Raw genomic sequence first — 113997 nt, 5'->3', positions numbered from 1 at the left:
GACGGTCACGACCCGCGCACGCCCGTCGGCCTCTTCGGGAGCCTGATCGAACGGGCGACCACGAAAGTCGCCGGGATCGCCGTCATCGGGGCGATGAGCGAGGCCAGGCGGTTGCCGGCGTGCGGGACCTCGACGATCACGTACACGCCCGCCGTGGTGACCACGAAGCTCGTCGCGTTCGTCAGGGCAAGAGGAGGAACTTCCGCCAGGGAGGGCGGGTTCGGGAGGTGAAGTGGGTGTTCAGGAAGAAGGAGCCCGTCATGCTCAGGAGCGACGCGATGACGTGGGCGGCCACGTAGGGCAGGTGGGGGAGGTAGAGGGCGTAGTACGTCCGGGTGTTGATCACGCCGATCACCGCGAAGCTGAAGATTTGCCCCATCACCGGGCGCGTCCGTGCCGTGCGGGTGCTGCTGGGACGTACTGGTTGCCCAAGTGGTTGACGCTTCGGGTCTCGGGGGCCGAAGGGGTAGGTACGGGCCGGTACGGGCGACGGCGTCGACGGCGCAGAACGCGGTGACGGTGCGGAGCGCCGCGAGCAGGGCGGCGGCCGGTCCGGACCGGACGGCGCCCAGGAGGGTCGCGAGCCGCGGTGCCGGGTCGTGCGGGGTCGTCGGTTTCACGCCCTGTCCCTGTCCGGACGGCACCACCGGTTTCCGTGACGCGTGCCACTCCCGGCGCCACCTCCACGTAACCCGACCATGCCGGGGCGAAAAGCGAATGCCTAGTGCTCTGACCGGATAGCTTCGCCGGAAGCTCGCGGTGTTCGGCATGGACGGGCCTCGCCAACCCTCCGTAGGCTGGTGATCGCCTACGAAGGGGGCGGCGTGAACGGCAATCCGCTGTACCACTGGATAGTGCTGGCGGTGTCCACGGCGCTCATGCTGCCGGTGCCGGTGGCGATACTGGCGGGATGGACACCGCCGTGGCTGCGGAAGCGACAGGCTGGGTTGCGGCTTCGCGCCTACGGCATTCTGTGCATCTACGCTTTCATGCTGGTCAACGGCATCCCCCGGATCGCCGATGCCTCATTCGAGGCGGTCATGGTCTTCATGATCGTCGGGCTCGGCTTCACCGCCGCCGCTGCGGCCCTGTTCCTGCTCTCGGCACGCAAGGATTCAGGCGCCCGGACAGCTGGCCCAGTCGAACCTCGGGAAGGCTGAGACAGCTTGCCGCGCCTGCCGCGTCACGGGGTTTGTCAGGCTGCTGGTGCGAGGGGGCGTCCGCCCCAACGGATGCCTTTCTCGCTGCGGATGCGGGCGCGTTCCTTGCGCTGGGCGGCGAGGACGTCGGGGTGGCGAGCGTTGGCGTTGCGCCAGCGCAAGTAGCGGTGCAGGGACCGGGTCTGCGCGGGATGGCTGCGGTGGTTCGAATTCGCCAGGGTGAACTGCCGCAGCGGGCCGAAGTGCGCCTCGATCGGGTTGGCCCAGGACGCATAGGTCGGGGTGAAGCACAGCTCGACCTTGTTCTTCTTCGCCCAGCGGTGGATGTCCGCTCCGGTGTGGGCGGAGAGGTTGTCCAAAATGATGTAGATCGGTGCGCCGTCAGGCCGGGCGGCGCGGATCGACTTCAGCGCGGCCAGCGTGTTGGCGGTGCCTTTGCGGCGGCGGTTGACGCCCCACAACCGGTCATCGCCGACGGAGTAGCAGCCGTGGAAGTAGGTCACGCCGTGCGTGCGGCGGTAGGTCGCCGGCAGGCGGTCGGGCTTGCCCTGCTTCGCCCAGCAGGAGCCTCCAGTGGGTCGGATCCCCAGGGGCCCGAATTCGTCGAAAGCGAAGACCCGGTCAGGGAAGTGCTCCAGCACGTGCTCGATGCGGTCGAGCTTGGCGTCGCGCTCGGGGTCAGGCGACTCCTTCCAGGTCTTGGTGCGCTGGAAGGTGATGCCGCGGCGCCGGAGCAGGCACCGTAAGGCTTCACGGCCGATGCGGATGACACGTCCGTGCACGCGGCGCAGGTAGGCGACGAGTTTGCGGATCGACCAGCGGGTGAAGGGCTGGCCGAGTTTGGTGGGGCGGGTGGTGGCCGTCTGGACGACGAAGTCCTCGTCGTCAGGGGTGAGCAGGCGGGGACGGCCTCCCGCCCATCGAGGGTCCAGACAGGCCAGGCCGATCTTGTTGAACCGGTGGATCACGTCCCGCACCGTGTCCTCGTCGGCCTGGACCAACTGGGCAATCACCGGGACACGGTTCCCGCCGGCGGACGCGAGCAGCATCATCGCCCGCCGATAGCGCACCGAGTTTGTACATCCCCGGCGCACGATCTGCTGCAGCTTCTGCCCCTCCTGGTCGGTCAGTCTGCGCACCCGCACAGGCTCAGCCACCACACCTCCAGCGGTCGGAACGGACGTGGCCGCCCATCCAACCGTTCCAACCGCCACCCCGGCGAACCTTCCCGGTCAGAGCACTAGTCAGGCATTCCGGTGGAGGAAGGCGTTCCGGTGAAATGCACTGTCGCCGGATGAAGGAAGCGTGTCTTTCCAGCAACGCGAGCCGCCCCGGAGGGGTCCCTCCAGGGTGGCTTGGGTAGGAGCCGGACATGATCTTGAGCAACCGTGAGCAACGTCGTTCGGCACCGGTCCCTCCCCACGTGGAGACCGGTGCCGAACGACGCGCGCGGTGGAACTCAGGCTCGGGTGGCGGGGCCGTCGCTGCCGTCCGGTGACTTCGCGGAAGTTGTCCCAGAACATACGGCGGCTTGAGGTGCCTCTTCGAGACTTGAGCTGGTGACCTGCCCGGGCGGCGTGCGGGTGGTGCCTTGCTGGGTCGTGATCCTGCCATTCTGGGCCCCCGACGAGGAGGTTCCGGCGCCCGGACGACGGCTAATCCGCAGGTCAGCCGGGTAAGGTGAGTTTTCCGGTCCGGATGGCCAGGTGCGGCGGAAGTAAGGGGTGGAGACCTTGGGCGCGGACTCAGGGGCACGCACAGCCTTCGCGGAACGTCTCGCGCTGCTGTACAAGGAGGCCGGCAACCCTCCCCTGAAGAGCGTGTCCGAGGCCGTCGTACGGCTGAAGCGGGTGGACGAACGGGGGCGGCCCGTACGGGTCTCCGCACAGCGGATCAGCGACTGGCGCCGCGCGAAGAACGTACCGGCGCACTTCGCCGCGCTCGCCGCCGTGTTGCAGGTGCTGATTCCGCACGCGCGCCGCGAGCGCCCCGTGCCGGTCTCCGCCGGACTGTACGACATGGGGCAGTGGCAGCGCCTGTGGGAGCGCGCGGTCGCCGATCCGATCGCCGAACGGGTGGGCGGCGGGGCGGCGGACGCGGAGGAGGACGGGACGCCGGCCGAGGGGGCACCGGCCGTGCCGGGCGGGGTGTGCCCGTACCGGGGGCTGGCCTCCTACCGCCAGGAGGACGCGCGGTGGTTCTTCGGACGGGAGCGCAGCACCGACGCCCTGGCGGCCCAACTGCGGGCCGCGGAACGGACGGGCGGTCTCGTCATGCTCGTCGGCGCCTCCGGGGCGGGAAAGTCCTCGCTGCTGAACGCCGGTCTGGTGCCCGCCCTCAGGGGCGGTCAGGGGCGGGAGGTGGTGCAGCTGGTGCCTGGGGCCGATCCGGTGGCCGAACTGACCCGCCGTATACCCGGGCTCGCGCGGGTCGTGGCCGAGGAGCAGCCCGGGACACCGGAGTTCGCGGACGCCGTACGTGCGGCCGTCGCCGCGTGGGCGCCGGGCGGGGCCCGTCCGGTGGTCATCGTCGACCAGTTCGAGGAGACCTTCACCCTCTGCTGCGACGAGGCGGAACGGCGTACCTTCATCCAGCTCCTGCACGACGCGGCCTCCCCCGCGGGCCCCGGCGAACCGGCCCCCGTGCTCGTCGTGCTCGGCATCCGCGCCGACTTCTACGAGCAGTGCCTGGGATATCCCGAACTGGCCGACGCCCTCCAGCACCGCCACATGGTGCTCGGACCGCTCACCGCCGCCGAGTTGCGCGAGGCGGTGACCGGCCCCGCCAAGGCCGTGGGGCTGGAGCTGGAACCGGGGCTGGCGGAGCTGATCGTCCGGGAGGTGAGCTCCGACGGGCCGCGCGGGGCGCACGACGCGGGCGCGCTGCCGCTGCTGTCGCACGCCCTGCTCGCCACCTGGCAGCGGCGCAAGGCGGGCCGGCTGACACTGGCCGGGTACCGCGCGGCGGGGGGCATCCAGGGGGCGGTGGCGGCGACCGCCGAACGGGCCTGGTCCCGGCTGGACCCGGCGGCACGCACGGCGGCACGGCTGCTGCTGCTCCGGCTGGTCCGGCTCGGCGAGGACACGCAGGCGACCCGGCGGCGGGGTACGCGGCGGCAATTGGCGGACGAGTCGGCGGATCCGGGCAAGACGGAGGAGTCGCTCGAAGAGCTGGTGCGTGCCCGGCTGGTGACGCTGGACGCGGAGACCGTGGAGATCACCCACGAGGCCCTGCTGCACGCCTGGCCCCGCCTGCGGGACTGGATCGACGAGGACCGGGGCGGCAACCTGCTGCGTCAGCGGCTGGAGGAGGACAGCCGGGCCTGGGAGGCGACCCAGCGCGACACCTCCCTGCTGTACCGGGGTTCGCGGCTGGAGCACGCCCGCACCTGGGCGCGGTCCGCCGGTGACACCTTTCTGACCCGCAGCGCGGTCGACTTCCTCGCCGCCTCGGCCCGGCTGCGGCGGCGCACGGTGTGGATGAGCCGGGGTGCGGTGGCGGCGCTGATGGCGCTGGCGGTGCTGGCGGTCGGCTCGGCGGTGGTGGCCTGGCAGCAGCGGGACGACGCGGTGTTCGCGCAGGTGCTCGCCGAGGCCGACCGCGTCCAGTACACCGACCCGTCGCTGTCCGCCCAGCTCGACCTGGTCGCCCATCGCCTGCGCCCGGACGACGAGGGCACGAACAACCGGCTGGTGTCGATCGTCAACGCGCCGCTGGCCACCCCGCTGCTCGGCCACACCGGTGCCGTCTACCTGACGACGTTCAGCCCCGACGGCAAGCTGCTGGCCACCGCCAGCTACGACCGCACGGTCCGCCTGTGGGACGTTGCCGACCCGCAGCGTCCCAAGCCTCTGGGAAAGCCCCTCGGCGCCCACACGAGCTGGGTGAGCACCGCCGTCTTCAGCCCGGACGGCCGCACCCTCGCCAGCGCCTCGGACGACGGCACGGTCCGGCTGTGGGACATCCGCGACCCCCGTCACCCGCGCCCGCTCGGCGCGCCGCTCACCGGCGACGACGGCACGGTCTACCTGCTCGCCTTCAGCCCTGACGGCCGTACGATGGCCGCCGCGACCGAGGACCGCGTCGTACGGCTGTGGAACGTCGCCGACCCGGCCCGGCCCAGCCCGCTCGGCGCGCTCACCGGCCACACCGCCGCCGTGCGTTCGGTCGCCTTCAGCCCGGACGGACGGACCCTGGCGTCGGGCGGCGACGACACCACGGTGCGGCTGTGGGACCTGGCCGATCCCCGTCGCCCCGAGCGGATCGGCGAGCCGCTCACGGGCCACCGGGCGCTCATCCACTCCGTCGCGTTCAGCCCCGACGGCCGCACCCTCGCCAGCGGCAGCGCCGACGACACGGTCCAGCTCTGGGACGTGAGCGACGTCGGGGAAGCCGATCCGATCGGCCGGCCGCTCACCGGTCACACGGGCCCCGTGTGGTCGGTGGCGTTCAGTCCGGACAGTTCGGTGCTCGCCGTCGCCAGCGCGGACAGCACGGCGAGCCTGTGGGACGTCAGCAATCCGGCGTTCCCGTCCCAGGTCGGCGAGCCGCTCGCGGGCAGCAGCGGCGAGATGTACGCCCTGGGTTTCAGCCCCGACGGCCGCACCCTCGCCACCGGAACCGGCGACAACAAGGTCCGTCTGTGGTCGCTGCCGACGTCGGACATGCTCGGGCGGATCGGGGCGTTCCGCCCGGACGGACGGGTGCTGGCCACGGCCGCGCGCGACCAGCGGATCCGGCTGTGGGACGTCCGGGCGCCCCGGCGGCCGGCGCTGCTGGGCAAGCCGTTCCTGCCCGCCGAGGGCGACGTCCGCACGGTGGTGTTCTCGCCCGGCGGGCGCACGCTCGCGGTGCTGACCGGCAGCCGCGCGGTGCAGCTGTGGAACGTCACCGACCCGTCCAGGCCGGTCCCCCACGGGCCACCCATACGGCTGCACACCCGGTACGCCGGCCCCGACGCGCTCGCGTACAGCCCCGACGGCCGCACCCTCGCCACCGCCTACGACGACCGCACCGTCCAGCTCTGGGACATCGCCGACCCCTCGAAGCCGCGCCGCCTGGGCGAGCCGCTCACCGGGCACACCGGTTACGTCAACGCGCTCGTCTTCAGCCCCGACGGCCGCACCCTCGCCAGCGGCAGCGCCGACACCACCGTCCGCCTCTGGAACGTCTCGGACCCCGGCCGCGCCGCCCGGCTCGGCACCCCCCTGCGGGGCCACCTCGGCCCGGTCAACGCGCTCGCCTACAGTCCCGACGGCCGGACCCTGGCCAGCGGCAGCGACGACAACACGGTGGGGCTCTGGGGCGTCGGCGACCCGCTGGAGGCCGAGCGGCTGGGCCCCGCCCTCGGCGGGCACACCGAGGCGGTGGTGTCCCTGACGTTCCGCCGGGACGGGCGCACCCTGGCCAGCGGCGGCAACGACGACACCGTCCGCCTCTGGGACGTCGGCCGCCCGTCCTCCGCGATGCCCATCGGGCAGTCGCTGAGCCCCAACGCCAAGACCGGCAACTTCCTCTCCTTCAGCCCCAACAGCCGGCTGCTCGGGGTGTCGAGCGGTGCCGGGACCGTACGGCTGTGGGACCTGAACGTCGATGACGCGGTGCGCCAGATCTGTGCGACCACGCGGGGTGTGCTGACGCCCGAGAAATGGCACGAATACCTGCCGCGACTGTCCTACGAACCACCCTGCCCGGAGTGATCCGCGTCACAGCGACTCGACGCACCTCATCAGTCGGGTCCCGCGGCGCCATCCGCCTTGTTAGTCTTGGCCACAGCCCGATCGCTGGTGCATCCCCCGTCGCCAGCGATCGGGCGTTTCCGTTCACCGGCGCCTGCGCGTGCTTCCCGCGACGCCCCAGCCGTACGGCCGATCCCGGTCAGCAAGACCTCTTGAGGAGCCGTACGCTGCCTCATATGCCGAAGGCGTACGAAGTGATCGCGGACGACATCCGCCGGTCCATCCGCGAGGGCGAACGCAAACCCGGCGACCGGCTGCCGGCCGAGACGGAACTGGCCGAGCGGTACCGGCGCAGCGTGCCGACGGTCCAGAGCGCGCTGCGGCTGCTGAGCGAGGAAGGCCTCATCGACAAGCGGCACGGCCTGGGCAACTTCGTCCGCCGCCCCCGCACGCCCGCGGTCCGCGACAACAGACGGCACCAGTGGGAGAAGGACCGCGCCCGTCAGCCGTTGCACCGGCGGGCGGAGACCGGTGCGACGGAACGCGAAACCGGGCTGGAGGCGCGCGATCTGGTCTTCCACGCGAGCTACCGCGAGATCAAGGCGCCCAGGCGGCTGGCGGAGGCGTTCGGCGTCCCCGAACGCACGCTCCTGCTGGAGCGCACCTACCGCACCAGATGCGCGGCGGAGACCGCTCCCTTCAGCCTCGTCACGTCCTACCTGGTCCGTGACATGATCGCCGCCAACCCCGCCCTCTTGGACGAGGCCAACGAGCCCTGGCCCGGCGGCACCCAGCACCAACTGCACACCGTCGGCATCGAGGTGGACCGCGTCGAGGAGCGCTTCACGGCCCGTCCGCCGACCCCGGAGGAGGCGGCCGAACTGGAGCTGCCGCCGGGAACGTCGGTGATCCTGCTGCACAAGACGTCGTACGACATCGAGGGCAGGGTGGTGGACATCTCCGACGTCACACTGCCGGGCGACCGCACCGAACTGCTCTTCACCACGTCACTGGAGAGGTGGTGAGCCTGCCGTGACCCGGCACCTCGTCGTCGTCACCGCCGTGCACCCCCCGTCGGCACGCTTCCTGCCCGACGCCTACAGGTCGCTGTGCGAGCAGCGCCTGCCGGAGGGCTGGGAGTGGCGGTGGGTGATCCAGGAGGACGGCGCGTCGGAGGACGTCCGGCCGTACGTGCCCGAAGACACCCGGGTGACGTTCCGTCAGGGGCGGCGGGGCGGGCCGGGGGTGGCACGCACCATCGCCCTGGCGCGGGCGGAGGGCGAGTACGTCAAGGTCCTGGACGCCGACGACCAGCTGGCGCCCGGTGTGCTGGCCCGCGATCTGGCGGTGCTGGAGGCCGACCCGGGGATCGGGTGGGTGACGTCGCGGGTGCTGGACCTGTTCCCGGACGGCTCGACGGCCGGCTTCCCGGGCGATCCGGAGGAGGGGCCGGTCGAGCGGGGCGCGGTGCTCGGCTTCTGGAAGGCGAACGACTACCGCGCCCAGGTCCACCCGGCGTCACTCTGCGTGCGGCGGGACCTGCTGGTGGCTCTCGGCGGCTGGATGGCCCTGCCCGCGTCCGAGGACACGGGGCTGCTGCTGGCGCTGAACGCGGTGAGCCGGGGGTGGTTCTCGGCGGAGGTGGGGCTCCTCTACCGGAAGTGGGAGGGACAGATGACCGGCCAGGCCCCGCACGTCGACCCGGCCGAGCGGGAGGCCCGGATGGCGGTGGCGGAGGCGCGGGCGCGGGCGCTGGCGCACTTCGGCTGGGAGTACCCGGCGGACGGGGCCGCGCAGTGACCTCTCACGCGGGACGGCCGATCTCCTGGGCGAAGGTGATGACGTTTCCGGCCGGGTCGTTGACCGCGGCGATGCGGAAGCCGCCGTCCGGGGTGTCCTGGACGGTCCCCAGGTCAAGGCCCCGCTCCGCGGCGAGCCGGACCTCACCCGCGACGTCGTCGACGCCCAGCGTCAGCATGGCGGCGCCCGCGCGGTCGGGTTCCAGGAGCAGCTGGATCGCGCCGCCCTCGATGACCTCCCATTCCGCCAGGCCGCTCATGGGCTCCCGGTCGGCCGGGCGGCCCCACAGGCGCTCGTACCAGGCGCGGGCCGCTTCGAAGTCGGCGACGGGAATGACGGCGTAGACGGTCCTGATGGCCACGATGGGTACCCCTTTCATCCGTTTCGCACCTTACTGAGTGCCCGTCGGATGTCCGCGGATGTCAGGGCAGCGCCTCGGCGTCCGTGCGCGAAAAGACCAGGTCGCTCTCCCCGGTGACCGGCGTCCGCCACCGCAGGGGCACCCGGCGGGGACCGGCGAGCGCGGCCGGATAGCTCGCGGGGTCGTAGTCGTTGTCGAGGCGATAGACGTGGAAGCCGGCCCCGGCCATGGTCTCCAGCAACTCCTCCACACGGTCGCCCAGTTCGGCCATCCGCTCGGGTGTCACCTCCACCGTGATCTCGGCGTCGGGCCGCAGCCTGCCCAGCACGGGCGCGAGGCCGCGCACGACGCCGCCCTCCGCCCCCTCGACGTCTATCTTGATCACCCGGGCGTGTTCGAGCTCGCCCGGTTCGAGCAGGTCGGGCAGCGGAGCGGCGTCGACCTCGCACACCGCCTCGGCGGGTCCGTCGTACGGGACGATGCTGTTCGCGCCCGTGTTGTACGAGCTGGCGAGGGTGAAGGTCAGCTTTCCGGTGCGGTCGGACGCGGCGGCGTGGACGGCCCGGACGGTGCGGCAGCCGTTGAGCCGGGCGTGCAGAGCGAGGCGGCGGTGGGAGGCGGGGGACGCCTCGATCGCCACGACCCGGCCTGTCTCTCCGACCAGTCGCGCGGCCAGGACGCTGAACACCCCGATGTTGGCGCCGACGTCGATGAAGCCGTCGCCGGGACGGAGGCGGCTGCGCAGCCAGCCGGTCATATGGGGTTCCCAGGCACCGAAGAGGTACAGGTAGCGCTGGATCAGGTCCTGGCTGTCGACCGCGAAACGGGCGCCCGAGCGCGTCTCGACGACCCGCCTTCGCGGGTGGCCCCGCAGATACGGGTTCAGCACGCGCGCGGCGAGGGCGGCCTTGCCGAGGGTGCCGGGGGCGTGCCGTACGTAGCGGCTGCCCAGGGTGATCAGGGCTTCCGTGGCTGCCGTGCGGGCGCGGCTCATCCGGTCGGCACGCCCCGCGCTACTCGGTGACGGTGATGGCCTGGGACGGGCACCCCTCGACCGCCTCCCGGACCTCGGGGTCGCCTCCGCTGTCCTCACGCCCCGGCACGACCGCGCCGTAGCCGTCCACCACCGTGAAGACGGACGGAACCCGGTACGCACAGTCGCCGGAGCCGTAGCAGCGCTCGGGGTCGACGGAGAGCTTCATTCCCACTCCAGACGCCTTCGGCCCGTGGGGCGCCAGGCGGATCGGAACCGACACCTACGCCCCTTTCCCTGCCCGCCGGGCACACCACCGAACCGGCGGCGTCTAGTGGGCGGCGAGGTCCAGCCAGTGGGCGACCCTGCGGACCGTCGTCTCGTCGAGCCGGTCCACGACCGCCCGCACGGCCGCCTCGTCGTCCGGGGCGAGGTCGTACAGCCCGGCACGGTTCAGCGCGGCCACGAGCACCTGGTGCCGGCGGTCGGTCATGCGCTCCGTGAGTTTCGAGGGCTGAGCGGGGCTCGCGGCGGCCGGCCCCGGGGTGGCGGCGGGGGCCGCGGTCGTGGGCGCGGGCCCGTCGATCCGCTGCCAGGCGCCGTCCTTGGGACCCCACAGGGACACGACCGGATCCTGGCCGCGCGCCCGCAGGGTCTGGGTCATCTCACCGACGGCGTACTGCACGGGCACCCGGTACGGTGACTCCGCGCCGACCCGCCAGGACGCGCCGGCCGGTTCGTAGAACAGCGCGACCCAGCGTGGAGCGCCCGCCGGCTGCGGGCTCTGAGGACGTGACGGCACGGGACATCACCCCTTCGGGAACGACAGTTCCGGACCATAACTGACGGAGCGTCAGATCGCCAGAGCGGGAGACCGGAACCACGGCGTCCCGGGGTCGTCCACTGCGCTCAGCTGTTCCAGCTCTCGTCGTACGGGTCGGCGGGCGCCCGTACCGGCACGGCCGCCGAGACCTCGATGAACGGGATCGGGCCGCCGCCCACCGGGTCACGGGTGCGCTTCGGGGTGTAGGTGCCGGTGATCTCCAGCCAGGTGTCCGGCTGCAGCACGGGCGGGACCCGGCCGGCCAGACCCACCTTCACCGGCAGGGCGTCGGCGGCACAGCAGTTGAGCGCCATGCGGACCAGGTAGGGGGTACCCGCCCGGTCCAGCGCCACGAACCCCGTGATCCTGACCCGGCGATCGCGCAGGGTGCGGCCGTCGTCGTACGCCGCCCGGCTCGCGTAGTCGACGACGCCCAGGCGGACGGGGTCACCGGCGGGCAGCGGGGCGTAGGCGGGGGGCCGCTGCAGGGCCGTACCGGTGCGCATCGCGCTGTACGAGCCGAGGGCGGGCGGGGCCACGAGGACCAGCGCGAGGACCGGCAGGAGCAGCAGCCAGGCCACGCGCGGTTCATGGTGGCCGGAGGTCCGCCGGGGCTCGCCGCGCGGGTCCTCGCCGTGCGGGTCCTCGCCGTGCGGCTGCTCACCTGGTGCGGACGCCCGGTGCCGGCGCTCGTAGTGGAGCGTCGCGAGCGCCGCCACGACCAGCACCGCGCCGGCCACCAGCAACAGCGGCCGCAGCCCGGCCTTGACGTACCGCAGCGACAGATCCGTGGCCCCCGCGTGCAGCAGTGACACCCCGAGCAGGCACAGCACGGCCGCCTGCGTCTGCCGGTTCACAGCAGCACCGCCCCGGTCAGCGCGGACACACCGACGGCGACGGCGAAGGTCACCGGTGCGAAACGCAGCGCGAAGCCGCGGCCGAACGTGCCTGCCTGCATCGCGAACAGCTTCAGATCGACCATCGGCCCCACCACCAGGAACGCCAGCCGGGCCGTCGGCGAGAACTGCGTCAGCGACGCCGCCACGAAGGCGTCGGCCTCCGAGCAGATCGACAGCAGCACAGCGAGCACGGCCAGCGCGAGAACCGCCAGCACCGGGTTGCCGGCCGCCGCCTGGAGCCACCGCTCGGGCACGACCGCCTTCAGCGTCGCGGCCGCCATCGCGCCGATCACCAGGAACCCGCCGGCGTGCAGCACGTCGTGCCGCACGGACCCCCAGAAGGCCGCTCCCCTGCCCTGCCCCCCGTACGACGGGCGGGCCGGCGGACGCAGCCACGCGGCGCGGCCGAGTCGCTGCCACAGCCACCCCATCACGCACGCCACGGCCAGGCTCGCGGCGAACCGGGCCAGCACCATCCCGGGTTGTCCGGGGAAGGCGACCGCCGTCGCCGTCAGCACGATCGGATTGATCGCGGGCGCGGCGAGCAGGAACGCCAGGGCGGCCGCCGGGGCGACTCCCCGGCGCATGAGGGCACCCGCCACCGGCACCGACGCGCACTCGCAGCCCGGCACCACCGCGCCGGCCAGCCCCGCGACCGGTACCGCCGCGGCGGGCCGGGCCGGCAGGGCGCGGGCGAAGAGGGACGCCGGTACGAACACGGCGACGGCCGCCGACAGCAGCACCCCGAGCACCAGGAACGGCAGCGCCTGCACGACCACCGCGACGAACACCGTGGTCCAGCTCTGCATCACCGGCGCGGACAGCGCGCGGCGGATCGGGGCCTGGGCGAGCAGCAGCAGAAGCAGGGTGACGGTGAGGACCAGAGGGGAGCTGAGGTGCCAGCCGTCGTCGTCCCTGCCGGAGGGCGAGGGGGAGGGGGAGGGGGAGGGGGAGGGCGGTGACTTGGGGACGGTGGCGGCCACGGGTCGGGTCCTCCGTTGCGCGGGGTGGCTTCCCTTCATACGGCCGACAGGGAGCGGACGTTCAAACAGTTGCTGGAACCATCCGCCTCGTCGGTGCAGTCTCTTCCCTCGTGGCGAGTGTTCCGAACCAGGGCCGGCCGGGCGACGCGCCCGCGCACATGGTGGTGTGCGGCGACGACGGGCTCGCGCACCGGCTCGCGGCCGAACTCAGGGGTGTGTACGAGGAGCAGGTGACCCTTGTCGCGCCGCCCTCCGAACGCCCGGTCCCGCAGCCGGCCGCCGGGCGCGCCCGGGCCGCTTCGGCCGCGCTGCTGGACCGGATGGTGAACGCGGCCAGCCGGGCCGGGGGCAACGGCGCCCCGGTGAACGGCCGGAGCCCCGGCAACGTGCGGCTCGTGGAGGCCGCCGAGCCGTCCGAGGCCGTGCTCGCCGAAGCGGGCGTGGAGCGGGCGACCGCGCTGGCGCTCGTCTACGACGACGACGAGACCAACATCCGCGCCGCCCTCACCGCCCGCCGCCTCAACCCCCGGCTGCGGATCGTGCTGCGCCTCTACAACCGCCGGCTCGGCCAGCACATCGAGGAACTCCTCGACCAGGCCGCCGCGTTGGCGACCGGCACCCCGCACGGGACGGCCACCGGCTTCGACCCGTCCACGACCGTGCTGTCCGACGCCGACACCGCCGCGCCCGCGCTGGCCGCGACCGCCCTGGTCGGCACCAGCAAGGTCGTGCAGACCGACGGGCTGCTGCTGCGCGCGGTGGAGCGGACGCCTCCGGCACCCGGACAGGTCGCCGACCCGGGATTGTGCACGCTGGCGCTGCTGTCGGCGACGAGCAGCGATCCGGCGGGTGCCGACGGGTCGGAGGGCAGCGGGGAGCGCGGGCCCCGGCTGCTGCCGGACGAGGAGGAGGTGGCGGCCGCGACCGGGCGCGGCACGGTGGTGCTGGAGCAGGTGTCCTACGCCGGCGCACCCCGGTCCGCCGGACGGTCGGCCGGTGTCGTACCGCCGCTCTCCTCCCTGTTCTCCCGGCGGCTGCGCTGGTCGCTGGCCGGTCTGGTGGGTGCCGTGGTGGCGCTGGCGATCGCGCTGACCGTGGTCACCGGCGACCATCCGCTGCACGCCACGTATCTCACGCTGCTCGACATCCTCGGCATCGACGACCCCGCCACCAACGCCTCCCTCGGGCGGCAGATCCTCCAACTCCTCTCCGCCGTCGTCGGGTTACTGCTGCTGCCGGTGCTGCTGGCCGCCGTGCTGGAGGCCCTCGGCACCTTCCGGAGCGCCTCCGCGCTGCGCAGGCCGCCACGGGGGCTCGGCGGGCATGTCGTCCTGCTCGGCCTCGGCAAGATCGGCACGCGCGTGCTGACCCGGCTGCGGGAGCTGCACATCCCCGTGGTCTGCGTCGAGGCCGACCCCGAGGCCCGGGGCATGGCGACAGCCCGTCGGCTGCGGGTGCCGGTGGTGCTCGGGGACGTCACGCAGGAGGGCGTCCTGGAGGCGGCGAAGATCCATCGCGCCCACACGCTGCTCGCCTTGACCAGCGTCGACACCACCAACCTGGAGGCCGTCCTCTACGCCCGCTCCGTCCGGCCCGACCTCCGGGTCGTACTGCGGCTCTACGACGACGACTTCGCCGCCGCCGTCTACCGCACCCTGCGCGCCGCCCACCCGCGGGCGCTCACCCGCAGCCGCAGCGTCACGCATCTCGCCGCGCCCGCCTTCGCGGGGGCGATGATGGGGCGCCAGGTGCTGGGGGCGATCCCCGTCGAGCGGCGGGTGCTGCTGTTCGCGGCCGTGGAGGTGCGGGGCATCCGGCAGCTGGAGGGCAGGACGGTGGCCGACGCCTTCCGGGCCGGTTCCTGGCGGGTGCTGGCCCTGGACACGGCGGCCCCGGGGGAACGCCGCCCGGACCTGGCGACGAGCCCGGCGGCCTCGGACCGCGCGGCGGCCTCGGACCTCGTCTGGGACCTGCCGCCCACCTATGTGCTGCGCGCCGAGGACCGCGTGGTCCTGGCGGCGACCCGCCGTGGGCTCGCGGAACTCCTCGGCCGCAGACGCCGGGAACGAACGGGGGCGTAGGGGTCCGCCCGGCGCTCACCCGGCTCTCCTCTCCGGGCCCGGCCACGAGGGGGATCCGTGGTCGCCGGGCCCGGGAGGGGAGATCTCAGCCGGGGAGTGTCACTTCCCGGCGGACGCCTTCAGGTGGCGCTCCGCGAAGTCCAGCTCGAGGCGCACCTGCTTGATGCGCTCGTCCACGACCAGGGAGCCGTGCCCCGCCTCGTAGCGGTAGACCTCGTGGACCGCTTCACGGGCCTGGAGGCGATTGACGTAGTTCTCGATCTGGCGGATGGGGCAGCGCGGGTCGTTGACGCCGGCGGAGATGTAGACCGGCACCTTGACCTGGTCGACGTACGTCAGCGGCGAGGACGCCTCGAAGCGCTCCGGGACCTCCTCCGGGGTGCCGCCGAGCAGCGTGCGGTCCATGGCCTTCAGGGCCTCCATCTCGTCGTGGTACGCGGTGACGTAGTCGGCCACCGGGACCGCGGCGATGCCCATGGTCCACGCGTCGGGCTGGACACCGAGGCCCAGCAGTGTGAGGTACCCGCCCCAGGAGCCGCCGGTCAGGATCAGCCGGTCCGGATCCGCCAGGCCCGAGCTGATCGCCCACTCGCGGACCGCCGCGATGTCCTCCAGCTCGATCAGGCCGACCCGGTGCTTCAGGGCGTCCGTCCAGGCCCGCCCGTAGCCCGTCGAGCCCCGGTAGTTGACCCGGACGACCGCGTACCCGTGGTCGACCCAGGCCGCCGGGCCCGCCGCGAACGAGTCGCTGTCGTGCCAGGTCGGACCGCCGTGGATGTCGAAGACGGTCGGCAGCGGTCCCGTGGCCCCCGCCGGCTTCTGCACGAGCGCGTGGATCCGGCCACCGGGGCCCTCCACCCAGACGTCCTCCACCGGCACCGAGCCCGGGGACTTCATCCCCGGCGGGTCGAGCACCACGCCTCCGGCCGTGGAGCGCACCGACGACGGCTCGGCCGCGGACGACCACAGGTACTCCACGCTGCCGTCCGGCCGGGCCGTGGCGCCAGACACCGTGCCGGTCGGGGTCGGGACCTTCACCAGCTCGCGGGTGCCCAGGTCGTAGCGGAACAGCTCGCCGCGCGCCTCGTGGCTGTGCCCGATCAGCAGCCCCGAGCCGTCCGGATACCACTCGGCGCTCACGTCGCCCGGCAGGTCCAGCGCCAGGTCGGTCTCCTCGCCCGTGCCGACGTCCCACACCAGCGGCTCCCAGCGACCGCGCCGCTGGTGCCCGATGAGCAGCCGCGTGTCCCCGGCGACCGGCGCGAAGCCCAGCACCTCCAGGCCCAGCTCGACCGTGCCGCCCTTGGTGTCGTCGAGTTCGGCGACCTGCGTGCCGTCGGGGCGCAGCACGCGCAGCGCGGAGTGCATGGCGTCGCCGTGCTCGGTGTGCTCGACGGCGATCAGCGAACCGTCGTGGGAGAGGTCGCCCACGCCCGCCGACTCGCGGTGCCGGTAGATCTCCACCGGCGCCTCGCCCACGCGCGCGAGATGGATCGTGGTGCCGTCCTCGTCGGTGGAGCGGCCCACCACCGCCGTGCGCCCGTCCCGCCCGAGCGCGAGGCCCGCCGGGTAGGACGGATCGAGACCGGGCACGGCCAGCTCGTCCTCCCCGCCCGCGAAGGGCTGCCGTCGCCACACCCCGAACTCGTCGCCGTCCTTGTCGTCGAACCACCAGATCCACGCGCCGTCCGGGGAGAGCAGGCCGTCCGTCGTGCCGTTCGGCCGGTTCGTCACCTGGCGCTGCTCACCCGTCGCCCGGTCCCAGGCGTACAGCTCGTACGTCCCCGTCGCGTTCGACACGAACAGGGAGCGGTCGGGGGCGTCCTCCGCCCAGTCGGGCAGTGACACCCGCGGCGCCCGGAAGCGCTTCTCCCAGTCCGGCATTGCCTCGCGCCGCTCGGGCGAGGGGGACCCGTTGCTCTCAGTCATGACCCCATACTGCCCGCCCCGGCCGGCATCCCGCTCCCGAGGTCCCCAGCCTGTGGATAACTTCGGGACCCCGCACCCCGCAGCGCCCCGGGCCCCCCGTACCTTTGGAGGCGTGTACCGGTTTCTGCTGACCCCCCGTTGGTGGGGGATCAACCTCTTCGTGCTGCTCGCCATCCCCTTCTGTGTCTTCATGGGGTCCTGGCAGCTGAGCCGGTTCGAGGCACGGGTCGAGGATCATCGAAGCGCCGAGGAGCAGGCCACCTCGGACGGGAAGCAGGCCGCCCGGCCCCTGGACGAGCTGCTGCCCGTCGACAAGGAGACCTCCGGCGACCCGGCGACCGCAGGCGGCCGGTACGGCGAGCAGCTGCTCGTGCCGGACCGGGAGCTGGACGGCCGGCGCGGGTACTACGTGCTGACCCTGCTGCACACCGACGGCGGCAAGGCCCTGCCCGTCGTGCGGGGCTGGCTGCCGGGTGAGCCGGACGCCGCGAAGGTGCCCGCCCCGCCCCGTGGCGAGGTGACCGTCACCGGTGCGCTCCAGGCCTCGGAGAACCCCGGTGAGAACGGCGTCAGCGCACGGGCCGGGCTGCCCGAGGGCCAGACCGGGGCGATCAGCGCGGCCTCGCTGGTGAACCTCGTGCCCCACGACCTGTACGACGCCTGGGTCACGCTCGACAAGGGCGACTCCGGGATGCGGACCGTGCCCGTGAGCGCGGCGCCGGACACGGGGCTCGACCTCAAGGCCTTCCAGAACCTGGGGTACACCGGGGAATGGTTCGTCTTCGCGGGCTTCGTCGTCTTCATGTGGTTCCGGTTGTTCCGCCGTGAGGTGGAGTTCGTGCGGGACGGCGAGCTGGGGCTCCTGGATACCGGCACCGCCCCGGCCGCCCCGACGGCCACCGCCTCGCAGGCTCCGGACACCCCGGACGCCGAGGGCGCCTACGACACCGGCAGCACGCCCGTCCGGTAGATCGTCCCCACGCACGCGTTCGGCACCGTCGCCGAGACCGTGGGCGAGCCCGCCTCCGCCGTGTAGGAGACGACGACGCTTCCGTCCTTCGTGCCGTCCTCGGTCATCAGCTGCGTCGACGTACCCGTGTCGCCGCCCGCCGGCGTGGTCCCGGGATCGTCCGTGGGCGAGGGGTCGGGCGACGGGCCGCCGGTCTCGCCGCCGTTGTCACCGCCGGGGTCGGTGGGGCAGGTCTCCGAGGGCACCCAGGCGAACCGCACCTCGTACGCCGCGCCCGGCTCCAGCACCAGCTGCGGGACCTCGAGGGCCGGGTCGGGCAGGCCCGCCGCCGCGTCGCCCGCCGTGTGCGCGGCGACGCTCATCCTGGCCGCGTCAGCCGCGCCCTGCGCGAGCGGGGTCACCGCACCGGCGCCGCCGACGGTACAACCCGCGGTGGAGACGTTGGTGATCCGGAACGTGCCGTACACCGCCCCGGTCGCGTCCGGGACCCCGGTGGTCGCGGTGGCCGAGCCGAGCTGGGTCGCCGTACAGACCGGGGCGGCGACCGCGCTGGTCGCAGAGGGGTAGACACCGTCGGTGCTGTCGTCGACGACACCGCTGCTCGGGGTGGGGCCGGCGCCCTTGTCGTCCTTCTCGGAGCCGCCCTTGCCCTTGTCCTCGGCCGAGCCCGTGGAGCCGGCCGAGGTGCTGCCCGTGCCTTCGGTGCTCCCGCCCTCGCTCGCGCCGCCCTGCGCCGCCGCGCCGTGGCCGGCGATCGAGGGGTTGGCGTCGGGGCCGGTGGAGCTGGAGACGTGCACCAGCGCGGGGACGGCGGTGCAGACGAACAGCGCCGCGGCCGCCATACCGACGGCGGCCTGCCGCTTGCGGGCCCGGCGTGCGGGCACCGCCCGCCGCAGATGGTCCAGCGTTCCGTCGCGCGGCTCGATGTCCTGCACCGCCTGGTGCAGCATCCTGCGCAGTGCCAGCTCGTCCGGGTCGAGGCCCTCGAAGCCCTGGTCGTCGAGGCCGTGGTTCACAGTTCCGTTCCCAGCGTGCGGTTGCTTCGGCTCTTGCTCGTGCGCCCCGGTGGGCTCACGCAAGATATCGGGCGAGGAGTCGCCGGACGCCTCACGCGCCCGGTCCCACCGCGCGGGCTCCTCCCGCTCACGAGGCTCTCCCGTCATGCCGGCGCCTCCATGGCGATCCGCAGCGCGGCGATGCCGCGGGAGCCGTACGCCTTCACCGAGCCCAGCGATATGCCGAGCGTCTCGGCGACCTGGGCCTCGGTCATGTCCGCGAAGTAGCGCAGCACCAGGACCTCGCGCTGCCGGCGCTGCAGCCCCTTCATCGCCTTGATCAGCGAGGCTCGCTCCAGCAGGTCGTACGCTCCCTCCTCGGCGCTCGCCATGTCCGGCATCGGCTTCGACAGCAGCTTCAGGCCGAGGATGCGGCGGCGCAGCGCCGAGCGCGAGAGGTTCACGACGGTCTGGCGCAGATAGGCGAGGGTCTTCTCGGGGTCGCGGACGCGTTTGCGGGCGGAGTGGACGCGGATGAAGGCCTCCTGGACGACGTCCTCGCAGGAGGCCGTGTCGTCGAGCAGGAGCGCGGCGAGACCGAGCAGCGACCGGTAGTGCGTGCGGTAGGTCTCGGTGAGGTGGTCGACGGTGGTCCCGGCCGCCGCCACCTCTTCGGCGCCGTCACGCTGACCGGGGATGCGGGCGGGCCGCGCTGCGGGCATGGGCGCGATCACCGGCATGCCGCCGGGCATGCGGGTGCGTACGGGCCGCCGGGGCGGCCGCAGGGCCGTGCCGCCGGCCACCGCGGGGAAGTCGAGTACCTCTGCCACGCCAGTTGGACACGTTCACCCCCGCCAGGGTTGTACGTGCCGGACGTCACTCTCGTTCTCGCGCCAGGCAGCACGACCGACGGTGCCCCATATGCACTCATGCGTCCCGCTCTTCCCTTACATCCCATACGAGCGAGCGTCCCCACGCCCACTCATCGGCGTCCCCACGCCTCGGATCAACGCGCCCCAACACCCCGGGAAGGGCGACCGCAAAGACGCTCCCCGCCCTCCGCACGGTTGCGGAGGACGGGGAGGAAAATCCTTACGTTGATCCTACAAATAGATCAGGACATCGCCAGGGGCAATTTTCTCTCAGGTCATCTCGGCGGCGACCAGTTCGGCGATCTGCGCGGTGTTCAGCGCCGCCCCTTTGCGCAGATTGTCCCCGCACACGAAGAGCTCCAGCGCGGTCGGGTCGTCCAGCGCCCGCCGCACCCGCCCCACCCACGTGGGATCGGTGCCCACCACGTCCGCCGGGGTCGGGAACTCGCCGGCCGCCGGATCGTCGCAGAGGACCACACCCGGCGCGGTGGCGAGGATCTCCCGTGCCCGGTCCACCGTCACCTCGTCCTCGAAGCCGGCGTGCACGGTCAGCGAGTGCGCGGTCACCACGGGCACCCGGACACAGGTGACGGCGACGGGCAGCTTCGGCAGGCCGAGGATCTTGCGGGACTCGTCCCGCACCTTCATCTCCTCCGACGACCAGCCGTCCTCCCGCAGCGATCCGGCCCACGGCACGACGTTCAGCGCGACCGGCTCCGGGAACGGCCCGGTGTTGTCCCCCACGGCCCGCCGTACGTCGCCGGGGCCGGTCCCCAGCTCCGTACCGGCCACCAGGGACAGCTGCTGCCGCAGCGTCCGTACGCCCGCCTGCCCTGCGCCGCTGACCGCCTGGTACGACGAGACCACGAGTTCGCGCAGGCCGAACTCGGCGTGCAGGGCGCCCAGGGCGACGATCATCGACAGCGTGGTGCAGTTCGGGCTGGCGACGATGCCGCGCGGCCGGACCCGCACCGTGTGCGGATTGACCTCCGGCACGACCAGCGGCACGTCCGGGTCCAGCCGGAAGGCGGCGGAGTTGTCCACGACCACCACGCCCTTGGCGGCGGCGAGCGGCGCCCAGTGCGCGGCGACCTCGTCGGGGACGTCGAACATGGCGATGTCGACCCCGTCGAAGGCCTCCTCGGACAGGGCCACCACCTCGACCTCCTCGCCGCGCACGGCCAGCTTGCGGCCGGCCGAGCGCGGCGAGGCGACGAGACGGATCTCGCCCCAGATGTCCGCGTGCTGGGACAGGATCTGGAGCATGACCGTGCCGACGGCTCCGGTCGCCCCCACGACCGCGAGCGCCGGTCGTCCGGTCATCGGCCGGTGCCTCCATAGACGACGGCCTCGTCGCTGTCGGAGTCGAGTCCGAAGGCGGTGTGCACGGCGCGCACGGCCTCGGCCACGTCGTCGGCGCGGGTGACGACCGAGATACGGATCTCGGAGGTCGAGATCAGCTCGATGTTCACCCCGGCGTCGGACAGCGCGGTGAAGAAGTCCGCGGTGACTCCCGGGTTGGTCTTCATGCCGGCGCCGACCAGCGAGATCTTGCCGATCTGGTCGTCGTAGCGCAGCGAGTCGAAGCCGATGCCCGGCTTGTTCTTCTCCAGCGCGTCGATGGCCTTGCGGCCCTCGGTCTTCGGCAGCGTGAAGGAGATGTCCGTCAGACCGGTGGAGGCGGCGGAGACGTTCTGCACGACCATGTCGATGTTGATCTCGGCATCGGCGATCGTGCGGAAGATCGCGGCGGCCTCGCCCGGCTTGTCCGGCACGCCGACGACCGTGACCTTGGCCTCGGAGGTGTCGTGCGCGACACCGGAGATGATGGCCTGCTCCACGTGCTTTTCCCCTTGCTCGATCGGCTCGCTGCTGACCCACGTGCCCTGAAGTCCGCTGAAGGACGACCGGACATGGATCGGGATGTTGTAGCGGCGGGCGTACTCCACGCAGCGGTGGAGCAGCACCTTCGACCCGGACGCCGCCAGCTCCAGCATGTCCTCGAAGGAGATCCAGTCGATCTTCCGGGCCTTCTTCACCACGCGCGGGTCGGCGGTGAACACACCGTCGACGTCCGTGTAGATCTCGCACACCTCGGCGTCCAGCGCCGCGGCCAGCGCGACCGCGGTGGTGTCGGAGCCGCCGCGGCCCAGCGTGGTGATGTCCTTGGTGTCCTGGCTGACGCCCTGGAAACCCGCCACGATGGCGATGTTGCCCTCGTTCAGCGAGTCCCGGATCCGGCCCGGCGTGACGTCGATGATCCGGGCTTTGTTGTGGACCGAGTCGGTGATGACACCTGCCTGGCTACCGGTGAAGGACTGGGCCGAGTGGCCCAGGTTTTTGATCGCCATGGCCAGCAGTGCCATGGAGATCCGCTCTCCGGCCGTCAGCAGCATGTCGAGCTCGCGGCCGGCAGGAATCGGGGAAACCTGCTCGGCGAGATCGATCAGCTCGTCCGTCGTGTCGCCCATCGCGGAAACCACGGCGACCACCTGGTGGCCGTTCTTCTTGGCTTCCACGATTCGCTTGGCGACGCGCTTGATGCCCTCGGCATCGGCTACGGAGGAGCCTCCGTACTTCTGCACGACAAGGCCCACGTGCGCTCCTCGCTCAGTCCGTCGTATGTTCCGCGGTCCACAGATACGCATATGCACCGCGGTCGGCTCAGTTTAACGAGCGGCCGAAAATCACCCTCGCGATATCGCATGGTGAGATCTCCGCCGCCCGCTCCGGGGAAGCACATGCCCGCACAGAGGACGGGCCACTCGGAAAGTGCCCCGCATCACAAAGTCACGAGCCCCTCGCCCCGGCCGCTACGTCACCCGCAGGCCGAGCGGACCCGCGATCTCCTGCTGCATGACCTTGCCGGCCTCGATCTCCAGGGTGTCGTCGCCCATGCCCTGATCGGTGTCCAGACCGTCCAGTTCCGCGAGCGGCTGGTCGAGGCGGACGTGGATGAGTACCGACTGCAGGGCGCGCAGGGTGGCGGACGCCGTGGGCCCCCAGTTGGAGAAGTAGGAGAACTGCCACCACCACAGGGCCTCCGTGGTGCGGCCTGCGCGGTAGTGGGCCATGCCGTGGCGGAGGTCGGTGATGACGTCCGCGAGGTCGTCGGAGATCCGGGCCGGCACGGGGGCCTTGCGGGGCTCGTAGGGGTCGAAGACCTCGGAGTAGACGTCGATCGGCTCCAGCAGCCGGGCCAGGTTCTCGCGCAGCCCGTCGACGTCGGGCTCGGGGCCGGAGTCGGGCTCGTAGCGCTCGTCCGGGACGATGTCCTCGTGGGCGCCCAGACGGCCGCCGGCCAGCAGGAGTTGGGAGACCTCCAGCAGGAGGAAGGGCACGGCCGAGGCCGGCTCGTCGCCACGGGCCACCTCGGTGACGGCTACCAGAAAGCTCTCGACCTGGTCCGCGATCTGGACGGCGAAGTCGTCCGGGTCCCGGGTCGTGGAGTGCAGCGTGGCGTCAGACATCTAGGAGTCGTCTCCCCTCGAAGGCGCGGCCGAGGGTCACCTCGTCCGCGTATTCCAGGTCGCCGCCCACTGGGAGGCCGCTGGCCAGGCGGGTGACCTTCAGGCCCATGGGCTTGATCATGCGGGCGAGGTACGTCGCCGTGGCCTCGCCTTCGAGATTGGGGTCCGTGGCCAGGATCAGCTCGGTGACCGTGCCGTCGGCCAGGCGGGCCAGCAGTTCCCGTATCCGCAAGTCGTCCGGGCCGACGCCCTCGATGGGGCTGATCGCGCCGCCGAGCACGTGGTAGCGGCCCCGGAACTCGCGCGTGCGCTCGATGGCGACGACGTCCTTGGGTTCCTCGACCACACAGATCACCGCCGGGTCACGGCGGCTGTCACGGCAGATCCCGCACAGCTCCTCCTGGGCGACGTTGCCACAGGTGGCGCAGAAGCGGACCTTCGCCTTGACCTCCAGGAGGGCGTGCGCGAGCCGGCGGACATCCGTCGGCTCGGCCTGCAGCACGTGGAAGGCGATCCGCTGGGCGCTCTTGGGACCGACGCCGGGAAGCCGCCCCAGTTCGTCGATGAGGTCCTGAACCACGCCTTCGTACAACGGACTGCCGCCCTTCCTGGTGGTGTTCAGTACGTACGGTAGTTTCCCGCAGCCCGTCTTAGAAGGGCAGTCCGGGGATGCCACCGCCGCCCAGGCCCTGGGCCAGCGGGCCCAGCTTCTGCTGCTGGAGCGCCTGCGCGTTCTCGTTGGCCGCCTGCACGGCCGCCACGACCAGGTCGGCGAGGGTCTCGGTGTCCTCCGGGTCCACCGCCTTCGGGTCGATCCGCAGGGCGCGGAGCTCACCGGCGCCGGTCACCGTGGCCTGCACCAGACCGCCGCCCGCCTGGCCGTCGACCTCCGTCTGCGCCAGTTCCTCCTGCGCCTTCGCCAGGTCCTGCTGCATCTTCTGGGCCTGCTGCAGCAGCTGCTGCATGTTGGGCTGGCCACCACCGGGGATCACGATCAGCTCCTCTTCCGGGGCTCACGAGACACGGGGTTTTCCCGCTCAGCACGAGCCTACGTGGTCCACGCGGCCGTCGCCCCAGCACTCTTTCGAGTGAGAGGACTGCATTTCCTATACCTGATCAAGACCCACTTCCGGGCGGAAAACAGGGGAAAGCAGGGCCTTCGCCACCCATTGGGCGGTAGGAAGGGTCACGGCGCATCGGCGTCACCATCAGGCGGGATGTCGTGACGACGCGCGCGCCGTAACGACGTGTCACGCACCGTGATCAGCTGTGGTCGATAGGGAGTGCCGGGTGGGTCAGCCGGAGATGCAGCCCGAGGGTCCGCCTCAGGACGGGCGGGGCGAGGGTGCCGCCGGTCTGCGGCCGGGCGATCTGGCCGGGCGGTCGTTTCCGCTCGGGGACTGGGCGGAGCCCGCCATGCGCCTGGACGAGCTGTACCGGTGGGTGGAGCGCGGGGCGCTGGACACGGCGGCCTGGTATCTCGCCGACCGGGTGTGGAAGCGGCGGCAGGCCCGGGTCCTGCGGTGCGGGGCGGCGGTGGGCGCCGTGACCGGGGCCGCGCTGCCGTTCCTCGACCTGACCGGGGTGGTGGGCGGTGTGGCGCCCTGGGGGTACCTGGCGCTGCTGGTCGGGGTGTCGTGCGTGGCGGTGGACCGGTACTTCGGCGTGACGTCCGGGTGGATGAGGGACGTGGCGACCGCGCAGGCCGTGCAGCGCAGGTTGCAGGCACTGCAGTTCGACTGGGCGGCGGAGAGCGTGCGGGAGGTGCTCGGGCCCACGGAGGGTACGGCCGGGGAGGCGGCCGAGCGGTGCCTCGGGGTGCTGCGGAGGTTCTCGGAGGACGTGACGGAGCTGGTGCGCACGGAGACGGCGGACTGGATGGTCGAGTTCCGGACCGGGCCGGCGCCGCTCGGGATCCAGTCGGCCCTGGTGTCGGGGGGCCGGCCGGAGGGTGCGGCCGGGCAGGGCAGGTTCCCGTTGCCCCCGGGAGCGGCGGCCCGCCCCAACATGCCACGGCAGCGCCCGCCCGAGCCCCGCTGACCCGCCTTGCGGCCGCCGTCGCCGAACGCGCGGGGGCGTCAGCCGCACAGGCCCGGATCACGCAGACACGGCAGGTGCCCCTTGTCGCGGATCACGTCCTGGCTGGTGGACTCGTCGACGTAGGCGAGGAAGCTGGCGGCCAGGGAGCCGGGCCGGGGCGCGCCGTAGGTGTAGGCGTACTCGACGTCCTTGTACGGGTAGCGGCTGCCGCCCAGCTCGATCTGCCGGTCGTCGGGCTGGTCGCCGGCCAGGGCGACCCGGTTCACGTCGTCGCCCCGTTCCCTGGCGAGGCCGAGTTCGCTGTAGCCGATCGCGCCCGGCTGTTCCCCGACCTTGTCCAGCACGGCTGTGGTCGAGCCGAGTTCGCAGCGCGTGACGGTGTCACCGGCCGGGGCGGGCGGCCGGCAGTCCAGTGACGTGCTCGGCGCCTGCTCCCACCCGCGCAGCACCCGGTCCTGGAAGATCTGCCGCGTGCCGGACTCGTCGCCCCGGCTGACCAGGACGATGGGCAGGTCGGCGATCTCCTGCACACCGGGGACGACCTGCCCCCAGCGCTGGTACCGGCCCGCGTAGATGTCCCGCACCTCCTCCAGGGACAGTCCGTGCGGGCCGAGTTCGACGTCCGGGTGGACGACGAGGGTGAAGACGGAGAGCGCGACCGGCACTCCCGTCAGGTCCCAGCGTTCGCCCATCGGCCCGTCCGAGAAGGCGATCACCGACCGGGCCGCGTTCTTCGACTCCGCGCCCAGTTCGGCGAGTTCGGCGACGCCGTTCTCGCTGCCCCGCGCCTCCACCGCGATGTCGGCGCCCTCGCACTTGTTCTCGTACTGCTCGGCGAGCGTGCTGACGACGGGCTCGAAGGCGGTCGAGCCGATCACCCTCAGCCCGCCCTGCTCGCACTCGATCGGATTGCCGTCCCGCAGCACGATGATGCCGGCGAGGAGGATCAGGGCGAGGGTGAGCGCGGCGCTGAGCAGCCGGGCCGCGGGACTGAACGTGCGCTGCTTCTCGTCCGGCTTCGGAGCGCTGTTGCGGTGCACCTTGCCGTCCCGGAGGCCACCGATCAGCTTGACCTCCCCTTCCGCCGGTCCTCCGGAGAGCAGCACGAGCAGCTTGAAGTGATCGCCCGGGTTGAGCGGCACCCGGGGGATGGTCACCGTGCTGCCGACGTGCTCGAAGCCGTTGGCGTTCGTGAAGTGGCTGTTGAGATGGTCGATGCCGGACGGCTGGGTGACGGCGACGGCCTGGACCGTGCGTCCCGTGAAGTCGGCGGTCAGGCCGTGGACCTCGGACGAGGTGTAGTCGTTGTCGGCGACGCTCTGGGACCCGTCGTTCTCGATGCGCAGCAGGACGAGCGAGGCGTCGGCCATGTTCGGTACGTCGAAGTCGCCGAGGCGGGGGTTGGCCGCGCCGTCGCCTATCGGGCTGTCCATCTGCACGCGGTAGCCGATCAGCTTGCGGCGCGGCACCCGGCGGTCGTAGAGGAACATCACGATCGGCACGAGGAGACCGAGGACGGACGTGCCGATGGCGATGACGTTCTCGATGTTCAGCCACTCCACTGGTGGTCCCCCGCCACTCACAGAGCTCGGATCGTGGGGTCACCGTACGTCTGTCCGAACCGCCCGTCAGGGCCCTCCCGGCAATGTTCGCCGGCCGTTCAACTTCCCCACAGGAACCGTGACTTCCGCCGCCTCCCGGCGCTCGTCACTGGCGCCGGTACGTCAGTTTCTCCCCGGTGGTCCCGTTCAGGCGCTGGAGGCTGCCGTCCGGCTGGAGGGTGACCTCGGTGGCCGCGCCCGGCGTGCAGGCGGTGGGCGGCTCGCCCGCCGTCACCGTGGACGGGCCGACCCGCACCGGCCCGTCCGCGCCCGGCTGCTCCGCCAACTCGGCCTGGAAGACGCAGTGGTAGCTGCCGCCGCCCTCGGCGGGCCCGTCCGCCACGAGGGACAGGACGGTGTCGCCGACCTCGCCCTGCTGGAGGGTGAGCGTGCGGGTGTGCTGCCCGCTCGCATTCTCGATCGTGGTCGTCCAGGTGCCGAGGTAGCCGTCGGGTATCGGGCCGCCTGGGGGCGTGGACGAGGCCGGCGGTGAGGGCTCGGGCTCCGGGGTGGACGCCTCGGGGCCGCTCGGGCCGGAGGAACTGACGGGCGCGGAGGCGGTCGGGCCGGCCTGCGGGTCCTCGCTGCCGTCCATCAGCGCGTACACCGTCCCGCCGGCGGCGAGCGCGACGACCAGTGCCATCGCGACCAGCGCCACGGTGGTGCGGCCGCTTCTGCGGGGCGGCTCCTCGGGGGTGCCGGTGGGAAGGGTGCCGTAGGGCGGGGTGGGGCCGAGACCGCCCGTGTAAGGGCCGGTGCCGTAGGAGGAGTTCCCGTAAGGGCCGCTGGTGTAAGGGCCGTTGACGTACGGGCCGCTGGCGTACGCGCCGGAGGCGGGCGCGCCGCCGCTCCGGGGCCCGTGGGCGGGCACGTACGGCGGTGGCGGTGCCGCGCCCGGTGCCGAGCCGGGACCCTGGGGTTGCTGGGGATGGCCGTGCCCCTGCTGCGGGTAGCCGTACGCCGGGTGCGGCGGCACCGGGGGCGCGGCGCCCTGGGCCGCGGCCACGGTGGGCATCCGGTCCAGCGGCTGCGGCCCGGCGGTCGGCGGTGCCGCCTCGTCGGCGGGAGACGCGTGCTCGGGCGACGCGCCCCGGTCGGCGTCGGCGCCCTCGGCCGACTCCGGATCCTCCGTGTCCAGCAACTGCACCGCGTGCCGACCGAGTTGGGCGACCAGCCCGCCCGGCAGCCAGGGGTCCCGGGACCGCCCGCCCGTGACGGTGTCCTCCGCGCCCGTGCGGCGCAGGACGTCGTCCAGCGAGGGCCGGGCGGCCGGTTCCTTGCGCAGACAGTCGCGCACGAGGTCGGCGATGCCCTCGGGGACGCCGTCCAGGTCCGGTTCCTCCTGGGCGATGCGGAACATCAGGGCGTGCACCCCGCTGTCCGCGCCGCCGAAGGGAAGGCTGCCGGTGGCGGCGTAGGCGAGCACGGAACCGAGGCAGAAGACGTCGCAGGCGGGCGTGATGCGGTCGCCGCGCACCTGCTCCGGGGCCATGAAACCGGGCGAGCCGACGAGCGCGCCGGTCCGCGTCAGGCCGCCGTCGGTCACGGTCTCCATCGCCCGCGCGATCCCGAAGTCGATGACCCGCGGCCCGTCGATGGTGACGAGCACGTTGGACGGCTTGAGGTCCCGGTGCACGATCCCGGTGGCGTGGATGTCCTTCAGCGCGTGCGCCAGCCCGGCCGCGAGGATCCGCACGGAGCGTTCGGGCAGCGCCCCGTGGTCCCGGCCCACGACCTGCTGCAGGCTCGGCCCGGCGACATAGCCGGTGGCCACCCACGGCACGGCCGCCTCGGTGTCGGCGTCGAGCACGGGCGCGGTCCAGTGACCGCCGACCTGCCGTGCCGCCTGCACCTCCTGCCGGAACCGCGCGCGGAACTCCTCCTGCGCCGCGAGTTCCTTGCGCACCAGCTTGACCGCGACGGTCCGCCCCCGGTCCGAACGCGCCAGATACACATGCCCCATGCCGCCGGCACCGAGCCGCGCCAGCAGCCGGTAGGCACCGATCCGCGGTGGATCCCCAGGCCCCAGTCTGTCCACGGCGAACCAGCCTCCCCCCATCCGCCCCTGTGCGTTGACCGAAGAATAGTGCGGCGGCACCAGGAGACGGCGGGTCCGCTTTCTACGGTTCCGTAACGGTGATCCGGTACCGACGGACTCCGCCGGCGAGTGCGTGACGACGGTTCAGTGGCGACGCCCCCGTGCCGGCGTACCTCACCCCTGTCTCCCCGCGCCCCCGCTCTGACGGTCCCCGGCGTCCGTCGGCTTCCCCACCTCGTCGAGCACCCGCGACAGCCGCTCCAGCACCCGGACGGTCTCCTCGAACTCCTCCTCGCCCAGCGCCCGGGCCAGCCGGTCGGCGAAATCCGCGTGCCCGGGGCCGATCCGGCGCACCGCCGCGACGCCCGCCTCGGTGGGGGCCAGCAGCTTGGCGCGCCGATGGGTGGGGTTGGGGCGGTACTCGGCCAGGCCCCGCTCGACCAGCAGGTCGGCGATGCGCTGGACGCTCTGCCGGGTGATGCCCATCGCCCGGGCGATCCCGGCGACGGGCAGCGGCTCGCCCAGCACCGCGCCGAGCACCTGCCACCAGGCCGCCGTGAGCCCGGCGGGGCGGGCCAGGTCCTCCGCCACCGCGAGGAACTGGCCGTTCAGCCGGAAGACGCCGAGCGCCCCCCGGCTGAACAGGTCCTGCCGCCGGTGGCTCACCGCGCACCCGCCTGTTCGAGCACGGCGTACGCCCCCGCGTCGGAGTCGTGGAACAGCCGGTACCAGGCGTCGAGCACCTCGCCCTCGTACACCCCGAGCAGCCCGAGGATCTCCCGCGCGAAGGCGACCGGCTCGGTCGGCCCGGCGGTGATCAGGCCGCGGTCGGTGACCGCGTCGGCCTCGACGTACCGCTCGCCGCCCTGGTAGCCGGTGGCGGCGAGGTAGAAGGAGACGGCGCTGGTGTGGTCCCGGTCGTCGAGCAGGCCCTCGCGGGCGAGCCCGGCGGTGGCCCCGCAGATCGCGGCGACGGGCACCCCTGCGGCCAGGAACTCGCGGGCCTTGCGGGCGACCGGCGCGAGATCGTCGCCCGCGTCCCAGAGGTCGGCGCCCGGGAGGATCAGCAGCGAGCTGTCCTCGGGCCGTACGCCGTCCAGGGTCAGGTCGGGCCGGATGCGCAGTCCGCCCAGGCTGGTGACCGGGCCGGCGGTGACACCGACGGTGCGGATCTCGTGCCCGGCGCGGGCGAGGTACGCCGTCGCGTGGCCGGTCTCCCAGTCGGCCAGGGTGTCGTAGACGGCCAGGTGGACGGGCTTGCGAGCGCTGTTCATGACTCCTCCTCGGGTCATGCGGCAGGATCGATGACAGGATGCTGTCATTTTCGACAGCATCCTGTCAACTGTCCCTCCCGTCCACCGTCGACAACCTGTCGCGGAATGCGTGAGACCGCAGACAGGACGCCGATGTCGCGTCCGCATCCCGGACATTTACGCTCGGCCGCATGACCCCTCAGCCCAATCCCGCCGCCGGTGCCGCCGTGAAGGCGGCGGACCGCGCGCACGTGTTCCACTCCTGGTCCGCGCAGGAGCTCATCGACCCGCTCGCCGTCGCCGGTGCGCAGGGGTCGTACTTCTGGGACTACGACGGCAACCGCTATGTGGACTTCACCAGCGGCCTCGTCTACACCAACATCGGCTACCAGCACCCGAAGGTCGTCGCCGCGATCCAGGAGCAGGCCGGGACCCTGTCCACCTTCGCGCCGGCCTTCGCCGTCGAGGCACGCTCCGAGGCCGCCCGTCTGATAGCCGAGCGCACCCCCGGCGACCTCGACAAGATCTTCTTCACCAACGGCGGCGCCGACGCCGTCGAGCACGCGGTGCGGATGGCACGGCTGCACACCGGCCGCCCGAAGGTGCTCTCGGCCTACCGCTCGTACCACGGCGGCACCCAGCAGGCCGTGAACATCACCGGCGACCCGCGCCGCTGGGCCAACGACAGCGGCACCTCCGGCGTCGTGCGCTTCTGGGCGCCCTTCCTCTACCGCTCCCGCTTCTACGCCGGGACCGAGGAGCAGGAGTGCGCCCGGGCGCTGGAGCACCTTCAGGCCACGATCGAGTTCGAGGGCCCGGCGACCGTCGCCGCGATCATCCTCGAGACGGTCCCCGGCACCGCCGGGATCATGGTGCCGCCGCCCGGCTACCTCGCGGGCGTCCGCGAGATCTGCGACACGTACGGGATCGTCTTCGTCCTCGACGAGGTGATGGCGGGGTTCGGTCGCACCGGTGAGTGGTTCGCGGCGGACCTGTTCGGCGTCGTGCCGGATCTGATGACCTTCGCCAAGGGCGTGAACTCCGGCTATGTGCCGCTCGGCGGCGTCGCCATCTCCGGGGAGATCGCCGCGACCTTCGGCAAGCGGCCCTACCCGGGCGGACTGACCTACTCCGGCCATCCCCTCGCCTGCGCCGCCGCCGTCGCGACGATCAACGTGATGGCCGAGGAAGGCGTCGTCGAGAACGCGGCGCGGCTCGGCGCCGACGTCGTCGGCCCGGCGCTGCGGGAGCTGGCGCAGCGGCACCCGTCCGTGGGCGAGGTGCGCGGCACCGGCATGTTCTGGGCGCTGGAGCTGGTGCGGAACAGGGAGACCCGCGAGCCGCTGGTGCCGTACAACGCGGCCGGCGAGGCCAACGCGCCGATGGCCGCGTTCGCGGCGGCGGCCAAGGCGGGCGGGGTGTGGCCCTTCGTGAACATGAACCGGACACACATCGTCCCGCCGTGCAACGTGACCGAGGCCGAACTCAAGGAGGGTCTGGCGGCGCTGGACGCGGCCCTGTCGGTGGCCGACGAGCACACCGAGTAATCACGGCCGGGCATCCGACCGCGTATGGTGGCGTGCTCGTGGACCCGCACCACGAGCACGCCCCCCGCACGCGACGAGGAGACCGCCCGACCATGCCCGGCAACGGCGCTGTGACCCGCAGCACCCTGCGGCAGCAGATCGCGGACGCGCTGCGCGACGAGGTGCTGGCCGGGCGGCTCCAGCCGGGTCAGGAGTTCACGGTCAAGGAGATCGCCGACCAGTACGGGGTCTCCGCGACGCCGGTGCGCGAGGCGCTGGTCGACCTGTCCGCGCAGGGGCTGCTCGACGCGCTCCAGCACCGGGGCTTCCGGGTGCGGGAGTACTCCTTCGCCGACTTCCGTGGGCTGGTCGAGGCGCGCAGCCTGGTCATGGACGGCATGTTCCACGCCCTGGAGCGGGGCCGGGGCGGCCCGCCGCAGTTCCAGGACCCGGGCGACCCCTACACGGCCGCCGCCCTCGCGGGTGTGCGGCGGCGTGGCGAGGAGGCGCAGCGCGCCGCCTGCGCCGGGGACCTCACCGTGCTGATCGGCTACGACCTGCGCTTCTGGCGTGAGCTGGGCAGCCTGTTCGGCAACCCGTACCTGGTGGACTTCCTGCACCGGCTGCGCGTGCAGTCCTGGGTGTGCGCGGTGCAGCATCTGCGCCGGCTCCCCGATCTGCGCGGTCACCTGTGGGCCCGTCACACCGAACTGATCGACGCGCTGTCACGGCGCGACACCGACGCCGCACGCTCCCTGGTCGCCGAGCACAACGCGCACGCGCTGGCTCTGATCGAGCGGCTGGCCGACGTCTGACGTGGGTATGGGACCTGCACGCGGGGCCCCGCCCCGCGGCACACGGATTACCCTTCTTCGACCAACGTGCTATGCGCTGCCTGCGTCAACACCCCGCGCCGCCTGCGTGAAGAGGAGCCCTCTTTTGGCCTGTGACCTGTGGCTGGTACCGCTCGTCGACGTGTTGTGCCACACCCCCGACAACCCGTTCGCCGAGGAACTCGCGCAATACAACAAGGTGCTCGCCGAGGCCGGGCTGCCGCCGGTGCCGGTGTACCAGTACATGCCGGGCCTGTCCGGCGAGGTCGCCCCCGTGGCCGGCTTCGACTACGACGCGCTGCACTTCCTGCGCCGCGCGTATCTGCTCCAGGTGTGCGGCCTGCCGGTGACGCCGGTCGACGAACTGGGCGGCGACTACGAACAGCTCCTGGAGATGTTCGAGACGACGGCCCAGCAGTCCCATCTGGTCTGGCACTACGACCACGCCGGGGCGTACGTCCCCGTCGACTTCCCGCACCCGTTGTCGGACGACGAACTCCTCGCGGGCGGCGGCCCGCTGGGCTCCTCGCAGGCGCTGCTGCGCGAGCTGGAGTTCGTGGCCCCGTCGATCGGCATCGACCCGGCCAACCCCCCGGCCGCCCCCCAGCCCCCTTCAGGTCCCACGGAGTTGGAGGAGCCCGCCGTTCCCGCCCCGTACGACCCGAGCCCGTTCGCCCGCGAGCGTCACGTCTGGCTCGGGCTGCACGCGGCGGCGACGCGGAGCCTGGCACAGGGGTCGATGATCGTGTTCAGCTGACCGGGCCGCCCTCCCGGGCCCCGCTTCAGCTCCGGCCGATGAGGATGACGGCAGGCGGCCACAGCACTCCGGCCGCCATCAGCAGGGACGGCCCGAGGTGGACCGGGCACACCCGCAGGGGCGCCCTGTTGTGGCGCGCGACCTCGAAGACCGCGGGGTCGGAGCACTCCGACCCCGCCGCGTCGGCGCCCTCTCCGCCGTACGGGCCATGGCACGGCACGATCCCGTGGTTGCTCATACGCCGATTGCACCGCCCCCGACGGCCGCACGCCCGCCGGACGCACCCGGAGGGCGTAGCGGCGGGCGTGGAAAGGAGGGCCGGCAGGCCGGCTACAGGAACGAGTTGATCTCGATCGTCTCGTCCCGGCCCGGACCCACGCCGATCGCGGAGATCGGGGCGCCGGACATCTCCTCCAGGGCCTTGACGTAGGCCTGCGCGTTCTTCGGCAGGTCGCTGAAGGACTTGGCCTTGCTGATGTCCTCCGACCAGCCGGGCAGCATCTCGTAGACGGGCTTCGCGTGGTGGAAGTCGGTCTGCGAGTACGGCAGCTCCTCGACCCGCTTGCCGTCGATCTCGTAGGCCACGCAGACGGGGATCTGCTCCCAGCCGGTGAGGACGTCGAGCTTGGTGAGGAAGAAGTCCGTCAGGCCGTTCACACGGGTCGCGTAGCGGGCGATCACCGCGTCGAACCAGCCGCAGCGGCGGTCACGGCCGGTGGTCACACCGCGCTCGCCGCCGATGCGCCGCAGCGCCTCGCCGTCCTCGTCGAAGAGCTCCGTCGGGAACGGGCCCGCGCCGACGCGGGTCGTGTACGCCTTGAGGATGCCGATGACGCGGCTGATCTTCGTGGGGCCGACACCGGCGCCGGTGCAGGCACCGCCCGCCGTGGGGTTGGACGACGTCACGAACGGATACGTGCCGTGGTCGATGTCCAGGAGGGTGCCCTGGCCGCCCTCGAAGAGGACCACCTTGTCCTCCTCCAGCGCCTGGTTCAGGACCAGGACGGTGTCGGCGACGAACGGCGCGAGCTGGTCCGCGTAGCCGAGCAGTTCCTCGACGACCTGGCCGACGGCGATCGCGCGGCGGTTGTAGAGCTTGGTGAGGATCTGGTTCTTGACGTCGAGCGCGGCCTCCACCTTCTGCGTGAGGATCGACTCGTCGTACAGGTCCTGGACCCGGATGCCGACGCGGTTGATCTTGTCGGCGTACGTCGGGCCGATGCCGCGGCCCGTGGTGCCGATCTTGCGCTTTCCGAGGAAGCGTTCCGTCACCTTGTCGACCGTCACGTTGTACGGCGTGATGATGTGCGCGTTACCGCTGAGCAGGAGCTTGGACGTGTCGACGCCACGCTCGTTCAGCCCGCTCAGCTCGGAGAGCAGGACAGACGGGTCGACGACGACGCCGTTGCCGATGACCGGCGTACAGCCGGGCGAGAGGATTCCGGAAGGGAGCAGGTGCAGCGCGTACTTCTGGTCGCCGACGACGACCGTGTGGCCGGCGTTGTTGCCGCCCTGGTAGCGCACTACGTAGTCGACCGACCCGCCTAGCAGGTCCGTCGCCTTTCCCTTGCCTTCGTCACCCCACTGAGCACCGAGCAGCACAAGTGCGGGCACGCGCGTACACCCCTTCCGGGCGGGGCATGTCCAAGGTCAGGGGCGAACGCGGTGGAGTTGCCGCCGCGTGCCCCGCGGCCGTCGTTGGCCGCGCCGTCGGACCGGATGCCCCGGAATAGACGAAGCCCCTGGCGCAATAGCGCAAGGGGCTCTTGCACAAAGATGCTACCCGAGGAAGCGAGGCATGACCGAGGTGGCGACTTCTCCGACGTCCGATCAGCTGCTGGTGATCATCGATCCGGTCGCTCGGAGGACGGACGGGGAGTCCGTCCGCATCGCGAAGGACGTGCTCAGCGCGGGTGCGACCGCCAAGGTGTGCCTGCCCGACGGACCGGAGGAGTTCGCCCGGGCCCTGGCCCGCAGGGGCTCACGGCGGCCGGTGGTGATCGGCGACGACCGCGCCCTGGTGCGGACGGTGGCCCTGCTGCACCGGCAGCGGGAGCTGGCCGGAAGTGTGCTGTCGCTCGTCCCCGTGGGGCCCGCCCTGGCTCTCGCCACGGCCCTGGGGGTGCCGACGAGCACGGTGCCGGCGGCACGGGCCGTGCTGGAGGGGATCGAACGGCGCCTGGACCTGCTCGTCGACGACAGCGACGGGGTGGTGCTCGGCGCGCTGCGGATTCCGCCGGTGCCACTGGGAGAGGGGGGTACGGCCGCGGCCCGGGCGCCCTGGCTGCGGACCTGCCAGTCGCTCGTGCGCACCCTGGTGGCGGCCCGTCCGGCGCGGCTGCCGTCGGTGCCCGCGCCCGCACCGGCGCGGCTGCGGATCGAGGTCGACGGGTCGACGCTGGTCGATCTGGACCAGCCGGTCGAGGCCGTGTCCGTCGCCCCGGACGGCTCCGGCGCGGCGGAGATCGAGGTGCGCCCGCTGTCGGTGGGCGCGGAGGCGACGCCGCTGCGCGCGGAGGGACGGACGGTGACCGTCTCGGGAGCGGACTTCCGCTACCACTCGGACGCGGGCGTGAGCGGACCGGTGCGGACACGGACGTGGCGGGTGCGGGAGGGGGCGTGGGGGCTGACGCTGCCGGGCGGTGCGGCGCGCTTGCGGTAAGGGGCCGGCGTCGCGGGGTCAGCTCCGGCCGAAGAGCTCCTCCCGGTGCGCGCGCCAGCGTTCCATCAGGGCGTCCAGCTCCCCCTCGAGGTATTCGAAGAAGGCGAGGGTCTCGGCGAGCCGGCGGCCCGCCGGGGTGCCGGGGCCGAGGGTGTCGACGCCGTCGCGCAGGGCGTCCTCCCAGCGCTTGAGCACGGCCTCGCGGTTGGTGAGCGCCTCGTACCACTGGTCGCCGTGCACCCGGTACCGCTCCCGGCGCGAACCGGGCTCCCGCTCGCGCGAGACCATGTGGACCTGGGCCAGATAGCGCACCGCGCCGGAGACCGCGGCGGGCGAGATCTGCAGCTGTTCGCCGAGTTCGGCGGAGGTCAGGGCACCGGCGTCGGAGGCGAGCAGGGCGGCGAAGACCCGGGCGGGCATCCTCGGCATCCCGGCCTCCACGAGCTGCGCCGCGAAGTGCTCGACGAAACGGGAGACGGTCTCGGGGTCGCGTGCACTCGTCCCCTCCGCGCCTGACCGCGCGCTCCGGTTCCCGCCCGGTTCCGTCATCACGGCATCATCTCCCCTGCTCAGCGCCCCACCCTCAGTGTACCGACGATTTATACGCTTCCTTAACTTCACAAACTTCTGAAGTAAGCGTACGTTCTGCATCATGACGAAGGCAATCACCGTCTCCGGCCTGCACAAGTCGTTCGGCCGGACCCATGCGCTCGACGGCCTCGACCTGGACGTCGAGTCCGGTGAGGTACACGGTTTCCTCGGCCCGAACGGGTCGGGCAAGTCCACCACCATCCGCGTCCTGCTCGGCCTGCTGCGCGCCGACTCCGGCGCCGCCCAGCTCCTCGGCAAGGACCCCTGGGCCGACGCGGTCGAACTCCACCGCCGGATCGCGTACGTCCCCGGGGACGTGACCCTGTGGCGCAACCTCTCCGGCGGCGAGGTCATCGACCTGTACGGCCGCCTGCGCGGCGGCCTCGACAGGCGGCGCCGCGCGGAGCTGACGGAGCGGTTCGAGCTGGACCCGGCCAAGAAGGGCCGCACGTACTCCAAGGGCAACCGGCAGAAGGTCGCCCTCGTCGCCGCCTTCGCCTCGGACGTCGACCTGCTGATCCTCGACGAACCGACCTCGGGCCTCGACCCTCTGATGGAGGAGGTCTTCCAGCGGTGCGTCGCCGAGGAGCGGGAGCGCGGCCGGACGATCCTGCTGTCCTCCCACATCCTCAGCGAGGTCGAGGAGTTGTGCGACCGGGTCAGCATCATCCGCAAGGGCCGCACGGTGGAGACGGGTTCGCTCGCCGACCTGCGCCATCTGACCCGTACCAGCGTGACCGCCGAGCTGGCCGGCCCGCCGGACGGGCTCGCCCGTCTGCCCGGCGTGCACGACCTCGACGTACAGGGGCGCAGGGTCCGGCTCCAGGTCGACACCGACAAGCTGAACGACGTGCTCCGGTCCCTGAGCGGCTCCGGCGTCCGGTCCCTGACCTCGACGCCGCCCACCCTGGAGGAGCTGTTCCTGCGGCACTACGCCGACGAGCGCGCAGAGGTGGCCGCGCGATGACCGCCACGATCTTCACGGCAGGGGGCACAGGGTCGCGCCAACTGGCCGGTACCGGCACCCTGTTGCGCTTCGCGCTGCGCCGCGACCGGGTCCTGGTCCCGGTCTGGGCCGGCGTGAACGCCCTGATGGTGCTGTCCATGCCGAGCACCCTCGAAGGCCTGTACGGCACCGCCGCCGAACGCGCCGGCCTGGTCGGCCAGATGGAGACCAACGCCTCGCTGCGCGCCATGATCGGCCCGGTGTTCGGCGACTCGCTCGGCGCGCTGACCGCGTGGCGGGCCGGCGTGTACGCCGGTGCGCTCGCCGCGGTGATGAGCCTGCTGATCGTCGTACGGCACACGCGCGACGAGGAGGAGAGCGGCCGGCAGGAGATGATCTCGGCCGGGATGGTGGGCCGGCGGGCCCCGCTGACGGCGGCACTGCTGACCGCACTTGTGGCGAACGGCGTGCTGGCGCTGCTGGTCGCCGGGGGCCTGGCCGGTCACGGCGCCGGCGGAGCAGTCGCCCTCGCCCTCGGGATCGCGGGCGTCGGCATGGTCTTCGCGACCATGGCGGCGATCGTCGCCCAGTTCACCGAGAGCGCCCGGCTGGCGCGCGGGCTGACGGCCGGGCTGCTGGGCGCGGCCTTCGTGCTGCGGGCGGCGGGCGACTCGGCGACGGACGACGGCTCCTCGCCGCTGACCTGGGCCTCGCCGCTCGGCTGGCTGGAGAACCTGCGGCCGTTCGCGGCCGAACGATGGTGGCTGCTGCTGCTGTTCGCCGCGGTGGCGGTGGCACAGGGGGCGGTGGCGTACGGGCTCACCGGGCGGCGGGACGTCGGCATGAGCTTCCTGCCGAGCCGGCCGGGTCCGGCCGAGGGGCGGCTCGGTACGGCCGGTGCGCTGGCCTGGCGGTTGCAGCGGGGCAGTGTGCTCGGCTGGAGCATCGGATTCCTCCTCGCCGGGGTGGTGTACGGCGGGATGACCGAGGGCGCGGCCGAGCTGGTCGGTGACAACGACAGCGCCCGGGAGATCTTCCAGCGGATGGGCGGCCGGTCCGGCCTGACGGACGCGTTCCTCGCGGCGATGGTGGGGATGCTCGGCCTGGTCGCCGCCCTGTACGTCGTGGCGTCGGTGCTGCGGCTGCACGGCGAGGAGACGTCGGGGCGGGCCGAGCCGGTGCTGGCGAACGCGGTGGGGCGCCTGCGATGGGCGGCGGGCCATCTGGTCGTCGCCTTCGGCGGGTCCGCGCTGCTGATGCTGCTGGCGGGGCTGGGCCTCGCGGCCGGCTACGGCAGATCCCCCGGCCCGATCCTGGCGGCGTGCCTGGTGCAGCTCCCGGCGATCTGGGTGATCGGCGGGGTGGCCGTACTGCTGCACGGGGTGTCGCCGCAGGCGGCGACGGCGGCCTGGGGTGTCGCCGGGGCGGTGCTGCTGATCGGCTGGGTCGGGCCGGCCCTTGACGTCCCCCAGGCGGTGCTGGACGTCTCCCCCTTCGGCCACCTGCCGAAGCTGCCCGGCGGTGACATGCGGTGGACGCCGGTACTGCTCCTGACCGGGCTGGCGGTGGCCCTGGTCACGGCGGGGCTCGCGGGGTTGCGGCGGCGGGACGTGGTCAGCGGCTGAGTCCCGCACGCACCGTGCGGCCCCGGGGCCTCACCCCACCCGCACGCTCAGTCCCCGAAGCCCCCGGATCACGAAGTTCGGTGTGCGTTCCGGCTCCTCCGCGAGGGCCAGAGTCGGCGCCTTCTCCAGCAACGCCCGCATGGACGCGGCCAGTTCGATGCGGGCCAGGGGGGCGCCGATGCAGTAGTGGATCCCGGCGCTGAAGGAGATGTGGGGGTTGTCCCGGCGCGTGAGGTCCAGGCGTTCCGGCGCCGCGAAGACCTGGTCGTCGTGGTTCGCGGAGCCGAAGAGCATCGCGATCTCCGCGCCCCTCGGGATCGTGGTTCCGTCGATCTCGATCTCGTCGAGCACCCAGCGTTCGAAGAGCTGGAGCGGGGTGTCGTAGCGCATCAGCTCCTCGACGGCGGAGGGGACGAGGGAGTGGTCGGCGCGCAGGGCGGCCAGCTGGCCGGGGTTGCGCAGCAGCGCCCACCAGCCGTTGACCGTGGCGTTCACCGTGGCTTCGTGACCCGCGTTCAGCAGCAGTACCGCCGTCGAGATCATCTCCTGCTCGGTGAGCCGGTCACCCTCGTCGTGCGCCGCGATCAGCCCGGAGATGAGGTCCTCGCCGGGGGCCTTGCGGCGCTGGGCGATCAGCTCCCGGAGGCAGTCCGAGAACTCGACCGACGCCCGCACCGCGCGTGCCGCCGTCTCCTGCGAGGGCTTCAGCTCGTACATCCCGCAGATATCCGCCGACCAGGGGCGCAGTGGCGCCCGGTCGGGCTCGGGGATGCCGAGCATCTCGGCGATCACCGCGACCGGCAGTGGCTCCGCCACGTCCGTCAGCAGGTCCCCGCCGCCCGCCTCCGCCAGCGCCGCGACGAGGTCGCCGGCCAGTTTGTCCACGTACGGCTTCAGCCGCTCGACCGTGCGCGGTGTGAACGCCTTCGACACCAGGCGCCGGATCCGCGTGTGGTCCGGCGGCTCCAGATCCAGCATCCCGTGGTCGTTCAGCGTGTGGAACGGCTCGTGCTCCGGGTCGGGCGCGGTGCGGCCGAAGTCCTCGTGCGTGAAGCGGTGCTGGTAGGTCCGGCCGAGGCGCCGGTCGCGCAGCAGTGCCGAGACGTCCGCGTGGTGCGGGACCAGCCACTGGTCCGTGGGCTCGAAGTAGAACACCCGGCCCCGGGCGCGCAGCTCCGCGTAGGCGGGGTACGGGTCGGCCAGGAACGCCGGGTCCCAGGGAGCGAAGGCGAGGTCCGAAGCAGCTGCCATGGACGGACGCTAGCCCGGAAGCACGCTCACTGACCAGGGTGTTCCCTCGACGTGACGCAAGGCATGCCACCGGCCGCCGATTGGCCCTCGCCTCGGAGCGGAGCGTCGGGGAGAGTGGGCATCCCGTACTTGGAGGAGTCGCCATGCAGGTGGCCGTGGTCACGTTCGACGGGTTCAACGAACTCGACAGCTTCATCGCCTCCGCGCTGATCAACCGGTGCCGCAAGGACGGCCTGGAGGCCTTCATCACGACCCCGGCGCCGGTGGTCACCTCGATGAACGGCGTCGAAGTGACCGGGCAGCGCCCGATGGAGTTCCTTCCCGAGGCCGACGTCGTGCTGATCGGCAGCGGGGTCAAGGCGCGTGACGTGGTCGCCGACGACGCACTGATCTCCCGGCTGCGCCTCGACCCGGCCCGCCAGCTGATCGGCGCCCAGTGCTCCGGCGCGCTGGTCCTGGCCCGGCTCGGCCTGCTGCAGGACATGCCCGCCTGCACCGACATCAAGACCCGGCCCTTCGTCGAGGCCCGCGGCGTCACCGTGCTGGACACGCCGTTCCACTCCGAGGGCAACATCGCCACCGCGGGCGGCTGCCTGGCCTCGCAGTACCTCGCCACCTGGGTGATCACCCGCACGGTCGGTGAGGACGCCGCCCGCGCCGTCCTCGACTACGTGGCCCCGGTCGGCGAGAACCAGCAGACCGTCGAGCGCGCCCTGCGCGCCGTCCACACGGGCGAGGCCGCACTGCACTGACACCGGCGCCCCGGGCTCGGCGTCCTGCTCGATGCCGATGCGCCGCTCAGCCCGGGGTCACCAACCGCGCCTCGTACGCGAACACCGCCGCCTGCGTGCGGTCCCTCAGGCCCAGTTTCACCAGGATGCGGCTGACGTGGGTCTTGATCGTCGACTCGGCCACAACCAGCCGCTCGGCTATCTCCGAGTTCGACAGGCCCTGGGCGATCAGCACCAGCACCTCCGTCTCCCGCTCGGTCAGGTCCCCGTACGCCGCCTGCGCGGTGGCCGGGATGCCGGGGGCGTCGGACAGCTTCGAGAACTCCGTGATCAGCCGCCTGGTGACGGACGGGGCCAGCAGGGCCTCCCCCGCGGCCACCACCCGGACCCCGTCGGCGAGCTGCCGCGCCGAGGCGTCCTTGAGCAGGAAGCCCGACGCTCCCGCCCGCAGCGCCTGGTACACGTACTCGTCGAGGTCGAACGTCGTCAGCACCAGCACCTTCGCCGCGCCGTCCGCGGCGATGATCTCCCGGGTCGCCTCGATGCCGTTCAGCTCGGGCATCCGGATGTCCATCAGCACGACGTCCGGCGAGAGCTCGCGGACCTTCTCGACCGCCTCCCGGCCGTTGACCGCCTCGCCGACGACCTCGAAGTCCGGCATCGCGTTCAGCAGGACCGAGAAGCCCTCGCGCACCATCATCTGGTCGTCTGCGATCAGCACGCGAATGGTCATGCGTCACCTTCGCTCACCGTGGCCACCGGCAGGAACACCGTCACCTCGTAGCCGCCCTCGTCCGTGCGGGCGGCCGTCATCTCGCCGTTGAGCATGGTGACGCGCTCGCGCATCCCCGTGATGCCGTGGCCCGCGCCGGGCGAGGGCTTGACCAGGGCGGGCGCCGGTGGCGAGCTGTTGACTATGCGCAGGCCCAGTCCGCCGAGGACATAGCCGATCTCGACCCGGGCGCTCGCTCCGGGCGCGTGCCGCAAGGTGTTGCTCAGCGCTTCCTGGACTATGCGGTAGGCCGAGAGTTCCACACCCTGGGGGAGCTCGCGCACGGCCCCGGTCACCGTCTTGTCGACGGTCAGTCCCGCGTCCCGCACGTTGGCCAGCAGCGCGTCCAGGTCGGCGAGGGTGGGCTGCGGGGCCTCGGGCGCCTCGTAGTCCTCGGCGCGCACGACGCCCAGGACACGGCGGAGCTCGGTCAGCGCCGCCACCGCGTTCTCCCGGATGGTGACGAAGGCGTGCTCCAGCTCCGGCGGCGGGTTCTCCACCCGGTAGGGCGCGGCCTCCGCCTGGATGGCGACGACCGACATGTGGTGGGCGACGACGTCGTGCAACTCCCGGGCGATCGTCGTGCGCTCCTCCAGGAGCGTGCGGCGGGACCGCTCGTGCTCGGTGACCGTCTGCTGGGCGGTCACCTCCTGCCTGGCCTCACGGCGGATGTGCAGCACGGCGACGAACAGCAGGATGAACGCCGACAGGACCAGCACCGGGCCGCTGTTGCTGTCGTAGTAGCCGGAGCCGAGGAGGGAGTCCGCGAGGAACGCGTAGAGCGCGGTCAGCGCCCACATCCACGCGGCCGTACGGGGCCGGGTGCGCACGGCGACGATCGTCAGCACGGTCAGATGGGCGACGAGGCTGCCGGGGGGCCAGGGCCACTCGTACCAGCCGCCGTAGAACATTCCGGAGACCGGAGCGGCGGCCAGGGATACCCAGAAGGCGCCGACGGGACGGACGAGGGTCAGCAGGACCGGAGCGAGCGCCAGGAGGCCGACGAGTCCGTCGAGGCTCCCCCCGGGACTCGACTCGTACCCGACGAGCATCGCCAGCAGGCCCGCCGACGTCACCACCGCGTGCGGCGTCCACCCCGCGTAGTGCCGCAGCCGGCCCTTCAGCCGGCGTGTCATCGGCCCGTCGAGGCTCATGCGGGGCAGCGGACGGTAGGCGAAGGCGTCGTGGAACAGATCCTGGCGCAGCCCCCGCAGGGCATCCAGGGCCAGCCGGTACTCGGGGCTGCGCGCCGCGGCACCGCTCGGCGGTGCCGGGGGCCTGTGCGTCTGGGTCGTCTCGGTCACGTCCAGAACGGTACGGCGAGGCCGGGGTCGCGGTCGTCACCAGTGAGAGGGGTCCTTCGGGATCCCTCTCAGGTACTACGGGCCGGCCCTGGTGGCCCCGGCCCGCGCGCGAGCCACCTTCACCAGGCCAGCTGCGCGATCTCCTCCGCCACCACCGCGCACGCGTCCGCCGCCGGATCGATCAGTGGGAAGTGCCCGACGTCCCCCAGCAGGGTCACCCCCACCATCTCCCCCGCCTTCGCCGCCGCGTCCGCGTACGACTCGGCGACGGCCTGCGGCACCACCACGTCGGAACGTCCCTGGACGAGCGTCGTCGCGATGCCGGTGGGCAGCAGCAGCGCCGGGTCGGCATACGGCTGCCGTTCCACGAAGTGCTCCTGGCCGCCCAGGAGCTGACCCGCCGCGCCTCCGCAGACGTCGAGCTTCGCGGCCACGGCGAAGTCGGCGATCGGGGCCAGGGCCACGACACCCCGCAGCGGCGCGGGCCGGTCCGTGCGCCACGGCGCGTCCGCCGGGAGCACGTGCCGGGCGGCCGCCCACAGTGCCAGCTGCCCGCCCGCCGAGTGCCCGGTGATCACCGTACGGCGGAAGTCGGCCTGAGGCACGGCCTCCCGTACGAGGGCGGGCAGCGCGTCCAGTGCGCCGGCGACGTCGTCGAAGGTCTCCGGCCAGCGACCGGCGACCGGCCCCTCGGCACCGCCGCGCGCACCCGTAGCCGCGTCGGCCCCCCTGCGGTACTCGACGCTCGCCACGGCGAACCCCCGTCGTGCCAGGAAGTCCGCGAACGGGCTGATGTGCCGCCGGTCGTACGGCGCCCGCCACGCACCCCCGTGCAGCACCACGACGAGCGGGGCCACGGCCGGGGGCCCGGCGGTTTCCGTGCCGCGCGGGGCGTAGAAGTCGATCACCTGGTCGGGGTGGTCGCCGTAGGCCGCCGTGGCGTCGGGGTGGACGGCCGCATGTGAGAAGGCGGATTCCTCCTCGGCGGCGGCCCGGGCTGCTGCGGCGTCGTCCGGCATGCTCCAACCTCTCAGCGGCGTAACGGGTTTGGCGGACCAGGGGTAAGCGGCCGTTGGCCGGGACGGTATCAGGCCGGTGACGTGGGGCTGCACGCGGATGTCACGCTCGGTGAGGGGCCTGCAAACGGTTCCGCGGTTTCGTTTACGCTGAGGGGCCACTCACGAGTCGCCGGCCCGTCGCCATGACCCGAGGCGATGTCCCGCCGCACACGCCGCACCGAGGAGACCGCCCATGACCGCCGAGCCCGGCACCGTACGCCCCGGCGGCCGTACCGCACGCGTGCGTGCGGCCGTGCTGCGGGCCGCCGGGGATGTCCTGGCCGAGCAGGGTTTCGCCCATCTCGACCTCGCGGACGTCGCCCGCCGGGCGGAGGTGGGCAGGACGACCGTGTACCGGCGATGGGGGTCCGTGACCGCACTGGTGGCCGATCTGCTCGCGGACATGGCCGAACAGTCGCTGCCGCGCGAGGAGACCGGGTCCGTGCTGGGCGATCTGCGGGCGAACGCACGGCTGGTGCAGCGGACGTTGGCGGACCCCCGGCAGGGGGCGCTGTTCCGGGCGGTGATCGCGGCGGCCACGTGGGACGAGCGGACGGCGGACGCGTTGCGGCGCTTCTACGAAGTGCGGGTCGCCGAGTGGGCGCCCTGCGTCGAACAGGGCGTGGCGCGGGGGGAGTTGCCGCAGGGCACGGACGCCGCGGCAGTGGTGGGGGCGGTCTCGGCGCCCCTGTACTACACGCTGCTGACCACCGGGGTGGTCCCCGGCGTCCCCGCCGCGGAGCGCGCCGCGCGGGCCGCGTACGCGGCAGCCGTGGCGGGGGTGTACGTCAGCGAGTGAGCAGCACGCGCACCCGCGCGACCCGCGCCTAGGCCGCCAGCACCTCCCCGAGCACCCGCGCCGCCCGCTCCACGTCCCCGAAGCCCACGTACAGCGGCGTGAAACCGAAGCGCAGGATGTCCGGGGCCCGGTAGTCGCCGACCACGCCGCGTTCGATCAGCCGCTTCATCACGTCCCCGGCGTCCGCGCACCGCAACGCCACCTGGCTGCCGCGCTGGTCGTGGGCGAGCGGAGTCACCGGCTCCACGCGTCCGTCCGGCACGTGCTCCCCCACGCACTCCAGGAAGAAGTCCGTCAGGGCGAGGGACTTCTCGCGCACCGCCTCGATCGGGACGCCGTCCCACACCTCCAGCGCGGCCTCCAGCGCCAGCATCGAGAGGATGTCCGGCGTGCCGACGCGACCGCGGACCGCGCCCGGCGCCGGTTCGTAGGCGCCGCGCATGCCGAAGGGCTCGGCGTGCGAGTTCCACCCCGGCAGCGGCGAGTCGAAGCGCTCCTGGAGATCGGCCCGTACATAGAGGTACGCCGGTGAACCCGGCCCCCCGTTCAGGTACTTGTACGTGCACCCGACCGCCAGATCCACCCCGTGCTCGTCCAGCCCCACGGGCAACGCGCCCGCGCTGTGGCACAGGTCCCAGACGGCCACCGCACCCGCCGCGTGCACCGCGGCCGTCAGCGACGGCAGGTCGTGCAGCCGTCCCGTGCGGTAGTCGACGTGGTTGAGCAGCACCGCGGCGGTACGACCCGACAGGGCGGCCCCCACCTCGCCCGGCTCGACCGCCCGCAGCGCGCGGCCCGTCAGACGCGCCGCCGACGCGGCGATGTACCCGTCCGTGGGGAAGGTGGTGGCGTCCACGACGATCTCGTCCCGTCCGTCACCGGCGATGCGGACCGCGGCCACCAGGGCCTTGAAGACGTTGACGCTGGTCGAGTCGCCCACGACGATCTGGCCGGGCGCCGCGCCGACCAGCGGGGCGATCCGGTCGCCGATCCGCTCCGGCGCCGTCCACCAGCCGCTCTCCTCCCAGGAGCGGATGCGCAGTTCACCCCACTGTCTGCGGACCACGTCCGCCACCCGGTCGGGGACGTGCGCGGGCAGCGCGCCGAGGGAGTTGCCGTCCAGGTAGACCACGTCGTCGAGGACGAAACGGGAGCGCAGCGGCGCCAGTTCGTCCGACGCGTCCAGCTTCTCTGCCCGCAGGGCGAGTTCAGACATACGACCGCGCCGTCCACAGCTCGGGGAACACGTTCTTGCGGGCGCGCTTCTCCAGCCAGGCCACACCGGCCGAGCCGCCCGTGCCGGCCTTCGCGCCCATCGCGCGGCGGGTGGCGACCAGGTGGTCGTTGCGCCAGCGCCACACCAGTTCCGCCACATCGGTCAGCGCCTCGCCGAGGCGGACGAGTTCGGCGTTCTGGTCACCGGTGTAGACGGCGGCCCACACCGCCTCGACCTCGTCCGACGGCTCGTAGCGCCGTGACACGTCGCGCCGCAGCACGGACTCCGGGACGGCGTGGCCGCGCCGCGCGAGCAGCCGCAGCACCTCGTCGTAGAGGCTGGGCTCGTGCAGCGCCTTCTCCAGCTCGGCGTGCACGCGGGGCGCGCCCCGGTGCGGGACCAGCATGGACGCGGACTTCTCGCCGAGCAGGAACTCCATCCGCCGGTACATCGCCGACTGGAATCCGGAGCCCTCGCCGAGGGCCGAGCGGTACGAGTTGAACTGGGCCGGCGTCAGCTGCCCGAGCGGCGTCCAGGAGGCGTTCAGCGCCTCCAGCTCGCGGACGGAACGCTTCAGCGCGGCGACCGCCACCGGGACGTCGTCCTCGCGGAGCGCCTTCGCGGCGGTCTCCCACTCATGGACGATGACGGTGAACCACAGCTCCATCACCTGGGTGGTGACCAGGAAGACCATCTCTCCGGGATCGTCGGAGAGGGTGTGCTGGAGGTGGGTGAGCACGTCCGCCTTGACGTAGTCCTCGTACGGCGTCGTGCCCTCGAAATCGAGATGCGGGGTCTCGGGCTCCTGCGTTTCGTGAGCCTCTTGGGACATCGCTGTCTCCTGTTGTTACTCCGGGTAGCGGTCCGCCCCTGCCGTTACCGGCACGGGGGCCCCGGTCCCCACCCGCATCCTCAGGGATGCCCCGGAGCATCGCAAGGCCCGTCTGGATCACAGACGGGCCCGCGAAAGGACGCCTAGCCCAGCGTCTGTGCCGCCGTGGGCGAGGAGTCCTTCAGGAACTGGGTGCAGCGTTCGTACTCCTCCTGCTCACCGATCGAACCCGCCGCGCGCGCGAGCGCGTGCAGGGCACGCAGGAAGCCGCGGTTCGGCTCGTGCTCCCAGGGCACCGGGCCGTGGCCCTTCCAGCCGCTGCGGCGCAGGGCGTCGAGCCCGCGGTGGTAGCCGGTACGGGCGTAGGCGTACGACTCCACGACGCTGCCCCGTTCGAACGCCTCGTCGGCCAGCTGTGCCCAGGCCAGCGAGGACGTCGGGTACTGCGCCGCGACCTCGGCGGGCGCGGACCCGCCCGCGAGCAGCTCACGCGGCTCCGGGTCGTCGGGGAGGTGGGTCGGGGGCGGTCCCCCGAGGAGGTTCTCGTGAATCGTCATGGGTCCAGTCTGGTACATCCCCACGGAACGGGAGCGCCGCCGTCCTGCCCCACCCCCGCCGACCCCACACCCCAGGCGACCCCGCCCCGCTCCCCGGCGCCACACACCCCAGGCGACCCCGCCCCGCTCCCCGGCGCCACACACCCCAGGCGACCCCGCCCCGCTCCCCGGCGCCACACACCACCGGCCCCGTGCCGCGCCCGGCGCCACACCTCCACCGACCCGGCCCGTTGCCCGCCGGCACCCACCAGCCGAACCCGCCCCGCTCCCCCGGCGCTGACCCTCCCCCGTCCCGCCCTCTCCAGCGGCGCTAGCCCCCCGTCGGACCCGGGCTCTCCAGCGGCGGGGTCATGACGTTGCCGTGCCTGCGGCATTCGGGGCGTTCGCAGCCGGGGGCCGGGCGGCGGACGTAGGTGAAGGCCAGGAACGCGCCGACCAGCAGGATCGCGGCGCAGACCACCATCGCCCGGCCGAACGCCGCGTCGAAGGCGGCCGGCGAGCGATAGGCCTGCGGGCCCATCCCGGCCACCAGGGGCAGCGCGGCGACCGCCACCAGGCCCGCCGCCCGCGCCGCCGCGTTGTTGACACCGCTCGCCAGCCCGGCCCGGGCCGGGTCGACGGAGGCGAGGACCGTGGCGGTGAGCGGGGCGACGAGAGTGACCATGCCCAGCCCCAGCACCAGCACGGCCGGCAGCACGTCCCGCGGGTACGAGGCGTTCTCACCCACCCGCGTCATCAGCAGCATCCCGGCCCCGGCCAGCAGCGGTCCGACGGTGAGCGGGATGCGGGGGCCGATGCGTTCGCCCAGCGCGCCGGAGCGGGCGGAGAACAGCAGCATCAGGGCCGTGGCCGGGAGCAGCGCCGTACCGGCCGCCAGAGGCGAGTAGCCGGAGACCACCTGGAGCTGGATCACGGCGAGGAAGAAGAATCCGCCGAAGGCCGCGTACACGCACAGCGTGACCAGGTTGACGGCGGTGAACTGGCGCGACGCGAAGATGTCCAGCGGCATCATCGGATCCGGCCGGTGCTTCTCGACGTACACGAAGGCGACGCCCGCCGCCACACCCGCGACCGCCGTCAGGACGACCGTGAGGGAGCCGTCCGTGGCCTCGATCAGGGCGTACGTCACCAGTGCCAGCGACAGCGCGGCCAGTACCGCGCCGAGTACGTCGAAGCGGCCGTGCGCCCGGCCGGCGGAGGACTCCGGCACGTGCCGCAGGGCCACCGGGACGCACACCAGGGCGAGCGGGACGTTGAGCAGGAAGACCCAGCGCCAGCCGGGGCCGTCCACCAGCCAGCCGCCGACGAACGGGCCGACGGCCGCGCCGATGCCGCCGAAGCCGGACCACAGGCCGACCGCCCGCGCCCGGTCGTCGGCGTGGAAGGACGCCTGGATGAGGGCCAGCGAGCCCGGTGTGAGCAGCGCGCCACCGATCCCCTGGAGGGCCCGCGCGGCGATCAGCACCCCGGCGTCGGGAGCCAGCCCGCACAGCAGCGAGGCCATCGCGAACCACACCACGCCCACGACGAAGATCTTCCGGCGGCCGTAGGTGTCACCCAGCGAGCCGCCCAGCAGGATCAGCCCCGCCAGCGTGAGCATGTACGCGTTGACCGTCCACTGGAGCACCGCCAGGTCGGCGTTCAGATCGGCGCCGATGCGCGGCAGGGCGACGTTGACGACGGTCGAGTCCAGCAGGGCCATGCTGGATCCGAGGACGGTGGTGAGCAGGATCCACTTGCCCTGGGGCGAGGACAGCCGGACATCGGGCATGCTCCCAGGTATACAGCGGGCCCGGCGCGCTCGCGCCGGGCCCTGCCGATGAATCCTGGTACTACTTCAGCTTCGTACCGGCCGACCGCAGGTTCCGGCAGGCCTCGACGACGCGGGTGGCCATACCCGCCTCGGCCAGCTTGCCCCAGGTCCGCGGGTCGTAGGTCTTCTTCGAGCCGACCTCGCCGTCGACCTTCAGGACACCGTCGTAGTTCTTGAACATGTGGTCGGCGACCGGACGCGTGAAGGCGTACTGGGTGTCGGTGTCGATGTTCATCTTGACGACGCCGTTCTCCAGCGCGGTCTGGATCTCCTGCTCGGTGGAGCCGGAGCCGCCGTGGAAGACGAAGTCGAAGACCTTGGCGTCGGCGGGACGGCCGTACTTGGCGGCGACGCCCTCGTTGAGCTCCTTCAGCAGATCGGGACGCAGGACGACGTTGCCCGGCTTGTACACGCCGTGCACGTTGCCGAAGGACGCGGCCAGCAGGTAGCGGCCCTTCTCGCCCAGGCCCAGCGCCTCGGCGGTGCGGATCGCGTCGTCGACCGTGGTGTAGAGCTTGTCGTTGATCTCGTGGGTGACGCCGTCCTCCTCGCCACCGGTCGGCGTGATCTCGACCTCGAGGATGATCTTCGCGGCGGCGGCGCGGGCGAGCAGCTCCTGGCCGATGGCCAGGTTGTCGGCCAGGGTCTCGGCCGAGCCGTCCCACATGTGGGACTGGAAGAGCGGGTTCTCGCCGCGCGCGACGCGCTCCTCGGAGACCGCGAGCAGCGGACGGACGTACCCGTCGAGCTTGTCCTTCGGGCAGTGGTCCGTGTGCAGGGCGACGGTCACGTCGTACTTCTGGGCCACGATGTGCGCGAACTCGGCCAGGGCGACCGCGCCCGTGACCATGTCCTTGTTGTGCTGGCCGCCCAGGAACTCGGCACCGCCCGTCGAGATCTGGATGATGCCGTCGCTCTCGGCCTCGGCGAAGCCGCGCAGAGCCGCGTGCAGGGTCTGGGACGAGGTGACGTTGATGGCCGGGTAGGCGAACTTGCCTGCCTTCGCCCGGTCGAGCATCTCGTTGTAGACCTCGGGGGTTGCGATGGGCATCTGTCCGCTCCTTGTATGTGCGGGTTGGCGTTCTGCGTACTTACGGCCCTGACCTAGACCTGGGGTGCGACGTCATCGTCGGCCCCATCCTTCCAGACGAAACGGGATGCTCCGAGGGCCCCCGGCGGGGCTGCTCAGTCCAGGCCCAGCTCGTCCTTCGCGTACGCGTACAGGTAGGGCACCCCGGCGCCCTCCTCGATCTTCTCGGCGGCGCCGGTCGCCCGGTCGACGATCGTGGCGACGGCGACCACCTCGGCGCCGGCCTCGCGCACTGCCTCCACGGCGGTGAGCGGGGAGCCGCCGGTGGTGGAGGTGTCCTCGACGACCAGCACGCGGCGGCCCGCGATGTCCGGTCCCTCGACCCGCCGCTGGAGGCCGTGCGCCTTGGCGGCCTTGCGCACGACGAACGCGTCCACCCGGCGGCCCCGCGCGGCGGCCGCGTGCAGCATGGCGGCGGCCACCGGGTCGGCGCCCATGGTGAGCCCGCCGACGGCGTCGAACTCCAGGTCCGCGGTCAGGTCGAGCAGCACCTCGCCGACCAGCGGGGCGGCCTCGCCGTCGAGCGTGATGCGGCGCAGGTCGACGTAGTAGTCCGCCTCCAGACCGGAGGAGAGGGTCACCTTGCCGTGCACCACGGCCTTGTCCTTGATCTGCTGCAGCAGCGCGCCACGTACGTCCGTCATGGTGCCCAGCTTAGAGCCGCCTCCAGCGCCAGGTCGTCGTGGCCTCCAGCGGCTCGAGGGGCGTGACCAGGCGCGGGAGGGTGTTGAGCCCGTTGGGCGGGCCGGTCTGCGGCTCCACGCAGACGGCGGTCTTCTGCTCGTCGTAGACCACGACCCACTCCTCGGGACTGGTGACCCTCAGCTCCAGCCGCCCCGGCCAGGTGAGGGTGACGTCGACGCCGCCGGGCATGCCGAAGCAGTCGTCCCAGGGGCCGGGCCCAGGGTCGACGCGGTTGCCGGTGGGGAGGTGGTCGTCGCCGCGCTCCTCCTGCCAGGCCGGGGCGAAGTCGAGCTGCGCGTCGGCCCCGCCGAGGTTCCGGTTGAACCACGGGTGCCAGCCGATCTGCGCCGGGAAGGAGTCGTCGTACGTCTCGACGGCCATGGTCAGCGTCAGCGCGTCCGGCGTGAGGGCGATCGCCTGGGTGACGCGGCCGGAGTAGGGCCACGGCTCCACCAGGTCGTACGTCAGGACCGCCTCGTCGGCGGTGACTCGGGCGGTGTTCCAGGCGCCGTCGCGGACGGTGCCGTGGATGGCGTGCGGCGGGGCGTTCAGGGGCAGCTGGTGCAGGACGGCGCCGTTGTGGAACCGGCCCTCGCGGGTCCGGCCGCACCAGGGGACCATCGGGAAACAGCCGAAGCGGTCGCCCTGGCGGAGCAGTTCGGTGCCGCCGACGCGGAGCCCCGCGACACGGCCGCCGTTGTCCGGCCGCACGGTCACTTCCGCGTCGCCCGCGGTCAGTGTGATGGGTTCGTTACTCACGGGACGACCCTACTGGGAGGATCAAGAGGGCCTGTCCGGACGCGGTGGCTCAGTGGCGGCGGCGCAGGGCGCGGCCCAGGACGATGGCTCCCGCCACGACCAGCGCGGCGGCGGGTGCCGCCCAGCGCAGGGTGGGGTGCTGGGCGGCGGCCTGCGGGGCCGGTACCGGGGCGTAACGGCCGCGGGGCGGGGCGTGGTCGACCTCTTCCGCGCTGCGGCCGATCATCGTGCGGCGCGCGTGCGCGGCTTCCGCGGGTGGCTCGTCGTCCCCGGTGAAGGCCTGGGCGGCGGCGGGCTCCGCGGATTCCTGCGCGTCGTCGCCCGCCGGGGCGGGCTCGTCGGCGGAGCGGTCGAGGGACGGGGGCGGGACCTCGGTGTCGAAGACGGACGGCGACTCCTCGGCGGGCGCCTGCCCGTCGGGTGCCCGCGGCACGTCCTCCCGCTGCCGCTCCCCGGCGGAAGCCGCGTCCCCGGCGTCGTCCTGCTGCCGCTCCCCGGCAGGAGCCTCCTGCCCCGCGTCGGATGCCAGGTTCTCCGCCGTGCGGTTGAGCAGGCGGGTCACCGCGGAGTGGACGGTTTCGGCGGGCAGCTCGGTGATGCGGCCGTCGGCCGTGGCGCCGCCCTGGACGGTGAGGGTGGTGCCGCCGTCGGTGTCGCGGAGGCGGAGGGTGAGGGCGAGCTTGACCTCTCCGGTGCCGCGGGCCTCGGTGGCGTCGCCCTCGACGGCGTACGAACCGTCGTCCTGCGCGGTGACGCGTACGGTGCCGCGGTAGGTGATCGAGTGACTGCCGACCCGCACCTTGAGCCGCCCGGCGACGGGCTCGGCACCCGCCTCCTGCTGGAGCCCGGGAACCGCCCGGGCGACCCGGGCGGGGTCGGCCAGCGCCGCGCCCAGCCGAGCGGAGGGAACCGGAACGAACACCTCATGCTCCATGCCGACGGAGCCTACCCGGGGTGACCGGAAGTACGCCCCCCTCGGGACCGACTCGCCCGGTGTCTCTCCCGTGCCGTCAGTACCTCGGATGCACCAGCGTCGACGCCGGCAGCCCCGTCATCCGTGGCCCCGGGTCGCGGCCGGCCCTGACCAGCGGCGGGGTGCCGCCGGGGGCGGCCAGGACGAAGCCCCAGTCGTCCGGGGTGCGGGCGGGGCGGCCGGTGGTGAACGCGGTGTCGTGGCCCGGCACCTGGTGCGGTGCCGTGTGCAGGCCCGCCGCGCGGATCGTCGTCTCGACCGTCCAGAAGACATCCGGGCGGGAGCCGACCGGGCCGGCGTGCACCGACAGCCGGCCACCGTCCGCCAGCACGCGCCGGGCGAGGCCGTAGAACTCCTGCGAGTACAGCTTGGTGCTGGCCGTGATGCCCGGGTCCGGCAGGTCCGCGATCACCACGTCGTACGCCGCTGCCGGCGCCCCCCGCAGCCAGCGGAACGCGTCCGCCGCCGTGACATGGACGCGCGGGTCGTCGTAGGCGTGGCCGTTCAGTTCGGACAGCGCCGGATCCCGGTCCGCCAACCGCACGACCTCCGCGTCGAGTTCGACGACCTCGACGTGCCGTACGCCCGGATGCCGCAGCACCTCGCGGGCGGCCAGCCCGTCGCCGCCGCCGAGGATCAGCACGCGCGCGTGCGGGCCGTTCATCGCGGGGCGCACCAGCGCCTGGTGGTACCGGCGTTCGTCCCGGCCGCTGACGCGGAGCCGGCCGTCGATGAAGAGGTCCAGTGGCCGGCCCTCGGTGCCGCCGGTCAGGACGATCTCCTGGACGTCCGTCTGCACGGCCACCCGGACGTCCCTGCCGTAGACGGCGGTGCGGGCGGCACGCTCGAAGTCGTCGACGAGGGCGGCGGCCACGGCCAGGACGGTGAGGACGGCGACGTTGGCGGCGACCAGCAGCCGGCGGGCGCGGCACGTGAGGTCGCGCCGGAACAGGCCGAGGACCAGGCAGCCGCCGGCGACGACGTTGACCGCGCCGGTGAGCAGGGCGCCGGTCAACTGGCCGAAGAACGGCAGGAGGAGGAAGGGGAAGGCGAGACCGCCGACCAGGGCGCCGACGTAGTCCGCGGCGAAGAGGTCGGCCACCGCGCCGCCCGCGTCCTGGCGGCGGATGCGCTGGATCAGCTCCATCAGCAGGGGGATCTCCGCGCCGATCAGCAGTCCGATGGCCAGGGAGAAGGCGACCAGCAGCCAGCGGGGGCCGTCGGCCCACAGGCCGCCCCAGTCGCCGGTCCAGGCGAAGACGGCGTACAGGGCCATCGCGCTGCAGCCGCCGACCAGGGCGAGGATCGCCTCGACGGCCCCGAAACCGGCGGCGGCGTGCCGGCGCAGCCGCTTGGCGGCGAGCGAGCCGATGCCCATCGCGAAGACCATGACGGACAGCACGACGGAGGCCTGGGTGACCGAGTCGCCGATCAAGTACGAGGCCAGGGCGATCAGTTCGAGTTCGTACACCAGCCCGCAGGCCGCGCAGACGAACACACCCGCGAGGACCAGGAACCGCCCGGTCGCCTGCCGCACGGGGATCCGGGCGGGGGCGCGCCAGGGCGGGGCGCCGGGTGGGGCCGGCGCGTGCGGGTCGATCACGACTGCGACGTTACGTCACGGGTGCGGAGGTATTCGTCACCCACACGTGTGGAACCGCGTGATGTCGGGGCCGGCGCGTTTGGACCGGTCTCGTCCGGTTTACGCCCACCCGATCCCGCCATCCGGCCCGAACGGCGCCCCGGCGGCATCTCGTCGTCACCCGGTGGCCGTGCGCGTCAACTCCCGCCCCTGGTGCCCACCGCCGCTCTGACCCCCACTCTCGTCCGCGTCGCGACCAACTGGCCGTCCTGGGGGTAGGCGTGCCAGGTGCGCCAGTGGACCTGGCCCTCGTGGTGCTGGGCGAGCAGGGCGGTGAAGGCGTGCGGGCTGCCGGGGAAGACGCCCACCAGGCCGTTGGGGTGGTCGGAGACCAGGGCCAGCAACTCCTGGGCGCGGCCCGCGAAGGAGCCGGGCGACAGTGCCTCGACGCGCGCGGCGAACTCGTACTCCCAGTCCCCCACCCGCTTCGCGACCCCGAGCGGCAGGGGCGTACTGCTGCCCGGGATGCACGCCACCGTCTCCGAGCAGCTGCTCCGCTCCTCCTCCAGGAGCACCTGGTGGGACGCGCCGAGCAGGCGCAACTGGAGCTTCACCCCACCCAGTTCGAGGTCGAGGACGGCGAGGGCGGGCAGTGGTTCACGGCCCAGCGCCCAGGCGAGGTCGGCCGCGCGCGTGTCGGTGTAGGAGGTGTTCAGGGTCGTGAGCATGGGTCGGCTCCGCTAGCACGCAAGGAAAGGCGGTGTGGGTCCGGCGCGCCCCGGTCGACACCGGGAGATCGGCCCGGCGGCCCTGTCAGGAGCCCGGTCGGTGGCGGGGTCCGCAGGACCTCCGAGGCCGCGTTGGTGATGTAGAGGGAATCATGAACTGTGACAACGCCACAGCGTTTTTACCCAACTTCGTGGGGTTTCCATCCCTCAGAGGGCTCCTCAGCTCAACTGTTCAACCAGGGCGCACGACTGAGCGAGGCCGGCGCACGCCGGAGCGAGCGCGAACGGCGGCTGGACCGGCGCACGGACGGCGCCCGCCCGGAAGGGTCCCGGCGGGCGCCGCGCGGCGGGGATGCGGTTCCCCCTTCAGGAGCTCGGCTGCCCCGTGTCAGCTGCCTCCCCCGCATCCACCACCGCCGCCTCCGCCACCGCAGGACGAGCCGCCGCCGCACGACGAGCCGCCGGACGAACCGCTCCCGCAGGAGGAGGACGAGCCCCCCGAGTCGCCGACGGTCCACCAGCTGTCGCCGCCCCCGCTGTGCGAACGGCCACGGCGGCGGGACCGGCGGCCCACCGCGCTCCTGCCGCTGCGGACCGAGGCCACGATGCACACGAGCACGAAGGCCATGAAGAGCGCCAGGATGATGCCGAAGACCATGGCGTCACCCTCCTTCCGTTTCCCCCGAAGCGGCCCCCCGTGGGCGCCTCGTTCTCTTGCGTGGCGAGGAGATGCCCGATCGCCGCGCGGCCCAAAGCAGAGTTGAGGAACTTCTGAGGGTCCTTCAGGGGAAGCGGCCCCTGACCTGCACAGAAGGGCAGCTCGGGTGCTTCCCGTGCTTCCTGGACCGCATCCTGGGCGGGCCTTGAGCACAGCCGGAACCGGGCGTGGGCCACGGCGGCGACGCTGTCACAGGGCGGAGCGTCATCCGGTCAATTGTCCGATAAGAGGCAAATGCGCCACTACATGCCCGCGTGGCTGATGCCACGTACCTGAACGCCCACACGGCCCATGCTCCAGCCATCCGAGGACGGAACAGCCCGATGCCCAGGACCACGATCGCCACCGACCGAGTGACACTCGGCAGGCAGATGCACGCCTCTGACGTTTCCGACACGGCGTTCGCGCTGCTCGACGAGCAGGGCACCGTGGTCGCCTGGACGCAGGCCGCCGAGCACCTCGCCGGACACGCCGCCCGGGACGTGGTCGGCCGGCCCGCCGCCCTCGTCCTGCCCTGCATGGGCGCGGCGCAGACCATGTCGGCGTACGTCGAGCAGTGCCGTGCCCGCAACGGCTGGTCGGGCGCGTCGGCGGTGCGCCACCGGGACGGCCGCGTGCTCCCCGCCGGTCTGCGGATCACGTCGGTGCGGGGGCAGGACGGGGCGGTGCGGTGGCTCGTCTCCGCGACCGATGTCGGCGTGCCGTCCGGGAGCGCGATGGACGCGATGAACGCGTCGGTGCAGGGGGCGATTCTCGACCGCGCTCCGATCGGCGTCGTCATCCGTGACCGGCGGCTGCGTTGCATCTTGGCGAACGACGCGATGGAGAGCCACGACGGCATCTCCCGGGACCGGCGGCTCGGACGCGGGATCACCGACGCGTGGCCCGGTGTCGAGACCGAAGCCACGGAGGCCGTGATGGGGCGGGTGCTCGGGAGCGGCAGCACCAAGGTCCATGAGTACCGGACGTGGCTGCCGGCGAGCCGGGGCGAGGAGCGCCCGTTCGCGGTGTCGTTCTCCTGTCTGCAGGGCGCCGACGGCCGTGCGCTGGGGGTGTGCACCATCAGCATCGATCTCACCGAGAGCAGGCGGGAGCGCGAGCGCCTGGCGGTCCTCGGTGAGGCCGGCACGCGCCTGGGCAGGACCCTGGACGTGACGCAGACCGGTCAGGAACTGGCCGATCTCGCCGTGCCCCTGCTCGCCGACTTCGTCACCGTGGACCTGGAGCAGTCGGTCCTTCTCGGCGAGGGGCCCTCGATCGGCGCCGGCACCGTGGGCGAACGCCTCCCCGTGCTCCGGCGTGCCGGTCTGGCCTCGATCGCCCCGGGAATCCCGGAATCCCTGTGGGTGCACGGTGAGCCGGTGCCCCTGGGACCCGCCTCGCCGTACGCCGAGGTCCTGCGCACCGGCAGGTCCTGCCTCCAGTCGATCGTCGACGCCGCACCGGGCTCATGGATCGACCAGGACCCGGCGCGGGCGCGGAAGATCCATGAGCACGGCATGCACTCCGTGATGGTCGTCCCCATCCGTGCCCGGCGCGCGCTGCTGGGTGTGGCGGTGTTCGTCCGCACCGAGAATCGGGCACCTCTGAAGGAGGACGACGTGCTGCTGGCCGAAGAGTTCCTCAGGCGCGCCGCGGTGGCGTTGGACAATGCGCGCCAGTACCGCCGCGAGCAGACCGCGGCCCTCGCGCTCCAGCGCAGCCTGCTCCCGCGCCGGCTGCGTGGCGGTGCGGCGGTCGAGGCGGCCTCGCACTACCTGCCCGCCGACATCGACAGGTGCGTCGGCGGCGACTGGTTCGACGTGATCCCGCTGTCCGGTGCCCGGGTGGCCCTCGTGGTCGGCGACGTGGTCGGACACGGCATCGGCGCCGCCGCGGCGATGGGAAGGCTCCGCGCCGGGGTGCACGCGCTGTCCGGCATGGAACTGCCCCCCGACGAACTGCTGGCGCACGTCGACGAGGCGGTCCAGCGAGAGGCCGAGGGAGACGGCGACGATCCGGACCAGCTCACCGCGCCGGTGGGCGCCACCTGTCTCTACGCCGTCTACGACCCGGTCACCCGCCGGTGCACCATGACCGCTGCCGGGCACCCCCCGCCCGCGATCATCGACCCACAGGGCCGGGTCACCTTCCCCGACCTGCCCACCGGAGCTCCCCTCGGCATCGGTCTGGGAGTCCCCTTCGAGGCCGTGGAGCTGGAACTGCCCGAGGGGACCCTGCTCGCCTTCTACACCGACGGCATGGTCGAGACCCGCGACCAGGACATCGAGGAGGGCATGCACCGTCTGGGCATCGCCCTGGCACGACCGGATCTGCCCCTGGACGACCTCTCCACGCGCGCGATGGAGCCCGTCCAGGCTCAGGCGGCCTGCGACGACGCCAGTCTGCTCCTGGTCCGCACCCGTGCCCTCGCCCCGGCGCAGGTCGCCGGCTGGGCCCTGCCCCCGGACGAGACCGCTGCCCGCCGCGCCCGGGACCTGGCCGCCGGTCAGCTGGCCGCATGGGGCATGGAAGCGCTGGAGGACTCCACGAAGTCGATCATCAGCGAACTGGTCGCCAACGCCGTCCGCCACGGCACGGGCCCGATCGGCCTGCGTCTGATCCAGCACCAGGTCCTGACCATCGAGGTGTCCGACAGCGACCCCCGCTCCCCGCACATGCGCAGCGCACGCACAACGGACGAGAACGGCCGCGGCCTCGCCATGGTCGCCCGGCTCTCCCGCCGATGGGGCTCCCGCCCGGTGCCCGGCGGCAAGGTCGTCTGGGCCGAGGCGAACATCGCCTGATCGTCCGGCCCTCATGCGTCCTGCCGCACTCCGACGCGCCGGACGCCAGGTTGAGGAACTCCACGGCCTGAGCGCAGGATGACCGCCATGACCTCCACCGAACGCCCCTTCCTCAACCGCCGCCTCGCCGAGTTCGGAACGACGATCTTCGCGGAGATGTCCGCGCTGGCCCTGAGCACGGGCTCGATCAATCTGGGCCAGGGGTTCCCCGACACCGACGGCCCCGAGGAGGTCCGTGAGGCGGCCGTACGGGCCCTGCGCGACGGGCGCGGCAACCAGTACCCGCCCGGCCCCGGCGTCCCCGAGCTGCGCGCTGCTGTCGCCGCGCACCAGCGGCACCGTTACGGGCTGTCCTACGACCCGGACACCGAGGTCCTGGTCACCGCGGGCGCCACCGAGGCGATCGCCGCCGCCCTGCTGGCACTGGTCGAGCCCGGTGACGAGGTGGTCGCCTTCGAGCCGTACTACGACTCGTACGCGGCCTGCATCGCCATGGCGGGCGGCACCCGGGTGCCGGTCACGCTGCGCCCCGACGAGGGTTCGTTCCGGCTGGACCTCGACGAACTGCGCGCCGCCGTCACCGACCGCACCCGCCTGCTGCTCATCAACACCCCGCACAACCCGACCGGCACCGTGCTCACGCGCGCGGAGCTGACCGCGATCGCGGAGCTGGCCGTCGAGCGGGATCTGCTGGTGGTGACGGACGAGGTGTACGAGCACCTGGTCTTCGACGACGCCGAGCATGTGCCGCTGGCGGCCTTCCCCGGTATGCGCGAGCGGACGGTGACGATCTCGTCCGCCGGCAAGACGTTCTCGTTCACCGGCTGGAAGGTCGGCTGGATCACCTCGGCGCCGGAGCTGGTCACGGCCGTGCGCTCGGCGAAGCAGTACCTGACGTACGTCGCGTCGGGCCCGTTCCAGTACGCCGTCGCCGAGGCCCTCGCGCTGCCGGACTCGTACTTCACGGCGTTCCGTGAGGACATGCTGGCCAAGCGGGATCTGCTGGCGGCGGGCCTCGAGGACGCGGGGTTCGCCGTCTTCAAGCCGGCCGGCACGTACTTCGTCACCACCGACATCCGCCCCCTCGGTGAGCGCGACGGCATCGCCTTCTGCCGCGCCCTGCCCGAGCGCGCGGGCGTAGTCGCCATCCCGAACGCCGTCTTCTACGACCACCGGGAGGAGGGCGCGCCCTTCGTACGGTTCGCCTTCTGCAAACGGACTGACGTCCTGGAGGAAGCCGCGGCCCGGCTCCGCAAGGCGTTCGCGCACTGACCGCCGCCCATGGGGCCAGCCGTCCTTGGCACGGCCGTCCTCAGACTCCAGTCGGCCCGCCACCAGCACCGCAAGACCCCATCGCAGCCCGCGCCCCGGTTCGCTCTGCCTTCTGCACGGGCGGAGGGCCGCAGGCTATTCGGTGTCCTTCGGGTGCCGCGGGGATGCGTGCACAAGGATCACAGTCGAGGTGGCCGGGCTGACCAGGTAGCGAACCCTGCCGCCGCTGGTGATTTCGTACTCCCACTGCTCCAGCTCAGAGCCCTTCCATTCCCTGGTGGCGTGTCTGCCTCGGAGCTGGTGCCGGCGGTTCCAGTTGGCCCGCGACAGCGGGTCTGTGCGAAGGGCTTCCAGGCAGCGATGCGCGTTCGGCAACGCCACCCGGCACAGCTCCTCCCAACCGGTCGCGGCCTCCGTCGTCCCATGGATGACGTTCCAGCCGCTCAGCGGAGGGACGCTGACCCGATCGCCTTTCTTCGGGCTCACTCGTGCACCTCGACCGGGCCGAGGTCGACGTCACCAAGCGGACGGAGTGCTTCCCTGAGCTGGTCAGGGTCGGCATTGATGCGGGCGGTGGCTCGCCACGAGACGATCGCTCGGTGCACAGCGTCCCTGGCGCCCAGTTCAGCGGCGTCGGACAGCGCTTCCAGAAGCTCGACAGTGAATTCCCGGACTTCCTCAGCGTCCAGGTGGCGCACCCACGGGAACACCTCGGGCAGCGCGAGCAAAAGCGACTTGGCACCGTCATCCTGCTTCAGCAGTGCAAGGAACAGCCGGGACGCCGTGGTCAGGTTCTCCTCGGCGCGCTCTGCGTATACAGCCGTGGTCAACACCATGTCGGGCGCGTCTCGGTGCGTGACTCGCAGGCATCCCAGGGCGGCGGCCCTGGCCGCGACAGCTTTCGGGTTCCGCGACAGATCGGTGAAGGAGACGGACTCCGATTCGAATGCCGAGGGTGCGATGCTCATACTCAGATTGTACTCTGATTGTGCTCTGATTTCCATGGCGCGAGGCGGGCTACAGCTCAAGGTCCTACTCCTGCGACAGACCCGCCCCCGCCGAAGTCGCTACTGGCCGGCAACGAGTTCACGGGGGCCGACCCGGCCCGACGCGGAGCCAGGAAACAAATAGGTGCATGAACACGTAGTGGCCTGGATCACCTCGGCGCCGGAGCTGGTCACGGCCGTGCGCTCGGCGAAGCAGTACTTGACGTACGTGTCGTCGGGGCCGTTCCAGTACGCCGTCGCCGAGGCCCTCGCGTTGCCGGACTCGTACTTCACGGCGTTCCGTGAGGACATGCCGGCCAAGCGGGATCTGCTGGCGGCGGGCCTCGAGGACGCGGGATTCGGCGTCTTCAAGCCGACCGGCACGTACTTCGTCACCACCGACATCCGCCCCCTCGGTGAGCGCGACGGCATCGCCTTCTGCCGCGCCCTGCCGGAGCGCTGCGGGGTGGTCGCGGTCCCCAACGCGGTCTTCTACGACCACCGCGAGCAGGGCGCACCCTGTGTCCGTTTCGCGTTCTGCAAGCGGACGGGCGTGCTGGAGGAGGCGGCCTCCCGGCTCAAGGCGCTGGCCCCCTGACAGCCACAGACGCACCGACACCCGTACCGGCCACACGGCCTGGCTGCTCCGAGCCGCCGCGCACCCGCACTCGACTGCCGCCTGGTCGACCGGGACACCCGTGATCGGCAGTCATGCCGCGCAGCCCGCCTGTCGGCGGACACGCTTCCGTCAGCGATCAACCGGCCCGTTACCTCGAGGAAGTACGTGGTGGTTGTCGACCACGTCCGGCGACGGCGGTGCCGACGGCACGGGCCTGGCCGGCCGGGAGTCCCTCGTCAGCGGGCGTCCGCCTCGGGATCCGGGCGCGGGAGTTCGTCGAGGTCGAGGGTGAAGGTCCGGCCGTCGGCCAGGGGGATGGGGAGCTTGCCCGTGCCGTACTCGTGGGTGTGTGCGGCGATGTAACCGGTGGCGGTCGGCTGGGTGTGAAGGACGACTTCCTGAGCGTAGGGGTCCACGACCAGGTAGATCGGGATCCCGTACCGGCCGTACTTCGCGGTGCAGTCGTCGTAGTCCTTGCGTGCGGAAGAGGTCGGGACGACCTCGGAGATCAGCAGGACGTCCTCGAAGCTGTAGCGCTTGCCTTCCTTGCGTGCGTCCTCGCGCAGGATCGCGAGGTCGGGCGCGGAGTTCTCGTCGGCGGGGAAGTCGATGTAGACATCGGAGGTGACCTTCGCGTGACGGCCGAGAGCAAGAGCGGAGTCGATCTGCATCGACCTGATGGTGCTGGAGTGCTCTTCGCTCTGCGGGGTCATGATCACCTTTCCGTCGGCCCCGAACAGGACCGTGTACCCCTTGGGGAACTCGGTGTGCACGATCGCGTCGGCGCTCATGGACGGCTCCTTCCCGTGTGTGGTCAGAATACGACGGACGGTGCCGCGTCACCGAGCCCGTCGGTACGGCCGGCAGACCGGTCCGGACAGGTTGTGCGGCCCGCTCACCGCCGGTGCAGGAGATCCGCAGCGCGGCCTGTCGCACGACATTAGGAAGAGGTGGGCCAACGAGGAGTCGCCGGATCACAACTCCGTCTTCTACGACAACCCCGAAGCCGGCCGCAGCCAGGTCCGCTTCGCCTTCTGCAAAAGGGGCGACGTTCTCGCCGAGGTGCCAGTCGACTGCGACATCTGGCGTCCTGAACGCACGCCCTTTTCAAGATGTGAGGCTGGAGGACTTGGTGTCCGGAACGGGCATGCGGAATGCCGCTCGACAATGCTGACCGTTCGAATCCGCCCCGGGCGGGCCGGTCAATGGGCCGTCCCGGGAAGTCGGAGCGTCCGCGCGAAGTCGTCCAGTGCCTCCATCACCGCAGCGATCACTTCCGGATCGTCGTGGTGGCCGCGGAGCAGGACGTCGGGTCGGCCGGCCGGGGTGTGCCAGTGGTATGTCACCGAGGTCATCATGATCGTGCTGTCCGCAGGGTAGGAGCGGGTGACCCGGACCCCGTTCTCGCCCAGATGCGGAGAGGCGAACGGCACACTGCCGGTTCGCTGCTGCCACTCGGGTATGTCCGGGTGCGGCACCGTGAGCGCGGTGAGTCCCTCGCAGGAGGACGCGTCAGGGGCCTCGCAGTGGATGCGGGTGGCGTGCATCACCAGCGGCATGTAGGTCAGCGGAACGGGGTGGTAGATGAACGCCTCGTCGGCCTGGAGTTTGTCCCGCAGTGTGACGATCGTCTGCTCGTAGAAACTCTTGTGGAATCGGCGGAGTTTGCGGGTGAGTTCGGTGCCGTGTTTGGCGGCCAGGTCGGTCAGGTGCGGGTCCAGCCATTCCTTGAAGGTCTTCTTGTCGATCTGGAGCCAGAGGTAGCCCCAAAGGCCCTTGTTGGCATCCGTGTCGATGTGAAGCGCGCCGAGGTCGGTGCTCCACAGGGTGCCTTCGGACATGAGTGGTCTCTTTCTTCGAGGGGCACGGCAGAAGGGAGCCTTCAGGCGTAGCTCCAGCGGAAGGTGCCCATCACCGCATCGAACAACTCCACGAGCGTGTCGTAGAAGGCGGGATCCGAGCCGGGCGCGATCAGGGCGCTGAAGGAGAAGGTGAGGTACTGATCGGGGGCGCTGTCCGGGACCGGAACGAAGTACTCGACCCGGCGGTGAGCGACGTCGACGCCCTTGGCCGCGTCGGCGGGCAGGTCGCGCTCCGAGCGCAGGGCCGCGGTGTCATCGAGCTCCCGCGACTCGGCACCGGGAGTCACGGAGGCGAGCGCGGCCAGGACCGCTTCCGGGCCACTGCCGGGCCTGACCCGCGGAATCTCGATCGGCTCGGAGGCCACGATCGAGACGGGCAGCGCTACGCCGTGGAGGCGTTCGGTGGGGAGGTAGAGGGTCATTCCCCCCTTGGCCCTCGCCCGGCGGACGACCTTCTTCATCTCCTGGGTGAGCTTCAGCCGGGCCTTCGGAATGTCGTCCTTGGGGAAGCCGACGGGCAACTGTGCGACGGCCTTGCGCACGATGCGGCCCATCGCTTCCTCGGTACCCGTGCGCAGCGGAATCACGTCCCAGCCGGGTGGCGGCACGAGGTTGAAGCCGTTCGGGGCCTGGCGGTGCTCAGCGGTGGTCATTGCGCCCCCGCGTCACTTCCACGGCGTAGGCAACGCCTACGAAGAGCGCCCACGCCGGGGCGGCGATCATGCCCGGCCAGAAGCCGAAGAACAGCGAGGGGAGGAAGAAGCCGCCGCCCATGGCGAGATCCCGGGTGAGGTAGGGCGGACGGGTCGCGTACCGGGGGTACTTCACGAACACCCAGACGTAGTGCAGGAGGCAGCCGACGATCCCGGCCTCATAGACGTAGAGCACCTCATGCATGAGGGACTTCGGCACCAGGATCATGATTCCCAATACCGGCAGGAACAGCGGCATCCCAATGAACAGTGTCAGCCGAAGCCGGCGGTTGGGGCCGGTGCCGAGCCCCGTGCGGGCGGCTTCGGCTTCGACAATGCGGTGCGCCGAGTTCAGGTCCATGGTCATTCCTCACCAGTGGGTGTCGGGGGCGGGCTTCAGAGTGTTGTCCTTCCAGTCCGAGTACGCCGCGTTGTACGGCTTCTCGCCGGTCTCGAACTTCTCGTTGGTCCAGCTTGTCAGGTCACTCTTGCCCAGCGCCTTGTCCATGACGTCCATCCCCATGCCGGTCCACGCGACGCCGAGCCCCACTTGGTAGGACCTGTACGCCTTGTCTGCCGCAGCACCCGCGGCCTCCGGGAAGGCGGCCTTGTTCGCCTGCAGCATCTTCGCCATGCCGGCCATCTCCTTGTCGCCGAGGTGCACCAGAGTCGACAACGGGCTGACGCTCAGCGGCCCCTTGACGACCAGGCCGACGTTCTGGGAGATGGACTTGCGTATGCCGTTACGGGCCGCACCGATCACCTGTCGCCCCGGCCCTTCCGTTGTTTTGGACATCAGCCGTCCCATGTCGTCCAGGATGCCTTTGACGCCACTGAGCCCTCGGCTCAGTCCGGCGGTCCGGGCAGCCTGGGCGGCGCCCACGGTGGCCTTGGCGCCGCTTGCGAGCTTCGCGGCAGAACCGATGCCGCCGACGACGAGCAGTCCGCCCACGACGTCGAAGATGACATCCGTCCAGCTGGCGTCTCCGGACGCCACCAGTAGGAGTCTGAGCCCGATGGTGAGCGCCGCGATGCCAAGGATCAGCAGGTTCAGACCGGGAATGGCGAGCGCCAGGAAGCCTGCCACCGTCGCGACCCAGCCGAGAACATCGATGAACGCCTTGATCTCGTCCGCATGGTCGTGGACCCAGCCCTTGACGTCGTCCCACAGCGAGTCCTCGATCACGTCCTCGATCTCGTCGCGGATCTTTCCGGCATGGTGGTTTGCGCGCGTGTCCCGGGCTCCGGTGATGTCGTTCAGCCGGCTTCGGTAAGGCTGGAGGGGATCGTGGTCCGTGCCGCTGGCGGAGGGCCGGGGCGTGCCCTTGTCGGCGGAGTCGGCTTCCGTCTTCTTCTCCGCCTCGATCTCGCCCTGCTTCTCCTTCGCCTGGTGCAGGACCTTGTCGGCGTCCGACTGGAAGTCCTCCAGTTCGTTCGCCCACTTGGTCAGATGGCCGTGGACACGCTCGTAACGGCCGGCCACCTCCCGCATGTGCTTCTCCAGCGTGCCGGACTCCTCGCGCAGGCGTTTGACGTACTTGCCCTTGAGGGTGTCCTCGCCGCTGATCGCCTTGAGGTTCTTGGCCTGGTCCCGGAGTTTCTTGGCGACCGAGACCATGTGTCTGACCTCGGCGCGGATCTCCTCCGGATCACCGGGCACAGGGTCGGACTCGCACAGCGGCTGCCAGTCGACAGGACGGCGCTTGGATGTAGGTGTCACTTGTTCTGCTTCTTCTCGCCCCGTTTGGCCAACTGCGTGTCCAGGTCCTGGAACGCCTTCTTGGTTCCGGCCACCATCTCGCCCACCGAGGTGAGTGACTCGATGAGCCGGGTGCGGTAGTCGTCCCAGTTGTCGACGAAGTCCACCATGACCTCGGCCATGGCACCGGAGCCCCAGTGCCTGTCCATGTCGTCGCGGCGGTTCTCGATGTCCTCGAAGGTCTTCTTGAGCTGCCCGAGCTTGCGTTCGCAGTCCGCGAGGAACGCGTAGTCGACCGTCAGGTCCGGATCGTCCATGGATGCCCCTGTCCCCGTAGGCGTTGATCTGTGTGTTCGCGTATTTCAGTCCACCCTTGGTGGCATACGGGTGACGGCCGCGTCCCTGGTCGTGCGCTCGTCGACGCCCCGGAAGATGGCCAGGAGGAAGGTCGCGAAACCCAGGTTCATGTCCTTCGGCAGGGACACGTCCAGCCCGTCCTGCTTGTCCTCTGCCTGAGCGCTTGAGTCGGACGCCGACGCCGTCGGCGTCACCGTTTCCTGGTCGGCGCCGGCGATCGTGTGGTTGCCCTTCGAGCTGGCGTCCCCGCTGCCGCAGACTGTCAGCAGCAGTGCGGCTGTTGCGGCGAGCCCGGCGGCAAAGGGCAACGTGCGGCGCTTCACAGTGGTCTCCCCGTGAGACAGACGTTCAGTCAAGCGTCTGACGGGATCGGGGAGCTTCTCGATGCCGCCAGAGTGAACTTCCTCAAGAACATGACTGATTCGGGATGTATAGGTCTGCGTGCGCGGCGCTCTGTGTCCTGATCGTGCTCAAACGGCCGACGGCTCCGGACGTCGTGCCTGCTGCGTCTGGAGCCGCCGTTGCCCCTGGATTCCGTTTGGCTATCGCTCCGCTGCACACCTGCCGCAGGTGCAGGGCGGGTACGCCGACGAATACGGCACCGGCTCGGGCTGTCGCCGGCCAGGGTCTCTACCTTGCCCCGGCCCTCGGTCACGGTGCCCTCCGCGTCGACCTGATACGCGGCGCGGCCGCCGTCTTCTACGACCACCGCGAGGCGGGCGCACCCTTCGTGCGGTTCGCGTTCTGCAAGCAGCGGGCGGTGCTGGAGGACTCCGTAGCTCGGCTCAAGACGCTCGCAGGACAGCGGTAGGCGAGGTCGTCGAGGCGCCGGGAAGGCGTGTTCACCGGCCGGCGGTGCGTCCTTGCCGACCGCGAGCAGCCGCTGCCCTACGGCCCCGCTACCCGTCAGCGGGCGGGGCGGCGGAGGTCGAGACGACCTCTAGCGGAGTCGATCTGCATCGCTCCGATGGTGCTCGAGCGCTCTTCGCTCCGCGGGGTCATGATCACCTTTTCCCTTCGGGGAACTCGGTGTGCACAATCGCGTCGGCGCTCATGAACGGCTCCTTCCCGTGTGTGGTCAGGTGGCGACGGACAGTGCCGCGTCACCGAGCCCCGCGGTACGGCCCGCAGATCCGCCCTCGGCGCCGGGCGAGCCGGACGGGCCGCGGGTCGCGTAACCCGGCCTCGAAAACAGCGAAGCCCGGTCAGGACACCGGCCGCGCGGCCGGTGCCCTGACCGGGCTCTCGGGGGCCCCGGGCCGCCCTACTCCTCGTCCTCGGGCTTGTCCGAGTCGTTGATCTCCTTCTCCAGGCCGAGCTGCTCGACCAGCCAGCGGTCGAACTCGATGGCCGCGCGCACCCAGCTGACCGTCGAGGAGACGAAGAACTCCAGGTTGACGCCGGTGCCGACCAGCATCTGGGCCTCACCGATGAGGCGGACGGTGCCGTCGTCGTGGGTGTGGCTGTAGACCTTCGGCCACAGGGTCCGCCGGTTCCAGTCGTCGATGGACTCCAGCAGCTGCGGCTTCTCGTCGATGGGGTGGGGGCGGTCGTAGAACGTCCGCACCGAGAAGACCTGCTGGTCACCCTCGCCGCGGAACATGAAGTACGTACGGAACTGCTCCCACGGCGCCGCGAGGTCACCCTCTTCGTCGACGACGTACTTCAGCTCCATCTGGTCGAGGAGCTGCTTCACAAGGTCCTGATCCGGGACGACGGGGCCCGCCGGCCCTTGGGGCTCGGGCTGGGGCTTGCCCCCGAAGTTCGGAATCGAGGACGGGTCGATGGTCACCGTGAATTTCCCTTCGTACGGATTCCGCCATCCTCCCCCATGCGGGGAGGGGGGTGGCAAGCCCCGCCGTAGTCTGTCCGCCGTTGGCGGACTTGATCCGGCCGGTCGGCCGGTGCGGGCGGGGACCGTGACAGAGGTACGGGACGACGCGGCGACGGGGCGGGACCAGGCCCGCAGCCGCGCCTGGCGGGGAATCTTCGCGGCCGTCGCGGCCGTGCCGGTGCTGATCTTGGGCGTCCTCGTCGTGGGCGTGCCGGCCTTCCTCCTGACCGACGACGAGGAGGTCGGCAGGCACGTCGCCGAGAAGGCCGACTGCGCCGAGGCGCCGGCCTTCGGCGGGGCCGCGCTGCCGGAGGGCGCCCGCACCGAGTCCTGCACGGTGACGCACGGGACCGACCCGGGTTACAGGGCCGTCTTCCGGATGCCGCGCGCGGACGTGCGCGGCTGGCTGGCCGGCAGCTACCCGGACGCCCCGGAGCCCCGCCGGGCCTGCGCGAGCTCCGACGCCGACCTGTGTCTCGGCCTCCGCCGCTCGGACGCCCTGCCGGGGGACGCCCGCGCGCACGGGGTCCAGGTGGAGATCGCGCACCAGGACGCCGGGACCGCGCTGGTGAGCTTCTCGGCGTTCACGATCTGCCCCGGCTGTCAGCACGGCCCGCCGAGAAGCTCACCGGCCGGCGGCTAGAGCGTCTTGCCGGTCGCCGGTCCCACGATCAGACCCTCGCCGAAGGTGTCCACGCGGACCGTGTCGCCGTCCTTGATCTCGCCGGAGAGGATCTCCTTGGCGAGCCGGTCGCCGATGGCGGTCTGGACGAGGCGGCGCAGCGGGCGGGCGCCGTAGGCCGGGTCCATGCCCTCGTCGGCGAGCCAGGCCAGCGCCTCGTCGGTGATCTCCAGGGTGAGCCGGCGTTCGGCGAGCCGCTTCGCCAGCCGGTCGATCTGGAGACGGGCGATCCGGCTCAGCTCCTCCTTGTTCAGCGCGGAGAAGACGACCAGGTCGTCGAGGCGGTTGAGGAACTCGGGCTTGAACGATGTCCGGACCACCTCCAGCACCTGTTCCTTCTTCTCCTCCTCGCTGCTGATCGGGTCCACCAGGAACTGGCTGCCCAGGTTGGAGGTCAGCACCAGGATGGCGTTGCGGAAGTCCACCGTCCGCCCCTGACCGTCCGTCAGCCTGCCGTCGTCCAGCACCTGGAGGAGGATGTCGAAGACCTCCGGGTGCGCCTTCTCCACCTCGTCGAGGAGTACGACGCTGTACGGCCGGCGCCGCACCGCCTCCGTCAGCTGGCCGCCCTCCTCGTAGCCGACGTACCCGGGCGGGGCGCCGACGAGCCGGGCGACGCTGTGCTTCTCGCCGTACTCGCTCATGTCGATGCGGACCATGGCCCGCTCGTCGTCGAAGAGGAAGTCGGCGAGCGCCTTGGCGAGTTCGGTCTTGCCGACGCCGGTGGGGCCGAGGAAGAGGAAGGAGCCGGTGGGCCTGTCCGGGTCGGCGATGCCGGCGCGGGAGCGCCGCACGGCGTCGGACACGGCACGCACGGCCTCGGTCTGGCCGATGAGCCGCTTGCCGATCTCCTCCTCCATGCGCAGCAGCTTCTGCGTCTCGCCCTCCAGCAGCCGGCCGGCCGGGATGCCGGTCCAGGAGGCCACGACGTCCGCGATGTCGTCGGAGCCGACCTCCTCCTTGACCATGGTGTCCTTGGCGACCTCCTCCTCGGCCTCCGAGGCGGCCTCCAGATCCCGCTCCACGCCCGGGATCTCGCCGTACAGCAGCTTGCTGGCGGTGTCGAAGTCGCCGTCGCGCTGGGCACGTTCGGCCTGCCCGCGCAGTTCGTCGAGCTTCTCCTTCAGCTCACCGACCCGGTTGAGGGACTGCTTCTCCTTCTCCCAGCGGGCGTTCAGGCCCCGCAGCTCCTCCTCCTTGTCGGCGAGGTCGCGGCGCAGCTTGTCCAGGCGCTCGCGGGAGGCGGCGTCGGTCTCCTTGCTGAGGGCCAGCTCCTCCATCTTCAGCCGGTCGACGGCCCGCTGGAGTTCGTCGATCTCGACGGGCGAGGAGTCGATCTCCATACGGAGCCGGGAGGCGGCCTCGTCGACGAGGTCGATGGCCTTGTCCGGCAGGAAGCGGGAGGTGATGTACCGGTCGGACAGGGTCGCGGCGGCGACCAGAGCGCTGTCCGCGATCTGCACCTTGTGGTGGGCCTCGTAGCGGCCCTTGAGTCCGCGCAGGATGGCGATGGTGTCCTCGACGCTGGGCTCGGCGACCAGCACCTGCTGGAAGCGCCGCTCCAGCGCCGGGTCCTTCTCGATCCGCTCGCGGTACTCGTCGAGCGTGGTCGCGCCGACCATGCGCAGTTCGCCGCGGGCCAGCATGGGCTTGAGCATGTTGCCGGCGTCCATGGCCGAATCGCCGCCGGCACCGGCGCCCACCACGGTGTGCAGTTCGTCGATGAAGGTGATGATCTGCCCGTCGGAGTCCTTGATCTCGGCGAGCACGGTCTTCAGCCGTTCCTCGAACTCACCGCGGTACTTCGCCCCGGCGACCATGGCGCCGAGGTCCAGCGCGACCAGCCGCTTGTTGCGCAGGGACTCGGGCACGTCGCCCTTGACGATCCGCTGGGCGAGCCCTTCGACGACGGCGGTCTTGCCCACGCCGGGCTCGCCGATCAGCACCGGGTTGTTCTTGGTGCGCCGGGACAGCACCTGCACCACGCGCCGGATCTCCTGGTCCCGCCCGATGACGGGGTCGAGCTTGCCCTCGCGGGCGGCGGCGGTGAAGTCGGTCCCGAACTTCTCCAGTGCCTTGTACGACCCCTCGGGGTCGGCGTTCGTGACCCGGCGGCCGCCGCGCGCCTTGCGGAAGGCCTCCAGCAGCTTGTTCGCGTCGGCGCCGTGCCGGGTCAGCACCTCACCGGCGGCACCGCCCTTCGCGGCCACGCCGATCAGCAGGTGCTCGGTGGAGACGTACTCGTCCCCGAGTTCCTGCGCCCTGGCCTGGGCGTCGGCGATCACGGCGAGCATCTCGCGGTTCGGCTGCGGGGGCGCGACGGTGGAGCCGGTCACGCTGGGCAGCTGGGCGAGGACCTTCTCGGTGCCGGCGCGTACGGCCGCCTGGTCGGCCTCCACGGCGGCGAGCAGGTCGGTGACGTTCTCGTTCTCCCGCCCCTGGAGCAGAGCCAGGAGCAGGTGCGCGGGGGTGAGGTCGGGGTGTCCCTCGGTCACGGCCCGGTTGCCGGCCGCGTTGATCGCGTCCCGGCTCCGGTTGGTCAGCTCGGCGTCCACGTGTCCGTTCTCCTCCTTGCGTGAGCGACTGACTCAGGCAACTTCCACAAAGTTGAGTCTATTCCACTCAAGGGAATGGGTGGGAACGACCCGGGGTCTTTATGGAGTACCCGGAGGAAGCCCTGAACGCGCCAACGGCGGTGAGTGGCACTTTTCGGCCACACTCGAACGCGTGGCCGATAAAACGGGATAGCGGGAAAAATCCGCAAAAACTGCAGCGGGGGGAAGTACCTGAGCGATCTGTTACGACGGGGGAATCGCGTCAGGCACTGCGGGGGGTGGCCGAGATGGTCATGGGGCCGGACGGCTCCGGCTCCGCCAGACGATGGTCCCGCTGGTCCAGGTTCACAAAGATCATTCCGTACCGGATCGCACACCGTACCGGCTGCGGCGCCCCCCGAGGCCGCCGCAGACACCGGTACGCCCGCACGTCTCCGTCGTCGTCACGGGTGACGACGACGGGCTCGCCGAACACGGTCACCATCAACGAGTCACCGCTGTGGGGGATGGCGGTGGCCAGATCGATGAAGTGCCAGCCGGAGCGGTAGGCGGTGGCCATCTCTCTACGGAACGAGCGGTCATCGGGTGGAGTGGCCATGGTCAGTCCCACGTGGTGTCAGCCGGGAACGCCAGAGCGTCTCCATCATCGGACACCACTGATGCTGACCGCACAACGTCCGTCGCCGCGTCACTGCTCGCGCCTGAGAGGCCACTCAGTGCTCCGAAGGCCACAACGGCGGAGAAGGCGGCGACAAGCACCGAGCGAAGCATTCTCTTACGCATAGTCGGCTTCGTCCTCACTTGAAGGTCCCCTCTTCCCCCGTCGGATAAGACGATGGCTCATTCAGGCACGTCATGGCCACACAATCGATGCATCATGTTCCTGCATGTTCAGGACCCTGGGGGGTGGAGATTTGGCATCGAATGGGACGAAGGCGACGCATCCTCACGCGGTGACCGAGCTGTGTGACGAAGGCGGTCGTCTCTATGCCAACGCCCTCCGTACAGGACGTATCGCCCGTACGGAGGTGGAAGCCGCGCCCTGCCTCATGGAGTTCGCCCTGCTCCACCCCGATCCGGACGACCCGAACTGGCTGGTGCCGCTGCCGCCGTCCGTCGCCCTGGCCCAGCGGCTCAATCCCATTGAGCGCGAGATCACCGAGCGCAGGCGGACGTCGATCGAACTGGCCGACGCCTTCGAGCCGTTCATGGCACTCAGCGCCCAGCAGATCACGCCCGCGCACTCGATCACCGTGCTGGAGGGCCTGGACCGGATCAACGACGCGCTCGACCTGGCCACCGCCCAGTGCCGGTCCGAGGTGCTCACGGTGCAGCCGAGCCGAGGCAAGCGCCCCGAGAACCGGCTCATCGAGGCGATGGAGCGCGACCGCACGCTCATCGAGCGCGGGGTGCGGATCCGGACGCTCTATCAGCACACCGCCCGCTACAGCCCCGAACGCCTGGCCTACATGGAACAGTTCGCCGACGGGAAGGCGGAGTACCGCACCATCGACGAACTGGTCGAGCGGCTCATCATCTGCGACGAGAGCGTGGCCTTCATCCCGGTCCGCGACGACCGCCAGGTCGCTCTGGAACTGCGTCACCCCGGCCTGGTGAGCTACCTGATCAAGGTGTTCGAGTTCATGTGGAGCCGCGCGGTGCCGCTCAGCGCCGGCGCTCCCTACGAGACCGCCCCCGGCGGCATCTCCGAGATCCAGTACTCCATCGCCAAGCTGCTCGTGGAGGGCCACGTCGACGAGGCCATCGCACGACGCCTGGGCATGAACGTCCGTACCTGCCGGGCCCACATAGCCAAGCTGGCCACCGCCCTGGGCAGCGGCAGCCGTGCCCAGCTCGGCTACCTCATCGCACAGTCGGGGATGCTGGAGCGGGACCACTGAGGCCCGGGGCGGGACCACTGAGGCCCGGAAGCGGGACCACTGAGGCCCGGAAGCGGGACCACTGAGGCCCGGAAGCGGGACGACTGAGGCCCGGGAGCGGGGACATCTCCCGCTGCCTCAGCGGGCCGTGGGAGACCCCTGATTCGCAGATCCCTGATCAGGCACGGTGAGTTCGGCGGCCGAGAGCGGACGGGGCGGGCCGTCGAGACCGACCTGCGCTATCCGGACGCCCAGTTGCGTCCGGCTCGCCGCCCCGAGCGTCTCGGAGAGGCGGGCGATATGGGCCCGGCAGGTACGGACGCTGATTCCGAGCCGCTCCGCGATCACCGCGTCCTGGTGTCCCTCCGCCAGCAGTGCCGCGATCGACTGCTCGCGGTGGGAGATGCCCTCGATGCCGGTGTCCGGCAGCGCCGCGGTGAGCGGGACCGCCAGGCGCCACAGCCGCTCGAAGACCGTCACCAAGTACTCCACCAGCGCCGGGTGACGCAGTTCCAGGGCCATCGTGCGTTCGGCGTTCGCGGGGATGAAGGCCACCGTGCGGTCGAAGAGGATGAGGCGGTCGATGACCTCGTCCAGGGTGCGGGCCTCGACCGCGTCCCCCATGAGCTCCAGGTAGTTCAGCAGGCCCTGCCCGTGCCGCGCGACGTGGTTGTACAGGTCGCGCATCCGCACGCCCCGCCCCCGTAGCTCCAGCGCCCGGTGCAGGCCCTCCGACAGCTCGTGCTCGCGCCGGATGCCTCCGGGCTGCACGGTGAGCACCTCGGTGGTGCACGCCGCCGTCGCCTCGTCCAGCGCCGCCTGGATGCGCGAGGGTCCGTCCAGCACACGGATCGCCACGCCCTCGGAGGAGGACGCCTGACCGCCCAGACCGGCGTACCACTCGAAGGCCGCGACCGCCGAGCCCATCCGCCGCTGGCTGACGCTGATCTCGTCGTACACCCCGCGCAGCAGCCGGGTCATGACCTCCTGCGGGGAGGTCGGGACAAGCCAGTCCATGTCGTCGGGGTCGGGGTGCAGCAGGGCGAGTTCCAGCAGACAGGGCACCGCTTCCGCGTCGCGGCGCGCCACACGGCCCCGCCGTACGGCCCGGGAATACACGCGATCCCCGGCCTCGCACAGTCGGTCAGCACCATGCGGATGCTCGTCCGTCCCGTGCCCGGCCATGGCCCATTCCACCCCCGGTTCCAGCCTCTTCCGCAGCGCAACTATGCGCGGACCGGACCTGCTCCGCAACACGGCTCGCTCCAGGGTGACCGTGGGAAACCGCCGCTATGGCCGGTTTTCTCCCTCCCCCCGCCTGTCACGCCGCAACAAGCCGGCGGGGGCGTGTCCGGCCCCGCCGGGGTTGCCACCACCGCGCCGCGGTGCCCGGGTCCGGTCCGCAAAGATGACCGGAAGAATGACCGAAGGGGCGGCGCGCCACGGGCGCGAACCACCCCTCCACCCGTGCCCGGGAGCAGACCCCGCTACGTGAGCCCGATCGCCGCGCAGGCTTCCTTGTACTCGGCCGTGCAGATCTCCGACACCTTGTGGATGCCGTCCGCGACCACGGTGTCCTTGATGTTCTCCCGGGTCAGCGCGACCACCGACACCAGCTGGGCGGGGATGCCCTTGTGGGTCGGGCTGTCGACCCGGTCGCGGGCGAGGGCGTCGAACTGGATGTCCCTGCTCTGCACCTTGGCCACGGCCATCTCGGCGGCGGCCTCGGCCTCCTGCGGGTAGGACTTGTAGACGCTCATGTACTGCTCGCCGGAGACGATCCGCTGCACGCCCGCGAGTTCCGCGTCCTGCCCGGTGATCGGCGGCAGTTCGGTCACACCGGCCGCCTCCATCGCCTTGATGACGCCGCCCGCCATGCCGTCGTTGGCGGAGTAGACGGCGGCGATGTTGGCCTTGCCGATCTTCTGGATCGCCTCGGCCATGTTGGCCTCGGCGTTCTCCGGCTTCCAGTCCTTGGTGTCGAAGGTCTGGGCGATCGTCACCTTGCCGCTCAGCTCGGACAGCGCGCCCTGCTTGAACTGCTTGGCGTTCGGGTCGGTGGGCGAGCCGTTCATCATGACGATCTTGTCGGAGCTGTCGATCTCGCTGCCCAGCGCGTCGATCAGGGACCGGCCCTGGACCTCGCCGACGAGTTCGTTGTCGAAGGAGATGTACGCGTCGATGGGACCCTCGGCGAGCCGGTCGTAGGCGATGACCGGGATGCCCGCCTCCTTGGCCTTCTCCACACCGCCCGCGATGGCGTGCGCGTCCACGGCGTCCAGCAGGATGACGTCGACCTCTTCGTCGATCATCTGCTGCATCTGGCTCGCCTGCTTGTTGGCGTCCGCGTCCGCGTTGGCGTACCGGACCTCACCCTGATTCTTGGTGAGGGCGGCCACCCGCTCCTTGATGATGGGGTAGTCGAACTTGTCGTAGCGCGTGTTCGCCGTCTCGGGCAGCAGCAGGCCCACGGTGATGTCGTTGCCCTTGGTGGGGCTCGCGTCGCTGCTGTCCCCCGTCGCCTCCAGCACGCCACAGCCTGCCAGCGACAGGGTCAACGACGAGGCGACCACGGATATGGCGATACGACGACGCATGGATGAGCCCACTTCTGCTGCTTCCGGAGGTGGCCGCGGCACTGCGGCCCGGATGACTGAAGAGCCAACGCGTCGGCGCCCCTCAGCGTCAAGGGGAATCACTTAACGAGATGACAACATCACGTTCCGCTTAGCTCGTGAACACACCGCGAAACCCTCTCCCGAGAGCCTTCACCAGCCCTCCATCCACGAGGAGTTGAGGCCGGAACTGGGAGGGGGCCGGAACAGGAAGAAGGGGCCCGGAGATTCGTCCTCCTGGCCCCTTCGTCGTCGGCGGTGCCGCGTCAGTCGCCCTGCTGCTGCCGCTTCGGCCGCCACACCACCAGCGCGCTGGTCTGCTGCACCTCCTGGTACGGCACCAGGTCGCGCCGGTAGGAAGCGTGCACCGCGGCCTCGCGCTGCTGCATCGCCGCCGCCGCGCCGTCCAGGGCGGCCTGCATCTCCGCGACGCGGGACTGGAGCGCCGCGACCTGGTTCTCCAGTTCGATGATGCGTTTGATGCCGGCCAGGTTGATGCCCTCGTCCTGCGACAACTGCTGCACCTGGCGCAGCAGTTCGATGTCTCGGGCCGAGTAGCGGCGGCCGCGCCCGGCCGTGCGGTCCGGAGACACCAGCCCCAGCCGGTCGTACTGGCGCAGCGTCTGCGGGTGCAGGCCGGACAACTGGGCCGCCACCGAGATGACGTAGACCGGGGTCTCCTCGGTCAGCTCATAGGGGTTGCGTCGACGGCCGTTGATGTCCATGGCTTCACTCATGCTCCCTTCGCGGCCTGGAACAGCTCCGCCCGCGGGTCCTCGCCCGCGGTCGCCTCGCGATACGCCTCCAGCGCGTCACGAGCCTTCCCCGTCAGGTCCTGCGGAACACTCACCTCGACGGTGACCAGCAGATCGCCGCGGGTGCCGTCCTTGCGGACCGCGCCCTTGCCCCGGGCCCGCATCGTGCGGCCGTTGGGGGTGCCCGGCGGCAGCTTGAGCGTGACCGAAGGTCCGCCCAGGGTGGGGACCTTGACCTCGCCACCGAGAGCCGCCTCGGTGAACGTCACCGGGACGGTGACGGTGAGGTTGTCGCCCCTGCGGCCGAAGACGGGGTGCTCCTTGACGTGGACGACCACATAGAGGTCGCCCGCCGGGCCGCCCCGCTCACCGGGCGCGCCCTTGCCACGCAGCCGGATCCGCTGGCCGTCCGACACCCCGGCCGGGATGCGCACCTGCATGGTGCGGGACGACTTGGCGCGTCCGCTGCCCTTGCAGACCTCGCAGGGGTTCTCCGCGATCAGCCCGCGGCCCTTGCAGTCGGGGCACGGGTCGGTCAGCGAGAAACCGCCGCCGGAGCCGCGCGCCACCTGGCCGGTGCCGACGCACGTCGGGCACACCCGCGGTGTGCCGTTGGCGTCGCCGGTGCCGGAGCAGGCCTTGCACGGCGCCTGCGAGGACATCCGCAGCGGGACCGTCGCGCCCTCGATCGCCTCGGTGAAGCTGAGGGTGACCTCGGACTCGATGTCCTGGCCGCGCCGCGGATGGGTCCGGGTGCCGGTCGTCGCGCCGCCCCGGTTGAACAGGCCCCCGAAGACGTCACCGAGTCCGCCGCCGAAGCCGCCGCCCGCTCCCGCGCCTCCGCCCTGGGCGCCTCCGAAGAGGTCGCCGAGGTCGAAGTTGAAGGAGCCGCCGCCGGCGCCGGGGCCCGGGCGGAAGCCGCCGTTGCCGAACAGCGCGCGGGCCTCGTCGTACTCCTTGCGCTTCTTGGCGTCGCCGAGGACGTCGTTCGCCTCGGAGATCTCCTTGAAGCGTTCCTCGGCCTTGACGTTGCCCTTGTTGGCGTCCGGGTGGAACTCGCGGGCGAGCTTGCGGTACGCCTTCTTGATCTCGGCCTCGGTGGCGTCCTTGGGGACGCCGAGGACCTTGTAGTAGTCCTTCTCGATGAAGTCCTTGGTGCTCATCCTCGACGTCCCTCCTCTCTCATCCGTTCAACGTCAGCCCTCGTCCGGGCCACCGCTCTCCTTGTCGTCGGCCTTCACGTCGCCCTCCTCGGCGCCCTTCACGGTCTGCGCGCCCGGCTGGGGCTCGGCGACGGCCACCCGCGCGGGGCGGATGGTGCGCTCGCCGATGCGATACCCCGGCTGGAGGATCGCGACGCAGGTCGTCTCCGTGACGTCCGGCGCGTAGCTGTGCATCAGGGCCTCGTGGATCGTCGGGTCGAAGGGCTCGCCCTCCTTGCCGAACTGCTGAAGGCCCATCTTGGCCGCCACGGTCTCCAGCGACTCGGCGACGGACTTGAAGCCGCCGACCAGCTCGCCGTGCTCCCGGGCCCGCCCGATGTCGTCGAGCACCGGCAGCAGCTCGGTCAGGAGGTTCGCGACGGCGATCTCCTTGACCGTGATGCGGTCCCGCTCGACGCGGCGGCGGTAGTTCTGGAACTCGGCCTGCAGCCGCTGGAGGTCCGCCGTGCGCTCGCCGAGCGCCGTACGCGCCTGGTCCAGCTCTGCCACCAGGCCGGCGTTCTGCTTCACGTCCCCTGCCGTGGCCGCCCCTTCCTCCGGGGCGGCCTGCGGCTCGGCGTCGTCAGGAGTGGCGCCGGAGGGGACGTCGGGCTTCTCCTCGAAGCCCGGGGTCTCCTCCGTCACGCGGCACCGTCCTTGCGCTCGTCGTCCACGATCTCGGCGTCGACCACGTCGTCGTCGGCCTTGGGCTGCTCGGAGGCGCCGCCCGCGGTCGCCTGGGAGGCCTGGGCGTCGGCGTACATCGCCTGGCCCAGCTTCTGGGAGACGGCCGCGACCTTCTCCGTGGCGGAGCGGATCTCGGCGGTGTCCTCGCCCTTGAGCTTCTCCTTCAGCTCGGCGACGGCGGCCTCGACCTCGGTCTTGATCTCGCCGGGGACCTTGTCCTCGTTGTCCGCGAGGAACTTCTCCGTCTGGTAGACCAGCTGCTCGCCCTGGTTGCGGGACTCGGCGGCCTCGCGGCGGCGGTGGTCCTCCTCCGCGTACTGCTCGGCCTCCTGGCGCATCCGGTCGACCTCGTCCTTCGGCAGCGAGGAGCCGCCGGTGACGGTCATCTTCTGCTCCTTGCCGGTGCCGAGGTCCTTCGCCGTGACGTGCATGATGCCGTTGGCGTCGATGTCGAAGGAGACCTCGATCTGCGGGACGCCGCGCGGCGCCGGGGGCAGACCGGTGAGCTCGAACATGCCGAGCTTCTTGTTGTACGCCGCGATCTCGCGCTCGCCCTGGTAGACCTGGATCTGCACCGACGGCTGGTTGTCCTCGGCCGTGGTGAAGATCTCCGAACGCTTCGTCGGGATCGTGGTGTTGCGCTCGATCAGCTTGGTCATGATGCCGCCCTTGGTCTCGATACCGAGGGACAGCGGGGTGACGTCGAGCAGCAGGACGTCCTTGACCTCGCCCTTGAGGACACCGGCCTGGAGCGAGGCGCCGATGGCGACGACCTCGTCCGGGTTCACACCCTTGTTGGCCTCCTTGCCGCCGGTCAGCTCCTTGACGAGCTCGGCGACGGCGGGCATGCGGGTGGAGCCACCGACGAGGACGACGTGGTCGATCTCGCCGAGCTGGATGCCGGCGTCCTTGATGACGTTGTGGAACGGCGTCTTGCAGCGCTCCAGCAGGTCCGCGGTCAGCTGCTGGAACTGGGCGCGGGTGAGCTTCTCGTCGAGGTGCAGGGGGCCCTCGGCGGAGGCGGTGATGTAGGGGAGGTTGATCGAGGTCTCCGTGGAGGAGGACAGCTCGATCTTCGCCTTCTCGGCGGCCTCGCGCAGACGCTGCAGCGCCATCTTGTCCTTGGCCAGGTCCACGCCGTGGCCGGACTTGAACTGCTGCACCAGGTAGTCGACGACGCGCTGGTCCCAGTCGTCACCACCGAGGTGGTTGTCACCGTTGGTGGCCTTCACCTCGACGACACCGTCGCCGATCTCCAGCAGCGAGACGTCGAACGTGCCGCCACCGAGGTCGAAGACCAGGATGGTCTGGTCGTCCTTGTCGAGGCCGTACGCCAGGGCGGCGGCGGTCGGCTCGTTGACGATGCGCAGGACGTTCAGACCGGCGATCTCACCGGCCTCCTTGGTGGCCTGGCGCTCGGCGTCGTTGAAGTACGCCGGGACGGTGATGACCGCGTCGGTCACCTTCTCGCCCAGGTACGCCTCCGCGTCGCGCTTCAGCTTCTGCAGCACGAAGGCGCTGATCTGCTGCGGGTTGAAGGGCTTCCCGTCGAGCTCGATCTTCCAGTCCGTGCCCATGTGACGCTTGACCGACCGGATGGTCCGGTCGACGTTGGTCACGGCCTGGCGCTTGGCCACCTCGCCGACCAGCACCTCGCCGTTCTTGGCGAAGGCGACGACGGACGGCGTGGTCCTGGCGCCCTCGGCGTTGGTGATGACGGTGGGCTCGCCGCCCTCCAGAACGCTGACGACGGAGTTAGTCGTGCCCAGGTCGATGCCGACCGCACGTGCCATGGTTGATTCCTCCAGCTGACTTGAGTGGAACAGGCTCAAGTGTGCATGACGTCCGCGCCGGGGTCAACAGACCTGAGTCATGGGGGCTCAACTCTTATCCGTTCCTCACACGCAAGTGCCCTGTGACCTGCAAAGACGCGGCATCATGGGTGGAGGTTGCCGTCAACCGACCGCGCGTTCTCACCCGCAGCAGTCCGAGTACGAGGACCAGCGCGGCGCCCGCGACACCCAGCACGGCGAGCCCGTCGGCCCACCCGGCGTGCACCAGGACGCCGACGAGCACGCCGGCGAAGGCGAGGGTGCCGAGCACGACGGTCACGCCCTGCGGAGTCAGCCCCAGCCGCCGCAGCCGGTGCGCCAGATGGTCGGGGCCGGGCCTGCCGGTGAACCGTCGCGCCAGCACCACGAGCAGCACATCGGCACTGGCCACCGCGGTGAACGCGAACAGGGGGCCCACCGAACTCCCGGGCGCGTACCCCGCACGGGTCAGCACAACCGCGGCGGCGAGCACGAACCCGGTGAACAGTGACCCGCACGCGCCGAGCGCGATCCGCGCGGGGTGCCAGTTGTGCATCAGGAACCCGGTCAGGGCGGCCGCCAGCACGCTCAGCAGCACCGCGAGCCCGTCCAGCAGCTCGACCGCCGCGCACACCCCCACCCCGAAGGCGGTCACCACTCCGACGGTCCCCACCAGCGCGTCCGCGTGATCCAGCGCCCGGAAAGCCACGGCGACGGCGGCGATCCACCCGACGGCGAACACCCCGCCGACGACGCCGACCTCCTCGTACGGCACCACGCAGGCCGCCGCCCCCGCCGTACCGCACAGCAGCAGCCGCGCCCGCAGCCGCCACAGGTCGGCCAGCAGGCCCAGCAGGGCGACGGCCCCGGCGGCGATCAGGAGCCTGCCGACGCCGGAGCCGAGCGGGGCGACGCCGGTCCACTCGCCGGCGCCCGCGACGGCGAGGGTGGTCACCACCACGGCCACCCCGCCGAGCAGCGGCACGGAGCGGGTTCGGCGGCGGCGGTCGATCAGTCCGAGGCGCAGCGCGGGCGCGCGCAGGGCGGCCGTGAGCAGCGAGGCGAGGAAGAGGGCCGCGACGGCGGCGGCGATGCCGTAGAGCACGGTCTTAAATTAGGCGTGAATCTATCAATTTGGTACGAATAACACGTTCGGTTCGGGAGGTAACGGGTCCCGTTCGTGAGGCAACCCTCAGCGATCCAGATCACCCCACGCCTGGCTACAGTGCGACGAGGGATGCGGGTAGTCTCAGACGGACTGGATAAGTTACCGCTTAGTAATCTCCCTCGCAGGCCCGAGGAGCCCCCAAATGCAACTCGCCGCGATCATCGTGTCGCTGGTCCTGACCGTGGTCGGCGTCGCCCTGCTCGCGCGCGCCATCGGTCAGTTCGTCCGGTACTTCAAACTGGGCCAGCCCGTACCCGCCGGCACCCGGACCGACAATCCCTATCAGCGCAGTGTGACGCTGGTGCGGGAGTTCCTCGGTCATACGCGGATGAACCGCTGGGGCATCGTCGGCGTCGCCCACTGGTTCGTGGCCGTCGGCTTCCTGACGCTGCCGCCGACTCTCGCGCAGGCGTTCGGACAGCTCTTCCAGGCCGACTGGGTGCTGCCGGTCATCGGCGGCTTCCTGCCGTTCGAGCTGTACATCGAGTTCATCGGTGTGATGACGATCCTGGGCATCGCCGTGCTCATCGTCATCCGGTTGCTGAGCCTGCCGTCCCGGGCCGGCCGCAAGTCCCGCTTCGCGGGCTCCAAGTCGGGCCAGGCGTACTTCGTCGAGTACGTCATCCTCACCATCGGCCTGGCGATCTACGTGCTGCGCGGCCTGGAGGGGGCCCTGCACCACGTGGACCACTACGAGGCGTCGTACTTCGCCTCGTACCCGCTGGTCCTCGCCTTCGAGGGCCTCGGCGTCTCCACGCTGCAGAACCTGGTCTACCTGGTCGCCATGATCAAGATCGGGACCTCGTTCGTCTGGATGATCGTGGTCTCGCTGAACACCAACATGGGTGTGGCCTGGCACCGCTTCCTGGCGTTCCCGAACATCTGGTTCAAGCGCAACGCCGACGGCGGGACGGCCCTCGGCGCCCTCCAGCCCATGACCTCGGGCGGCAAGCCGATCGACTTCGCCGACCCGGGTGACGACGACGTCTTCGGCGTCTCCCAGGTCGAGCAGTTCTCGTGGAAGGGCCTGCTGGACTTCTCCACCTGCACCGAGTGCGGCCGCTGCCAGTCGCAGTGCCCCGCCTGGAACACCGGCAAGCCGCTCTCGCCGAAGCTGCTGATCATGTCGCTGCGCGACCACGCGCACGCCAAGGCGCCCTACCTGCTGGCCGGTGGCGGCAAGACCATGGAGGGCGAGGAGAAGGCCTCCGAGGAGCAGCTGGCCGGCGTCCCCGCCGCCGCCCTGGCGGAGGCCGAGCGCCCGCTGATCGGCACCGCCGAGGAGAACGGCGTCATCGACCCGGACGTCCTGTGGTCCTGCACCACCTGCGGCGCCTGCGTCGAGCAGTGCCCGGTGGACATCGAGCACGTCGACCACATCGTCGACATGCGCCGCTACCAGGTGATGATCGAGTCGGCGTTCCCGTCCGAGGCGGGCACGATGCTGAAGAACCTGGAGAAGAAGGGCAACCCCTGGGGCCTGGCGAAGAAGCAGCGCCTGGAATGGCTCAAGGAGGTCGACTTCGAGGTCCCGGTCGTCGGCAAGGACATCGAGGACCTCACCGAGGTCGAGTACCTGTACTGGGTCGGCTGCGCCGGCGCCCTGGAGGACCGCGCGAAGAAGACCACCAAGGCCTTCGCCGAGCTGCTGCACATCGCGGGCGTCAAGTTCGCGATCATGGGCGGCGACGAGAAGTGCACCGGTGACTCCGCCCGCCGCCTGGGCAACGAGCCCCTCTTCCAGGAGCTCGGCATGGAGAACGTCATGGCGCTGAACACGGCGTTCGGCGAGGAGCTGGACGACGACGGCAAGGTGACTGAGGAGTCCCGCAAGCCGAGGTCGGCCAAGAAGATCGTCGCGACCTGCCCGCACTGCCTGAACACGATCGCCAACGAGTACCCGCAGATCGGCGGCGACTACGAGGTCATCCACCACACCCAGCTGCTGCAGCACCTGGTCGACGAGGGCAAGCTGACCCCCGTCACCGCGGTCGAGGGCATCATCACCTACCACGACCCCTGCTACCTGGGCCGGCACAACAAGATCTACACGCCGCCGCGCGAGATCATCGCCGCCGTGCCCGGCATCCGCAACGAGGAGATGCACCGCCACAAGGAACGCGGCTTCTGCTGCGGCGCCGGCGGCGCCCGGATGTGGATGGAGGAGCGCATCGGCAAGCGCATCAACAACGAGCGCGTCGACGAGGCTCTCTCGGTCAACCCCGACATCGTCTCGACGGCCTGCCCGTTCTGCCTGGTCATGCTCACGGACTCCGTGAACGGCAAGAAGAACGACGGCACGGCCAAGGAGTCCATCCAGGTCGTCGACGTCGCCCAGCTCCTCCTCGACTCCGTCAAGACCCCGGCCACCCCGGAGGGCACGGCGGACGCGGAGCCGGAATCGGAACCCGAACCGGTGAAGTAGCGCTCCCTGACGGGCCTGTCGCCGGCGCCCCCTGTCCCTGGCGGACGGGGGGCGCCGGCGTGCTGCACGAGTGGCGCCTCCGGCCATCGGCGACACCCGGGGGGCGTTTGCGTGGGCGGCCGCCCCCGGCACGACAGGGGACTCACCGCGCGCCGACGGCGGACACCGTCCTCGCTAGGATCCCGCCCATGGCCCTGACCGTGAACGACGTGGACCGGTTCGAGGCGTTCAGGCCCCGGCTGGAGGCCCTCGCCTACCGTCTGCTCGGCTCCGCGAGCGAGGCGGAGGACGCCGTGCAGGAGACCTTCCTGCGCTGGCAGGCCGCCGGCACCGGCCACATCAGGGTTCCCGAGGCATGGCTGACGAAGGCGCTCACCAACCTGTGCCTCAACCAGCTCACCTCGGCCCGCGCACGGCGCGAGACCTACGTGGGCCAGTGGCTGCCCGAACCGCTGCTCGCCGGGGACCCGATGCTCGGCCCGGCCGACACGGCCGAGCAGCGCGAATCGGTCTCGTACGCCGTCCTCGCCCTGCTGGAGCGCCTCTCACCCGGCGAGCGGGCGGTGTACGTGCTGCGGGCGGCGTTCGACTACCCGCACCGGGAGATCGCCGAGATCCTGGACATCACCGAGGCCTCCAGCCAGCAGATCTTCCACCGCGCCAAGAAGCACGTCGCGGACGGCAAGGCCCGCGCGGAGATCGACATGGCCGCCGCCCGGCGCGTCGTCGACAAGTTCCTCGCGGCCGCCACCAGCGGCGAGACCGAGCCGCTCGTACGACTCCTCACCCAGGACGCCGTCGCGGTCGGCGACGGCGGCGGGAAGGTCCCGGCCCGCGCCAAGGGGTTCGAGGGCGCTCTCGCGGTCGCGAAGTTCATGCGGGGGCTGTTCACACCGGCCAAGGCCAAGCGCGACATGGTCGGCGGCTCGCCCGAGGTCCATGTCACCAGCGCCAACGGCGGCCCCGCGATCGTGGCGGTGGTCGACGGCCGGGTCGTCGGCGTCATGTGCCTGGAGATCACCGCCGACGGCATCTCCGCGTTCCGCAACCAGGTCAACCCCGGCAAGCTCGCCCGCGCGACCCGGCGGTGGGCGGCCGAGGACCACGGCGAACCGCTGTTCCACGCCTTCTGAACGCACCCGTCACCGATGTGAGCTGCTTCACACCACCTCGCTGTCAGGAAACGGCGGGCCGCCCGGTTCAAGGGGCGAACCCGCTCAAGACAGGAGCATGCAGATGCAGCACCGCATCACCGTCCTCGGAGCCGGATACGCCGGAGCCGTCGCCGCCGGCCGCCTGGCCAGGCGGCTGCGCCGCGAGGACGCCGTCATCACCCTCGTCAACGCCGAGCCCGACTTCGTCGAGCGCGTCCGGATGCACGAGCTCGCCGCAGGCCGGCAGCTGCGGCCCCGGCCCTTCGACGAGATGTTCGCGGGCACCGGCGTCGTACTGAAGATCGCGGAGGTCACCGGCGTCGACGTCGACCGCAAGGCCGTGGCCGTCCGCGCCACGGACGGCGCCGAGGAGCTCGAGTACGACACCCTGGTCTACGCCCTCGGCAGCGGCTGGAACGGCCAGGGCGTCCCCGGCGCCGCCGAGCACGCCCACGAGATCGCCGGGCGCCCCGGAGCGCTGCGGCTGCGCGAGCGCCTGGCCCGGCTCGACGCCGGACAGCCCGTCGTCGTGGTGGGCGGCGGTCTCACCGGCCTGGAGGCCGCGACCGAGTTCGCCGAGGCCCGTCCGGACCTCGACGTCGCCCTCATGGCGAGCGGCGGCCTCGGCGACTGGCTCTCGCCCAAGGGCCGCCGTCATCTGCGGAAGGTCTTCGGCCGGCTCGGAGTCACCGTGCACGAGCACGCCGCGGTCACCGGCGTCGAGGCCGACCACGTCGTCACCGCCGACGGCACATCCGTACCGGCCGCGGTCACCGTGTGGACCACCGGCTTCGCCGTCCACCCGATCGCGAGGGCGACCCCCCTGCAGGCCGGCGGCACGGGCCGGCTCGTGGTCGACGGCACCATGCGCTCGGTCTCCCACCCCGACGTCTACGTCATCGGCGACGCGGCCATGGTGAACGGCCCCGGCGGCAAGCCGCTGCGGATGTCGTGCGCCTCGGGCATCCCCACCGCGTGGCAGGCCGCCGACGCCATCGCGGCCCGCCTGACCGGAGGCAGGCTCCCGAAAACGCCGCTGCGCTACGTCAACCAGTGCATCTCGCTGGGCCGCAGGGAGGGCCTGATCCAGTACGTCACCGCCGACGACCGCGCGGTCGACGCGGCACTGACCGGCCGGCTCGCCGCCGTCTACAAGGAACTGGTCTGCAAGGGCGCGGCCTGGGGCGTCGCCAACCCGACCCTCGGAATGCCGGCCCGCCGCCGCGCCGCACGGGAGACGGCGGCGCGGGCGACCTCGGCTGCCGCCTGAAGGGAACGGCGCGGGCGTGCCCGGGTCACTCGCCGGGCGCGCGGAAGGAGACCTGCCGACGGGTGGCCTCGTCGATCTCGTCGATGGTGAGGAGAGGCGTCGCCCGGGTGCGCAGGGCGCCGCTGGCCTTGACGGTGAGGCTGACGGCGGCCATGGAGACGGGATCCGGGAAGTCGATGATGATCATGATGTCGTCCTCCCCGAAGGTGAAGTACATGGCCTCGACCGTCCCGCCGAGACCGCCGACGACCTGCTCCACGGCGGCACGACGCCCGCTCGCACCCTCCCTGAGCAGCCCCTTCGTGCCCTCGGTGGTGTAGGTGGCCTGGATGAGGAACTTCGGCATGGGGTGCTCCTGCCCGGCGCTGGTCCGCTGTCGGTGTGCCCCATGGCCCTTCCCGCTGTCTCCCCGGCGACCACTCACCGAGGGGCCGGATTCACTCGTTGGACCCCACCCCGGACGCCGGGCGGGCACCCCGGGACTCCCCAGGTCATCCTCGGGAACTCCTCCTCGTTCGAGAAGGTGCCCGGTACCGCCCCCGCGTACGTCAAGATCTACGCCGAGAACGCCGCCCACCGGCTCACCGGCTCCGGGGTCCTTACCGTCACCGTCCGCCGCACCCGGAGCGGCGCGTATACAGACGTATACGGAACCGAGACCATCCCGCGCGCCTCTCCGCGCAACCCCGGCCCCGTACGGCGTGTCTAGGAACGAGCCGCCGGCCGATCACCCGGCGCCCATGGCTCGCCGGTCGAGGAGAGGATGCGCAATGCGGGGTCTCAGAGGTGCGTCGGTCATCGCTGTCATGGGCGGGATCCTGGTGCTGACGGGGTGCCAGGACGCGCCGGGTTCCCGGTCCGTCGCGACCGGCTCCTCCCCGGCATCGCCTTCCCTGCATGCCACCCCGGTGGCGGACACCCCGTCCGCCACCCCCACCACCCCCTCGCCGGGGACCTCCACCACCAGCACGCCCCCGAGCCCGGCGGCCACCCCCACCCCCACCCCGTCACGCTCCACCGCCCCCGCGAAGGCCGCCTCCCCGACCCCCGCGAGAACCTCCGCCGGCACCCCGGGCTGCCACAACCTCCCCGCGGGCGCCGACGTGAAGGCCGCCGTCACCGACGCCTACCGGCGCAGCTTCCCCCGCTTCAGCCACATCCAGCCGGTCCCGCAGCAGTTCTTCCACGGCCGGTGCGGCGACGTCCGCTACGCCGCGACCCGCTTCCAGGCCACCCCCGGAGCCACGCTCGACGAACTCGTGGCCCTGCAGGACGAGGGCAGCGTGACCAAGTACTTCCGCACCACCACCGGAGGCAGCTGGACCTACGTCGCCGGCGACAGCTTCCCCCCTGGGGCACAGGGCTGCGGCGACATCCCCCAGATCCCCGCGGCCCTGGCCGAGGCATGGGGGAACTGCTGAGCCGCGACGCCGGAGCGCCATACCCGTCCACCGGACCGCCGTCGCGGCCCGCGTGACGACCGGCCCGACGGTGCCGCGACGGCGACGGCCCCTGCCCCGCACGGGCCCGGACCGTCGCCATACCCGAACGCCCTTACGCCTCCTTCGGCCCCGCCTGCTGCACCACGTCGAACGACCAGAGCGTCGACCCGGAGGCAGCGGGCCGGGGCCGCTCTCCGCCTTCCCCGGCCCCGCCACCCTGCTGGTGGGCCGTCTTCATCGGTCCCTCCATCCAGGCCTGGAACGACTCCTCGTCCCGCCACCGGGTGTAGACGAGGTAGTTGTCCGTGCCCTCGACGGGACGCAGCAACTCGAACCACTCGAAGCCGTCGGACCCCTCCACGGCGTGCGCGCGGGACGCGAACCGCTTCTCCAGGACTTCCCGCTGCTCGGCAGGGACGGTCAGTACATTGATCTTGACTACGCTCATGGCTCCATCCTGCCCGCTGGGCGTGCTGAACGCCGTACCGGAGCCCGGTCCGCACCACCGCCCCTTCCTCCCCCGGGCCCCACCGAACTCACGTACAACCCTCCCGCCCCGCCAGCGGTCTCCTGAGAGCTGTCACCGCTGAATTCCCTGGAGCCCGCCTTGCGCACGCGCACCCTCCTGCTGGCCGCCACGCTCACCACCGGCCTGCTCACCGCCCTCCCCGGCACCGCCACCGCCGCGCCGTCGGGACTGGCGAGCGACTTCAACGGCGACGGCTACCGGGACGTCGCGTTCGGCGCGTGGAACGCCGATGTCGGCTCCGCGAGCGGTGCCGGCGCGGTGGTCGTGATGTACGGCTCCTCCTCCGGCATCTCGACCGCCAGGAAGACCGTCATCACGCAGAACTCCGCCGGCGTCCCGGGAACCGCGGAGTCCTCCGACCGCTTCGGCTACAGCCTCGCCGCCGGCGACCTCAACGGCGACAAGTACGCCGACCTCGTGGTCGGCTCCCAGTACGAGGGCATCGGCACCCGCAAGGGCATCGGCTCCGTCCTCGTCGTCTGGGGCGGCACGAAGGGCCTGACCGGCGCCTCGGCGCTGCCGCAGCCGCCGGCCGACCGGCTCACCGAGTGGGGCGGCTACTCCTCCGGCGTCGCCACCGGCGACTTCGACGGCGACGGCAGGACGGACGTGACGGTCACCGGCCAGAGCCACACCCACCTCTACCGCGGCCCCTTCACCCGCACCGGCGCCCCGCTGAGCCACCAGTGGATCGGCGAACTCGGTTCGACGTACGAGGTGTTCGCCGGCGACCTGACGGGCGACCGGGCGGCGGAGCGCATCTACCCGTTCGCCACGGACGCCGACCTGCGCGGCGACATCCGCTACTTCCACCACGACCCCACGGGCCACGCCGAGCACCCCGAGTCCGACTACGCCCAGGTCAAGCTGGAGAAGGCGGACGGCGACGTGGGCGCGATCGGCGACATCAACGGCGACGGATACGGCGACGTCGTCCTCGGCGACTACACCGACCCGGCGAGGACCAGGCCCGGCGGCCACAAGGGCGGCCAGATCACCGTCTGGTACGGCGGCAGCAACGGCCCCGACCCAGCGCAGACTCCGACCGTCATCAACCAGGACACGGCCGGTGTGCCCGACGTGGGCGAGGCCTCCGACGGCTTCGGCACGGCGGTCGCCGTGGGCGACGTCAACGGCGACAAGTACGCCGACGTCGCCGTGGGCACACCGGGCGAGGACAACGGCCCGGCGAAGGACGCGGGTTCCGTGATGATCCTCTTCGGCTCGGCCTCGGGGCTGAAGGGCGCGGGCGCCAAGCTCTGCACCCAGAACACCACGGGCGTGCACGGCAGCAACGAGACCGGCGACTTCTTCGGCCAGGCGGTCCGCCTGACCGACCTCGACAAGGACGGCAAGGCCGACCTGGTCGTCGGCACCGCCTACGAGAACGAGGCCGGCGGCGTCACCGTCCTGCGCGGCGCCACCACCGGCCTCACCGCCACGGGCGCCAAGTCCTTCACCGCCGCCACCGCCGGTTTGAAGGGCAGCGCCGCGCTCGGCTGGGTCATCTCCCAGTGACGCACACATCAGGGTGTCCCTGAGGGACATGGGGAAAGGCCCGTAAGGGATCTCCACGTGACATCCGTAAGGGATGTCACAGCTCGGCAGCAAAGCCGGGCCCGGTACCCGGGGCCCGGCCCGCCGCTCTCCGAGACCAGGTACGTTCGTTGACGTGGCTGGATTCAGGATCGGACGCGGCCGGAACGACCGCGCCCCGCACACGCGACCGCAACACCCCCCGCACGGACAGCAGGCGCCGGGGCCGTCGTACGGCTACCCCCAGGCCCCGCAGCCGCACCCGCACCCCGGGCAGCAGAGCTACGGGAACGCCCCCTGGCCGCAGACGCACGGCGGTTACGGCGGTCCGGGCGGCGGCGAGCCGGAGTACTTCGGCGACGACGGCGTGTACCACCAGGGCGGGCCGGACCCGTACGCCGCGAACAACCCGGGCCACACACAGGCCTTCGCGGTCGGCGAGGACCCGTACAGCCAGGGCGGCACCTATCGCGCCGGCGCGGCTCCGGCCGCCCCGGCCGGCCCGCGCCTGCACTGGAAGGAACTGCTGAGGGGCATCGTCCTGGCCCCCGGCCAGACGTTCCTGCGGATGCGCGACTACACGATGTGGGGCCCGGCCCTCGTCGTGACCTTCCTGTACGGCCTGCTCGCGGTCTTCGGCTTCGACGGCGCCCGCGAGGACGCGATCAACGCCACCCTCTCCAACGCCATCCCGATCGTCCTGACCACGGCCGTCGCGATGGTGCTCAGCGCGTTCATCCTGGGCGTGGTCACCCACACCCTCGCCCGCCAGCTCGGCGGCGACGGCGCGTGGCAGCCGACGGTCGGCCTCTCCATGCTGATCATGTCCATCTCGGACGCGCCCCGGCTGCTCGTCGCGACGTTCCTGGGCGGCGACGCCCCCTTCGTCCAGATCCTCGGCTGGGCCACCTGGGTCGCGGGCGGCGCCCTCCTGACGCTGATGGTCTCCAAGTCGCACGACCTGCCCTGGCCGAAGGCGCTCGGCGCGTCGGCGATCCAGCTGATCGCCCTGCTGTCGATCGTGAAGCTGGGCACGGTGTAGCGCGCGTTATCCCCCACGTCCACGAAAAGGGGCCCCGGCGTGATCGCCGGGGCCCCTTTTCGTGACGGGGTGCTGCCGTGCCCGCTCAGGCGTCGAGGACCTGCCCGGAGCGCTTCACGACGGGGGCTTGAACGGACCACGGGAAGTTGATCCACTCGTCGGTGCGCTTCCAGACGTACTCGCACTGCACGAGGGAGCGGGGCTTCTCGTAGATGACGGCGGAGCGCACCTCGGCGACCGCGTCGAGGCAGAAGTCACGCACCAGCTTGAGCGTCTTGCCGGTGTCGGCGACGTCGTCGGCGATCAGGACCTTCTTGTCGGAGAAGTCGACGACGTTGGGGACGGGCGCCAGCATGACGGGCATCTCCAGGGTGGTCCCCACGCCCGTGTAGAACTCCACGTTCACCAGGTGGATGTTCTTGCAGTCGAGGGCGTAGGCGAGGCCGCCGGCCACGAACACCCCGCCCCGGGCGATGCTGAGCACTATGTCGGGCTCGTAGCCGTCGTCGGCGACGGCCTGCGCCAGCTCGCGGACGGCGACGCCGAACTGCTCGTAGGTGAGGTTCTCTCGTACGTCACTCATGTCACTGATGTCACTCACGTCAGTCGGGAAGCTCAGACCTGGGTCCGGTGGAAATTGAGGAAGGACCGGGAGGCGGTGGGCCCGCGCTGTCCCTGGTACCGCGACCCGTACCGCTCACTGCCGTACGGGAACTCCGCGGGCGAGCTGAGCCGGAACATGCACAGCTGGCCGATCTTCATGCCGGGCCACAGCTTGATGGGGAGCGTCGCGAGGTTGGACAGCTCCAGCGTCACGTGCCCCGAGAACCCGGGGTCGATGAACCCGGCGGTGGAGTGGGTGACGAGCCCGAGACGTCCGAGGGAGCTCTTGCCCTCCAGGCGGGAGGCGAGGTCGTCCGGGAGCGTGATGACCTCGTACGTCGAGGCGAGCACGAACTCGCCGGGGTGCAGGATGAACGGTTCGTCGCCCTCGGGCTCGACCAGCCGCGTCAGGTCGGCCTGCTCGATGGAGGGGTCGATGTGCGGGTACCGGTGGTTCTCGAACACCCGGAAGTACCGATCCAGCCGCACGTCGATGCTCGACGGCTGCACCATGGATTCGTCGTAGGGATCGATCCGCACCCGCCCGGCGTCGATCTCGGCCCGGATGTCCTTGTCTGAGAGAAGCACGCCCCGAGGATACGCAAGGCGCGCGGGGCCGCCACAATCGCGACGACCCCACGCGCCCACGTCGAGACCTGTACCTCTGCCTCTCGTCCCCTAGCGCTTCTGCAGACTCACCGGCACGACACTGCGCAACCGCGCACATCGCGGACAGCGCAGGAGCCGACCAGGACCGAGGCGATCGGCCTGCTGCATCGGGAACGAAGCGGTGCTGAACACGTGCCCATCGGCACAACGGACGACGGTGCGCTCCATCAAGTCCTGAAGTCCCTTCCCCAAAGAACCGCGTCTGGCTGACGCCCTGACGAGGAAGGCCACATTACGGGATGAATGGGACGCCCCTCCAGGCGGCACTCCGACCCCGCCCAGCCCCTCTCCCGCACCTCCACCGTACGCCCCAACTCCCGCGCCCCGCACCCACATCCCACCCTCCGAACAACCGCAGGCCCCACGGCATCAGCACCGGGGGCCTGCGATGAGGTACAGTAAGCGAGCATTCCGACACCGACCTCGGTCGGCGTCTTACGCGGGTGTAGTTTAATGGTAGAACATCAGCTTCCCAAGCTGAGAGCGCGAGTTCGATTCTCGTCACCCGCTCCATGAAGAAGGCCCAGGTCGAAGACCTGGGCCGTTTTGCTGTCCGCTGCGATCACTCGCCGTGTGCCAGATTCGTGCCAGAACAGTGATCGTCGGGATCATCAGCCTGGTCATCTGGAACAGCCGCAGCTTCCTGCTGTCGGTCGGCGCCGGAGAGCCTCTGACCATCCGGCAGTCGCACACGTGGCAAACGCCTGCCAATGCACGACAACGGCTTTCACGACCCATTCTGCGACCTGTATGCACCCTGTCCTGACTGGGGTACCAAAGGGACCCCAGGCGGCCTGGCCAGAACTCACATGCGCCAACATCCTGCGGCCGGTCAGGGATGACCTCCGGTCATGGCCGGGCGCACCACGACCGCACCGGATCATGCGGAGGACAGCGAGAAATCATGGTGAAATGGTGGCTGACCCAGCGAAAGGCACCGCAGTGATCTACGGCTGAACGGCGGGGTGAATCGCTCTCACCACGTGACCATCCGTGGTCCCGCCCGCGCATTTCCAGACCGCGGTCTCATGGACGTAACCCACATGCAGACCGCGGTCGTGCTCGCCGCAGACGGGCCAGGTCACGCGATGGTGGCTCATGACGAATTCCTGCACTCCTTCCGCCACAGCACCCAGAACCTCTGCCGAATCGGGTGTGGAGACCTCCGCCGACTTGATGTGGACCACGCCGACCGGTCCCAGGTCCGGGTCGCGCACGTAGTCGATGTAACAGAAGTCGTCGCCGGTGGCCGCTTTCCCGGTGTCCTGCTCCGCCGACCTGGTGACCGTCTCGAAGGCCGATCTCGCCATGGAGAAGGTTCGCGCGGTCCAGGATTCACAGAACTCCGATTCCGGAATTTCTCCACGCTCGCCGTACAGCTCGGCCATCCACGTCAGTACCTCCTCGGGGAGCTGCTCCCCGTGCCGCCAGACCGCTCGCAGCATCCGGTCCTGCCAGTCCGAGAAATTCGACATCATCGTTGCCTTCCGATGGCAAGGAAAGCCGGGGGAGAAGTGGCTGCCCACTTCTCCCCCGGCGGTGATCAACCCGAAGGGTCTCAGGTGAAGAGGCCGTAGACGTTCAGGGTCGGGTTCCTGACGCAGATGTTCATGACGGTGAACTTCCCGCTGAACTCGACGTTGTCCGTCCAGTCGAACCAGAAGGTCATGCCCATGGCCCGGTACTTCCCCCGGTCCGACTCCGGTCTGCCTCTCCCGTTCGGGACACCCCAGGAGCCGTGGAAGACGTAGGTGCCCGGCTCCAGGTGGCCGTAGTTCTGATTCTTCTTGGCGTAGTACAGCGGAAGGACGATGCTGTACACGAACTTCAGAGCGCCGTACTTCTTCCAGATGCTCTTCAGCTTCACGTACCAGGTCAGGCTGCACTTGGACTTCCCGGTGCAGTTCCTGCTGATGCCGATGGTGTAGTTCTTCGTCTTCTTCGTCTGATTGCGGTAGTTCAGCTCACCGCTGGTGTCCGACTGACCGATCGGGTCGGCGGGGTAGATGTAGGCGCTGGTGTTGCCGCCGTAGACCGGGTCGTTCTGGAGGAAGCGGCCGGTGGTCGGATCGTAGACGCGGACGCCCATGAGGGTGTATCCGGCCAGGCCGTCGGTGGCTTTCTGGTAGGCGCCCAGGGACCCGTACTTCGCCGCGGCGGCCGTGGCGTCCAGCGGGTTGCCGTACTCGTCGTAGCGCTGGACCGTGGCGGCGGAGGTCGCGAGGTCCAGCCGGACGGAGATGTCACCGTGCAGGTTGGCCAGTTGGAGGACCACGCCGTCGGTGGCACCGGTGGTGGCGGCCAGGCCGCCGGAGAGGTCGGGGACATTCCGGCTGACAGTGGAGGCGGAACCCGCGGTGGTGACCGTCCAGGACGGAGTGTCGCAGCCACAGTTGTAGTGGTTCACCGTGGTGCTCGTGGTCGACCAGGTCGCGCCGCTGTCGCTGGTGGTCGCGGTGGCCGAGGACGCCAGGCGGCCGGAACCGTCCAGGCCCCAGGTGGTACGGGTGGAGCCCATGGTCTCACTGGCCACCAGGTCGTTGGTGTAGTAGGCCAGGGTCTTGCCCGCCACCTGGGTGGTGCGCCCGAAGGCGTCGTAGGTGTAGCCCCCGGCGATGAGGCGACCCGCGGTGTCGTACGCGTACGCCGTGCTGGAGGTGGTGGGGGCGGAGCCCGCGGCCGTGACCGTGGTGGTCAGCGAGGTGCGGTTGTCATCCGTGTCGAAGGCGTAGGCGCGCGAGGTCCTCGTCGTGCCGTCGTCGGTGGCCAGGGCCAGGCGCCCGGAGGCGTCGTAGCCGTAGGCGGTGGACAGGGTTCCGCCGTCGGTCTGGGTGTGACCGGCCTGCTTCCCGTGGATGGTGTAGGTCGCGGAGTCGGAGAGCACGGTGGTGCCTGAGGAGTCCGCGTAGGTCACCGACGTCTGGTTGCCCGTCGTGTCGTAGGTCGTGGCCAGGGTGTAGCCACCGGGGAGGGTCTCACGGGTGAGAGCGCCGTCCGCGTCGTGGGCACCGGCCGTGAACGTCCCGGCGACCGAGTCGGTGATGGACCGGGCCTGGCCGGTGGTGGCGTCGTAGGTGTAGGTGGTGGTGGACGGCACCGAGTCGGACGCCGTCACCGGGCGGTCGAGGATGTCGTAGGTGAAGGCGCTGGTGCTGCCGGACCCGTCGCTGTAGGTGAGTGTCCGGCCCAGGGCGTCGTACGTCGAGGTGGACGTCCTGCCGTTGGCGGTGGTGCTGGCGACCTGGCCGGTGGCCCCGTCGTAGGTGATGGTGGTGGCCGGGGTGCCTGTTCCGGTGCCGCCGGTGACGGTCGTGCCGGTCGGACGGCCCGCCGCGTCGGAGGCGGTGGTGGTCGTACGGGTCACGCCGTTGGCGGTCTCGGCCTTGGTGACGACCTGGCCCCACCGACCGTAGGTGTAGACGGTGGTGACAGCCTCGGCGGGGTTGGTCCCGCCACCCGAGATGACCGCGGCCGGGGCGGTCCTGCAGAGCAGGCCGTCCCACTCGGTCGAGGCGCAGGCGCCGATGGCGTGCGCGTCGTAATAGGTGTACACCAGCGTGCCCGCGTCCGAGCCGGACGATTTCGGGGTGCGGGTGGTGGCCACACGGCCCGCGCTGTCGTAGCTGGTCACCTGGCCCGCGGACTCGCCGCCGCCGGTGGTGGCCAGTGCGGAGCCCGTGGACCAGTCGTAGGTGGTGGTCGTGGTCTTGGCCTCCGCGTCGGTGGCGTAGCCGGCTATGGCCGCGCCCGTGGTGGCGGAGGTGACCAGGTCGGAGACCGCCGCGTCCGCCGGGGCTCCCTCGTCGTAGGCGTAGGAGGTGTGGGCACGGGCCGGGATCACCGTGCCGGCGGCCAGGGTGGACTCGGGGGTGGTGCCGGTGAGTTCCGCGGCCAGGGTGATCTGGTGCAGCGGACCGTACTCGTCCGTCACACGGGTGCCGTCGGCGGAGTACTCCAGCACGGTGGCCAGCTGCTGGGCGCGCTCGGCGGTGGACAGATCGGTCAGGCCCAGGGCGGCCAGTTCTGTCGCCGCGTTGGCGGAGGTGCCCAGGGCGAGTTCCCGGTTGCCGGCGGTCAGGTCGGAGGACTGGTTCCCGAGCAGGTCGTACTCGGTGGTGGTGATCGCACCACCCGGGCTCACGGTGTTGGTCTCCGCTCCGTTCGCGTTGATGTAGCTGATCGTGGCCCGGGCATAGGCGCCGGCTGTCAGGTCGCCGCCGGTGCTGGAGGCCGGAACGCTGTCGGCGGGGAAGAACGCGGTGGCGTCGGTGGGCGCCTCGTCCTGTCCCCAGGTGGCGACCGTCGCGGTGTCCATCTGGTACGGGGCGGCGGTGCCGGAGACCGGGACGTCGTAGACGACGGTGGTGGCCGCCGTGCCGGACGTGGTGCTCGCGGAGCCCGCGGCGAGCGCGGCACGCGAAACCTTGAGGAGCATGCCGGCCCCCGAGGTCAGGGCCGAGCCGGCCGTGCCGTAGGTGAAGGTCCAGGGCAGCTCGCCCGGCTTGGTGTACGTGGCTACGCGGCCGTCGGTGCCGTAGGTGTACTCCGTCTTCAGCGAGGGGCTGATGCGCGGGTCCCACACCTGGCGCAGCTGGCCGGAGGCGTTGTAGGCGTACGAGGCGAGCGTCTCGGAGGTCGAGGCGGAGGCACCGGGGGTGGTGGCCCACAGCTTGACGGCCGAGACCTGGTTCAGATAGTCGCCCAAGGTGCTGGAAGTGGCCGTGGTGGCCGGCGCGTAGACGTACTCCAGTACCCGGCAGCCCTTCGTGGACGGCGTCGTCTGGCAGGTCGTCGCAGTCGCCGCGCTCGTCGGCGAGACCACGTACCTCGGACGGGCCAGCTTCTTGCCGCCCACGTCCACCGTCGTCGAGAAGACCGTGACCGTCGAGTCGTCGACCGCCGAGGCCGACGAGAACACCGTCCACGTCGTCGCGGCCGGGTCCGCCTTCGCGAACACGACCGTGTTGGCGTCGGTGTCGGTCAGCGTGAACATGTTCGTGGTGGTCGAGTAGGTCAGCGTCAGGGACTCGGCACCGATCTCCGGCTGCCAGCCGCCGCTGCTCGTCTCGGTGAACGCGATCGCGCTGCCGTCACCGGCCAGTACCTCGACAGAGGAGCCGGAGGTCTCGCGGATCTGCGTGTAGTCGCTCGACTCGGCGGAGACGGCCGACGTCCAGCCAGGGCCGAAGATCTGCGCCTGACCCTCGGTGTCGGTGCTGTTGGTACGCGAGGAGAACGTACGGTCCACGCTCGCGGCGAACGCGGAGGCGTCGGTGGCCGACAGGGTGAAGTCACCGGTGAGTTCGTTGACCTGGCCCGGGCCGATCTGATTGGTGAGGGCGGCGCCCGCGTCCCGGTCGAGGGTGACCTCGGCGGTCTGCGAGTAGCCGGTGGTGGTGCCGTTGGTGAACGCGGCCCGCAGCTGGATCACGCCGTCCTCGGCGAGGGTGGAGACGGTGTTCCACACCAGCTTGGTCGCGGTGCCGCCGCTGACGGCGACGGGCCAGGCGGAGACGGCGGAGCCGGAGGCGGTCACGGCACCGACGGGCACGGTGTGCCAGGTGTCGGTCTCGCCGCGCCGGTACTGCCAGGTCACGCCGGTGTAGGTGGTGAGGCCCTTGGCCGCCAGGGTGACCCGGCGGGCGGTGGTGTCGCCGTCCTGCGGGGAGAGGATCGCCGCGCCGTCGGCGCCGACGCCGAAGCTGTAGGCGGTGCTGGCGGTCGAGAGGTTGCCGCCGGAGTCGATGGTGCGCGCGTACAGCGTGTGCCAGCCGCCCGCCGGGTTGATGCTGATGGTCTGCGCGTCGCCGCCGTTGCCGTCGGTGGTGTCCAGCTTCGTGTTCAGCAGGGACGCGTCGTCCAGGCCCCACTGGTAGCCGGCACCGTCCGTGGAGGAGGTGTCGAGGGTGCAGTTCACGGCGGCGGAGGCCTTGGCGGTCCAGCCGTTCTGGGTGTACGTGTCACAGCTGACGGTCGGTGCGGCCGGCTTGGCCGTGTTCAGCACGAACGTCGTGTAGCCCGACCACGACCCGAAGTCCGTACCGTCGTACGCCCGCGCCCGGTAGCGAAGATGGCTGCCGGAGGGGAAGGCGGAGGCGGAGGGGATGGCCAGGGTCGAGGTGGAGCCGGAGGCCACGGTCTTGCCGTACGCCGTGAGGGAGTACGTGGTGTCCGCGTACGCCGGGTCGGCGGTGATCTCGTACTGCGCCTGGACGTTGGCCCCGTCCGGGTCGGTCACCTTCGACGACAGGGTCGGGGTGAGCGAGGTGACGTAGCGCTTGCCGTTGTAGGCGTTGACCTGCGAGGGCGCGATCGCCGTCGAACCGGGCACCGCCGGGTAGGAGTTGTACGTCACGGTCAGGTGCGGCTCGGTGGAGCCGTCGCCGGAGACGTAGTTGGCGGAGCGGTAGCGGCGCCAGGTGGTGGAGTCGGTCTCCGAGGCACCCGCGATACGGACACCGTAGTTGGTGGAGCCGTCGGCCCAGGCCTGCACGATGGCGTCGATGTCGAAGTTGACGGTGCCGGCCGGGCAGGAGTCGTTGTAGCCCTTGGCCGCCGTGCTGGTGACCGCGCCGGTCGTGGTGGTGGCGGGCTGGTCGCCCCAGGTGATGTCCGAGGTGGTCCAGGCCCCGGTGATCCGCCGCACCTGCGTGCCCGCGCCGGTGGTGGCACAGGTCGAGGAGTAGTACGAGTACAGGGCGAGGTTGGTGTCGGTGATGTGCTTGCCCGTGAACGCCGACACGTCGAACTTCAGGTAGGCGCGGGCCTTGGTGGTCCCCGCGTCGTACGTACCCGACTTCAGCTCCTGCGAGGAGACCTGGGAGTCGGGGTAGTTGGTGGCGACCCAGGTGTCCGCGGAGGCGGCGAGCGTGCTGGTGGGGTCGACGGTGACCGGGTAGGTCAGCTTGTTGTCGGTGAAGTAGCGCGCGTCCGGGGTGAGGACCAGGGTCTGCGACCCGTCCACGGCCGTCTCCACCTTCGTGGCGACGGGGGCCTGGTACTTCGACTCGCCGGACTTACGGTCCTTGGAGGAGTCCCACATCATCGGCGCGGGCGCTTCGGCGACCAGCTTCCCTGCGCCGTCCTTCAGCAGCAGGTGACCGGATGTGGCCACCGACAGCTCAAGTCCCTTGAGCCGCATGGGTATCCGGTACTCCAGCGGACCCTCGGGCGCCTTGTCCAGGACAACGTTCTGGCTGAACCCCTGCGACAGCGCGGTGACCGTCAGGGTCTCGCCGTCACCGAGATCGTAGGAGGCGGTGTCGTCCTTCACCGAAGGCGTCGGAAGCTTCGACTCCCAGCCCATCCCGAACGTCTTCGCGCCCTTGGTGACCGAGGCGAGCGCGGTGTCCCCGCCGTCGGAGACCGCGATATCGGCGGCGGCCACCTCCGGCTCCAGGGCGCTTCCCTCGTCGGCCAGAGCGGTGTCGATGTTGCGCCAGACGCCGTCGACCTTCTGCCGGATCGGCGCCGCGTACGTGGATGTCTGCAACCGCCCGTTGGGCAGCGCGTACGTCGTCGAGCTGGCGGAACGTTTCGCCAACACTTCGATCCTGCGGCCTTGCAACCGGGCCATCAGCAACGCGGCGGCCGTCGAATCGGCCGAAGACGCCGCCGACTTGGCGGGCTTGCCCGCGGCCGTCGCCCGCGTGGTGGCGGAGTCCGCGGCGGCGAAGGCCTGCCCGCTCCCCAGCGACACCAACGCCGCCTCGGCGACCAGTACGGCGGCGACGGCGAGCGCGGTGCGTCTTGGCGATATGCCCGCGACCCGCGCCCTTCCCCGTTGTCTGAATCTCAACACGACTCCTGTGATCACGCCATGGCGCCTGATACGCCATGGGCTGCGTGATCTTAAATGGTGGGAAGCGGTGAAGAACGCCAACGATGCGGTCACTCCGGGCGGAGATCTAGAAATCGTTACGCCATCTTGCCTGTCAGCCGCTTGACCTGCACAGATATGGGGCACATAAGCGCCGGGACGGCGGCGGAGTTCGCGCGATGGTCGCGCTGCCCGCGTGCGCATGTGGGGCGATTTCCGGCAAAGGGCCGACGGTCGTCGGTGTCGAACTTGACCGCGAGCTGCCGGGTGCGTCGGTATGGAAACGTGACGCGGAGGCGGTCCTCCTGGAACCACGGGGAGCAGCGGGGAACCGAGCGGCTGTCTTCCGCGCGCCTGCGTTTCCCCGCCGCAGATCAGGCAGGGAGCCAGCCCTCGATGCCCTCAACTTTCCAAGCTGAGAGCGCGAGTTCGATTCTCGTCACCCGCTCCATGATGGAACCCCAGGTCAGCGACCTGGGGTTGTTTTGTTCGCACTGATGCGAGACGCGCGCACCCCTCTGCGTGCACCAGACAGCGCACGAGGTCCAGTGGATGGTTGACGCAAGCGCAGACAGGTCCGTGATCCTCACGTGCCGTACTCCCGTCACGTCCGGCACCCCTTCGCGCCCCATGCGACCGAACCGGCGAACATGACCCTCCCCTGAGGGATGATGGCCGCCAGGCGCATCCGCATCGACGCCGTCGACCTGCCCGGCCCAGCTCCTGCTCGACGTCATACCCGCCGACGTACTCGCCGCCGCCGCACGCGACGGGTTGCTGGTCGGACGCCTCGGTCTGCCCGGCGCGCAGGGCGGGCCCCTGTGCGCACGAGTCGAGCCCCCGCACATCACCGGGGCCGCCGAACGCGCCGACTACGGACCGCGCGCGCTGCCGTCGGCGTCGTCTCCTCTGCGCCGATGTGACCTTCCTCGCGACAGTGAGGTCTCGGCGCGTTCGCCGTCGTCCCGTCCGTGCATGACGATGGCGGCGGCGCATGGCTCATCGACGGAGGTCATGGCCCTGTGGCCGGACACGTTCGGCAGGAACACTGCATCCGTGCGGTTCAATATCTGTATCCGTGAAGTGAGAAATAGGTACGGCGCACGGCGAGTATTCCTCGACCGTCAACCCGAGTGGAATTATTGACCAGGCAGAGCCGACCGCGCCGTGCTAACGTCGTTCTCAGTTGCAGGTGTGGTTGCCAGAAGGTTCATTTTCCGACGGGGTAATCAGCACGGCGACGCGGAATTCGCACAGGGTGAATTCCGGACATCGTCTCCGAAGGAGAAATGACATGGCTACTGGCACCGTGAAGTGGTTCAACGCGGAAAAGGGCTTCGGCTTCATCGAGCAGGACGGCGGCGGCGCCGACGTCTTCGCCCACTACTCGAACATCGCCGCCCAGGGCTTCCGTGAGCTGCTGGAAGGCCAGAAGGTGTCGTTCGACATCGCGCAGGGCCAGAAGGGCCCGACGGCCGAGAACATCGTTCCCGCCTGACACCGGCAGCAACGCATACGTCGCAGCTGGGGCCCGCACCTTGGGGTGCGGGCCCCAGCTCGCTGCATTTCAGGGCGCGTGACGGGAAGGCCCACCCCATCACCAAAGGGTGACGTATTCCCCCGTCGATACGACTCGGCGCCCATCATCTCCGGCTCGTTCTCGCGATTCTCTGCGCCGTTCATCTTGCTGCGGAAATTCCTTGCTACGCGCCTACGTGCTCACATCGAGGAAAGGTTCCGCTTGAACCGCGCACGCACCGCCCGCACGACCCGTACCGACGACCGCTCCCGGGGTTCCGCCGCCAAGCGCTCAGGTGCTCCCCGGCGTTCCAAGGGCAACGATCACCGGCAGACCGCGCCCCAGGGCGAGTTCGCGCTGCCGGTGACGGTCACGCCCGCGCTGCCCGCCGTCGAGTCGTTCGCCGACCTCGCCCTGCCGGCACCGCTGCTGGCCGCGCTCGGTCACGAGGGCTTGACCGTACCGTTCCCCATCCAGGGGGCGACGCTGCCCAACTCCCTCGCCGGACGTGACGTGCTCGGCCGCGGCCGCACCGGTTCGGGCAAGACCCTCGCCTTCGGCCTGGCGGTACTGGCTCGTACCGCGGGCCGGCGCGCCGAGCCACGACAGCCGCTGGGCCTGGTCCTCGTCCCCACCCGCGAGCTCGCCCAGCAGGTCACCGACGCGCTCACCCCGTACGCCCGCTCCGTGAGTCTGCGGCTGGCCACCGTGGTCGGTGGGATGTCGATCGGCAGACAGGCCGGTGCACTCCGCGCCGGCGCGGAGGTCGTCGTCGCGACCCCCGGGCGGCTCAAGGACCTCATCGTCCGGGGCGACTGCCGGCTGGACGCCGTCGACATCACCGTCCTCGACGAGGCAGACCAGATGGCCGACATGGGTTTCATGCCCCAGGTCACCGCCCTGCTCGACCAGGTGCGACCCGGAGGGCAGCGGATGCTCTTCTCCGCCACGCTGGACCGCAACGTCGATCTGCTCGTCCGCCGCTACCTGACCGACCCGGTGGTCCACTCCGTCGACCCGTCCGCGGGAGCGGTCACCACGATGGAGCACCACGTGCTCCATGTGCACGAAGCGGACAAGCACCGGGCGACCACCGAGATCGCGGCACGAGACGGCCGCGTGATCATGTTCCTGGACACCAAGCACGCCGTGGACCGGCTGACCGAGCACCTGCTGAACAGCGGCGTCCGCGCCGCGGCCCTGCACGGTGGCAAGTCCCAGCCGCAGCGGACGCGGACCCTCGCCCAGTTCAGGACCGGACACGTGACGGTACTGGTGGCGACCAACGTCGCGGCCCGCGGCATCCACGTCGCGGGCCTCGACCTCGTCGTCAACGTCGATCCGCCCACCGACCACAAGGACTACCTGCACCGCGGCGGCCGTACCGCCCGCGCCGGAGAGTCCGGCAGCGTCGTCACCCTGGTGACCCCCGGCCAGCGCCGCGGCATGAACCGGCTGATGGCTTCGGCCGGCATCACCCCGCAGATCATCGCCGTACGGTCCGGTGAGGCGGAGCTGACCCGCATCACAGGCGCCCAGGCCCCTTCCGGTGTCCCCGTCGTCATCACCGTACCGGCCGTGCCACGTCCCCGCCGCGCCGTGTCCTCCGCGACTCCCGCGTCCCGAGGCCGCCGCGACCGCTCCGCCCAAGGGCGTCCCACCGGACAGGCGAAGCGGCGCAGGGCACAGCGGCCCGCCTTCGACCCGGCGGGCCAGTGACATCGATCAGAAGCTCACCCCACTTTCGAGGAGGCCTCTTTGACACCGGTTCAGACGCAGCGGCAACAGGCGGTTCTCTCCTCCATGAGCGCGGTCGACGACATGACGGCGGACGGACCCCGGGTCAGTGACGACATGACCGTCGAGGTCGCCCTGTCCGTCATGGCCGGTGCCCGTGTGGAGTACCTCCTCCTGTGCGACGGAGACGACCAGTGCACGGGCTCGATCACCCTGGCCGAACTCGATGTCCACCGCGGCAGTTCCACGTACACGGACCAGATCCGGCTACGGGACGTCCTCGCTGATCGCGTGCCCCGATCAGCCGGTTCTCCTTCTGCCCGCCCGTTCTCCTTCCTTGTGAGGGCATCTCGTCGCGGGTGAGTCCGTGACCGTCGGCCGCCGCCGCTGCCCCGTCGAGCAGGTAGGCCGGTCATCACCCGACAGGACCGCCGCGACTTCACCGGCGGCGACGTCATCGGGGCCATGATCCGCCTCGGCTTCACCTGCCATGCCTGCCCCGACGCCACGCCCGTGGGTGTCCCCTCTCCCCTCCAGTCCGCGTCTGCGGTGCTCGGCGCCGCCGCCCTGGACGGGTGAGGCCGGGCGGCAAACCGCCATCAGGATCCCAGTGAGGGCCCTGCCGACCTGTGTCGGCAGGGCCCTCACCGCTGTCTCGCCGCCCGTGCTCCGCGGCTGGACCGCCGCCCCGGCACTCAGTGACGCCTGACGGCCTGACCCGCATTGCACAGGCGTGCGGCGACTCGCGAGGGCTGCGCCGTCCTTTGCTGCAGGTCGCATGCTGTCTGTTCCCCCACAGGGCTTAAATCTGTTCTTGTCAGAGTAGACATTGAGCTCCGGCACGGTTAGCCTTTCTCTCGTTGACACCGGTCGAGCGAAGCCCGGCAGACACGAACTGGCGGGTTGCAGTACAAGAAGTTCGCAGGTCAGTGCGGTTCTGGAGTCCCGAAGCCAAGGTGTTCGCAGGACGGTGACGGGACTGAGGACCGCACTGGGCGGCTCGCAGGACGAGGGGCCGCCAACAGCACCACCGAGCAGTACCGCAAGTACCAGTTCACCAAGTTCGGAGAAAGGACGGAGGAGCAGACGCCATCAGGATCGCCCGGTCCGAGAAGCACTCGCCCGGGTACCGCAAGACCCCGGATTGGAAGGTGGTCCCCGGTCACGCAGCCGCGATCCCCGCACCCCCCTCTGCAGGGCTGGTAGCGGAAACAGAAGGTCGGCACAGCATGAGGGCCGACAGATGGTGTTGAATTTCCTTCGGGGCCCTGGTGCCGTACGGCACCAGGGCCCCTCGACGCGTTGCACAACGAGGTGACATGACAGCAGACATCCCCCTCAGTGATCGTCTGGACGACGATGACTACCCCGCATACACGATGGGGCGGGCCGCCGAGATGCTCGGCACCAGTCCGGCCTTCCTCCGAGCCATCGGTGAGGCTCGCCTGATCACACCACTGCGCTCGGAGGGCGGACACCGCCGGTACTCCCGCTACCAACTCCGGATCGCGGCGCGCGCCCGCGAGCTCGTCGACAGGGGCACTCCGATCGAGGCCGCTTGCCGCATCGTCATCCTTGAGGACCAGCTCGAGGAAGCTCAGCGCATCAACGCCGAGTACCGCCGCCGGGCCGGGCATGAAGCGCCCGGCAATTCCATTCCGGGTGCCGGCTGATCACGAGGAGACGTGCCGGCCGGCTCGCACACGTATTACGCCCGATCGACCATGAGGCCCGCACGCAAGGCAGGTCATGCCGTGGAAGTATGTCGGCCTGTCCCGCAGACGCCAGCGGTGGACGGTGGCGTCGACCACGACCCGTCGAGGGGGGAAGCCGCCCTTGGGACCGGCCGCCGATGAACACAGGTGACCGCCCCTGTACCCGGCCCATGACCCCACCAGCACCGTCGGAGGGCGTGTCGGCATCGGAGTTCGGTAACGGCCCGCGGAGGACGGTGATGCGTGATCAGCTTGGGATGTGGAGACCATCATCGCCAGCGGCATAGCCGTCCTGGGAACGCTGCTCGGCTCGGGGATCACCCTGGCGTTCCAGCAGCGCACCGTCGACAGGAGCCATCGGTTCACCCGCCAGGAGAAGCTGCGGCAGGAACGACTCGATGCCTTCTCCGCCTACGCCGGCGCATTGGTCAACTACCGCCGCTGCCTGGTTCACCTCTGGTTCTGCGAGCACGAACAGCCACCACCGGAGGACCCCGACACGGTACGGATCCGCGCCTACGACCTGCGCTCCAACGCCCAAGAAGCACTGTTCCGGGCTCAGATGCTCACCGATGACGAGACGCTGAGCCAGGCAGCGGAGAACGTGCTCGCTGACGTGACGACGCTGTCCAAGACGGACACCAGAACCGAACTCGACGCGGCCAGGGTGCGGACCCGGGACGACATCAGCCGACTGGTCAGAGCAGCAAAGCAACACCTCTGAGGCACGTGCAAACGCGCCGGTTCGTAGAACCCACACCGGCGGCGGCCGCAGCCAAGCCTTGCCGAAGGTCATTTCAGGAAGACGACGCGGATCCGATCCTGGTTGTGCGACTCGGGGACCATCCGGCACGCCGCCCGTGCCTCCGCGGTCGGAGAAGCCTTGTCTCTGGGGTGGATTCGCCCAACTCCGCTACGCGAAAGGGTTGCTGCGTTTCATACGCAACAACCCCGAGGCCCCCCACGTGCGAAGTAGTCGAATAGCCACCGTCCTGGCAGCCAGTGTCGTCGCCACCCTCGTTCCCGCGCTCGCGCCGGCGACGGCGTCCGCCGCGGCGAATCCCCTGGACCAGTATCTGCGGCAGAAGCCTGCCTGGCACCGCTGCGACAGATCGATGCCGGTGACCTTCCAGTGCGCCACCATCAAGGTGCCCCTGGACTACAGCCGTCCCGGCGGCAAGAAGCTCGATCTCGCGATATCGAGGCTGAGGACGAGCACCAGGGCCGAGCGTCGCGGTGTGCTGCTGCTCAATCCGGGCGGACCCGGCGGCCCGGGCGTCGGCATGCCCGAGCAGATGGCGAGCGAGCTGCCGAAGAGCGTGAGGAACAAGTACGACCTCATCGGCTTCGACCCGCGAGGCATCGGGCAGAGCTCGGGCGTCGGCTGCGGCATGACGGACGCCGAGCAGAACTGGGAACGGCCCTACAAGGCCGGCACGTTCACCAAGGACGTGAAGTGGGCCCGTACCGTCGCCGAGAAGTGCGCCGCAAAGCAGGGCGACAAGCTGCGCCACATCACCACCCGCAACACCGCCCGGGACATGGACGTCATCCGGGGCGTGCTCGGCGAGAAGAAGATCTCCTACCTGGGGTACTCGTACGGCACCTACCTCGGCGCGGTCTACACACAGATGTTCCCGGGGCGCTCCGACCGTTTCGTGCTGGACAGCGCCGTCGACCCGGCCAGGATCTGGCGTGGCATGATCCAGATCTGGGCCGAGGGCACCGAGCCCGCCTTCACCCGCTGGACCGCGTGGACCGCCGAGCGGAACTCCACGTACAAGCTGGGCAAGACGCCCGAGGCCGTCCGCAAGACCTTCTACGACCTCGTCGCCCAGGCCGACCGCAAACCGATCGACCTCGACGGCGCGAAGCTGAGCGGCGACGACCTCCGCGCCGGCCTGCGTGCCACGTTCTTCAGCGTGCGCGACGCCGCCGAGGCCGTCGTCGAACTGAAGAAGGCCGCCGAGGGAAGGCCCCGGTCCAGGGACCGGGAGGCCCGGACGCCCGCGCCCGTTCCGCCCTCGTTCGGCCGTGCCGTGCCTGCGGACAACGCCACCGCCGGCTTCTGGACCGTCGTATGTGCCGACACCCGCAACTGGCCGCGCGATCCGGAGCGGTACCGCAGCGACGCGATCCGGGACAAGGCCAGGTACCCGCTGTACGGCGATGTCGTCTCCAACATCATGCCGTGCGCGTTCTGGAAGAAGACGGGCGGCGAGCCCGCCACCAAGGTCGGCAACAAGGTCGGCGCGCTGATCCTGCAGAACGAGTGGGACTCCCAGACTCCGCTGGCCGGCGGCCAGGGCCTGCGACGGGTCATGAAGGGCGCGAAGATGGTCACCGTCGCCGGGGGCGTCGGACACGGCATCTACGGCTCCAAATCCTGCGCGGACAAGACGGCCACGGCCTACCTGACCACCGGAAGACTGCCGGCCGAGGACGCGACCTGCCAGGCCGCACCCACGGCCCGCGAGCGCGCCACCCCCAACCCACTGCCCCTCCCGACTCCGCCCGGTGTCCCGGGCACGGTCAGCCGCTTCTGAACCCGGGACACGGTGAGCAGGACGGGGCTGCCGGCCGCCCGCCAACGGGCGTGATGTCAACTGCGGTTACCGGCAGGTAGAGTTATCGGCTGGTTTGTTCTGATATCACAGGGAATGGAGCACGGGGTGCGTCGGCTGACTGGCGTTGTGTTGGTGATCGCGGCGATGGGTCTCGCTGGCTGGCTGGCCCTCGGGCCTTCGACCGAGTGGGACGGCGCCGCGAGGGTCGCTCGCTTCGCCCTCATCCTGAGCTGTTTCGGGGTGATCGGCGGCGGTGCGCGTCTGGTCTTCCCCGGCAAGGCGGAGGACCAGCAGGCCCAGGTCACCGATTGATCGGCAGCGGTCCGAGGCCCGGAGGGGTTCGGATGCCGAACTCGCGGCGCAGGGCGGACAGCGCGGCGAGGTAACCCGACATGCCGTGCACGCTCGGTCCGGGTGGCGTTGAGGCGGAGCACAAGTACACACGGGTCAACGGAGTGCGGTACGGGTCGAATCGAGGTACGGGACGCATCAGTGACTGCCAGAGGGTCATCGCGCCCGCCCCGATGTCTCCGCCGACGTAGTTCGGGTTGTAGGCGTCGAGTTCGGCGCCGCTGATGCCACGTCGATGGATCACCGTGTCGGTGAATCCGGGTGCGTAGCGTTCGATGCGCGCCGTGATCATCTCGGTCGGGTCCGTCCGGTCGCCGTTGGGGACGTGGGCGTAGGCCCACACGGGACGTCGCCCCGGTCTGGCGCGGCTCGGGTCGGCCTGTGCGGGGTCGACCAGGAGCACGAACGGCTCTTGTGTGCGGATCCCGGCGGTTGCCGCTGTCTCGGCCCGGAACATCTCCGCCTGGGTTCCGCCCAGGTGGACGGTGGCCGCCTCGCCCACGGCCGGGTTCGCCCAGGGAATCGGCTCGGAGACGAGAAAGTCGACCTTCGCCGCGGCGGGCCCGTACCGGAAACGGGCCAGACCTCGCCGGTAGCCGGCCGGTAGCCGATCTCCGGCGATCCGCGCGAACGTCCGCGGGCTCGTGTCGAGCAGCACCACCTTGGCGCGCGGCAGTTCATCGAGACTTGTCACGTCGTGGTCCGTGTGGAAGATTCCGCCGGCCGCCGTGATGTCGCGGGCGAGTGCGTCGGCGATACGGGCGCTTCCCCCTTCGGGGATCGGCCAACCCGTACCGTGCGCGAGGTGGCCGAGGAGCATCGCGACCGCACCGGAGGCAAGAGACGGAAGCTTGCCGACCGCGTGGGCGGCCACCCCCGTGAGCAGGGAGCGCGCAGCGGTCGCCGCCGCACGCCGAGCGACCCCGGACGCGACGGCGCCCCACCCCCAACCGTGCGGGGGTGGGGCGCTGTCGTGGGCGTCAGCTCTCGGTGCGAGACCTGCGCCGGCGCCACCAGACGAGTGCGGCACCGGCCGCGACCGCGGCCGCCGCGAGGGCGGAGATCAGCCCCACGGGGGTGTCCGATCCGGTGTCGGCGAGGCCGCCGTCAGGGTCCGGGGTGTTGCCGTCGGGCTTGCCCGGGACGGTCCCGGTCGGCGTCGGGTCCGGGCCGGTCGGCGTCGGGGTCGGGGTCGGGGTCGGGTCCGGCTTCTCGGGCCCGGTCGGCGTCGGCGTCGGTGTCGGCGAGGGATCCGGCTTGCCGTCGCTGGTGTCGGCCGCCCCGTTCCCGCCGAGGAACGCGGTGTCGGTGTCGCGGGCCGAGGTCTCCGCGCGCACCGAGTCCTTGGTCGTACGAGGCAGCTCGCGGTGCTGGAGCTGGAACTGCGCACCGGAGATGTTCTGCTTCGGCGCCTTCGCGAAGTCGACCCCACCGACGAAGAAGGTGTAGATGCGGCCGTCGGCGAGAGGCCACTCATAGGTGAATTCGCCCTCGGTGAACGACTTGCGCATCTCCTCCCACACGGTCCGCTTGTCCCAGTCGGCGTTCTCGCCGCGCAGCGGCCACCGCTTCAGGTTGTTGCTGTTGATGATGGGCCGGAAGTCGGTCGCCTTCCTCGCGTCCTGGACGCGGATCCACTCGGCCGCGACGCGGGACTTGTAGACGCGGCGCAGGTCGGCGTACTTCTTCTCGGTGTTGATCTGCTTCTGGACGTGGGGGACGAGGTAGCGGTCGATCAGCTGGTGGCTGTACTCCTTCTCCTCCTTGGTCAGCTTCCTGGAGCAGTCCTCACCCTGGACGGGGGTGTCGAAGTCCATCGCCGCGTGGTTGACCTTCAGCGGCGCGTCCAGGATGTAGATGCCGCCGTCCTGCTCGCGGACCTTCGCCCGGCCGGGCACGATCCAGTTGCGGCCGGATCCCCAGCACGGAACCCCGTCGACCTTCGGCGCGGCGTTCATGAACTCCTTGCCGGGCGAGACTTCGGGGTTCATGGCGCGGGAGAAGTCCCGCTTCATCTCCATGTCTGCCTCGAGGAGGACACGGCCCGTGTCGGTCTCCCCGAAGTTCTTGTCCATGATCGTGTCGGGCTGGTCCGGGTTCAGGTTCACCCACATGCGGTCCGGGGTGAGCGCCAGCCACGTGAACAGGGCGTCGGAGGCGAGTTCCAGCTTCGCCTGACCGCCCCAGCCGGGTTCGTTGTCCTCGTCGGGCATGAAGTCGGCCTTCATGCTGTAGTCGAGTCCCTTGCCCTTGACGGGGTTGCCGACGTACTGAAGCTCAAGGGTGGAGAAGTCGACGCCACCCGGGCCGCGGCCGAGGACGCCACGGGTGTTGGCCTGGTTGTGCTGCTGCTGGATCTGCTTCGCCTGCGCCGGGTTCTCCCCCGACCCGTAGGCGATGGAGTTGATCGGTCCCTGCGTGCCGGTGTTCGGCCTGGGATTGAACACCGGGTAGGACTTCGTGTACTTCGTCTGCGGCCACAGCCCCTTCGCGGTGGCGCGACGCTCAGCGATCCGGATCGGGTTGTTGCCGGTGCCGCGCTCGCCCCGGAGCTTGTCGTTCTCCGCTCTGTACTCGCGGGTGGTGGCCCCGTTGGGCTTCTCCCCGGCGAACATCGTGAACCGCGACTTCGTGAAGTCGTGCTGCGCGTCCTTGTGCCGCAGGATGATCTTGTCGTTCGCGAACTGCCCCGGCTTGCGCTTGCCGTCGGCCTTGAACTCACCGAGGTCACCGGTGCGCTGGTTGTAGGCGTCATACCGGCGGGAGGCGATCTTGTTGCCGTCCTTGTCGAAGATCTCGACGGTCACCTCACACAGCCAGTCCGGGCCGATGAGACGGTAGTCCTGGACGGTCTTCCGCTCGAAGACCCCTCCCTTCTCCCGGGAGTGCTGGGCGCCGATCAGGTTCTGCGGCACCCACTTGGCGAAAGGCTTCGGGGACGGCTTGCCCTGGAGGTAACGGGCGTAACGAGCCCAGATGGCCCGCTTCATGTCCTCGGGGCTCTTCGACGCCCGGTAGGCGTTGTCCCACTTGCGGATGTCGGCGTCGGTGTTGCCGACTCCGTTGAGGTCGGCGCGGGTGGGGGTGGGGACGTTCTCGAAGCCCTTGAACTCCAGGTTGAAGTAGTACTCTTCATCCGGGCCGGACCTCGTCCAGTGGTGCTGTCCGGTCGGCGCTCCGGAGTTCGCCGGAGTGCGGGAGAACGTTCTGCCGAGGTGCATCTTGTCGCACCGGCCGCCGCTGGTCACCTTCGCGTAGTCGCCCGGCGCCGCCAGGGCCGGGCTCGCGGGGAGCCCGACGAGCATCGTCCCCGCCGAGACGACGACGGCAAGGCAGAAGCCCAGACGCCGTCTCATGCGTATGCGTATCGGTGTAGTCAAAACCGTGTCCCTGGGTGGGGGCCATGGGACAGAAGAGGGACGCGGGCGAGGCAGGGCCCCCGTTTTGCGCCGCCCGTCCGCCGGCCAGCCTAGCCACTGACGCCCCATCAGAGACAAGAGTTTGTCGGCTCGTTGTGTGTGAAATGTGCAAAGACGCAAACCCCTTGGGACTGTTACCGTCGCCCGCATGACCGGAGCTGACGAGACGTACGACCCGACCCGGCACCCCGACCTGCTCGCGTGGCTCGCCGAACGCGAGGCCGCTCACGCCACGTGGGCCGCGCAGACCTCCTTCGCCGGCGTCCTCGACTTCTCACCGGCCTCCCTGGCGATCGTGGACGAGCTGATCCGGGAGACCGCGAGCAGCATGGAGGAGATCACCGACCGGCGCATGACACCCTTCGTCCAGGGCGCGATCTGGTACCTCGGAGAAGTGTTCTGCCGCCACAAGGGCATGGTGTGGAAGTACATCCCGGACCTCGTCAGCGGACAGCTCGAGCCGTTCTTCGACGCGGGCGCGGAGACCTCCGCCCTCGATCACCCCTGCGTCGGGGCCCCCGGCGACCCGGACAGCTACGTGTATCCGCTGAACGCACTCCGGAGGATCCTCCTCACGGAGGACGAAGTCGGCAACAAGGTCGATGACAGCCTCCTCGCGATCTTCGCCGACCCCTTCGGGGAGGACGACGAGGACGACGAGGAGATGGACCCGTCGGCCGGGTGGTGATGAGGAGCACGAACCCCCACCCCCACGGATGACGTCACCGCAGCGGGGCGGACGTCCTCATCGGCGAGCGGCCCTCCGCCGCGCGGGGGCAGCAGGTCTTCCGCGGCGATCCACGCCCTGTCATGCCGGCCTGGCATCGTCGACCGCTGTCGATGCTCGTCACCCGCCCCATGGGGGCCCAGGTCCGAGACCTGGGCCTTTGCTGTTCAGCCGGACGTCTGTCCCCGGCGCGGCGTCTGGGGCGATTTCGCCGCCTCGGCCTCCGCCTTGGCGTCGCTGACCGCGGCGGCGGCCTGCCTCTCCGCCTCGTCGGCGGCCGCGGCGGCGTCGAGCGAGGCCGTCCAGCCCGCGTCGAGTTCCGGAGTACGGCCCTCGTCCGACGTGTCGCCGGCGCCGGCGCCGGCTTGCGCGGCCTGGGGAGGACCGCCCGTGGACTGGTCGCCGAACGCGCGGGTGACGGTCCGCACCGCCTCGGTCAGCTCCCCCGGGATCACCCAGAACGTGTTGTTGTCGCTTCGGGCCAAGTGCGGGAGCGTCTCGAGGTACTTGTAGGCCAGGATCTTCGGGTCGGCGTTGTTGCGATGGACGGCCTGGAAGACGAGCTCCACCGCCTTTGCCTCACCGTCCGCACGCAGGATCATCGCCTGTTGCGTGCCCTGCGCCTCCAGGATGTCCTTCTGCTTCGTGCCCTCCGCGGTGAGGATCTTGGCCTGTCGCTCCCCTTCGGCGTGCAGGATGGCCGCGCGCTTGTCGCGCTCGGCCCGCATCTGCTTCTCCATCGCCTCCTTGATGGTGTGCGGTGGATCGATGGCCTTGATCTCGACACGGTTGACCCGGATGCCCCACTTGCCGGTGGCGTCGTCGAGGACGGCGCGGAGCCGGGAGTTGATCTCCTCGCGCGAGGTGAGCGTCTCCTCCAGGTCCATGCTGCCGATGACGTTGCGAAGCGTGGTCACGGTGAGCTGATCGATCGCCTGCAGGTAGTCGGCGACCTCGTAGGCCGCCGCCCGCGGGTCGGTGATCTGGTAGTAGAGCACGGTGTCGATGTTCACCACGAGGTTGTCCTCGGTGATCACCGGCCTGGGGTCGGACGAATAGACCTGCTCGCGCACGTCGAGTTTGGTGTTGATGCGGTCCGCCACCGGCAGAACCAGGTTCAGGCCCGGCTGCAGCGTGCGGTGATACCGGCCGAAGCGCTCGATGTTGTAGCGGCGCGCCTGCGGGACGATCCGCACGGTGGAGGCCACGAGGAAGACGACGACGATGGCCGCCACAAGGGTGAGGATGACAACTGGATCCACAGTGCCTCCGTTGCTGTGCGTTCAGCCGTTCATGGAAGGAGTTCGCGGGGGTAGACGACGGCCGTGGCGCCTTCGATCTCCATGACGTCCACGAGCGCTCCCACCGGGATGACGAGGCTTTCGTCGTAGGCGCGGGCGGACCACTCCTCGCCGGACAGCTTGACCAGGCCGCGGGTGGCGGTGACCTCCTGCACGACCTCTGCCCGCTTGCCGATCAGCGCGTCACTGCCCTCGCGTGTGAGGGGCTGCTGTGCCATGTGCCGCAGCGCGACCGGCCGGACGATGAAGAGACCCGCTGCCGCCGCCGCTGCCAGGGCCAGTAGCTGGCCGAGCAGTCCGACGCCCACACCGGCGACCACGGCGGCCACCAGCGCGGCGCCGGCCAGCAGCCCGAAGACCAGTGTCAGGGTGAAGAACTCCGCAGCGCCCAACGCCGCGGCGGCGAGAAGCCATACGAACCACGGCATCGGATCGCCCTCCTTCAGGGGCCTTGTCACCAAAGCTACCTCCCGGACCCGCCGGGCGGGACAGGCGCGGCAGCCCCGGTTGTCGCTCGTCGGGCTGGGCAGCGCCGCAACCCCGGGCCCAGCACCCACACGGTGGGGTGTCCTCGCGGAGTGAGGGGTCTCGGCGGCGTCGCGAGGCATCCGCCACCTGCGTGACGGGGGTCACACCACAAGGCAAACCGGCGGTCCGGCGCCCGCGTCTAGCCGGTGTGAGATCAGTCAGGAAGGCACCGGGCGAGCTGGACGAGGAGCGACTCGTCCGGCTGGTGGCCAGGGGTGACCGTGCGGCGTTCGAGGAGCTGTACCGGCGTACCGCGCCGTGGATGGCGGTGCGGCTGCGCCGTCGCTGTGCCGACGAGCAGATCGCACAGCCGGTGCGCTGCCCGGGCCTCGGTCCCGCCGGGGGGCATGGCGGCGGACCGTCTGCCGATGGGCCGGCCCGCGCGGCGGCGTGCCGCGGGTTGTCGTGCGAGCCGGGCGGCATCGCGGCGTCTGCCGGACGAGACGGAC

At 71.0% G+C, this 113997-nt stretch carries 100 protein-coding genes, 1 tRNA gene and 6 pseudogenes; 40 read left to right on the top strand and 67 right to left on the bottom strand.

Features of this window, described 5'->3' with window-relative positions:
* Positions 1–5: 5 nt before the first annotated feature.
* Positions 6–379, bottom strand: a pseudogene (locus ACIHCM_RS06800) (GtrA family protein).
* Between the two features lie 421 nt (positions 380–800).
* Between ACIHCM_RS06800 and ACIHCM_RS06795 the strand changes: the two are divergent.
* A complete protein-coding gene (locus ACIHCM_RS06795) occupies positions 801–1160 on the top strand; it encodes a hypothetical protein (protein WP_399890152.1) in 360 nt (119 codons plus the stop codon).
* Positions 1161–1195: 35 nt separating this feature from the next.
* On the opposite strand, the gene ACIHCM_RS06790 is transcribed toward ACIHCM_RS06795, so the two are convergent.
* On the bottom strand, positions 1196–2317 hold the full coding sequence (locus tag ACIHCM_RS06790) for an IS630 family transposase (RefSeq protein WP_399890149.1): 1122 nt from the start codon (positions 2315–2317) through the stop codon (positions 1196–1198).
* A 567-nt stretch (positions 2318–2884) separates the two neighbouring features.
* Between ACIHCM_RS06790 and ACIHCM_RS06785 the strand changes: the two genes are divergently transcribed.
* The 3 genes from ACIHCM_RS06785 to ACIHCM_RS06775 all read left to right on the top strand — a co-directional run bounded on the left by ACIHCM_RS06785 (position 2885) and on the right by ACIHCM_RS06775 (position 8638).
* Entirely contained in the window at positions 2885–6859 is a 3975-nt protein-coding gene (locus ACIHCM_RS06785; protein WP_399890146.1) for an NACHT and WD repeat domain-containing protein, read from the top strand.
* A 215-nt stretch (positions 6860–7074) separates the two neighbouring features.
* Entirely contained in the window at positions 7075–7863 is a 789-nt protein-coding gene (locus ACIHCM_RS06780; protein WP_399890143.1) for a GntR family transcriptional regulator, read from the top strand.
* 7 nt (positions 7864–7870) lie between these two features.
* The gene (locus ACIHCM_RS06775; protein WP_399890140.1) at positions 7871–8638 is read left to right on the top strand and encodes a glycosyltransferase family 2 protein; all 768 of its coding nucleotides are present in this window, start codon (positions 7871–7873) and stop codon (positions 8636–8638) included.
* Between the two features lie 4 nt (positions 8639–8642).
* Here the strand turns inward: ACIHCM_RS06775 and ACIHCM_RS06770 are convergent, their stop codons facing one another.
* The 6 genes from ACIHCM_RS06770 to ACIHCM_RS06745 all read right to left on the bottom strand — a co-directional run bounded on the left by ACIHCM_RS06770 (position 8643) and on the right by ACIHCM_RS06745 (position 12677).
* Entirely contained in the window at positions 8643–9017 is a 375-nt protein-coding gene (locus ACIHCM_RS06770; RefSeq protein ID WP_399890137.1) for a VOC family protein, read from the bottom strand.
* Between the two features lie 43 nt (positions 9018–9060).
* The gene (locus ACIHCM_RS06765) at positions 9061–9993 is read right to left on the bottom strand and encodes an FkbM family methyltransferase (RefSeq protein WP_399890134.1); all 933 of its coding nucleotides are present in this window, start codon (positions 9991–9993) and stop codon (positions 9061–9063) included.
* Between the two features lie 19 nt (positions 9994–10012).
* Complete coding sequence (locus ACIHCM_RS06760) at positions 10013–10201, bottom strand: ferredoxin (RefSeq protein WP_399890132.1); 189 nt, start codon at positions 10199–10201, stop codon at positions 10013–10015.
* 102 nt (positions 10202–10303) lie between these two features.
* On the bottom strand, positions 10304–10774 hold the full coding sequence (locus ACIHCM_RS06755; RefSeq protein WP_399890129.1) for a hypothetical protein: 471 nt from the start codon (positions 10772–10774) through the stop codon (positions 10304–10306).
* 107 nt (positions 10775–10881) lie between these two features.
* Complete coding sequence (locus ACIHCM_RS06750) at positions 10882–11652, bottom strand: TIGR03943 family putative permease subunit (RefSeq protein WP_399890126.1); 771 nt, start codon at positions 11650–11652, stop codon at positions 10882–10884.
* Positions 11649–12677 carry a permease gene (locus ACIHCM_RS06745; RefSeq protein ID WP_399890123.1) on the bottom strand — a complete coding sequence of 343 codons (1029 nt, stop codon included), beginning with the start codon at positions 12675–12677 and terminating at the stop codon, positions 11649–11651. The genes ACIHCM_RS06750 and ACIHCM_RS06745 overlap by 4 nt, the downstream gene beginning before the upstream one ends.
* Before the next feature lie 158 nt (positions 12678–12835).
* Between ACIHCM_RS06745 and ACIHCM_RS06740 the strand changes: the two genes are divergently transcribed.
* Positions 12836–14758, top strand: a complete 1923-nt coding sequence (locus tag ACIHCM_RS06740) for an NAD-binding protein (RefSeq protein ID WP_399890583.1) — start codon at positions 12836–12838, stop codon at positions 14756–14758.
* A 99-nt stretch (positions 14759–14857) separates the two neighbouring features.
* On the opposite strand, the gene ACIHCM_RS06735 is transcribed toward ACIHCM_RS06740, so the two are convergent.
* A complete protein-coding gene (locus ACIHCM_RS06735; RefSeq protein WP_399890119.1) occupies positions 14858–16687 on the bottom strand; it encodes a prolyl oligopeptidase family serine peptidase in 1830 nt (609 codons plus the stop codon).
* A gap of 112 nt (positions 16688–16799) precedes the next feature.
* Between ACIHCM_RS06735 and ACIHCM_RS06730 the strand changes: the two genes are divergently transcribed.
* Positions 16800–17657 (top strand): SURF1 family protein, encoded by an 858-nt coding sequence (locus ACIHCM_RS06730; RefSeq protein ID WP_399890116.1) that lies wholly within the window; start codon positions 16800–16802, stop codon positions 17655–17657.
* On the opposite strand, the gene ACIHCM_RS06725 is transcribed toward ACIHCM_RS06730, so the two are convergent.
* The 7 genes from ACIHCM_RS06725 to ACIHCM_RS06695 form a co-directional block, all read right to left on the bottom strand.
* The gene (locus ACIHCM_RS06725; protein ID WP_399890113.1) at positions 17627–18673 is read right to left on the bottom strand and encodes a hypothetical protein; all 1047 of its coding nucleotides are present in this window, start codon (positions 18671–18673) and stop codon (positions 17627–17629) included. The genes ACIHCM_RS06730 and ACIHCM_RS06725 overlap by 31 nt on opposite strands.
* Before the next feature lie 143 nt (positions 18674–18816).
* Positions 18817–19392 (bottom strand): SigE family RNA polymerase sigma factor, encoded by a 576-nt coding sequence (locus ACIHCM_RS06720; RefSeq protein ID WP_399890580.1) that lies wholly within the window; start codon positions 19390–19392, stop codon positions 18817–18819.
* Positions 19393–19794: 402 nt separating this feature from the next.
* Entirely contained in the window at positions 19795–20847 is a 1053-nt protein-coding gene (locus tag ACIHCM_RS06715) for an aspartate-semialdehyde dehydrogenase (protein ID WP_399890110.1), read from the bottom strand.
* On the bottom strand, positions 20844–22121 hold the full coding sequence (locus ACIHCM_RS06710) for an aspartate kinase (protein ID WP_393103717.1): 1278 nt from the start codon (positions 22119–22121) through the stop codon (positions 20844–20846). The genes ACIHCM_RS06715 and ACIHCM_RS06710 overlap by 4 nt, the downstream gene beginning before the upstream one ends.
* A 216-nt stretch (positions 22122–22337) precedes the next feature.
* Positions 22338–22994, bottom strand: a complete 657-nt coding sequence (locus ACIHCM_RS06705; RefSeq protein WP_399890105.1) for a DUF5063 domain-containing protein — start codon at positions 22992–22994, stop codon at positions 22338–22340.
* A complete protein-coding gene (gene recR / locus ACIHCM_RS06700; protein ID WP_189695777.1) occupies positions 22987–23586 on the bottom strand; it encodes a recombination mediator RecR in 600 nt (199 codons plus the stop codon). The genes ACIHCM_RS06705 and recR overlap by 8 nt, the downstream gene beginning before the upstream one ends.
* 58 nt (positions 23587–23644) lie before the next feature.
* Positions 23645–23986, bottom strand: a complete 342-nt coding sequence (locus ACIHCM_RS06695) for a YbaB/EbfC family nucleoid-associated protein (RefSeq protein ID WP_399890102.1) — start codon at positions 23984–23986, stop codon at positions 23645–23647.
* Positions 23987–24284: 298 nt separating this feature from the next.
* On the opposite strand from ACIHCM_RS06695, the gene ACIHCM_RS06690 reads away from it, so the two are divergent.
* On the top strand, positions 24285–25034 hold the full coding sequence (locus tag ACIHCM_RS06690) for an SLATT domain-containing protein (protein ID WP_399890099.1): 750 nt from the start codon (positions 24285–24287) through the stop codon (positions 25032–25034).
* 38 nt (positions 25035–25072) lie between these two features.
* Here the strand turns inward: ACIHCM_RS06690 and ACIHCM_RS06685 are convergent, their stop codons facing one another.
* From ACIHCM_RS06685 to ACIHCM_RS06670, 4 genes are all read right to left on the bottom strand, one after another.
* A complete protein-coding gene (locus tag ACIHCM_RS06685; protein ID WP_399890096.1) occupies positions 25073–26596 on the bottom strand; it encodes a substrate-binding domain-containing protein in 1524 nt (507 codons plus the stop codon).
* 145 nt (positions 26597–26741) lie between these two features.
* A complete protein-coding gene (locus ACIHCM_RS06680) occupies positions 26742–28673 on the bottom strand; it encodes a protein kinase (protein WP_399890093.1) in 1932 nt (643 codons plus the stop codon).
* Between the two features lie 174 nt (positions 28674–28847).
* The gene (locus tag ACIHCM_RS06675; protein WP_399890090.1) at positions 28848–29339 is read right to left on the bottom strand and encodes a MarR family winged helix-turn-helix transcriptional regulator; all 492 of its coding nucleotides are present in this window, start codon (positions 29337–29339) and stop codon (positions 28848–28850) included.
* Positions 29336–29947 (bottom strand): type 1 glutamine amidotransferase family protein, encoded by a 612-nt coding sequence (locus ACIHCM_RS06670; RefSeq protein ID WP_399890087.1) that lies wholly within the window; start codon positions 29945–29947, stop codon positions 29336–29338. Before ACIHCM_RS06670 ends, ACIHCM_RS06675 begins: the two co-directional genes overlap by 4 nt.
* Before the next feature lie 170 nt (positions 29948–30117).
* Here ACIHCM_RS06670 and ACIHCM_RS06665 point away from each other — a divergent pair, with 170 nt between their 5' ends.
* The 3 genes from ACIHCM_RS06665 (at position 30118) to ACIHCM_RS06655 (ending at position 33042) form a co-directional block, all read left to right on the top strand.
* Entirely contained in the window at positions 30118–31473 is a 1356-nt protein-coding gene (locus ACIHCM_RS06665) for an aspartate aminotransferase family protein (protein ID WP_399890084.1), read from the top strand.
* A 92-nt stretch (positions 31474–31565) separates the two neighbouring features.
* Entirely contained in the window at positions 31566–32267 is a 702-nt protein-coding gene (locus ACIHCM_RS06660) for a GntR family transcriptional regulator (protein WP_399890081.1), read from the top strand.
* Between the two features lie 124 nt (positions 32268–32391).
* On the top strand, positions 32392–33042 hold the full coding sequence (locus ACIHCM_RS06655; protein WP_399890078.1) for a hypothetical protein: 651 nt from the start codon (positions 32392–32394) through the stop codon (positions 33040–33042).
* 25 nt (positions 33043–33067) lie between these two features.
* Here the strand turns inward: ACIHCM_RS06655 and ACIHCM_RS06650 are convergent, their stop codons facing one another.
* Entirely contained in the window at positions 33068–33280 is a 213-nt protein-coding gene (locus tag ACIHCM_RS06650) for a hypothetical protein (protein ID WP_399890075.1), read from the bottom strand.
* 92 nt (positions 33281–33372) lie between these two features.
* On the bottom strand, positions 33373–34656 hold the full coding sequence (locus ACIHCM_RS06645; protein ID WP_399890072.1) for an adenylosuccinate synthase: 1284 nt from the start codon (positions 34654–34656) through the stop codon (positions 33373–33375).
* Between the two features lie 184 nt (positions 34657–34840).
* Between ACIHCM_RS06645 and ACIHCM_RS06640 the strand changes: the two genes are divergently transcribed.
* Positions 34841–35704: a diacylglycerol kinase gene (locus ACIHCM_RS06640; RefSeq protein WP_399890069.1), complete on the top strand. Its 864-nt coding sequence runs from the start codon at positions 34841–34843 to the stop codon at positions 35702–35704.
* A gap of 18 nt (positions 35705–35722) precedes the next feature.
* Here the strand turns inward: ACIHCM_RS06640 and ACIHCM_RS06635 are convergent, their stop codons facing one another.
* Positions 35723–36253 carry a GbsR/MarR family transcriptional regulator gene (locus ACIHCM_RS06635; RefSeq protein ID WP_399890066.1) on the bottom strand — a complete coding sequence of 177 codons (531 nt, stop codon included), beginning with the start codon at positions 36251–36253 and terminating at the stop codon, positions 35723–35725.
* A 103-nt stretch (positions 36254–36356) separates the two neighbouring features.
* Here ACIHCM_RS06635 and ACIHCM_RS06630 point away from each other — a divergent pair, with 103 nt between their 5' ends.
* Both ACIHCM_RS06630 and ACIHCM_RS06625 read left to right on the top strand, forming a co-directional pair.
* Positions 36357–37262, top strand: a complete 906-nt coding sequence (locus ACIHCM_RS06630) for an ATP-binding cassette domain-containing protein (protein WP_399890063.1) — start codon at positions 36357–36359, stop codon at positions 37260–37262.
* On the top strand, positions 37259–38866 hold the full coding sequence (locus tag ACIHCM_RS06625; RefSeq protein WP_399890060.1) for an ABC transporter permease: 1608 nt from the start codon (positions 37259–37261) through the stop codon (positions 38864–38866). Before ACIHCM_RS06630 ends, ACIHCM_RS06625 begins: the two co-directional genes overlap by 4 nt.
* A 30-nt stretch (positions 38867–38896) precedes the next feature.
* On the opposite strand, the gene ACIHCM_RS06620 is transcribed toward ACIHCM_RS06625, so the two are convergent.
* Positions 38897–40117, bottom strand: a complete 1221-nt coding sequence (locus ACIHCM_RS06620; RefSeq protein ID WP_399890057.1) for a cytochrome P450 — start codon at positions 40115–40117, stop codon at positions 38897–38899.
* A 143-nt stretch (positions 40118–40260) separates the two neighbouring features.
* On the opposite strand from ACIHCM_RS06620, the gene ACIHCM_RS06615 reads away from it, so the two are divergent.
* Positions 40261–40869 (top strand): DJ-1/PfpI family protein, encoded by a 609-nt coding sequence (locus ACIHCM_RS06615; protein ID WP_399890053.1) that lies wholly within the window; start codon positions 40261–40263, stop codon positions 40867–40869.
* 46 nt (positions 40870–40915) lie between these two features.
* Here ACIHCM_RS06615 and ACIHCM_RS06610 read toward each other — a convergent pair whose 3' ends face one another.
* From ACIHCM_RS06610 to ACIHCM_RS06600, 3 genes are all read right to left on the bottom strand, one after another.
* The gene (locus ACIHCM_RS06610; protein ID WP_399890050.1) at positions 40916–41581 is read right to left on the bottom strand and encodes a response regulator; all 666 of its coding nucleotides are present in this window, start codon (positions 41579–41581) and stop codon (positions 40916–40918) included.
* A complete protein-coding gene (locus ACIHCM_RS06605) occupies positions 41578–42924 on the bottom strand; it encodes a sensor histidine kinase (protein ID WP_399890046.1) in 1347 nt (448 codons plus the stop codon). The genes ACIHCM_RS06610 and ACIHCM_RS06605 overlap by 4 nt, the downstream gene beginning before the upstream one ends.
* 119 nt (positions 42925–43043) lie before the next feature.
* Positions 43044–43943, bottom strand: coding sequence for an alpha/beta hydrolase (locus ACIHCM_RS06600; protein ID WP_399890043.1), 900 nt, complete (start codon positions 43941–43943; stop codon positions 43044–43046).
* Positions 43944–44175: 232 nt separating this feature from the next.
* On the opposite strand from ACIHCM_RS06600, the gene ACIHCM_RS06595 reads away from it, so the two are divergent.
* Positions 44176–44781, top strand: coding sequence for a TetR/AcrR family transcriptional regulator (locus tag ACIHCM_RS06595; protein ID WP_399890040.1), 606 nt, complete (start codon positions 44176–44178; stop codon positions 44779–44781).
* A 28-nt stretch (positions 44782–44809) separates the two neighbouring features.
* Here ACIHCM_RS06595 and kynU read toward each other — a convergent pair whose 3' ends face one another.
* The 11 genes from kynU to ACIHCM_RS06540 form a co-directional block, all read right to left on the bottom strand.
* Positions 44810–45997: a kynureninase gene (kynU, locus tag ACIHCM_RS06590; RefSeq protein ID WP_399890037.1), complete on the bottom strand. Its 1188-nt coding sequence runs from the start codon at positions 45995–45997 to the stop codon at positions 44810–44812.
* Positions 45990–46829, bottom strand: a complete 840-nt coding sequence (locus ACIHCM_RS06585) for a tryptophan 2,3-dioxygenase family protein (RefSeq protein WP_399890034.1) — start codon at positions 46827–46829, stop codon at positions 45990–45992. Before ACIHCM_RS06585 ends, kynU begins: the two co-directional genes overlap by 8 nt.
* Before the next feature lie 143 nt (positions 46830–46972).
* A complete protein-coding gene (locus ACIHCM_RS06580; RefSeq protein WP_399890031.1) occupies positions 46973–47386 on the bottom strand; it encodes a DUF3151 domain-containing protein in 414 nt (137 codons plus the stop codon).
* Between the two features lie 310 nt (positions 47387–47696).
* On the bottom strand, positions 47697–49157 hold the full coding sequence (locus tag ACIHCM_RS06575; RefSeq protein ID WP_399890028.1) for an MFS transporter: 1461 nt from the start codon (positions 49155–49157) through the stop codon (positions 47697–47699).
* A gap of 61 nt (positions 49158–49218) precedes the next feature.
* Positions 49219–50250, bottom strand: a complete 1032-nt coding sequence (gene fbaA, locus ACIHCM_RS06570) for a class II fructose-bisphosphate aldolase (RefSeq protein WP_399890025.1) — start codon at positions 50248–50250, stop codon at positions 49219–49221.
* A 134-nt stretch (positions 50251–50384) separates the two neighbouring features.
* Positions 50385–50933 carry an orotate phosphoribosyltransferase gene (gene pyrE / locus ACIHCM_RS06565; protein WP_399890022.1) on the bottom strand — a complete coding sequence of 183 codons (549 nt, stop codon included), beginning with the start codon at positions 50931–50933 and terminating at the stop codon, positions 50385–50387.
* Between the two features lie 10 nt (positions 50934–50943).
* Entirely contained in the window at positions 50944–51732 is a 789-nt protein-coding gene (locus tag ACIHCM_RS06560; RefSeq protein WP_399890019.1) for an aldose 1-epimerase, read from the bottom strand.
* Between the two features lie 49 nt (positions 51733–51781).
* Entirely contained in the window at positions 51782–52666 is an 885-nt protein-coding gene (locus ACIHCM_RS06555; RefSeq protein ID WP_399890015.1) for an SRPBCC domain-containing protein, read from the bottom strand.
* Between the two features lie 76 nt (positions 52667–52742).
* Entirely contained in the window at positions 52743–54308 is a 1566-nt protein-coding gene (locus ACIHCM_RS06550) for a polyamine aminopropyltransferase (protein WP_399890011.1), read from the bottom strand.
* A gap of 176 nt (positions 54309–54484) precedes the next feature.
* Entirely contained in the window at positions 54485–55015 is a 531-nt protein-coding gene (locus tag ACIHCM_RS06545) for a DUF2617 family protein (RefSeq protein ID WP_399890008.1), read from the bottom strand.
* Between the two features lie 388 nt (positions 55016–55403).
* A complete protein-coding gene (locus ACIHCM_RS06540; protein ID WP_399890005.1) occupies positions 55404–55673 on the bottom strand; it encodes a hypothetical protein in 270 nt (89 codons plus the stop codon).
* A 383-nt stretch (positions 55674–56056) separates the two neighbouring features.
* Between ACIHCM_RS06540 and ACIHCM_RS06535 the strand changes: the two genes are divergently transcribed.
* Together ACIHCM_RS06535 and ACIHCM_RS06530 are read left to right on the top strand one after the other, a co-directional pair.
* Positions 56057–58519: a SpoIIE family protein phosphatase gene (locus tag ACIHCM_RS06535; protein WP_399890001.1), complete on the top strand. Its 2463-nt coding sequence runs from the start codon at positions 56057–56059 to the stop codon at positions 58517–58519.
* Positions 58520–58597: 78 nt separating this feature from the next.
* Positions 58598–59791 carry a pyridoxal phosphate-dependent aminotransferase gene (locus tag ACIHCM_RS06530; RefSeq protein WP_399889998.1) on the top strand — a complete coding sequence of 398 codons (1194 nt, stop codon included), beginning with the start codon at positions 58598–58600 and terminating at the stop codon, positions 59789–59791.
* A 135-nt stretch (positions 59792–59926) separates the two neighbouring features.
* Here ACIHCM_RS06530 and ACIHCM_RS06525 read toward each other — a convergent pair whose 3' ends face one another.
* Entirely contained in the window at positions 59927–60277 is a 351-nt protein-coding gene (locus tag ACIHCM_RS06525) for a hypothetical protein (protein WP_399889996.1), read from the bottom strand.
* Positions 60274–60759, bottom strand: coding sequence for a prevent-host-death family protein (locus ACIHCM_RS06520; RefSeq protein ID WP_399889993.1), 486 nt, complete (start codon positions 60757–60759; stop codon positions 60274–60276). The genes ACIHCM_RS06525 and ACIHCM_RS06520 overlap by 4 nt, the downstream gene beginning before the upstream one ends.
* A gap of 178 nt (positions 60760–60937) precedes the next feature.
* Between ACIHCM_RS06520 and ACIHCM_RS06515 the strand changes: the two are divergent.
* A pseudogene (locus ACIHCM_RS06515) lies at positions 60938–61375 on the top strand (aminotransferase class I/II-fold pyridoxal phosphate-dependent enzyme); the annotation flags it as partial.
* A 257-nt stretch (positions 61376–61632) separates the two neighbouring features.
* On the opposite strand, the gene ACIHCM_RS06510 reads toward ACIHCM_RS06515, so the two are convergent.
* The 7 genes from ACIHCM_RS06510 to ACIHCM_RS06480 form a co-directional block, all read right to left on the bottom strand.
* On the bottom strand, positions 61633–62187 hold the full coding sequence (locus ACIHCM_RS06510; RefSeq protein ID WP_399889990.1) for a Uma2 family endonuclease: 555 nt from the start codon (positions 62185–62187) through the stop codon (positions 61633–61635).
* Positions 62188–62598: 411 nt separating this feature from the next.
* Positions 62599–63237 carry a hypothetical protein gene (locus tag ACIHCM_RS06505; RefSeq protein WP_399889987.1) on the bottom strand — a complete coding sequence of 213 codons (639 nt, stop codon included), beginning with the start codon at positions 63235–63237 and terminating at the stop codon, positions 62599–62601.
* A 41-nt stretch (positions 63238–63278) separates the two neighbouring features.
* The gene (locus tag ACIHCM_RS06500) at positions 63279–63911 is read right to left on the bottom strand and encodes a hypothetical protein (protein WP_399889984.1); all 633 of its coding nucleotides are present in this window, start codon (positions 63909–63911) and stop codon (positions 63279–63281) included.
* The gene (locus ACIHCM_RS06495) at positions 63898–64311 is read right to left on the bottom strand and encodes a hypothetical protein (protein ID WP_399889981.1); all 414 of its coding nucleotides are present in this window, start codon (positions 64309–64311) and stop codon (positions 63898–63900) included. Before ACIHCM_RS06495 ends, ACIHCM_RS06500 begins: the two co-directional genes overlap by 14 nt.
* 9 nt (positions 64312–64320) lie before the next feature.
* Positions 64321–65670, bottom strand: coding sequence for a hypothetical protein (locus ACIHCM_RS06490; protein WP_399889978.1), 1350 nt, complete (start codon positions 65668–65670; stop codon positions 64321–64323).
* A complete protein-coding gene (locus tag ACIHCM_RS06485) occupies positions 65667–65966 on the bottom strand; it encodes a hypothetical protein (RefSeq protein WP_399889975.1) in 300 nt (99 codons plus the stop codon). Before ACIHCM_RS06485 ends, ACIHCM_RS06490 begins: the two co-directional genes overlap by 4 nt.
* 45 nt (positions 65967–66011) lie before the next feature.
* Positions 66012–66329, bottom strand: a complete 318-nt coding sequence (locus ACIHCM_RS06480) for a hypothetical protein (RefSeq protein ID WP_399889972.1) — start codon at positions 66327–66329, stop codon at positions 66012–66014.
* Between the two features lie 368 nt (positions 66330–66697).
* Between ACIHCM_RS06480 and ACIHCM_RS06475 the strand changes: the two are divergent.
* Positions 66698–66817: pseudogene (locus ACIHCM_RS06475) on the top strand (aminotransferase); the annotation flags it as partial.
* Positions 66818–67270: 453 nt separating this feature from the next.
* Here ACIHCM_RS06475 and ACIHCM_RS06470 read toward each other — a convergent pair.
* Positions 67271–67798 carry a YbjN domain-containing protein gene (locus ACIHCM_RS06470; protein WP_399889969.1) on the bottom strand — a complete coding sequence of 176 codons (528 nt, stop codon included), beginning with the start codon at positions 67796–67798 and terminating at the stop codon, positions 67271–67273.
* 127 nt (positions 67799–67925) lie between these two features.
* On the opposite strand from ACIHCM_RS06470, the gene ACIHCM_RS06465 reads away from it, so the two are divergent.
* Positions 67926–68483, top strand: coding sequence for a hypothetical protein (locus ACIHCM_RS06465; RefSeq protein WP_399889966.1), 558 nt, complete (start codon positions 67926–67928; stop codon positions 68481–68483).
* Here ACIHCM_RS06465 and clpB read toward each other — a convergent pair.
* Both clpB and ACIHCM_RS06455 read right to left on the bottom strand, forming a co-directional pair.
* Positions 68480–71077, bottom strand: coding sequence for an ATP-dependent chaperone ClpB (clpB, locus tag ACIHCM_RS06460; RefSeq protein WP_399889963.1), 2598 nt, complete (start codon positions 71075–71077; stop codon positions 68480–68482). The genes ACIHCM_RS06465 and clpB overlap by 4 nt on opposite strands.
* A gap of 262 nt (positions 71078–71339) precedes the next feature.
* On the bottom strand, positions 71340–71675 hold the full coding sequence (locus ACIHCM_RS06455; protein ID WP_393103582.1) for a hypothetical protein: 336 nt from the start codon (positions 71673–71675) through the stop codon (positions 71340–71342).
* A 289-nt stretch (positions 71676–71964) separates the two neighbouring features.
* Here ACIHCM_RS06455 and ACIHCM_RS06450 point away from each other — a divergent pair, with 289 nt between their 5' ends.
* Positions 71965–72978: a helix-turn-helix transcriptional regulator gene (locus ACIHCM_RS06450; RefSeq protein WP_399889960.1), complete on the top strand. Its 1014-nt coding sequence runs from the start codon at positions 71965–71967 to the stop codon at positions 72976–72978.
* A 117-nt stretch (positions 72979–73095) separates the two neighbouring features.
* On the opposite strand, the gene ACIHCM_RS06445 is transcribed toward ACIHCM_RS06450, so the two are convergent.
* From ACIHCM_RS06445 to ACIHCM_RS06415, 7 genes are all read right to left on the bottom strand, one after another.
* The gene (locus ACIHCM_RS06445; RefSeq protein ID WP_399889957.1) at positions 73096–74142 is read right to left on the bottom strand and encodes a LuxR C-terminal-related transcriptional regulator; all 1047 of its coding nucleotides are present in this window, start codon (positions 74140–74142) and stop codon (positions 73096–73098) included.
* 302 nt (positions 74143–74444) lie between these two features.
* Positions 74445–75554 (bottom strand): substrate-binding domain-containing protein, encoded by a 1110-nt coding sequence (locus ACIHCM_RS06440; protein WP_399889954.1) that lies wholly within the window; start codon positions 75552–75554, stop codon positions 74445–74447.
* Positions 75555–75838: 284 nt separating this feature from the next.
* Positions 75839–76291, bottom strand: coding sequence for a heat shock protein transcriptional repressor HspR (locus ACIHCM_RS06435; protein ID WP_399890578.1), 453 nt, complete (start codon positions 76289–76291; stop codon positions 75839–75841).
* 14 nt (positions 76292–76305) lie between these two features.
* Complete coding sequence (gene dnaJ, locus ACIHCM_RS06430; RefSeq protein ID WP_399889951.1) at positions 76306–77490, bottom strand: molecular chaperone DnaJ; 1185 nt, start codon at positions 77488–77490, stop codon at positions 76306–76308.
* A 33-nt stretch (positions 77491–77523) separates the two neighbouring features.
* Positions 77524–78174, bottom strand: coding sequence for a nucleotide exchange factor GrpE (grpE, locus tag ACIHCM_RS06425; RefSeq protein WP_399889948.1), 651 nt, complete (start codon positions 78172–78174; stop codon positions 77524–77526).
* Entirely contained in the window at positions 78171–80009 is a 1839-nt protein-coding gene (gene dnaK, locus ACIHCM_RS06420) for a molecular chaperone DnaK (RefSeq protein ID WP_399889944.1), read from the bottom strand. Before dnaK ends, grpE begins: the two co-directional genes overlap by 4 nt.
* A 94-nt stretch (positions 80010–80103) precedes the next feature.
* Positions 80104–81132, bottom strand: coding sequence for an MraY family glycosyltransferase (locus ACIHCM_RS06415; protein ID WP_399889941.1), 1029 nt, complete (start codon positions 81130–81132; stop codon positions 80104–80106).
* Between the two features lie 205 nt (positions 81133–81337).
* Between ACIHCM_RS06415 and ACIHCM_RS06410 the strand changes: the two genes are divergently transcribed.
* The 3 genes from ACIHCM_RS06410 (at position 81338) to ACIHCM_RS06400 (ending at position 86044) form a co-directional block, all read left to right on the top strand.
* Positions 81338–83620 (top strand): (Fe-S)-binding protein, encoded by a 2283-nt coding sequence (locus ACIHCM_RS06410; RefSeq protein WP_399889938.1) that lies wholly within the window; start codon positions 81338–81340, stop codon positions 83618–83620.
* 188 nt (positions 83621–83808) lie between these two features.
* Positions 83809–84753, top strand: a complete 945-nt coding sequence (sigJ, locus tag ACIHCM_RS06405) for an RNA polymerase sigma factor SigJ (protein ID WP_399889936.1) — start codon at positions 83809–83811, stop codon at positions 84751–84753.
* Between the two features lie 103 nt (positions 84754–84856).
* Complete coding sequence (locus ACIHCM_RS06400; RefSeq protein WP_399889933.1) at positions 84857–86044, top strand: NAD(P)/FAD-dependent oxidoreductase; 1188 nt, start codon at positions 84857–84859, stop codon at positions 86042–86044.
* A 25-nt stretch (positions 86045–86069) separates the two neighbouring features.
* Here ACIHCM_RS06400 and ACIHCM_RS06395 read toward each other — a convergent pair whose 3' ends face one another.
* Positions 86070–86390, bottom strand: coding sequence for a GYD domain-containing protein (locus tag ACIHCM_RS06395; RefSeq protein ID WP_399889930.1), 321 nt, complete (start codon positions 86388–86390; stop codon positions 86070–86072).
* Positions 86391–86432: 42 nt separating this feature from the next.
* Here ACIHCM_RS06395 and ACIHCM_RS06390 point away from each other — a divergent pair, with 42 nt between their 5' ends.
* Together ACIHCM_RS06390 and ACIHCM_RS06385 are read left to right on the top strand one after the other, a co-directional pair.
* Positions 86433–86753 (top strand): hypothetical protein, encoded by a 321-nt coding sequence (locus ACIHCM_RS06390; RefSeq protein ID WP_399889927.1) that lies wholly within the window; start codon positions 86433–86435, stop codon positions 86751–86753.
* Positions 86754–86814: 61 nt separating this feature from the next.
* A complete protein-coding gene (locus ACIHCM_RS06385) occupies positions 86815–87465 on the top strand; it encodes a hypothetical protein (protein ID WP_399889923.1) in 651 nt (216 codons plus the stop codon).
* A gap of 133 nt (positions 87466–87598) precedes the next feature.
* Here ACIHCM_RS06385 and ACIHCM_RS06380 read toward each other — a convergent pair whose 3' ends face one another.
* Entirely contained in the window at positions 87599–87934 is a 336-nt protein-coding gene (locus tag ACIHCM_RS06380) for an antibiotic biosynthesis monooxygenase family protein (RefSeq protein ID WP_399889920.1), read from the bottom strand.
* Positions 87935–88093: 159 nt separating this feature from the next.
* On the opposite strand from ACIHCM_RS06380, the gene ACIHCM_RS06375 reads away from it, so the two are divergent.
* Positions 88094–89533 carry an FG-GAP-like repeat-containing protein gene (locus ACIHCM_RS06375; RefSeq protein WP_399889917.1) on the top strand — a complete coding sequence of 480 codons (1440 nt, stop codon included), beginning with the start codon at positions 88094–88096 and terminating at the stop codon, positions 89531–89533.
* 73 nt (positions 89534–89606) lie between these two features.
* Positions 89607–90593: a Yip1 family protein gene (locus ACIHCM_RS06370; RefSeq protein ID WP_399889914.1), complete on the top strand. Its 987-nt coding sequence runs from the start codon at positions 89607–89609 to the stop codon at positions 90591–90593.
* Positions 90594–90678: 85 nt separating this feature from the next.
* Here the strand turns inward: ACIHCM_RS06370 and ACIHCM_RS06365 are convergent, their stop codons facing one another.
* Together ACIHCM_RS06365 and dcd are read right to left on the bottom strand one after the other, a co-directional pair.
* Positions 90679–91176: a phosphoribosyltransferase gene (locus ACIHCM_RS06365; protein WP_399889910.1), complete on the bottom strand. Its 498-nt coding sequence runs from the start codon at positions 91174–91176 to the stop codon at positions 90679–90681.
* Between the two features lie 32 nt (positions 91177–91208).
* Complete coding sequence (gene dcd / locus ACIHCM_RS06360; protein WP_079305965.1) at positions 91209–91784, bottom strand: dCTP deaminase; 576 nt, start codon at positions 91782–91784, stop codon at positions 91209–91211.
* Positions 91785–92304: 520 nt separating this feature from the next.
* On the opposite strand from dcd, the gene ACIHCM_RS06355 reads away from it, so the two are divergent.
* Positions 92305–92378: transfer RNA gene (locus ACIHCM_RS06355), tRNA-Gly, on the top strand.
* 434 nt (positions 92379–92812) lie between these two features.
* Here ACIHCM_RS06355 and ACIHCM_RS06350 read toward each other — a convergent pair.
* Positions 92813–93391, bottom strand: a complete 579-nt coding sequence (locus tag ACIHCM_RS06350) for a hypothetical protein (protein WP_399889907.1) — start codon at positions 93389–93391, stop codon at positions 92813–92815.
* Positions 93392–93423: 32 nt separating this feature from the next.
* Positions 93424–99663: a DNRLRE domain-containing protein gene (locus ACIHCM_RS06345; RefSeq protein WP_399889903.1), complete on the bottom strand. Its 6240-nt coding sequence runs from the start codon at positions 99661–99663 to the stop codon at positions 93424–93426.
* Positions 99664–100398: 735 nt separating this feature from the next.
* Here ACIHCM_RS06345 and ACIHCM_RS06340 point away from each other — a divergent pair.
* From ACIHCM_RS06340 to ACIHCM_RS06300, 9 genes and pseudogenes are all read left to right on the top strand, one after another.
* Positions 100399–100554, top strand: a pseudogene (locus ACIHCM_RS06340) (DUF5990 family protein); the annotation flags it as partial.
* 424 nt (positions 100555–100978) lie between these two features.
* Positions 100979–101182, top strand: a complete 204-nt coding sequence (locus ACIHCM_RS06335; RefSeq protein WP_004986771.1) for a cold-shock protein — start codon at positions 100979–100981, stop codon at positions 101180–101182.
* 243 nt (positions 101183–101425) lie between these two features.
* The gene (locus ACIHCM_RS06330; RefSeq protein ID WP_399889900.1) at positions 101426–102922 is read left to right on the top strand and encodes a DEAD/DEAH box helicase; all 1497 of its coding nucleotides are present in this window, start codon (positions 101426–101428) and stop codon (positions 102920–102922) included.
* Positions 102923–103006: 84 nt separating this feature from the next.
* Positions 103007–103303 (top strand): hypothetical protein, encoded by a 297-nt coding sequence (locus tag ACIHCM_RS06325; protein ID WP_399890575.1) that lies wholly within the window; start codon positions 103007–103009, stop codon positions 103301–103303.
* Positions 103290–103519 (top strand): annotated as a pseudogene (locus ACIHCM_RS06320) (SCO5918 family protein); the annotation flags it as partial. The gene ACIHCM_RS06325 and the pseudogene ACIHCM_RS06320, both read left to right, overlap by 14 nt.
* Positions 103520–104259: 740 nt before the next feature.
* The gene (locus ACIHCM_RS06315; RefSeq protein WP_399889897.1) at positions 104260–104613 is read left to right on the top strand and encodes a MerR family transcriptional regulator; all 354 of its coding nucleotides are present in this window, start codon (positions 104260–104262) and stop codon (positions 104611–104613) included.
* A gap of 301 nt (positions 104614–104914) precedes the next feature.
* Complete coding sequence (locus tag ACIHCM_RS06310) at positions 104915–105379, top strand: hypothetical protein (protein WP_399889894.1); 465 nt, start codon at positions 104915–104917, stop codon at positions 105377–105379.
* Between the two features lie 241 nt (positions 105380–105620).
* Complete coding sequence (locus tag ACIHCM_RS06305) at positions 105621–107201, top strand: alpha/beta hydrolase (protein WP_399890572.1); 1581 nt, start codon at positions 105621–105623, stop codon at positions 107199–107201.
* A 165-nt stretch (positions 107202–107366) separates the two neighbouring features.
* Positions 107367–107534, top strand: a complete 168-nt coding sequence (locus ACIHCM_RS06300) for a hypothetical protein (protein WP_399889891.1) — start codon at positions 107367–107369, stop codon at positions 107532–107534.
* Here ACIHCM_RS06300 and ACIHCM_RS06295 read toward each other — a convergent pair.
* Positions 107524–108447, bottom strand: a complete 924-nt coding sequence (locus ACIHCM_RS06295; protein ID WP_399889888.1) for a phytoene desaturase family protein — start codon at positions 108445–108447, stop codon at positions 107524–107526. The genes ACIHCM_RS06300 and ACIHCM_RS06295 overlap by 11 nt on opposite strands.
* 106 nt (positions 108448–108553) lie before the next feature.
* Positions 108554–110929 (bottom strand): hypothetical protein, encoded by a 2376-nt coding sequence (locus tag ACIHCM_RS06290; RefSeq protein ID WP_399889885.1) that lies wholly within the window; start codon positions 110927–110929, stop codon positions 108554–108556.
* Between the two features lie 211 nt (positions 110930–111140).
* On the opposite strand from ACIHCM_RS06290, the gene ACIHCM_RS06285 reads away from it, so the two are divergent.
* On the top strand, positions 111141–111680 hold the full coding sequence (locus ACIHCM_RS06285) for a hypothetical protein (protein WP_399889882.1): 540 nt from the start codon (positions 111141–111143) through the stop codon (positions 111678–111680).
* 206 nt (positions 111681–111886) lie between these two features.
* Here ACIHCM_RS06285 and ACIHCM_RS06280 read toward each other — a convergent pair whose 3' ends face one another.
* Positions 111887–112981 (bottom strand): SPFH domain-containing protein, encoded by a 1095-nt coding sequence (locus tag ACIHCM_RS06280; protein WP_399889879.1) that lies wholly within the window; start codon positions 112979–112981, stop codon positions 111887–111889.
* A 29-nt stretch (positions 112982–113010) separates the two neighbouring features.
* Positions 113011–113448, bottom strand: coding sequence for an NfeD family protein (locus ACIHCM_RS06275; RefSeq protein ID WP_399889876.1), 438 nt, complete (start codon positions 113446–113448; stop codon positions 113011–113013).
* Between the two features lie 248 nt (positions 113449–113696).
* Here ACIHCM_RS06275 and ACIHCM_RS06270 point away from each other — a divergent pair.
* Positions 113697–113864 (top strand): annotated as a pseudogene (locus ACIHCM_RS06270) (RNA polymerase subunit sigma-24); the annotation flags it as partial.
* Between the last annotated feature and the right edge of the window lie 133 nt (positions 113865–113997).

The organism is Streptomyces sp. NPDC052023, assembly GCF_044548465.1.
GTDB lineage: Bacteria > Actinomycetota > Actinomycetes > Streptomycetales > Streptomycetaceae > Streptomyces.
This window is presented reverse-complemented; position numbering and strand designations above follow the sequence as displayed.

Coding starts and splice junctions, on each gene's coding strand:
- ACIHCM_RS06780 (WP_399890143.1), top strand. CDS start 7,075: ATGCCGAAGGCGTACGAAGTGATCGCGGACGACATCCGCCGGTCCATC.
- ACIHCM_RS06770 (WP_399890137.1), bottom strand. CDS start 9,017: ATGAAAGGGGTACCCATCGTGGCCATCAGGACCGTCTACGCCGTCATT.
- ACIHCM_RS06765 (WP_399890134.1), bottom strand. CDS start 9,993: ATGAGCCGCGCCCGCACGGCAGCCACGGAAGCCCTGATCACCCTGGGC.
- ACIHCM_RS06760 (WP_399890132.1), bottom strand. CDS start 10,201: ATGAAGCTCTCCGTCGACCCCGAGCGCTGCTACGGCTCCGGCGACTGT.
- ACIHCM_RS06740 (WP_399890583.1), top strand. CDS start 12,836: ATGGTGGTGTGCGGCGACGACGGGCTCGCGCACCGGCTCGCGGCCGAA.
- ACIHCM_RS06735 (WP_399890119.1), bottom strand. CDS start 16,687: ATGACTGAGAGCAACGGGTCCCCCTCGCCCGAGCGGCGCGAGGCAATG.
- ACIHCM_RS06720 (WP_399890580.1), bottom strand. CDS start 19,392: ATGCCGGTGATCGCGCCCATGCCCGCAGCGCGGCCCGCCCGCATCCCC.
- ACIHCM_RS06715 (WP_399890110.1), bottom strand. CDS start 20,847: ATGACCGGACGACCGGCGCTCGCGGTCGTGGGGGCGACCGGAGCCGTC.
- ACIHCM_RS06705 (WP_399890105.1), bottom strand. CDS start 22,994: ATGTCTGACGCCACGCTGCACTCCACGACCCGGGACCCGGACGACTTC.
- ACIHCM_RS06670 (WP_399890087.1), bottom strand. CDS start 29,947: ATGAACAGCGCTCGCAAGCCCGTCCACCTGGCCGTCTACGACACCCTG.
- ACIHCM_RS06665 (WP_399890084.1), top strand. CDS start 30,118: ATGACCCCTCAGCCCAATCCCGCCGCCGGTGCCGCCGTGAAGGCGGCG.
- ACIHCM_RS06660 (WP_399890081.1), top strand. CDS start 31,566: ATGCCCGGCAACGGCGCTGTGACCCGCAGCACCCTGCGGCAGCAGATC.
- ACIHCM_RS06650 (WP_399890075.1), bottom strand. CDS start 33,280: ATGAGCAACCACGGGATCGTGCCGTGCCATGGCCCGTACGGCGGAGAG.
- ACIHCM_RS06640 (WP_399890069.1), top strand. CDS start 34,841: ATGACCGAGGTGGCGACTTCTCCGACGTCCGATCAGCTGCTGGTGATC.
- ACIHCM_RS06635 (WP_399890066.1), bottom strand. CDS start 36,253: ATGACGGAACCGGGCGGGAACCGGAGCGCGCGGTCAGGCGCGGAGGGG.
- ACIHCM_RS06630 (WP_399890063.1), top strand. CDS start 36,357: ATGACGAAGGCAATCACCGTCTCCGGCCTGCACAAGTCGTTCGGCCGG.
- ACIHCM_RS06625 (WP_399890060.1), top strand. CDS start 37,259: ATGACCGCCACGATCTTCACGGCAGGGGGCACAGGGTCGCGCCAACTG.
- ACIHCM_RS06620 (WP_399890057.1), bottom strand. CDS start 40,117: ATGGCAGCTGCTTCGGACCTCGCCTTCGCTCCCTGGGACCCGGCGTTC.
- ACIHCM_RS06615 (WP_399890053.1), top strand. CDS start 40,261: ATGCAGGTGGCCGTGGTCACGTTCGACGGGTTCAACGAACTCGACAGC.
- ACIHCM_RS06610 (WP_399890050.1), bottom strand. CDS start 41,581: ATGACCATTCGCGTGCTGATCGCAGACGACCAGATGATGGTGCGCGAG.
- ACIHCM_RS06600 (WP_399890043.1), bottom strand. CDS start 43,943: ATGCCGGACGACGCCGCAGCAGCCCGGGCCGCCGCCGAGGAGGAATCC.
- ACIHCM_RS06595 (WP_399890040.1), top strand. CDS start 44,176: ATGACCGCCGAGCCCGGCACCGTACGCCCCGGCGGCCGTACCGCACGC.
- kynU (WP_399890037.1), bottom strand. CDS start 45,997: ATGTCTGAACTCGCCCTGCGGGCAGAGAAGCTGGACGCGTCGGACGAA.
- ACIHCM_RS06585 (WP_399890034.1), bottom strand. CDS start 46,829: ATGTCCCAAGAGGCTCACGAAACGCAGGAGCCCGAGACCCCGCATCTC.
- ACIHCM_RS06580 (WP_399890031.1), bottom strand. CDS start 47,386: ATGACGATTCACGAGAACCTCCTCGGGGGACCGCCCCCGACCCACCTC.
- ACIHCM_RS06575 (WP_399890028.1), bottom strand. CDS start 49,157: ATGCCCGATGTCCGGCTGTCCTCGCCCCAGGGCAAGTGGATCCTGCTC.
- fbaA (WP_399890025.1), bottom strand. CDS start 50,250: ATGCCCATCGCAACCCCCGAGGTCTACAACGAGATGCTCGACCGGGCG.
- pyrE (WP_399890022.1), bottom strand. CDS start 50,933: ATGACGGACGTACGTGGCGCGCTGCTGCAGCAGATCAAGGACAAGGCC.
- ACIHCM_RS06555 (WP_399890015.1), bottom strand. CDS start 52,666: ATGGAGCATGAGGTGTTCGTTCCGGTTCCCTCCGCTCGGCTGGGCGCG.
- ACIHCM_RS06545 (WP_399890008.1), bottom strand. CDS start 55,015: ATGCTCACGACCCTGAACACCTCCTACACCGACACGCGCGCGGCCGAC.
- ACIHCM_RS06540 (WP_399890005.1), bottom strand. CDS start 55,673: ATGGTCTTCGGCATCATCCTGGCGCTCTTCATGGCCTTCGTGCTCGTG.
- ACIHCM_RS06535 (WP_399890001.1), top strand. CDS start 56,057: ATGCCCAGGACCACGATCGCCACCGACCGAGTGACACTCGGCAGGCAG.
- ACIHCM_RS06530 (WP_399889998.1), top strand. CDS start 58,598: ATGACCGCCATGACCTCCACCGAACGCCCCTTCCTCAACCGCCGCCTC.
- ACIHCM_RS06520 (WP_399889993.1), bottom strand. CDS start 60,759: ATGAGCATCGCACCCTCGGCATTCGAATCGGAGTCCGTCTCCTTCACC.
- ACIHCM_RS06510 (WP_399889990.1), bottom strand. CDS start 62,187: ATGAGCGCCGACGCGATCGTGCACACCGAGTTCCCCAAGGGGTACACG.
- ACIHCM_RS06505 (WP_399889987.1), bottom strand. CDS start 63,237: ATGTCCGAAGGCACCCTGTGGAGCACCGACCTCGGCGCGCTTCACATC.
- ACIHCM_RS06500 (WP_399889984.1), bottom strand. CDS start 63,911: ATGACCACCGCTGAGCACCGCCAGGCCCCGAACGGCTTCAACCTCGTG.
- ACIHCM_RS06495 (WP_399889981.1), bottom strand. CDS start 64,311: ATGGACCTGAACTCGGCGCACCGCATTGTCGAAGCCGAAGCCGCCCGC.
- ACIHCM_RS06485 (WP_399889975.1), bottom strand. CDS start 65,966: ATGGACGATCCGGACCTGACGGTCGACTACGCGTTCCTCGCGGACTGC.
- ACIHCM_RS06455 (WP_393103582.1), bottom strand. CDS start 71,675: ATGGCCACTCCACCCGATGACCGCTCGTTCCGTAGAGAGATGGCCACC.
- ACIHCM_RS06450 (WP_399889960.1), top strand. CDS start 71,965: ATGTTCAGGACCCTGGGGGGTGGAGATTTGGCATCGAATGGGACGAAG.
- ACIHCM_RS06445 (WP_399889957.1), bottom strand. CDS start 74,142: ATGGCCGGGCACGGGACGGACGAGCATCCGCATGGTGCTGACCGACTG.
- ACIHCM_RS06440 (WP_399889954.1), bottom strand. CDS start 75,554: ATGCGTCGTCGTATCGCCATATCCGTGGTCGCCTCGTCGTTGACCCTG.
- dnaJ (WP_399889951.1), bottom strand. CDS start 77,490: ATGAGCACCAAGGACTTCATCGAGAAGGACTACTACAAGGTCCTCGGC.
- dnaK (WP_399889944.1), bottom strand. CDS start 80,009: ATGGCACGTGCGGTCGGCATCGACCTGGGCACGACTAACTCCGTCGTC.
- ACIHCM_RS06410 (WP_399889938.1), top strand. CDS start 81,338: ATGCAACTCGCCGCGATCATCGTGTCGCTGGTCCTGACCGTGGTCGGC.
- sigJ (WP_399889936.1), top strand. CDS start 83,809: ATGGCCCTGACCGTGAACGACGTGGACCGGTTCGAGGCGTTCAGGCCC.
- ACIHCM_RS06400 (WP_399889933.1), top strand. CDS start 84,857: ATGCAGCACCGCATCACCGTCCTCGGAGCCGGATACGCCGGAGCCGTC.
- ACIHCM_RS06395 (WP_399889930.1), bottom strand. CDS start 86,390: ATGCCGAAGTTCCTCATCCAGGCCACCTACACCACCGAGGGCACGAAG.
- ACIHCM_RS06390 (WP_399889927.1), top strand. CDS start 86,433: ATGGCCCTTCCCGCTGTCTCCCCGGCGACCACTCACCGAGGGGCCGGA.
- ACIHCM_RS06385 (WP_399889923.1), top strand. CDS start 86,815: ATGCGGGGTCTCAGAGGTGCGTCGGTCATCGCTGTCATGGGCGGGATC.
- ACIHCM_RS06380 (WP_399889920.1), bottom strand. CDS start 87,934: ATGAGCGTAGTCAAGATCAATGTACTGACCGTCCCTGCCGAGCAGCGG.
- ACIHCM_RS06370 (WP_399889914.1), top strand. CDS start 89,607: ATGTCACAGCTCGGCAGCAAAGCCGGGCCCGGTACCCGGGGCCCGGCC.
- ACIHCM_RS06365 (WP_399889910.1), bottom strand. CDS start 91,176: ATGAGTGACGTACGAGAGAACCTCACCTACGAGCAGTTCGGCGTCGCC.
- ACIHCM_RS06335 (WP_004986771.1), top strand. CDS start 100,979: ATGGCTACTGGCACCGTGAAGTGGTTCAACGCGGAAAAGGGCTTCGGC.
- ACIHCM_RS06325 (WP_399890575.1), top strand. CDS start 103,007: ATGAGCGCGGTCGACGACATGACGGCGGACGGACCCCGGGTCAGTGAC.
- ACIHCM_RS06315 (WP_399889897.1), top strand. CDS start 104,260: ATGACAGCAGACATCCCCCTCAGTGATCGTCTGGACGACGATGACTAC.
- ACIHCM_RS06300 (WP_399889891.1), top strand. CDS start 107,367: ATGGGTCTCGCTGGCTGGCTGGCCCTCGGGCCTTCGACCGAGTGGGAC.
- ACIHCM_RS06290 (WP_399889885.1), bottom strand. CDS start 110,929: ATGAGACGGCGTCTGGGCTTCTGCCTTGCCGTCGTCGTCTCGGCGGGG.
- ACIHCM_RS06285 (WP_399889882.1), top strand. CDS start 111,141: ATGACCGGAGCTGACGAGACGTACGACCCGACCCGGCACCCCGACCTG.
- ACIHCM_RS06275 (WP_399889876.1), bottom strand. CDS start 113,448: ATGCCGTGGTTCGTATGGCTTCTCGCCGCCGCGGCGTTGGGCGCTGCG.